The organism is Prauserella sp. PE36 (genome assembly GCF_003311655.1).
GTDB lineage: Bacteria > Actinomycetota > Actinomycetes > Mycobacteriales > Pseudonocardiaceae > Prauserella_A > Prauserella_A endophytica.
This window is the reverse complement of the sequence record NZ_QEQT01000032.1, coordinates 1-115,343: the sequence shown is the minus strand read 5'-3', so window position 1 is coordinate 115,343 and position 115,343 is coordinate 1. Positions and strand designations below refer to the sequence as shown.

At 70.2% G+C, this 115,343-nt stretch carries 104 protein-coding genes, 2 tRNA genes and 2 pseudogenes (1 of these 108 running past the window's edge); 53 read left to right on the top strand and 55 right to left on the bottom strand.

All coding sequences use genetic code 11. From position 1 onward, the window contains the following. On the top strand, nt 1-277 hold the 3' end of the coding sequence (locus DI005_RS02945) for an MBL fold metallo-hydrolase (protein WP_113641183.1). The gene continues 404 nt to the left of window position 1, outside the view; only the last 277 of its 681 coding nucleotides appear in the window; its start codon lies off the left edge, out of view; it ends in the stop codon at nt 275-277. Here the strand turns inward: DI005_RS02945 and meaB are convergent. Together meaB and DI005_RS02935 are read right to left on the bottom strand one after the other, a co-directional pair. Beyond that, nucleotides 271-1,248, bottom strand: a complete 978-nt coding sequence (gene meaB / locus DI005_RS02940; protein WP_113641182.1) for a methylmalonyl Co-A mutase-associated GTPase MeaB — start codon at nt 1,246-1,248, stop codon at nt 271-273. The two genes, DI005_RS02945 and meaB, sit on opposite strands and share 7 nt — an antisense overlap. Continuing rightward, nucleotides 1,238-2,419 (bottom strand): acetyl-CoA C-acetyltransferase, encoded by a 1,182-nt coding sequence (locus DI005_RS02935; RefSeq protein ID WP_112272851.1) that lies wholly within the window; start codon nt 2,417-2,419, stop codon nt 1,238-1,240. Before DI005_RS02935 ends, meaB begins: the two co-directional genes overlap by 11 nt. A 158-nt stretch (nt 2,420-2,577) precedes the next feature. On the opposite strand from DI005_RS02935, the gene mce reads away from it, so the two are divergent. Next, entirely contained in the window at nt 2,578-3,021 is a 444-nt protein-coding gene (gene mce / locus DI005_RS02930; protein ID WP_113641181.1) for a methylmalonyl-CoA epimerase, read from the top strand. On the opposite strand, the gene DI005_RS02925 is transcribed toward mce, so the two are convergent. After that, nucleotides 2,995-3,606, bottom strand: coding sequence for a TetR/AcrR family transcriptional regulator (locus tag DI005_RS02925; protein ID WP_112272855.1), 612 nt, complete (start codon nt 3,604-3,606; stop codon nt 2,995-2,997). The two genes, mce and DI005_RS02925, sit on opposite strands and share 27 nt — an antisense overlap. 177 nt (nt 3,607-3,783) lie before the next feature. After that, a complete protein-coding gene (locus DI005_RS02920; RefSeq protein WP_112273224.1) occupies nt 3,784-4,152 on the bottom strand; it encodes an SPW repeat protein in 369 nt (122 codons plus the stop codon). 252 nt (nt 4,153-4,404) lie between these two features. Between DI005_RS02920 and ccrA the strand changes: the two genes are divergently transcribed. From ccrA to DI005_RS02900, 4 genes are all read left to right on the top strand, one after another. After that, nucleotides 4,405-5,748: a crotonyl-CoA carboxylase/reductase gene (ccrA, locus tag DI005_RS02915; protein WP_113641180.1), complete on the top strand. Its 1,344-nt coding sequence runs from the start codon at nt 4,405-4,407 to the stop codon at nt 5,746-5,748. 27 nt (nt 5,749-5,775) lie between these two features. After that, nucleotides 5,776-6,897: a DivIVA domain-containing protein gene (locus DI005_RS02910; protein ID WP_112272858.1), complete on the top strand. Its 1,122-nt coding sequence runs from the start codon at nt 5,776-5,778 to the stop codon at nt 6,895-6,897. A gap of 301 nt (nt 6,898-7,198) precedes the next feature. Beyond that, complete coding sequence (locus tag DI005_RS02905) at nt 7,199-7,648, top strand: universal stress protein (RefSeq protein WP_113641179.1); 450 nt, start codon at nt 7,199-7,201, stop codon at nt 7,646-7,648. 5 nt (nt 7,649-7,653) lie between these two features. Beyond that, the gene (locus DI005_RS02900; protein WP_113641178.1) at nt 7,654-8,703 is read left to right on the top strand and encodes an adenylate/guanylate cyclase domain-containing protein; all 1,050 of its coding nucleotides are present in this window, start codon (nt 7,654-7,656) and stop codon (nt 8,701-8,703) included. Between the two features lie 6 nt (nt 8,704-8,709). Here the strand turns inward: DI005_RS02900 and DI005_RS02895 are convergent, their stop codons facing one another. The 4 genes from DI005_RS02895 to DI005_RS02880 form a co-directional block, all read right to left on the bottom strand. Next, nucleotides 8,710-10,398: a DEAD/DEAH box helicase gene (locus DI005_RS02895; RefSeq protein WP_112272864.1), complete on the bottom strand. Its 1,689-nt coding sequence runs from the start codon at nt 10,396-10,398 to the stop codon at nt 8,710-8,712. Nucleotides 10,399-10,507: 109 nt separating this feature from the next. Beyond that, nucleotides 10,508-11,749, bottom strand: a complete 1,242-nt coding sequence (locus DI005_RS02890; protein WP_113641177.1) for an aldehyde dehydrogenase family protein — start codon at nt 11,747-11,749, stop codon at nt 10,508-10,510. A gap of 139 nt (nt 11,750-11,888) precedes the next feature. Beyond that, a complete protein-coding gene (locus DI005_RS02885) occupies nt 11,889-12,620 on the bottom strand; it encodes a M50 family metallopeptidase (protein ID WP_112272949.1) in 732 nt (243 codons plus the stop codon). Between the two features lie 71 nt (nt 12,621-12,691). After that, nucleotides 12,692-13,627 (bottom strand): DNA-3-methyladenine glycosylase, encoded by a 936-nt coding sequence (locus DI005_RS02880; RefSeq protein ID WP_147263818.1) that lies wholly within the window; start codon nt 13,625-13,627, stop codon nt 12,692-12,694. 419 nt (nt 13,628-14,046) lie between these two features. Between DI005_RS02880 and DI005_RS02875 the strand changes: the two genes are divergently transcribed. From DI005_RS02875 to DI005_RS02860, 4 genes are all read left to right on the top strand, one after another. After that, a complete protein-coding gene (locus DI005_RS02875) occupies nt 14,047-14,853 on the top strand; it encodes an rRNA adenine dimethyltransferase family protein (protein ID WP_113641175.1) in 807 nt (268 codons plus the stop codon). Nucleotides 14,854-14,893: 40 nt separating this feature from the next. Beyond that, a complete protein-coding gene (locus DI005_RS02870) occupies nt 14,894-15,838 on the top strand; it encodes a S1C family serine protease (RefSeq protein WP_113641174.1) in 945 nt (314 codons plus the stop codon). Between the two features lie 36 nt (nt 15,839-15,874). Next, nucleotides 15,875-16,480, top strand: a complete 606-nt coding sequence (gene orn / locus DI005_RS02865) for an oligoribonuclease (protein WP_112272957.1) — start codon at nt 15,875-15,877, stop codon at nt 16,478-16,480. A 74-nt stretch (nt 16,481-16,554) separates the two neighbouring features. Continuing rightward, nucleotides 16,555-16,630 (top strand) — tRNA-His (locus tag DI005_RS02860). 56 nt (nt 16,631-16,686) lie between these two features. On the opposite strand, the gene DI005_RS02855 is transcribed toward DI005_RS02860, so the two are convergent. After that, nucleotides 16,687-17,898, bottom strand: coding sequence for an Ig-like domain-containing protein (locus tag DI005_RS02855; protein ID WP_113641173.1), 1,212 nt, complete (start codon nt 17,896-17,898; stop codon nt 16,687-16,689). Between the two features lie 202 nt (nt 17,899-18,100). On the opposite strand from DI005_RS02855, the gene DI005_RS02850 reads away from it, so the two are divergent. Continuing rightward, nucleotides 18,101-18,173 (top strand) — tRNA-Lys (locus DI005_RS02850). A 79-nt stretch (nt 18,174-18,252) separates the two neighbouring features. Here DI005_RS02850 and DI005_RS38855 read toward each other — a convergent pair. The 16 genes from DI005_RS38855 to DI005_RS02775 all read right to left on the bottom strand — a co-directional run bounded on the left by DI005_RS38855 (nt 18,253) and on the right by DI005_RS02775 (nt 35,378). Further along, nucleotides 18,253-18,591 (bottom strand): tyrosine-type recombinase/integrase, encoded by a 339-nt coding sequence (locus DI005_RS38855; protein ID WP_233519971.1) that lies wholly within the window; start codon nt 18,589-18,591, stop codon nt 18,253-18,255. A 319-nt stretch (nt 18,592-18,910) separates the two neighbouring features. Beyond that, the gene (locus DI005_RS02840) at nt 18,911-19,360 is read right to left on the bottom strand and encodes a Zn-ribbon domain-containing OB-fold protein (RefSeq protein WP_112272961.1); all 450 of its coding nucleotides are present in this window, start codon (nt 19,358-19,360) and stop codon (nt 18,911-18,913) included. Between the two features lie 11 nt (nt 19,361-19,371). Continuing rightward, the gene (locus tag DI005_RS02835; protein WP_199542467.1) at nt 19,372-20,547 is read right to left on the bottom strand and encodes a hypothetical protein; all 1,176 of its coding nucleotides are present in this window, start codon (nt 20,545-20,547) and stop codon (nt 19,372-19,374) included. A gap of 56 nt (nt 20,548-20,603) precedes the next feature. After that, nucleotides 20,604-21,422 carry an SDR family oxidoreductase gene (locus DI005_RS02830; RefSeq protein ID WP_199542464.1) on the bottom strand — a complete coding sequence of 273 codons (819 nt, stop codon included), beginning with the start codon at nt 21,420-21,422 and terminating at the stop codon, nt 20,604-20,606. A gap of 11 nt (nt 21,423-21,433) precedes the next feature. Further along, entirely contained in the window at nt 21,434-22,222 is a 789-nt protein-coding gene (locus DI005_RS02825) for an enoyl-CoA hydratase/isomerase family protein (protein WP_112272965.1), read from the bottom strand. Between the two features lie 39 nt (nt 22,223-22,261). After that, nucleotides 22,262-22,393, bottom strand: a complete 132-nt coding sequence (locus DI005_RS39420; protein ID WP_255565654.1) for a hypothetical protein — start codon at nt 22,391-22,393, stop codon at nt 22,262-22,264. 4 nt (nt 22,394-22,397) lie between these two features. Beyond that, on the bottom strand, nt 22,398-23,369 hold the full coding sequence (locus tag DI005_RS38460) for a MaoC family dehydratase N-terminal domain-containing protein (protein WP_255565657.1): 972 nt from the start codon (nt 23,367-23,369) through the stop codon (nt 22,398-22,400). A gap of 59 nt (nt 23,370-23,428) precedes the next feature. Next, nucleotides 23,429-24,961, bottom strand: coding sequence for a class I adenylate-forming enzyme family protein (locus DI005_RS02815; protein ID WP_113641171.1), 1,533 nt, complete (start codon nt 24,959-24,961; stop codon nt 23,429-23,431). A gap of 42 nt (nt 24,962-25,003) precedes the next feature. Next, nucleotides 25,004-26,170 (bottom strand): acyl-CoA dehydrogenase family protein, encoded by a 1,167-nt coding sequence (locus tag DI005_RS02810; protein WP_113641170.1) that lies wholly within the window; start codon nt 26,168-26,170, stop codon nt 25,004-25,006. Further along, nucleotides 26,167-27,867 carry a class I adenylate-forming enzyme family protein gene (locus DI005_RS02805; RefSeq protein WP_113641224.1) on the bottom strand — a complete coding sequence of 567 codons (1,701 nt, stop codon included), beginning with the start codon at nt 27,865-27,867 and terminating at the stop codon, nt 26,167-26,169. The genes DI005_RS02810 and DI005_RS02805 overlap by 4 nt, the downstream gene beginning before the upstream one ends. Nucleotides 27,868-28,233: 366 nt before the next feature. After that, nucleotides 28,234-28,677, bottom strand: a complete 444-nt coding sequence (locus DI005_RS02800; protein ID WP_113641169.1) for a hypothetical protein — start codon at nt 28,675-28,677, stop codon at nt 28,234-28,236. Next, nucleotides 28,674-30,188 (bottom strand): sodium:solute symporter, encoded by a 1,515-nt coding sequence (locus DI005_RS02795; RefSeq protein WP_113641168.1) that lies wholly within the window; start codon nt 30,186-30,188, stop codon nt 28,674-28,676. Before DI005_RS02795 ends, DI005_RS02800 begins: the two co-directional genes overlap by 4 nt. A gap of 139 nt (nt 30,189-30,327) precedes the next feature. Then, nucleotides 30,328-31,698 (bottom strand): NAD-dependent succinate-semialdehyde dehydrogenase, encoded by a 1,371-nt coding sequence (locus tag DI005_RS02790; RefSeq protein ID WP_113641167.1) that lies wholly within the window; start codon nt 31,696-31,698, stop codon nt 30,328-30,330. 1 nt (nt 31,699) lies between these two features. Further along, on the bottom strand, nt 31,700-32,758 hold the full coding sequence (locus tag DI005_RS02785; protein WP_113641166.1) for an alcohol dehydrogenase: 1,059 nt from the start codon (nt 32,756-32,758) through the stop codon (nt 31,700-31,702). Between the two features lie 52 nt (nt 32,759-32,810). After that, entirely contained in the window at nt 32,811-34,436 is a 1,626-nt protein-coding gene (locus tag DI005_RS02780; protein ID WP_112272984.1) for an NAD(P)/FAD-dependent oxidoreductase, read from the bottom strand. A gap of 36 nt (nt 34,437-34,472) precedes the next feature. After that, complete coding sequence (locus DI005_RS02775; protein ID WP_113641223.1) at nt 34,473-35,378, bottom strand: alpha/beta hydrolase fold domain-containing protein; 906 nt, start codon at nt 35,376-35,378, stop codon at nt 34,473-34,475. Between the two features lie 284 nt (nt 35,379-35,662). On the opposite strand from DI005_RS02775, the gene DI005_RS02770 reads away from it, so the two are divergent. Beyond that, nucleotides 35,663-37,486, top strand: a complete 1,824-nt coding sequence (locus DI005_RS02770) for a sigma-54-dependent Fis family transcriptional regulator (protein WP_113641165.1) — start codon at nt 35,663-35,665, stop codon at nt 37,484-37,486. Between the two features lie 275 nt (nt 37,487-37,761). On the opposite strand, the gene soxR is transcribed toward DI005_RS02770, so the two are convergent. From soxR to DI005_RS02745, 5 genes are all read right to left on the bottom strand, one after another. After that, nucleotides 37,762-38,307 (bottom strand): redox-sensitive transcriptional activator SoxR, encoded by a 546-nt coding sequence (gene soxR / locus DI005_RS02765; protein WP_113641164.1) that lies wholly within the window; start codon nt 38,305-38,307, stop codon nt 37,762-37,764. Then, nucleotides 38,288-39,820: an MFS transporter gene (locus tag DI005_RS02760; RefSeq protein ID WP_233519965.1), complete on the bottom strand. Its 1,533-nt coding sequence runs from the start codon at nt 39,818-39,820 to the stop codon at nt 38,288-38,290. Before DI005_RS02760 ends, soxR begins: the two co-directional genes overlap by 20 nt. A gap of 279 nt (nt 39,821-40,099) precedes the next feature. Next, nucleotides 40,100-40,633 (bottom strand): hypothetical protein, encoded by a 534-nt coding sequence (locus tag DI005_RS02755; protein WP_112272990.1) that lies wholly within the window; start codon nt 40,631-40,633, stop codon nt 40,100-40,102. Next, entirely contained in the window at nt 40,633-42,309 is a 1,677-nt protein-coding gene (locus DI005_RS02750) for a thiamine pyrophosphate-binding protein (protein WP_113641163.1), read from the bottom strand. The genes DI005_RS02755 and DI005_RS02750 overlap by 1 nt, the downstream gene beginning before the upstream one ends. After that, nucleotides 42,299-43,780, bottom strand: a complete 1,482-nt coding sequence (locus DI005_RS02745; protein WP_113641162.1) for an aldehyde dehydrogenase family protein — start codon at nt 43,778-43,780, stop codon at nt 42,299-42,301. Before DI005_RS02745 ends, DI005_RS02750 begins: the two co-directional genes overlap by 11 nt. A 145-nt stretch (nt 43,781-43,925) precedes the next feature. On the opposite strand from DI005_RS02745, the gene DI005_RS02740 reads away from it, so the two are divergent. The 11 genes from DI005_RS02740 (at nt 43,926) to DI005_RS02690 (ending at nt 53,288) form a co-directional block, all read left to right on the top strand. Continuing rightward, the gene (locus DI005_RS02740; protein ID WP_112272996.1) at nt 43,926-45,308 is read left to right on the top strand and encodes a Rieske 2Fe-2S domain-containing protein; all 1,383 of its coding nucleotides are present in this window, start codon (nt 43,926-43,928) and stop codon (nt 45,306-45,308) included. Continuing rightward, entirely contained in the window at nt 45,305-45,925 is a 621-nt protein-coding gene (locus tag DI005_RS02735; protein WP_112272998.1) for a 3-phenylpropionate/cinnamic acid dioxygenase subunit beta, read from the top strand. Before DI005_RS02740 ends, DI005_RS02735 begins: the two co-directional genes overlap by 4 nt. Then, complete coding sequence (locus DI005_RS02730; RefSeq protein ID WP_113641161.1) at nt 45,922-46,236, top strand: hypothetical protein; 315 nt, start codon at nt 45,922-45,924, stop codon at nt 46,234-46,236. Before DI005_RS02735 ends, DI005_RS02730 begins: the two co-directional genes overlap by 4 nt. Next, on the top strand, nt 46,233-47,018 hold the full coding sequence (gene hcaB, locus DI005_RS02725; RefSeq protein ID WP_113641160.1) for a 3-(cis-5,6-dihydroxycyclohexa-1,3-dien-1-yl)propanoate dehydrogenase: 786 nt from the start codon (nt 46,233-46,235) through the stop codon (nt 47,016-47,018). Before DI005_RS02730 ends, hcaB begins: the two co-directional genes overlap by 4 nt. A 15-nt stretch (nt 47,019-47,033) precedes the next feature. After that, nucleotides 47,034-47,231: a ferredoxin gene (locus tag DI005_RS02720; protein WP_112273004.1), complete on the top strand. Its 198-nt coding sequence runs from the start codon at nt 47,034-47,036 to the stop codon at nt 47,229-47,231. Continuing rightward, complete coding sequence (locus DI005_RS02715; RefSeq protein WP_113641159.1) at nt 47,228-48,457, top strand: NAD(P)/FAD-dependent oxidoreductase; 1,230 nt, start codon at nt 47,228-47,230, stop codon at nt 48,455-48,457. Before DI005_RS02720 ends, DI005_RS02715 begins: the two co-directional genes overlap by 4 nt. Beyond that, nucleotides 48,454-49,197: a class II aldolase/adducin family protein gene (locus DI005_RS02710; RefSeq protein WP_113641158.1), complete on the top strand. Its 744-nt coding sequence runs from the start codon at nt 48,454-48,456 to the stop codon at nt 49,195-49,197. Before DI005_RS02715 ends, DI005_RS02710 begins: the two co-directional genes overlap by 4 nt. A gap of 143 nt (nt 49,198-49,340) precedes the next feature. Next, complete coding sequence (locus DI005_RS02705; RefSeq protein ID WP_113641157.1) at nt 49,341-50,714, top strand: SLC13 family permease; 1,374 nt, start codon at nt 49,341-49,343, stop codon at nt 50,712-50,714. A gap of 37 nt (nt 50,715-50,751) precedes the next feature. Then, complete coding sequence (locus DI005_RS02700; RefSeq protein WP_113641156.1) at nt 50,752-51,447, top strand: class II aldolase/adducin family protein; 696 nt, start codon at nt 50,752-50,754, stop codon at nt 51,445-51,447. A gap of 14 nt (nt 51,448-51,461) precedes the next feature. Beyond that, nucleotides 51,462-52,451 (top strand): ABC transporter substrate-binding protein, encoded by a 990-nt coding sequence (locus DI005_RS02695; protein ID WP_113641155.1) that lies wholly within the window; start codon nt 51,462-51,464, stop codon nt 52,449-52,451. 42 nt (nt 52,452-52,493) lie between these two features. Beyond that, on the top strand, nt 52,494-53,288 hold the full coding sequence (locus tag DI005_RS02690) for an IclR family transcriptional regulator (protein WP_112273014.1): 795 nt from the start codon (nt 52,494-52,496) through the stop codon (nt 53,286-53,288). 269 nt (nt 53,289-53,557) lie between these two features. Here the strand turns inward: DI005_RS02690 and DI005_RS02685 are convergent, their stop codons facing one another. Beyond that, nucleotides 53,558-54,205, bottom strand: a complete 648-nt coding sequence (locus DI005_RS02685) for a GntR family transcriptional regulator (RefSeq protein WP_113641154.1) — start codon at nt 54,203-54,205, stop codon at nt 53,558-53,560. Between the two features lie 199 nt (nt 54,206-54,404). On the opposite strand from DI005_RS02685, the gene lhgO reads away from it, so the two are divergent. From lhgO to DI005_RS02665, 3 genes are all read left to right on the top strand, one after another. After that, on the top strand, nt 54,405-55,652 hold the full coding sequence (lhgO, locus tag DI005_RS02680; protein ID WP_113641153.1) for an L-2-hydroxyglutarate oxidase: 1,248 nt from the start codon (nt 54,405-54,407) through the stop codon (nt 55,650-55,652). A 17-nt stretch (nt 55,653-55,669) separates the two neighbouring features. Then, nucleotides 55,670-56,758: an Ldh family oxidoreductase gene (locus DI005_RS02675; RefSeq protein WP_113641152.1), complete on the top strand. Its 1,089-nt coding sequence runs from the start codon at nt 55,670-55,672 to the stop codon at nt 56,756-56,758. A gap of 476 nt (nt 56,759-57,234) precedes the next feature. Further along, entirely contained in the window at nt 57,235-58,236 is a 1,002-nt protein-coding gene (locus DI005_RS02665) for a TerC/Alx family metal homeostasis membrane protein (RefSeq protein WP_112273239.1), read from the top strand. Between the two features lie 297 nt (nt 58,237-58,533). On the opposite strand, the gene DI005_RS02660 is transcribed toward DI005_RS02665, so the two are convergent. Both DI005_RS02660 and DI005_RS37860 read right to left on the bottom strand, forming a co-directional pair. Continuing rightward, entirely contained in the window at nt 58,534-59,640 is a 1,107-nt protein-coding gene (locus DI005_RS02660) for an AI-2E family transporter (RefSeq protein ID WP_113641150.1), read from the bottom strand. A gap of 123 nt (nt 59,641-59,763) precedes the next feature. After that, nucleotides 59,764-59,964 carry a hypothetical protein gene (locus DI005_RS37860; protein WP_137095903.1) on the bottom strand — a complete coding sequence of 67 codons (201 nt, stop codon included), beginning with the start codon at nt 59,962-59,964 and terminating at the stop codon, nt 59,764-59,766. Between the two features lie 140 nt (nt 59,965-60,104). Here DI005_RS37860 and DI005_RS02655 point away from each other — a divergent pair, with 140 nt between their 5' ends. Continuing rightward, entirely contained in the window at nt 60,105-61,106 is a 1,002-nt protein-coding gene (locus tag DI005_RS02655) for a DUF389 domain-containing protein (protein WP_199542458.1), read from the top strand. Between the two features lie 2 nt (nt 61,107-61,108). On the opposite strand, the gene DI005_RS02650 is transcribed toward DI005_RS02655, so the two are convergent. The 6 genes and pseudogenes from DI005_RS02650 to DI005_RS02630 all read right to left on the bottom strand — a co-directional run bounded on the left by DI005_RS02650 (nt 61,109) and on the right by DI005_RS02630 (nt 65,331). Beyond that, nucleotides 61,109-61,336 (bottom strand): LapA family protein, encoded by a 228-nt coding sequence (locus DI005_RS02650; protein ID WP_113641220.1) that lies wholly within the window; start codon nt 61,334-61,336, stop codon nt 61,109-61,111. Nucleotides 61,337-61,429: 93 nt separating this feature from the next. After that, the gene (locus tag DI005_RS39415; RefSeq protein ID WP_255565656.1) at nt 61,430-61,651 is read right to left on the bottom strand and encodes a response regulator transcription factor; all 222 of its coding nucleotides are present in this window, start codon (nt 61,649-61,651) and stop codon (nt 61,430-61,432) included. Between the two features lie 96 nt (nt 61,652-61,747). Next, nucleotides 61,748-61,915 (bottom strand): annotated as a pseudogene (locus DI005_RS39410) (hypothetical protein); the annotation flags it as partial. Nucleotides 61,916-62,222: 307 nt separating this feature from the next. Then, nucleotides 62,223-64,136 (bottom strand): alkyl/aryl-sulfatase, encoded by a 1,914-nt coding sequence (locus DI005_RS02640; RefSeq protein ID WP_113641148.1) that lies wholly within the window; start codon nt 64,134-64,136, stop codon nt 62,223-62,225. A gap of 291 nt (nt 64,137-64,427) precedes the next feature. After that, nucleotides 64,428-64,874, bottom strand: coding sequence for an ATP-binding protein (locus tag DI005_RS02635; RefSeq protein ID WP_228714059.1), 447 nt, complete (start codon nt 64,872-64,874; stop codon nt 64,428-64,430). A gap of 19 nt (nt 64,875-64,893) precedes the next feature. After that, nucleotides 64,894-65,331 (bottom strand): STAS domain-containing protein, encoded by a 438-nt coding sequence (locus DI005_RS02630; protein ID WP_158303145.1) that lies wholly within the window; start codon nt 65,329-65,331, stop codon nt 64,894-64,896. A gap of 106 nt (nt 65,332-65,437) precedes the next feature. On the opposite strand from DI005_RS02630, the gene DI005_RS02625 reads away from it, so the two are divergent. Both DI005_RS02625 and DI005_RS02620 read left to right on the top strand, forming a co-directional pair. After that, nucleotides 65,438-65,965, top strand: a complete 528-nt coding sequence (locus DI005_RS02625) for a GNAT family N-acetyltransferase (RefSeq protein WP_113641147.1) — start codon at nt 65,438-65,440, stop codon at nt 65,963-65,965. 104 nt (nt 65,966-66,069) lie between these two features. Continuing rightward, nucleotides 66,070-66,624 (top strand): glycerol-3-phosphate responsive antiterminator, encoded by a 555-nt coding sequence (locus DI005_RS02620; RefSeq protein ID WP_228714060.1) that lies wholly within the window; start codon nt 66,070-66,072, stop codon nt 66,622-66,624. 4 nt (nt 66,625-66,628) lie between these two features. Here the strand turns inward: DI005_RS02620 and DI005_RS02615 are convergent, their stop codons facing one another. The 4 genes from DI005_RS02615 to DI005_RS02600 are packed head-to-tail and all read right to left on the bottom strand — an operon-like array spanning nt 66,629 to nt 71,531. Then, nucleotides 66,629-67,993 (bottom strand): FGGY-family carbohydrate kinase, encoded by a 1,365-nt coding sequence (locus DI005_RS02615; protein WP_113641146.1) that lies wholly within the window; start codon nt 67,991-67,993, stop codon nt 66,629-66,631. Then, nucleotides 67,993-69,438 (bottom strand): FAD-binding oxidoreductase, encoded by a 1,446-nt coding sequence (locus tag DI005_RS02610; protein WP_113641219.1) that lies wholly within the window; start codon nt 69,436-69,438, stop codon nt 67,993-67,995. Before DI005_RS02610 ends, DI005_RS02615 begins: the two co-directional genes overlap by 1 nt. A 29-nt stretch (nt 69,439-69,467) precedes the next feature. Beyond that, entirely contained in the window at nt 69,468-70,244 is a 777-nt protein-coding gene (locus DI005_RS02605) for an SDR family oxidoreductase (RefSeq protein ID WP_112273029.1), read from the bottom strand. Nucleotides 70,245-70,271: 27 nt separating this feature from the next. Next, nucleotides 70,272-71,531, bottom strand: a complete 1,260-nt coding sequence (locus tag DI005_RS02600; protein WP_158559772.1) for an MFS transporter — start codon at nt 71,529-71,531, stop codon at nt 70,272-70,274. Nucleotides 71,532-71,802: 271 nt separating this feature from the next. Between DI005_RS02600 and DI005_RS02595 the strand changes: the two genes are divergently transcribed. Next, nucleotides 71,803-72,408 (top strand): DUF305 domain-containing protein, encoded by a 606-nt coding sequence (locus DI005_RS02595; RefSeq protein ID WP_113641144.1) that lies wholly within the window; start codon nt 71,803-71,805, stop codon nt 72,406-72,408. 285 nt (nt 72,409-72,693) lie between these two features. On the opposite strand, the gene DI005_RS02590 is transcribed toward DI005_RS02595, so the two are convergent. From DI005_RS02590 to DI005_RS02580, 3 genes are all read right to left on the bottom strand, one after another. Beyond that, complete coding sequence (locus DI005_RS02590) at nt 72,694-73,983, bottom strand: SLC13 family permease (protein WP_113641143.1); 1,290 nt, start codon at nt 73,981-73,983, stop codon at nt 72,694-72,696. A gap of 3 nt (nt 73,984-73,986) precedes the next feature. Beyond that, nucleotides 73,987-75,294, bottom strand: a complete 1,308-nt coding sequence (gene dctA, locus DI005_RS02585) for a C4-dicarboxylate transporter DctA (RefSeq protein ID WP_113641142.1) — start codon at nt 75,292-75,294, stop codon at nt 73,987-73,989. Between the two features lie 124 nt (nt 75,295-75,418). After that, on the bottom strand, nt 75,419-76,171 hold the full coding sequence (locus tag DI005_RS02580) for a FadR/GntR family transcriptional regulator (protein ID WP_233519964.1): 753 nt from the start codon (nt 76,169-76,171) through the stop codon (nt 75,419-75,421). A gap of 142 nt (nt 76,172-76,313) precedes the next feature. Between DI005_RS02580 and DI005_RS02575 the strand changes: the two genes are divergently transcribed. The 12 genes from DI005_RS02575 to DI005_RS02520 all read left to right on the top strand — a co-directional run bounded on the left by DI005_RS02575 (nt 76,314) and on the right by DI005_RS02520 (nt 89,185). Beyond that, complete coding sequence (locus tag DI005_RS02575; RefSeq protein ID WP_112273039.1) at nt 76,314-76,622, top strand: UxaA family hydrolase; 309 nt, start codon at nt 76,314-76,316, stop codon at nt 76,620-76,622. After that, a complete protein-coding gene (locus DI005_RS02570; RefSeq protein ID WP_113641141.1) occupies nt 76,601-77,764 on the top strand; it encodes a UxaA family hydrolase in 1,164 nt (387 codons plus the stop codon). The genes DI005_RS02575 and DI005_RS02570 overlap by 22 nt, the downstream gene beginning before the upstream one ends. 74 nt (nt 77,765-77,838) lie before the next feature. Then, nucleotides 77,839-79,263 (top strand): NAD-dependent succinate-semialdehyde dehydrogenase, encoded by a 1,425-nt coding sequence (locus DI005_RS02565; protein ID WP_113641140.1) that lies wholly within the window; start codon nt 77,839-77,841, stop codon nt 79,261-79,263. 53 nt (nt 79,264-79,316) lie between these two features. After that, entirely contained in the window at nt 79,317-80,786 is a 1,470-nt protein-coding gene (locus tag DI005_RS02560) for an MFS transporter (protein WP_113641139.1), read from the top strand. Continuing rightward, nucleotides 80,786-81,682, top strand: coding sequence for an NAD(P)-dependent oxidoreductase (locus DI005_RS02555; RefSeq protein ID WP_113641138.1), 897 nt, complete (start codon nt 80,786-80,788; stop codon nt 81,680-81,682). Before DI005_RS02560 ends, DI005_RS02555 begins: the two co-directional genes overlap by 1 nt. Next, the gene (locus DI005_RS02550) at nt 81,675-82,646 is read left to right on the top strand and encodes a hydroxyacid dehydrogenase (RefSeq protein WP_112273049.1); all 972 of its coding nucleotides are present in this window, start codon (nt 81,675-81,677) and stop codon (nt 82,644-82,646) included. Before DI005_RS02555 ends, DI005_RS02550 begins: the two co-directional genes overlap by 8 nt. Next, nucleotides 82,643-83,665, top strand: coding sequence for an Ldh family oxidoreductase (locus DI005_RS02545; protein ID WP_113641137.1), 1,023 nt, complete (start codon nt 82,643-82,645; stop codon nt 83,663-83,665). Before DI005_RS02550 ends, DI005_RS02545 begins: the two co-directional genes overlap by 4 nt. A gap of 57 nt (nt 83,666-83,722) precedes the next feature. Then, on the top strand, nt 83,723-84,718 hold the full coding sequence (locus DI005_RS02540; RefSeq protein ID WP_112273051.1) for a LacI family DNA-binding transcriptional regulator: 996 nt from the start codon (nt 83,723-83,725) through the stop codon (nt 84,716-84,718). 106 nt (nt 84,719-84,824) lie between these two features. Further along, a complete protein-coding gene (gene hisD / locus DI005_RS02535; RefSeq protein ID WP_113641136.1) occupies nt 84,825-86,144 on the top strand; it encodes a histidinol dehydrogenase in 1,320 nt (439 codons plus the stop codon). Between the two features lie 48 nt (nt 86,145-86,192). Further along, on the top strand, nt 86,193-87,542 hold the full coding sequence (locus tag DI005_RS02530) for an MFS transporter (RefSeq protein ID WP_113641135.1): 1,350 nt from the start codon (nt 86,193-86,195) through the stop codon (nt 87,540-87,542). Further along, nucleotides 87,539-88,282, top strand: a complete 744-nt coding sequence (locus DI005_RS02525; RefSeq protein WP_113641134.1) for an SDR family NAD(P)-dependent oxidoreductase — start codon at nt 87,539-87,541, stop codon at nt 88,280-88,282. Before DI005_RS02530 ends, DI005_RS02525 begins: the two co-directional genes overlap by 4 nt. Nucleotides 88,283-88,360: 78 nt before the next feature. Further along, nucleotides 88,361-89,185 carry a prolyl oligopeptidase family serine peptidase gene (locus DI005_RS02520; RefSeq protein ID WP_112273059.1) on the top strand — a complete coding sequence of 275 codons (825 nt, stop codon included), beginning with the start codon at nt 88,361-88,363 and terminating at the stop codon, nt 89,183-89,185. On the opposite strand, the gene DI005_RS02515 is transcribed toward DI005_RS02520, so the two are convergent. From DI005_RS02515 to DI005_RS02505, 3 genes are read right to left on the bottom strand one after another with little or no spacing between them, the layout of a single operon-like run. Beyond that, complete coding sequence (locus tag DI005_RS02515; protein WP_199542455.1) at nt 89,151-90,479, bottom strand: MFS transporter; 1,329 nt, start codon at nt 90,477-90,479, stop codon at nt 89,151-89,153. The genes DI005_RS02520 and DI005_RS02515 overlap by 35 nt on opposite strands. Then, complete coding sequence (locus DI005_RS02510) at nt 90,476-91,498, bottom strand: phosphotriesterase (RefSeq protein WP_112273061.1); 1,023 nt, start codon at nt 91,496-91,498, stop codon at nt 90,476-90,478. The genes DI005_RS02515 and DI005_RS02510 overlap by 4 nt, the downstream gene beginning before the upstream one ends. Before the next feature lie 26 nt (nt 91,499-91,524). Further along, nucleotides 91,525-92,853 carry an aspartate aminotransferase family protein gene (locus tag DI005_RS02505; RefSeq protein ID WP_113641133.1) on the bottom strand — a complete coding sequence of 443 codons (1,329 nt, stop codon included), beginning with the start codon at nt 92,851-92,853 and terminating at the stop codon, nt 91,525-91,527. A gap of 91 nt (nt 92,854-92,944) precedes the next feature. On the opposite strand from DI005_RS02505, the gene DI005_RS02500 reads away from it, so the two are divergent. The 3 genes from DI005_RS02500 to DI005_RS02490 all read left to right on the top strand — a co-directional run bounded on the left by DI005_RS02500 (nt 92,945) and on the right by DI005_RS02490 (nt 96,877). Beyond that, complete coding sequence (locus DI005_RS02500) at nt 92,945-93,871, top strand: LysR family transcriptional regulator (protein WP_113641132.1); 927 nt, start codon at nt 92,945-92,947, stop codon at nt 93,869-93,871. 226 nt (nt 93,872-94,097) lie between these two features. After that, nucleotides 94,098-94,694: a TetR/AcrR family transcriptional regulator gene (locus tag DI005_RS02495; RefSeq protein WP_112273067.1), complete on the top strand. Its 597-nt coding sequence runs from the start codon at nt 94,098-94,100 to the stop codon at nt 94,692-94,694. A 5-nt stretch (nt 94,695-94,699) separates the two neighbouring features. Next, entirely contained in the window at nt 94,700-96,877 is a 2,178-nt protein-coding gene (locus DI005_RS02490) for an MMPL family transporter (RefSeq protein ID WP_113641131.1), read from the top strand. 50 nt (nt 96,878-96,927) lie between these two features. Here DI005_RS02490 and DI005_RS02485 read toward each other — a convergent pair whose 3' ends face one another. Continuing rightward, entirely contained in the window at nt 96,928-97,311 is a 384-nt protein-coding gene (locus DI005_RS02485) for a DoxX family protein (protein ID WP_112273071.1), read from the bottom strand. Nucleotides 97,312-97,798: 487 nt separating this feature from the next. Here DI005_RS02485 and DI005_RS02480 point away from each other — a divergent pair, with 487 nt between their 5' ends. From DI005_RS02480 to DI005_RS02455, 6 genes are all read left to right on the top strand, one after another. Beyond that, nucleotides 97,799-99,085, top strand: coding sequence for a sensor histidine kinase (locus tag DI005_RS02480; RefSeq protein WP_112273073.1), 1,287 nt, complete (start codon nt 97,799-97,801; stop codon nt 99,083-99,085). A 142-nt stretch (nt 99,086-99,227) separates the two neighbouring features. Next, nucleotides 99,228-100,895, top strand: a complete 1,668-nt coding sequence (gene hutU, locus DI005_RS02475; protein ID WP_113641130.1) for a urocanate hydratase — start codon at nt 99,228-99,230, stop codon at nt 100,893-100,895. After that, nucleotides 100,892-102,109 carry an allantoate amidohydrolase gene (locus DI005_RS02470; RefSeq protein ID WP_113641129.1) on the top strand — a complete coding sequence of 406 codons (1,218 nt, stop codon included), beginning with the start codon at nt 100,892-100,894 and terminating at the stop codon, nt 102,107-102,109. Before hutU ends, DI005_RS02470 begins: the two co-directional genes overlap by 4 nt. Then, a complete protein-coding gene (locus DI005_RS02465) occupies nt 102,106-103,455 on the top strand; it encodes a formimidoylglutamate deiminase (RefSeq protein WP_113641128.1) in 1,350 nt (449 codons plus the stop codon). Before DI005_RS02470 ends, DI005_RS02465 begins: the two co-directional genes overlap by 4 nt. After that, nucleotides 103,452-104,612, top strand: coding sequence for an imidazolonepropionase (gene hutI / locus DI005_RS02460; protein ID WP_113641127.1), 1,161 nt, complete (start codon nt 103,452-103,454; stop codon nt 104,610-104,612). The genes DI005_RS02465 and hutI overlap by 4 nt, the downstream gene beginning before the upstream one ends. Before the next feature lie 60 nt (nt 104,613-104,672). Then, nucleotides 104,673-105,572 carry a zinc-binding dehydrogenase gene (locus DI005_RS02455; protein ID WP_158559771.1) on the top strand — a complete coding sequence of 300 codons (900 nt, stop codon included), beginning with the start codon at nt 104,673-104,675 and terminating at the stop codon, nt 105,570-105,572. A 230-nt stretch (nt 105,573-105,802) separates the two neighbouring features. Here DI005_RS02455 and DI005_RS39635 read toward each other — a convergent pair. The 4 genes and pseudogenes from DI005_RS39635 to DI005_RS02435 all read right to left on the bottom strand — a co-directional run. After that, nucleotides 105,803-105,974: pseudogene (locus DI005_RS39635) on the bottom strand (molecular chaperone GroEL); the annotation flags it as partial. A 20-nt stretch (nt 105,975-105,994) separates the two neighbouring features. Then, a complete protein-coding gene (locus DI005_RS02445) occupies nt 105,995-107,020 on the bottom strand; it encodes an NAD(P)-dependent alcohol dehydrogenase (protein WP_112273085.1) in 1,026 nt (341 codons plus the stop codon). Further along, complete coding sequence (locus DI005_RS02440; protein ID WP_112273087.1) at nt 107,017-107,757, bottom strand: metal-sulfur cluster assembly factor; 741 nt, start codon at nt 107,755-107,757, stop codon at nt 107,017-107,019. The genes DI005_RS02445 and DI005_RS02440 overlap by 4 nt, the downstream gene beginning before the upstream one ends. Next, nucleotides 107,754-108,791, bottom strand: coding sequence for an amidohydrolase family protein (locus DI005_RS02435; protein ID WP_113641125.1), 1,038 nt, complete (start codon nt 108,789-108,791; stop codon nt 107,754-107,756). The genes DI005_RS02440 and DI005_RS02435 overlap by 4 nt, the downstream gene beginning before the upstream one ends. A 344-nt stretch (nt 108,792-109,135) precedes the next feature. Here DI005_RS02435 and DI005_RS02430 point away from each other — a divergent pair, with 344 nt between their 5' ends. Both DI005_RS02430 and DI005_RS02425 read left to right on the top strand, forming a co-directional pair. Beyond that, nucleotides 109,136-110,956 carry a sigma-54-dependent Fis family transcriptional regulator gene (locus DI005_RS02430; protein WP_233519963.1) on the top strand — a complete coding sequence of 607 codons (1,821 nt, stop codon included), beginning with the start codon at nt 109,136-109,138 and terminating at the stop codon, nt 110,954-110,956. Nucleotides 110,957-111,003: 47 nt separating this feature from the next. After that, nucleotides 111,004-112,209 carry a nucleotide disphospho-sugar-binding domain-containing protein gene (locus DI005_RS02425; RefSeq protein WP_113641124.1) on the top strand — a complete coding sequence of 402 codons (1,206 nt, stop codon included), beginning with the start codon at nt 111,004-111,006 and terminating at the stop codon, nt 112,207-112,209. A 66-nt stretch (nt 112,210-112,275) separates the two neighbouring features. On the opposite strand, the gene DI005_RS02420 is transcribed toward DI005_RS02425, so the two are convergent. After that, nucleotides 112,276-115,343: response regulator (locus DI005_RS02420; RefSeq protein WP_199542453.1), on the bottom strand; the 3,068-nt coding region annotated here is incomplete at its 5' end.

Genomic DNA, 115,343 nt, shown 5'->3' with positions numbered 1-115,343 from the left:
CTTCGGCGACGGCGCCGTGGCGCTCTGGGTTCCCGGCCACACCGAGGGCAGCATCGCCGTGCACCTGCCGGCGCACGGCGTGCTCTTCACCGGGGACACGGTCGCCGAGCACGGCGGCGACGTGCTGCTCGGCGTGTTCAACCAGGATCGCGAGCGCACGGTCGCGGCGCTGAAGCGGCTGGCCGTCCTCGATCCGCGCGTGGTGTGCTTCGGCCACGGCGAGCCGCTCACCAGCGACGCCGGTGCGACGCTGCGGGCGGTCGCCGGGGGCTACTGACCGCGCAGGTCGGCCACCAGGGCATCCGCTGCCGTGAACGGGTCGAGCTCGCGGGCCGCCACACGGCGCGCGAGCCCGGCGAGCCGGTCGCCGCCCCGCAGCTCGCCCAGCTCGGCGCGCAGCCGCCGCAGCGCGATGGCCTCGACCTCGGCGCTCGCCCGCACGGTCCGCCTGCGCTCCAGCTCGCCGTGCGCGGCGAGCCAGTCGTGGTGGTCCCGCAGGGCTTGCAGCACGTCGGCGGCGCCCTTGCCCTCGGCCGCGACGGTGGGCACGATCGGCTGCCGCCACGCCGGGCCGGTGACGCCCCTGCGGCTCATGGCGATCAGCTGCCGCAGGTCGTGCACGGTCGCGTCGGCGCCGTCGCGGTCGGCCTTGTTGACCACGAAGACGTCGGCGATCTCCAGCACTCCGGCCTTGGCGGCCTGGATGCCGTCGCCCATGCCGGGGGCCAGCAGCACCACGGTGGTGTCGGCGAGCCGTACGACATCCACTTCGGACTGTCCAACGCCGACGGTCTCGATGAGCACCACATCGAAGCCCGCCGCGTCGAGCACCCGCACCGCCTGCGGTGTGGCCCAGGCGAGCCCGCCCAGGTGACCGCGGGTGGCCATGGAACGGATGAACACGCCGGGGTCGGTGGCGTGCTCGGTCATCCTGATGCGGTCACCGAGCAGCGCACCGCCGGAGAACGGCGACGACGGGTCGATCGCGAGTACACCGACCCGCTTGCCCTGCTCACGCAGCGCGCTGAGCAGCATCGACGTGGAGGTCGACTTGCCGACACCCGGCGGCCCGGTGAGTCCCACGACCCGCGCGTTGCCGGTGTGGGGCGTCAGCGCGGCCGCGATCTCCGGCAGCTGCGGGTGCGCGTCCTCGACGAGGGAGAGCAGCCGGGCGACGGCACGGGGCGAGCCGCCCCGCGCCTGCTCGACGAGCCCGGTGACGTCAGTAGGGCGCGCCCTAGGGGACACTGATCAGCAGCGCGTCACCCTGACCGCCACCACCGCACAGCGCGGCCGCACCGAGCCCGCCACCGCGGCGGCGCAGCTCGTGCACGAGGTGCACGGCGAGCCGCGCGCCGGAGGCGCCGATCGGGTGGCCCAGCGCGATGGCGCCGCCGTTGACGTTCACGATGTCGGGGTCCACGCCGAGCTTCTCCGTGGAGACGAGCCCGACGGCGGCGAACGCCTCGTTGATCTCCACGAGGTCGAGCGCGCCCACGTCGAGCTTCGCCTTGGCGAGCGCGGCCTTGATCGCGTTCGACGGCTGCTCGTGCAGGCTCGCGTCCGGGCCGGAGACCACGCCGTGCGCGCCGATCTCGGCGAGCGGCGTGAGCCCCAGCTCCTCGGCCTTGGCCTTGCTCGCCACCACCACGGCGGCGGCGCCGTCGGAGATCTGCGAGGCCGAGCCGGCGGTGATCGTGCCGTCGGAGGCGAAGGCGGGCCGCAGCTTGGCGAGGCCGTCGGCGGTGGTGTCGCCGCGCACGCCCTCGTCGGCGCTGAAGACGATCGGGTCGCCCTTGCGCTGGGGGATCGAGACCTCGGCGATCTCGTCCGCGAAGGTCCCGTTCGCGATGGCCTTGGCGGCGAGCTGGTGCGAACGCGCCGCGAAGGCGTCCTGCTGCTCCCGGGTCAGGCCGTAGCGGGCGTTGTACTTCTCGGTGGAGCTGCCCATCGCGACCTGGTCGAACGCGCAGAACAGCCCGTCGTAGGCCATGTGGTCCACGAGCGTCGTGTCGCCGTACTTGAAGCCGGAGCGCGACTTGGGCAGCAGGTGCGGCGCCTGCGTCATGGACTCCTGCCCGCCGGCGACGACGAGGTCGAACTCACCGGCACGGATGAGCTGGTCGGCCAGCGCGATGGCGTCGAGCCCGGAGAGGCACACCTTGTTGATGCTCAGCGCGGGCACGTTCATGGGGATGCCCGCGGCGACGGCGGCCTGCCGCGCCGGGATCTGGCCAGCGCCCGCGGTGAGGACCTGACCCATGATCGTGTACTGCACGGCCTCGGGGGCCACACCGGCGCGCTCCAGCGCGGCCTTGATGGCGATACCGCCGAGCTGTGCTCCGGAGAAGTCCTTCAACGAGCCGAGCAGCCGGCCGATCGGCGTACGGGCGGCACCCAGGATCACGGAACCGGACACAACAGCCTCCTGAAATCTCGATCGACACGCTGCCTCGCTGCACGAGCCGCTTCGTCGACGATACCGGCACCGGCGCCTTCTGAATCGAACGCGAAGGGCCGCGCGGGGTGTGAACATCCGCACGTCCGGCGCCTGTGTCGTCCCCCTATTCTGCCTCCATGCAGGAGGCACTGAAGCCGTTCATCACGACGATCGACCACGTCGGCGTCGCCGTCCCCGACCTCGACGAGGCCATCGCGTTCTACGCGGAGAACTTCGGCCTCGAAGCCACACACACCGAGGTCAACGAGGAGCAGGGCGTGCGGGAGGCGATGCTGCACGCGCCCGGCGACGAGCACGGCCCCGCGGTACAGCTGCTCGCGCCCCTGCGGCCGGACTCCACGATCGGCAAGTTCCTCGACACCAGGGGCCCCGGCCTGCAGCAGCTGGCCTACCGGGTCACCGACATCGAGGCGGCCGCCGAGGCGCTGCGGGCGAAGGGGCTGCGCCTGCTCTACCCGGAGCCCAGGCGCGGCACGGCGGGCAGCAGGGTCAACTTCGTCCACCCGAAGGACGCCGGTGGCGTGCTGGTGGAGCTAGTCGAGCCCGCCGCCGGGCACTGAGTCGTTCGCCCGCGAGGTGAGCGCGCCCGCGATGAACATCAACTCGCGCTCCATCTCGTCGGCGGAGCCCTCACCGGTGTGCCGGGCCATCGAGTGCCGGTAGCTCACCGCGAGCGCGAGCAGCGCCGAGGCGCTGTCGACGTCGGCGAGCGCGAGCGTGCCCGCGCCCGCCGCCGCGAGGATCACCGTGCGCACCTGCTTGACCAGCACCTCGTACCGGGTCTGCAGCGCGTCGCGCACGGCCCGGTGCGTGTCGGCCTCCCGCCAGAGCAGGTGCGACAGCACCCGCGACGCGGACAGCCTGCGGTCGAGCTCGGCGACGAGCCTGCGCAGGCTCTCGGCGATGTCTCCGGGCACCACCACGTGCGCGGGCTCGATGTGCTCGTCGGGTAGCCGCTCGACCAGCGCGGTCAGCAGGTCGCGCTTGCGGCGGAAGTAGTAGTGCACGAGCCCCTTGGGCACCCCGGCCACCTCGGCGATCCGCGACGTCGGGGTCGCGTCGAAGCCGGTCTCGGCGAACAGGTGCTCCGCGGCGAGGAGGATGCGCTCCCTGGCCGATGGATCATCGGCCTGCTGGCGAGCCATCTCTCCCCCTTTCGACGCCTCACCGCCCGCGGTCACGATAGCGCGCCGCGCACGGCCGCGGGACCCGCGACGACGCCGTACCGGCGTGGTCGCGGGTCCGCGAAGGGGACTGGGCTTGTCTCTCTGCTCCCTGCCCCGCCCAGCGGGCAACGGGGGCTGGGAGGCGCGCCCTGGCTGTCAGTGTCCGCGCACCGTGCGGTGGACGGAGTTGGCGACGGGCAGCGCCGCCGCTCCCGCGAGCACCGTCAGGGCGCCGACGATCCAGGACGTCCAGGCCGCGCCGTCGAACTCCGTGTAGGTCATCACCCACGGTGAGATGAACGCCAGCGCACCGAGGACCACCTGCAGACCCTCGCCGTAGATCAGGCCGGGCATCGCGAGTGACACGAGCCCGTCCAGTGCGATGAGCGCGCCGAGCACGATCATCGTCCACATCGCGGCGTTGTCGGTGCCCATCCAGAGCGGGGACAAGGCCAGCACCGCACCCAGCACGACCTCGGCCCAGTCGTGCGGACGCGTCCAGGGACGTGCCGAGACATCTGCCATCGTGATCACCTCCAGTAGCAGCAACGACGCGGCGAACACGCCGGTGCGTCCACCGCGGGAAGACCGTGAGCACGCGGTTCCACCTCCATCGTGCGCCTTGGTTGGCCGGCCGGTCAAACACGGATCGGTCACGGTCGGAGCAACTCGGCGCCATGCCGGGTGACCTGTGCGGTCGTACAGTTGTGCCTGCGGTTACCTACGGGTAACTTCAGCCGCCCAGCCCCACTCACCCGACCTCACGGAGGCCCCCCGATGGCGAACGAGCTGAGTGAGATCCTCCAGGCCGTGCTCGCCGGCGAGTCCGAGGCCGTCGGCTCACTGCCGATGCCGGAGTCCTACCGGGGCGTCACGGTGCACGCCGAGGACGTCGAGATGTTCGCGGACCTGCCGAGCCGCGACAAGGACCCGCGCAAGTCGCTGCACCTCGACGACGTGCCGGTGCCGGAGCTGGGGCCGGGTGAGGCGCTCGTGGCCGTGATGGCCAGCGCGATCAACTACAACACCGTGTGGACCTCGATCTTCGAGCCGCTGCCGACGTTCAAGTTCCTGCAGCGCTACGGCAGGCTCTCCGAACTGGCCAAGCGCCACGACCAGCCCTACCACGTCGTCGGGTCCGACCTCTCCGGCGTCGTGCTGCGCACCGGTCCCGGCGTGCACCGGTGGAAGCCGGGCCAGGAGGTGGTGGCGCACTGCCTCGACGTGGAGCTCGAGGGGCCCGACGGGCACAACGACACGATGCTCGACACCGAGCAGCGCATCTGGGGCTTCGAGACCAACTTCGGCGGTCTCGCCGAGATCGCACTGGTCAAGGCCAACCAGCTCATGCCGAAACCGGCCCACCTCACGTGGGAGGAGGCCGCCTGCCCCGGACTGGTCAACTCCACCGCCTACCGCCAGCTCGTCTCACGCAACGGCGCGGACATGAAACAGGGCGACGTGGTGCTCATCTGGGGCGCCTCGGGCGGGCTCGGCTCGTACGCGACGCAGTACGCGCTCAACGGAGGCGCGATCCCGGTGTGCGTGGTGTCCAGCCCGGAGAAGGCCGAACTGTGCCGCAGGCTCGGAGCCGAGCACGTCATCGACCGCACCGCCGAGGGCTACCGGTTCTGGAAGGACGAGACCACCCAGGACCCGAAGGAGTGGCAGCGGTTCGGCGCCCGGATCCGTGAGCTGACGGGCGGCGAGGACCCGGACATCGTGTTCGAGCACCCCGGCAGGGAGACGTTCGGCGCCTCGGTCTACGCGGCCCGCAAGGGCGGCACGATCGTCACGTGCGCGTCGACGTCGGGATACCTGCACCAGTTCGACAACCGCTATCTCTGGATGAACCTCAAGCGGATCATCGGCTCGCATTTCGCGAACTACCGTGAGTCGTGGGAGGCCAACCGGTTGATCGCCAAGGGGCACATCCACCCGACTCTGTCCAAAACGTACTCACTGGCCGACACCGGCCAGGCCGCCTACGACGTGCACCGGAATCTCCACCAGGGCAAGGTCGGCGTGCTCTGCCTGGCGCCCGAGGAAGGCCTCGGCGTGCGCGACGAGGAAACGCGCGCGAAACACCTCCCCGCTATCGAGACGTTCCGCGGCGTGTAGTTCTCGGCGCCCGTTAGGGTGGGGTACATGAGCCTTGGCGAAGAACGGGAGCTCGTGCCGCTGGGAGCCGGCTTCGACTTCGAGAAGCGTGGATACAGCCGTGCGCAGGTCGACGAACACCTCGAGCGGCTGGACGCCGACCTGAAGATGCTCACGTCCGACCGGGACGCGGCCATCTCGCAGGCGGGCGACCTGGCGAGGCAGCTCGAGGCGGCCCGCATCGAGATCGACGACCTGCGCGGGCAGGTCGAGCGGCTCGCGCAGCCACCCACCACGATCGAGGGTCTTTCCGAGCGCCTGCAGCGCATGCTGAGGCTCGCGCAGGAGGAGGCCAACGACACCAAGGCGAGGGCGGAGGCCGAGGCCGGGCACATCCGCGCGAAGGCGGAGTCCGACGCCAGCGCGATGCGCGCCCGGTACGAGCAGCTGCTCACCGAGCTCGCCGAGCGCCGCAGGGAGATGGAGGCGGAGCACCGCAAGGTGCTCGCCGACGCCCGGGCCGAGGCTGAGTCGATCACCTCGACGGCCAAGGCGGAGCGTGACCGGCTCGACCGCGAGTCCGAGCAACGCCGCACGCAGGTCGAAGAGGACTTCGAGATCGCGATGGCGACGCGGCGCACGGAGTCGATGCGCCTGCTCGCCGAGCAGGAGGCCGCCAGCAAGGCCGAGGCCGAGCGGCGTGTCCGCGAAGCCACCGAGGAGGCGGCGGCCATCCGCAAGGAGGTCGCCGAGGAGCAGACCAAGGCGCGCACGGAGATCGACCGCAGGCAGCGCGAGTCGGTGGAGGACGCCAACCGGCGCAAGCAGAACTCGATCAACGAGGCCAACGCGCGCGTCGCCGAGGCGACCGACGAGGCCAACCGCCGCGTGCGCGAGGCCACCGAGGAGGCCAACCGCAGGCTGGCCGAGGCCACGGCCAAGGTCGAGTCGCTGCGGACGCTGCGCGGCAAGATCGCCGAACAGGTACGCGCGGCCCGCGCCATGCTCGCGGAGGCCAACGAGGCACTCGAGGACGGCGCCTCACAGACCGCCGACACCCCGGCCACGAGCGACACCGCCGCCGCCGAGGACGCCGACGGGTCCGAAGCACCCACCCGCCGCGACCTCAGGACCACCGCCACCGTCGGCTCCAAACCAACCCACGAATAGGCCGACCCCAGGGCGCCGCGCGGCCACAAACGACCCGCCGCGCACCGCCCACACCCCGCCCGCCAAAGCCCACAAGACACCCAACAACGGGCACACCACCAACCGCCGACACCCCGGCCACGACCGACACCGCCGCCGCCGAGGACGCCGACGGGTCCGAAGCACCCACCCGCCGCGACCTCAGGACCACCGCCACCGTCGGCTCAGAACCTAACTCGCGAGTAGGTTACTGCTGCGCGGTGCCGCGCGGCACGCTACTGTCCTCGTGCAGACTTGCCCGTGCACCCTGCAGGAGGACCTGATGGCCGCCTATCAGACCGTGGTCGTCGGCATCGACGGCTCGGACTCGTCGTTCGCCGCCGTCGACCGTGCGGCAGCCGTCGCCGCCGACGCCGCTGCCACGCTGGTGATCGCCTGTGCGTACTACCCGGCGAGCAAGCAGGAGGTCGAGCGAGCCCAGGACGAGCTGCGTGACGAGGCATACCAGGTCGTCGGGTCGGCCCCGGCCGAGGACACGCTGCAGTCGGCGCGCGACCGGGCCGCGCGAGCGGGCGCGGTGAAGATCGAGACGGTCGCCGTGCGCGGCGAGCCCGTCGACGCGCTGCGCTCGGTGGTCAAGGACCGCTCCGCCGACCTGCTCGTGGTCGGCAACCGAGGACTCAACACGCTCGCAGGCCGCATCCTGGGCTCCGTGCCGTCGGAGGTGGCGCGCAAGTCTGGCGTCGACGTGCTCATCGTGCACACGACGTAGGCGCGATGGCCGACGAGGCTTTGCAGCGCAGGCTGGAGCGCATCCTGCTGGGTGGCAAGCGCAAGTACACCCGGCTCCAGGTCGCCGAGCGCTCCGGGGTGCCCGAGGAGCGGACCCGGCAGCTCTGGCGAGCGCTGGGCTTCGCCGCCGTGCCCGACGACCAGGTGGTGTTCACAGACGCCGACGTCGAGGCCGTCCGCATCGCGGACCGCATGATCGACGCGGGCGTCTTCGACCAGGAGCTGGAGACCGCGGTGACGCGGGCGCTCGGCCTGCACATGTCCCGGCTCGCGGAGTGGCAGGCGGACCTGCTGTGGTCGCTCATCCGGGAACGCCCTGAGCTGGCCGCTGACGAGCGCAAGCTCATCAAGCTCGTGGAGCAGCTGGTGCCGCAGCTCGAGCAGGTGCAGAGCTTTGTGTGGCGGCGGCACCTCGGGGCGTACGCGGGCCGGGCGCTCGCGGCGCCCGACGAGGATTTGGAGTCCAGGACCGAGGTCGTGGGCTTCGTGGACATGGTCGGCTACACGCGCATGACGCGCCGGATCGACGAGTCCGCGCTGGGCGACGTGCTGGAGCGCTTCGAGGGGCTCGCCACCGAGGTGATCGCCGAGGGCAGGGGGCGCGTGGTCAAGATGATCGGCGACGAGGTGCTGTTCGTGGCCGACGCGCCGGTGGCCGCCGCCGAGATCGCGCTGACGCTCTCGGAGCGCACGAGCGCCGACGAAGAGCTGCCGCCGGTGCGGGCCGGGCTCGCGGCAGGGCGGGTGCTGAGCCGCTTCGGCGACGTGTACGGCGAGACCGTGAACCTGGCGAGCAGGCTCACCTCCCTCGCCCGGCCGGGCACGATCCTGGTGGACCGGGAACTGGCGAAGCAACTCGCGGGCGAACCGGCGTACGAGGTCCGCTCACGGCGCCCGGTGTCCGTGCGCGGCTACAGCCGCGTCCGCCCGTCGGCGCTGCGCAGGGCGAGGGACACGGGCGGCCCGTTCGAGAGCGGCCAGCAGCTGGCCGCCGACCTGCTCGGCCTGACCGGCCGCCGCGACCCCCGCCACTGATCCGCCTCAGCGCGACTGGAACCGCTCGCGGCGGATCGTGGCCTTGCGGCCCTTGATCGTGGTGCCCTTCAACGCGGCGATCACGTCGTCGGCTGCGCCCTCGGGAACGTCGACCAGCGAGAACCGGTCGGCGATGTCGATGGCCCCGATGTCGCGTCCACGCAGCCGCGACTCCCCCGCGATGGCGCCGACGAGATCCTGCGGGCGGACCCCGGCCGTGCGCCCGACGCCGACGAACAGGCGGGTCATACCCCGGCCCACGGCCCGCCCGCGGCGCGGCTCGCGCCCACCGGGCCCGTCCTTGCGGCCGCGCCTGCCGTCGGCGGGCGGCCACGAGGTGACCTCGGGGATCTCCTCCTCGTCGGTGATCGTGCCGTCCGCCTCGTGCACGAGCTTGACCGCGGCGAGCGCCACCTCCATCACGTCGAACTCATCGGCCAGTGGCTCCACCACCGCGCGGAAGCGGTCGAGGCCGTCGGAATCCTGCAGGCTCTCCCACAGTGCGGCCCTGGTCTGCTCGAGGCGCTGGGCCTTCACGTCGGCGATCGTCGGCAGCTTCCGGACGGCGATCTTCATGCCGGTGACGCGCTCGATGGTCTTGAGCATCCGGTGCTCGCGGGGTTCGGCGAGCGTGATTGCGGTGCCCTCGCGCCCGGCCCTGCCCACGCGACCGATGCGGTGCACATACGACTCGGGCGCGCTCGGCACGTTGTAGTTGACGACGTGCGTGAGCTGCTCGATGTCGAGCCCGCGCGCGGCGACGTCGGTGGCCACCACGAGATCGGCGGTGGCCGACCGCAGCCGCTCCACCACCCGGTCGCGCTGCTGCTGGTTCATGCCGCCGTGCAGCGGCTCGGCCCGGTAGCCCCTGCCGTTGAGCGTCTCGGTGAGCTGGTCGACCTCCTCGCGGGTGCGGCAGAAGACGATCGCGGCCGTGGGCGACTCGGCGTCGAGCATTCGCCCGAGCGCCGCCGGCTTGTGGCCCCTCGGCACCACGTACGCGCTCTGCCGCACCTTCGACGGCTCGTCCTTCGCCGAGGCTGCCCGGCCGAGCTCGATGCGCGCCGGGTCGGTGAGGTAGTGGTCCACCATGCCGCTGATGCGCGGCGGCATCGTCGCCGAGAAGAGCATCGTCTGCCGCTCCTCGGGGATGTTCTGGAAGATCGCCTCGATGTCCTCGGCGAAGCCCATGTCGAGCATCTCGTCGGCCTCGTCGAGCACCACCATGGTCAGCTCACCGAGCGAAAGCGTGCCGCGGGAGATGTGGTCGAGCGCGCGGCCCGGCGTGGCGATGACGACGTCGACGCCCCGCTCCAGCGCCTTCAGCTGCCGCCCGATCGGCTGGCCGCCGTAGATCGGCAGCACGCGCGTACCCAGCTCGTGTCCGTAGCGGTGCATCGCCTCGGAGACCTGGACGGCGAGCTCACGCGTGGGTGCGAGCACGAGCGCCTTGGGTTTGACGCCCGCGCCGTGCCCGGTGATCCGCTGCAGGATCGGCAGCGCGAACGCGGCGGTCTTGCCGGTGCCGGTGGCGGCCTGGCCGACGAGGTCACGGCCCTGCAGCAGCGGCGGGATGGCCGCCCGCTGGATGGGCGTCGGCTCCTCGTAGCCGAGACCGGTGAGCGCGTCGAGCAGCTCCTGGCGCAGCTGGAGGTCGGCGAAGCTCGCCACGGTGTCCGATTCGTTTTCAGTCATGGTGGTGGACCTCCTGATCCAGGGAACGGGTTTCGGCGACGCCACGCCCGTTGACTTCCCCAGGCAGGGACAACCATCGACGGTACTGGTCGAACCGGCGTCGATGCGTTCAGCGCCCTGCGGGCAGTACCGCGTACTGGCGGACGTACAGGTCGGTGTAGGTGACGGGACCACGCGGTCCCGGCACCCTGTCCAGGTTGATGCCGGTCTCGGGCACGCCGAGCAGCTTGAAGCCGTCCAGCAGCCGGGTCGGCGCGTTCCAGAACACGCCGGTGCCCTGGTAGCCGTCGAAGAACGCCTCGGCGGCCGCCGCGTCCTCGGTCGCGATGCCCGCGGCCAGACCGGAGGTCTGCTCGTTGGCGATCGCCACCGCTTCCGCCAGGTCGGCGACCCGCGCGACGGTGACCGTGGCCTCCCGGTCGGAGTCCAGCGCCCACTCGTAACCGATGGCGTGCTCGTACGGCGGCAGCGACGGGCTCACGTCCCGCCCGGCGAGCGCCTCCGACACCAGTGGCCACAGCTCGTCGTAGACCGCGTCGTTGATCAGCAGCAGGTTCAGCCGGTTGCAGACGCCGAGCCGGTCGAGGCTCGCGCCGACGAGCGAGCGCACCTTCTCCGCGTCGGCGGCCGCGTCCACGTACAGCACGCCACCGCCATCGGCGTGGGCGAGCGTCCGCACACCGTGCGTGGCCGCTTCGGTGGCCAGCGCGCGGGTGCTGTCGCCGCTGCCGCGCAGGATGACCAACGGCACCAGACCCGGCAGGCTCACCAGCGCCGCGGCGGCCTCCCGCTCGACGCGCGGCACGAGCTGGATCACGTCGGCGTCGATGCCTGCTTCGGCCAGCGCGGGCGCGATCACCACCTCGACCAGCCGCTGTGCCGAGCCCAGCGCGGCCGAGCCCGTGCGCAGCACACCGGCGTTGCGCGATTTCACCAGCTGCGACGCCACGTCGACCGTCACGTTCGGCCTGGCCTCGTAGTTGGCGCCGATGACGCCGACCGGCCGCCGCCGCTCCACCAGGCGCAGGCCACCGTCGAGTGTGGACACCTCGACGGAGCGCTCCTGGTGCGGGGCACCGGCCAGCAGGCGCAGCTGCTCGGCCATCCCGGTGAGCCGCTCGTCGGTGATCGTGAGCCGGTCGAGCAGGCCGGCGCTCATGCCGTCGGCCGTGGACCGCTCGACGTCGGCGACGTTGGCCTCGAGCACCTCGTCGCGGTGGTCGAGCAAACGCTGCGCCATGCCCCGCAGGGCCATGTCGATCGCCTCGTCCGACGCCGCGGCGAGGGACGGAGCCGCCCCCTTCGCCGCACGCGCGCACTCCTCGACAGCCTTGGCGACCTCGTCCGTCACAGCACAGCCCTCTCAACCACTCGTCGCGACGCGCGACGCACAACAGCCTCTCGACCCAACCGGTGTCAGCACCCCAGTGTGCCGCACGGCGTGGCGAGACTGCCGGGCTGGTCCTGCTTGAGCGCGCACGAGACCGGGTTCACAGCGGCGCCGGCACGGCGGGCTCCACCAGCAGCATTCCGCCGACGACGAGACAGGTGAGTGTCAGGACCCCGAGGACGAGCAGCCAGATCGCGGCGGGCAGCCCGGTGAGGCGCGCGAGCTGGTCGGCGTCCGAGTCCCGCGCGGCACCCCGGCGGCGTTTGGCCTGCAGTTCGAACACCGGCCGCACCGACCCGATCAGCAGGAACCATGTCATCACGTAGACGAACGCCGCCTGCACACCCGGCCCGGCGAACCACGCGATCGCGGCGAGCACGGCCGCGGACACGAGCACGGCGAAGACCCCGTAGGCGTTGCGCACCATCACCAGCACGCCCAGCAGCAGCACCGCCGCGATGCCGAGCACCGCGCTCAGGTTCTCGCCCGACACCAGCCCCGCGAAGGCCAGCCCCAGCAGCGCGGGCGCCGGATAGCCCGCGAGCGTGGTGAGCACCATGCCGGGCCCCTCCGGCTTGCCCCGCGACACCGTGACGCCCGAGGTGTCCGAGTGCAACCGGATGCCCTGCAGGCGTCTGCCGGCCAGCACCGCCACGGCGGCGTGTCCCGCCTCGTGCACGATCGTCATGACGTTGCGCGCGAGCCGCCACGGTGTCCGCAGCAGCACGACGAGCAGCGCCACCACACCCGTGGCGAGGGCGATGGTGCCGGTCGTGGCCGCGTCCAGGTCGAACGCACGCCAGATCTCGCTGTCTTGGACGGCCAACTGCACGCCGGCTAGCTCATCACAACGCCGGTCTGCTCTCCGTTACCCCCTTCCCCGGTGCGTTGCTCCACACCGCGCTATCGTTCCTCGCCCCCGTGCCGGCTCCCGGTGATCGCCGAGGTGCCGACCGACCTGAGCAGGAACGCACCCCAGCTCCGGAACGGCTGCCATCGCTGGGCGATGTCCTCCAGCTCCTCGACCACCCCGGTGCCGTAGACGGCGGCCATCACCGTGTGCAGCCGCAGCTCGTGCCTCGGGAAGACATCGGGATGACCGACTCCGCGCACCACGATCAGCTCCGCCGAGAACGGCCCGACCCCCGCCAGGCCGCGCACCCGCTCCAACGCGTCCTCCACCGGCATCGCCCGCAGACTCCAGGCGTCGAGCAGGCCCTCCCGCGCGGCTCCGGCGATCGCGACGAGCCGCTGCCGTTTCTGCGCCGACAACCCTGGCTGCTCGTCGAGAGCGCACAACTGCTCTGGCGAGGGGAACGACGCTACGGTCCGCCCGCCGACGGCGACGGCGCACCCGAGCCGGGCGGCCAGCCGCTGTTTCAGCAGCGCCGCCTGGGCCACCCGGAGCCGGGCACAGATCACCGCCCAGCACGCCGCCTCGTACGGCGAATGGAAGAGCACCGGCCGCAGGCCCGGATGTCGTTCCCGGAGAGTTCGCATGACCGGATCGGCCGCGACCGCATCGGCGAACCCGGTGCCGTCGACATCGAGCGACAGCATCCGGCGGACCTGCTCGGCGACGGCGGGCACGGCCTCACGGGTGGCCGTGACCTCGACGCTCACGACATCGGGCGCTCGTTGCCGCACGAGGGCGCCCACGTGTTCGCCCGTGCCGTCCAGAGGAAACGCCAGGCGAAGCGTTCCCGGATCGTCCTCTGCGGCACGCCCGGCCGGGGAGCGGTCCGCGGGAAAGGCCGCGCACCGGGTGAGGTCGAAGTCGCCGCATATCTCGAACTCGACGGTGGTCGGGCGGATGGTTCTCCTGGCGGTGGTCAGCATCGTGCACCTCTCGGCAGATCGTCCGAACGTGATGTGCCGACCGTAGAACGACATCGCGACAGCACGGGAGTACCAAGTGCGCCAACGGATCCGTTCGCACCCGGATCACGGTGAGAACGCCACGAACGGAGACCTCACCACGCCGCGGCGAATAATTCGGTTGCACTACCTTGCTACGTTTCTCGCATGGGAACTTTGTGCAACCGCTGCGTGGCGTTCGTCCGGCTTCGGCCGCGCCACGCCTGATCGCAGCGGCTGCGAGTCCACTTCAGGCACCTCCGCGTTCGCCCGGCTGAGCTGACGGGCGAACGCGTCGTGCCCATCTCCTGAGCCCTTTCCGGCCGGCTTCGGTCGCTGCGCCATGACGTCCGCGCGCGCCTCCCTCGGCGCGTTTCCCTCTGTCATGACGGAGTCGCACCATGCCGCAATCCGGCCATTCTCCTGCCCGGAAACCAGTCCCCAACCCGTCCGGTGTCCATTTCCTCGCCTCGCACAGCATCGCCGAAAGCCTGATCAGCTTCTGCTCACCGGGCCCCGCCGATCTGGTGGTGGACTTCGGCGCGGGCTTCGGCGCGATCACCGCACCGCTGGCGAGAACCGGCGCAAGGGTGATCGCCGTCGAACGCGATCCCGCCTTCGCCCGAAAGCTCAGCAAGCGGGTCTCCCAGCACCCCAACGTACGAGTGGTCACGGCCGACGCCCGCAGTTTTCCCTTGCCCCGCAAGGATTTCCTCGTCGTGGCGAACATTCCGTACTCCATCTCGACGGCACTGCTGCGCAGGCTGTTGACACCGAAGGTGACGGCCCTGCGCCGCGCGGCGTTGATCGTGGAATGGGGCTTCGCCAAACGGCTCACCACCTCCGTGCCGAGGACCAAGGAGCTGGCGTGGTGGGCGGGGCGCTTCGACCTCTCACTCGAACGCCGCGTCCCGGCCCGCTGTTTCCGCCCCGCGCCCACTGTGGACTCCGCCCAGCTGAACATCCGGCGCAGGGCAGGACTGGGCCGGAGTGCGGAGCGGGCGCTGTGGGCGCTGCTCGAGGCCGCCTACCGCGCGCCGGCGCGCAGCGTCAGGGCGACCGTCGCCGAACTGACGGGCAGGAAACCACACCGTGCGCTCAAGTCCTGCGGCATCGACCCGGCGGCACCGGCCGGATCGGTGTCACCCCGCCAATGGGCGACGCTGGCGATCGCACTGGACGGCAACTCTCAGCCAAGTGAGCGCTGACCCTCAGCCTGCTCTCACGAACCGGGACCACGCTTGAAACATGACCGAGAACCCCCAGGCTCCGCGGCAACACACCAATCCGCTGTTCACCCACCAAACGGGCCCGCCGCCACAACAGCACGCCCATCCGCCGTTCCGGGAACCGCCGAGAAAACGGACGATCTCCGGCCGCGTCGGCGTGCTCGTGACGTCCGCGGCCGTGGTCGCCGCGCTGGTCGGCGGTGCAGGAGGTGCCGCGTTCGTCACGGCGGCGCACGACGGCGCGGGCAGCTCACCGTCGACGAGCTCGGCTGGGTCGACCACCGGCCAGCAGGTCTCCACCGGCTCGGCGGACGTGAGCGGCGTCGCCGAGAGGGTGCTGCCGAGCGTCGTGCAGATCGAGGCGTCGGTCCCCGGCGGCCAGTCCCTCGGCTCCGGCGTGATCCTCAGCGAGGACGGCCGGATCCTCACCAACGCGCACGTGGTGAGCGACGCGGTCGGAGACGTCACCGTCACGCTGTCGGACGGCACCACCTACCGGGCAAGCGTGCTCGGCGCCGACGAGAAGGCGGACATCGCCGTGCTGCAGGCCAGGGACGCGAGCGGCCTCACCCCGGCCGTCCTTGGCGACTCCGACTCCCTGAAGGTCGGCCAGGAGGTCGTCGCGATCGGCTCCCCCGCCGGCCTGCAGAACACCGTCACGTCGGGCATCGTGAGCGCCGTCGACCGCAAGCTCTCCGACCTCTCCGGACAGGAGCCGCAGTCGCCCTTCGGACGGCAGGCGTTCGACCAGACGTCCGACTCGCCGAGCTACACCGCGATCCAGACCGACGCCTCGATCAACCAAGGCAACTCGGGTGGCCCGCTGGTCGACTCGGCGGGAGAGGTCATCGGCATCAACTCCGCGATGTACTCGCCGTCCGGCTCGGGCAGCGTCGGCATCGGCTTCGCCATCCCCATCAACGACGCGAGAACGATCATCGACAACATCGAGAACGGAGCGTGACAAGCGGTCGGAAGCACGTCACGTTAGTGTGGCCGGGTGACCGACCGTCTTGTCTGGATCGATTGTGAAATGACGGGGCTCGACCTGGCGAAGGACGCCCTCATCGAGATCGCCGTACTCGTGACCGACGCCGAGCTTCGAGTACTCGGCGAGGGCCTCGACCTGGTCATCCACGCCGATGACGAGGCGCTGGCGAACATGCCGGACGTGGTGCGCGACATGCACGCCCGCTCCGGGCTCACCGAGGAGGTGCGCCGCTCGACGGTCACGCTCGAGGAAGCCGAGCGCAAGGTGCTCGACTACGTCCGCGCCCACGTGCCCGACGCCCAGACGGCGCCGCTGGCGGGCAACTCGATCGGCACCGACCGCGGTTTCATCGCCAGGGACATGCCCGAGCTCGACGCCTACCTCCACTACCGCATGGTGGACGTGTCGTCCGTCAAGGAGCTCGTGCGCCGCTGGTACCCGCGGATCTACTACGCCAAGCCGGAGAAGGGCCTCGCCCACCGCGCGCTCGCCGACATCAAGGAGTCCATCGGCGAGCTGGAGTACTACCGCAGGACCGCCTTCGTCGCCCAGCCGGGCCCGAGCACCGAACAGGCCAGGGCCGCCGCCGACGAGGTGCTGCGCGCACGGTCTTGAGCAACCCGGTTCATGGTCGCTGAGGCGACACGCTACGATATTCTAGCCGAGGTGCTCAGCAGGCTCCTCGCATGGTGGGTATAGCTCAGTCGGTAGAGCACCTGGTTGTGGTCCAGGGGGTCGCGGGTTCAAGTCCCGTTACTCACCCCAGAACGAACTGTGGCGGCCGCCCTTCGTGGGGCGGCCGCCACAGTCGTATCCAGGCCCTATTCCTCCGAGCCGGCGATCCACTGCTCCCACGACAGCTGCCAGACGCTCCAGCCGTCGGTCGGCTCGAGGACCTGCTCGCCCGCGTTCTGCACGGTCACGACGTCGCCGGGCTTCGAGGTCTCCATCAGCCACGCGGCGTTCTCCGTGGAGAGGTTGATGCAGCCGTGGCTGGTGTTGGTGTTGCCCTGGTAGCCCACCGACCAGGGCGCCGAGTGGTAGAAGATCCCGCTGTAGGACAGGCGCACCGCGTACTCGACCCACAGCCGGTAGCCCTGGCTGCTGTCGACCGCGACACCGTAGGTGCTGGAGTCCATGGTGTAGCCGTTGTGCTCGCTCATGACGGTGTAGGTGCCGTTCGGTGTCGGGCTCGACGGCTTGCCCATGGAGATCGGCATCGTCCTGACCTCCTGGTCGTTGACGTACACCTTCATGCGGTGGGTCGCACCGTCGGCGATCGCGACCAGTTTGTCCCCGATCGTGAGGTTCGCGGCCTTGTCCTCGGCACCGTAGGTGCCATCACCCAGGTTCCTGCCGTAGATGCCGGCGTCGACAGACACCGTGGTGCCCGGCTGCCAGTACTCCTTCGGCCGCCAGGTGGCCTGGTCGTCGCTGAACCAGTGGAAGGCCCCCTCCGTCTGCGGCTGCGTGGTGATCCGCAACGCCTTCTCGGCCGCCGCCTTGTCGGTGATGTCGTCAGAGAACGTGAAGATCAGCGGCATGCCCACCCCGACCGTCTGGCCGTCCTGGACGTTCATCGAGACGCTGACCGTCTGCGCGGGAGTGACCGTCGTGAACGTCGAGGTGGCGGTGGCGGGCTTGCCGTCCTGGCCCGTCGCCTTGGCCGTGAGCGTGTAGGTCTTGCCGTAACCGAGCGGCTCCGCCGACTGCCACGACGTGCCGTCCGGCGTGAGGCCTCCTTTCACGACCGTGCCGTGGGCGCCGACCAGCGACGCCTCCGTGATCTTGCCGTTGGTGGCGTTCGCGGTGATCGGTTGTCCCGGCTCCACGTTCTGCGCACCCTCGGCGATCGACAGGCTGAGCGAGACGGGCTCGGGAGGTGCGGTGGTCTGCGAGGTGTCCGAGCCCTGATCTGTGGAGCGCTCGTCGCTCGCGGCAGACGTGCAGCCCGCGAGCAGCGCACCCGCCAGCGCCACGATCGATACCAGCCGAACCCCCGGAAACGGGCCGCGCACACCCCGACGTTTCATCGGCGACCATCACTTTCGTGTCCTTATTACCCCAGTTGTGGGCCCCAGTCTGCCCCATTCGTCGCACAGCGTGTGCGGCTGTTGCCAAGTCGTGCTCAGTCGTGTTGGCAGGGGTGCTCGACAGGGGCAAGGAGGCGCCGTGCTACTGTTTCTCTCGTCGCTGAGGGGGAACCACGAACGCGGGTTCCAGACCGCACGACGCGCGCCATTAGCTCAATTGGCAGAGCAGCTGACTCTTAATCAGCGGGTTCGGGGTTCGAGTCCCTGATGGCGCACTTCCACCCCAGGTCAGAGCACCTGGGGTTTCTGCTTTCAAGATCGCGGTCAACCAGAACCCAACCTTTTCGTTGCTGACTACGTATCTAGTCCCTCTTGCAGCGCGTCGGCTGTCGCTGGGTTCGCGACTTTGCGCCCGACGTACACGTCTTGGGTCAGCGACGGCCGGGCGTGCCCGAGCTGATCGGCAATTTGTCGAGGTGTGAAGCGGGCCTCATCCAGGATGGTCGCGCACGTCTTGCGGAAGACATGTGAGGTCACCCAGGCGAAGCCGTCCGTGCCTCGAGCTGTGCGCAGGTCCCGCCGGGTGTTGCTCGGATCACGCCACCACCGAGCGCGTCTGGAAACACTGGGGACGACGCTACCCGGACGCAGGTCCCGATCCAGCAAGGCAAGACGCCGACGACGACGCAGCATGTCGACCGCGAACGGCGGCAGCGGCAACGTCCCTCTCACCGCTGTCGGACTTCGGGGGCATACGCCGCAGGCCCTCGCCTCGCACCCGGATGAGGGTCCACTCGATGTCGACCGTCGCGGCATCCAGGTCGACCTCAGGAACTGCGCTGGATGCATGGCAATGCTCAGGTAAGCGCAGTCGGAGACCCGACGGTAAGAAGCTCACGATCGACGGTATCGGTCACTATCCGATGTTCGAGGACCCCGAACGGATCTGCGTGATCATCGTCGACTTCCTGAGGCACGTCGGAGAGCGTTCCGGATAGCCCGTGCGGTGGTCCTACTGGCCCTCCACTCTCGACCAAGCCGCGGAGACGCCATGCTCAGCCCAGTCGTCGACGACAAGCCGGGCGTTGGCGCCGATCTCCAGCTCGTCGAGTTCTCCGACCCAGCGGCCCGCGATCCGGATGCCCGGCTCGACATCGACCAGCGCTGTCGCGGCCGGCAGGTGGTCGACGTAGCTCGGGTGGAAGGCGCGGTAGGCGATCGAGAAGCTCGCGATCGTCCCCGCTCCCGGTGCCTGGATCCAGCTGAAGTCCTCCGACTGGCAGTGGCGGCAGAACGGCCGGGGAGGCCACTGCTTGGTCCTGCAGCTCATGCACTGCCGGACGAGGAGCTCGCCGTGCGCCAGGGCCCGCAGATGGGGCGCGAAGAGCGGATCCTCGCCGTTCAGCGGCAACGGGAGGCCAGCGGCCTCCTGTTCGATCGTGGAGGCCGGAATCCGGTTCATACTTCTACCTCTCAGTTGTGCAGCACGAGTGCCGAACCGTCACCGAAATCGCCGTAGCCGGTGACGAGGCCGAGTTCCGCACCGGCGACCTGCCGTTCACCGGCCTCCCCACGCAGCTGCCACACCGCCTCGACAACGTGGTTGATCCCCAGGACGTGCGCCTCCGACATCAGCCCACCGTGGGTGTTCACCGGGAGTTCGCCTCCGAGGGCGATGCGACCGTCCTTCACGAAGTCGGGGGACTCGCCTCGATCACAAAAACCCATCTCCTCGAGCTGGCGGAGCACGATGAAGCTGAAGCAGTCATAGAGTTCGGCGAAGTCGAAGTCCTCAGGCCGGACGCCGGCCATCTCGAACGCACGGGGGGCCGCGCGACCGATTCCCATGTCAAGCAGGTCGGGTCGGTTGAGCAGGTCGTCGGGTGAGTCCGCGTGTCCCTCGGCACCACCGGCGATGTAGATCGGGCTGCGGCTGGACTCCGCCGAAACCGCCGACGAGACGAGCACGGCAGCGGCGCCATCGGTCTCCAGCGATACGTCGAGCTTCCGGAACGGCTCGACGAGCATCTGACTGGCGTAGTAGTCGTCTCGCGTCATCGGGCGGTCCCGCATGTACGCCTTCGGGTTGAGGTGCGCGTGGGCCCGCGCGGTGAGGGCCACGGTCGCCATCGCATCCCGGTCGATGTGGTAGTCGTGGATCCATCGGTTGGCGTGGAAGCTGTACCACTGCATGGGCGCCAGCAGACCGAGCGGTGCTTCCAGGTTCTCTCGTAACGCCTTGCCCGGGACGTTCACGACCGTCGGCCGGTCGGAGAGCTGGCTGAGTCGGCTCGGACCGCTGAACGCGTTCCATCCCGCCACGACGATGACCCGGCTCGCGACGCCGGTCGCCACTGCCATCGCGGCGTTGAAGACAGCGGCAGTTGGCGAGGCGCCACCGATGTGGACGTGCGCGTGGTACTTCAGGTCTCTGATGCCGAGAGCGTTGATGAAGTCCTCGTTGCTGGGTTGGTCTCGCCAGCCCATGACGACACCGTCGACGCCGGCGGGGTCGATCTCGGCGTCCCGGCACGCGGCGATCGCCGCGCCGAGGCACTGCTCGGTCTCGGTGCGGTCTGTGCCGCGCGTGTACGCGGTGTTGCCCACGCCGATGATCGCGGCTTTGCCACTGATGTTGATCGTGTCCATCCCTGCTCTTCTCCGAACGTGCGCATGCTCCCGGGGCCGGTGTGTGGGGGCAGCGCTCACTCGAGGAGGATGTCCGCGCTGAGGCGGGCTGCCGGCGTGATGGCATACCGGTCGAAGTCGGTGATGCCTTCTTGGCGCAGGAAGTCCTCGTCGATGAGCGTGTGCCCGCTGAACTCGCCGCTCGGCTTGGCGAGTATGCGCGCCGCAGCCTCGGCCATGATGTCCGGGTGCCGGCCCGTAGCGAAGTCCTCGGGGTAGTGGACCCGGACCGCATCGGTCGAGATCATCGTGCGCGGCCACAACGTGTTCGAGGCCAAGCCTTGGTCTTTGAACTCGGCCGCCACGCCCAGCGCGCACTGGGTCATGCCGTACTTCGACAGCGCGTAGGCGAGATAGCGGCCCAGCCACACGCCGGTCGTCGGCAGCGGGGGCGACAATGTCAGGACGTGCGGGTTGTCCCCCTGCAGCAGATGCGGCAGTGCGTGGAACAGCACGCTGTAGGTCCCCCGGGTGTTGACGTCCATCAGGAGGTCGTAGCGCCGCAGCGGCGTGTCGAGCAGTCCCGTGGGGCTGATCGCACTGGCGTTGTTGATGACGATGTCCAGGCGTCCGAACTCGGCGACCGCGGCGGCGACAGCTTTTCTCACCCCCTCGTCGTCGCGGATGTCCAGCCGCAGCGGCAAGGCTTCGCCGCCTGCCGCGCGAATCTCCCGGGCAACCGTGTAGATCGTCCCCGGCAAGGCGTCCGAGTCCTCGACCGTCTTGGCGGCCACCACGATGTTGGCGCCCTCCGAGGCCAGGCGAACGGCCATGGCGCGGCCGATTCCCCGACTGCCGCCGGTCAGGAAGACCGTCTTGTTCGCAAAAGCTCCCACTTCTCCGCCTTTCATCGCCCCACGAACACCGGTGTGCGCTTGTCCATGAAGGCGGCAACACCTTCACGGAAGTCCATCGTCTCGGCGCTCCTCACGAAGCTCGACGTCTCGGCCCGCAACTGGGCTGCGAAGGTGCTGGACACCGCGCCGTGGACGAGATTCCTCACCTCTCGCACCACGAGCGGCGACGTCACCACCAAGGACGAGACGAGGGAGGACAGCTCCGCGTCGAAGTCCGCGGCCGGGACGTGCCGGTTGATCAGTCCTATCGCGACCGCTTCCTCCGCGCCGATCCCGTCGCTGCGAAGCATCAGGTCCAGCGCTCGACGAGGTCCGACCAGGTGGGTGAGGGAGTGGGTGATTCCACCATCGGCGGTGGCGCCGAGCTTGCGGTAGGCGGTGGCGAAGCGGGCGCCCGACTCGGCCACGACGAAGTCGCACGCCAACGCGAGAGAAAGGCCTCCACCGGCGGCGACCCCGTGGACTGCGGCCACCGTGGACGCGGACAGGCCGCGCAGCGTGAGGAGGAACTCGTGGAAGTCGGGGATCACGTCCAGCATATAGGTGGCGATGTCATCCATATGGTCGCTGAACATCGTGACATCTCCGCCCGCGCTGAAGCAGGAGCCGCGGCCCCTGATCACGACGGCCCGGAGGTCCCGCTTGGCGGCCAGCCGGTAGCCGGTGGCGCGGAGGTCCTTGGCCACGGCCTTGTTGATCGTGTTCAAGGCATCCGGGCGGGCCAGCCAGACGGTGGCCACGCCTTCGTGCTCCTCGACTTCGATCGTGCTCTCGGACATCGGACAACACTCCTTGTCGGTCATCACTGTTCCGCATCTTCACCGGGCGAACCGCGGTGGACGCTTCTCGGCCGTGATGGCACGGAACGAGTTGCGCCGTTCCGGGCGATCAACGGTGATGATCGCGGTCGCATCCGCCACCTCGTACCCGATGTCCTCGAAGACAAGCATGTACTTACCTTTCGTTGCTGTCGGGGTACCGCGCTGCCGCACCGATCTGAAGATCGCACCGCGCTGATGCGGCGAGGCGATCGCCGCTCCTCACGACGATCTCCAGACCGACGACTACATCTGAGGACCCTCCGGCCTCGACCTCGACGACACGGCCCGACGCATGCAGCTCCGCGCCCGCGAACGCGGGACTGTGGAACCGCACCTCCCGGCGGACGACCCGGCTCAGTGGACCCGCCCAATCGGTGCCCGCCCGATCGATGAAGCCGTGGATGAACATGGTGTTGATGAACGGCTGTGGCGCACCGCTGGCTCGCGCGTAGTCGGCGTCGTAGTGAGCCGGCAGGAAGTCGCGCGTCGCGGCGACGCACTGCACACAGGTCTCCAAAGTCACGTCCAGCTTGATGCCCGGGATCAGCCCACCGACGCGCGGGCGCCGGGGGTCGGCGACCACCGCGGGCGTGTCCTCCGGCGCCGGAGCGGGCGTCCGGTGGGCAGACCCCTCTCCTGTCGAGTCCACGGTGTAGCGGAGCATCGTGTTGACGTGGGTGGCCACGGGGGTGCCGTCGGGGAGGCGATACGTCGCCTCGGTGGTGATGAAATGCCCCGGACCGAGGGCCGTGCGGCGCTCGGGACTCACCGCCTTCACGGTCTCCTCGACCGTCAACCGGTCGCCCACCCGGATCAGCGGCCCGAAGCACGTTCGCGACGATGCGTTGACGACGCGATCGCCGGGTAGGGGAACCAGAGGCGCCAGCATCGGCGGGTAGGTGGCGACGTGATCGGGTACCCAAGCGAGGGGCCAGGACCAGACCATCAACATCCCCGGTGGGCTCAGGACGTCCCCCCAGGTGTCCGACGCCCATTGTTCGTCCCAGTACGAGGGGTTTCCGTCGCGCACCAGGGCGGCGTAGGCCTTCACCTGCGCGTGATTGACCGGATCTGAGCACGGGCGGACAGGCGTGGAGCGCCCCACCCACCGGAGGCCCTCCGCGTACGTCCCGAACGCCAGGTGAGAGCGCGAGTCCCCGTGGTTCACCGCGCGGCACCCTTCGCCAGCGCCATCTCGCGGAGACGGAACTTCTGTACCTTCCCCGAAGCCGTCCGCGGCAGCTCCTCGACCACCCTGAGGTGCTTCGGGGTCTTGTACGACGCGAGCCGGTCCCTGCTGAACGCCTGCAGCTCGCCGAGAGAGAGGTCACGGCCCGGCTCAAGGACGACGACGGCACACACCGCTTCGGTGTACTGGGCATCAGGGACGCCGATCACCGCGATCTCGCGGACCGCCTCGTGGCCGGCGAGGACATCCTCGAGTTCGGCCGGATAGATGTTCTCGCCCCCGCTGCGGATCATGTCCTTCACCCGCCCGACGACCTCCAGCAGTCCGTGCTCGTCGAACGCCCCGAGATCGCCCGTCCTGCACCAGCCGTCCACGAAGGTGTCCGCGCTCTCCTTCGGCTTCCGCCAGTAGCCCGAGGCGCGTGCCGGGCTGCGGGTCCAGATCTCGCCCGGTCCGGTGGTCTGAGGGACCCCATCGGCGTCCCGGAGGGAGACCTCGGCCATGGGGAGGGGGCGCCCCACCGCCCGCGGGTTGAGCGCCAGTTCGTCCGGCGCCGCGGCCGTCACGATCGGCGTCCCCTCGGTCAGGCCGTAGATCTGCCAGAGCTCGAGCTGAGGCACCCGACGTCGCAGTTCCTCAACGGCCCAGCCCTGAAGCGGCTCCCCTCCGGTGAACAGGCGCCCCACACCCTCCAACCCCGTCAAGGCGTCCGGGCGGGCGAGCAGCTCGTAGATCATGAAGGGGAACATGAGCACGTCGGTGGCGCCAACGGAAACCACCCTCTCGACCGCACGGTCGACGGTGAAGCCACCGCTCTCCAGTGCGACCGCGTGTCCACCCATGAGGACGGCCGGAAGGCAGAGGTCCTCGAGCGCGCCGACGTGGTACATGGGTCCGGTCACCAGCGACACGGTCTCCGCACCGAAGCCCCAGCGGGCCGCCTGCATGAGCGCGAAGGCCATCGTGCCCCCATGTGTCCACACGGCGCCCTTCGGACGGCCCGTCGTCCCGGAGGTGTACATGATCATCGCCGCTTCGTCGGCAGCACGCTGCACCGGCGGCTCGGCCGGGTCGGCATCGCTCAGCAGGGACCAGGGCACGGTGGGACCGCTGACCGTCGCTGATGTCCCCCGGACCACGAGCTTGACGTCGCCGGCCGCTGCTCGCGCCCGGGGAGCGAGCTCTGCGTCGGCGAGCACGATCGCACAACCGGAGTCGATCAGCGCGTACCGGATCTCGTCGACCGTGAGCCGAAAGTTGAGTCTGACGGCGATCGCTCCCATCGAGGTGATCGCAAGGTAGCTGGTCCAGTAGTCCACGCTGTTCTTCATCAGGATTCCGACGCGGTCCCCGGAGCGCGCCCCCAGTTCACGCAGCCCCGTGGACACCCGTCGCGCTGCCATGGCGAGCGCGTGGTGGGTCGCGGTGTCGGGCCCCACCGACACCGCCGGCCGATCGCGCCGAGCAGGATCGAGCTCTCCCACCCGGACGAGATGTCCGAGGTCCATATGGTCTCCTTGTCAACTAGCGCTAGATGTGCCGCGCGGCGCTCACGCCGAGCGGAGCGACTCGCGGGCGATGATGATCTTCATGATTTCGGTGGTGCCGCCGCCGATCTCGTGAAGCTTGGCGTCGTGCAGGAACCGGGTCGCCGGATGGTCGTCGACGTACGCCGCGCCGCCCAGGATCTGGATGGTGTCGAGAGCCGACTGCACGGCGAGCTCCGTGGCGTGCAGCTTGGCGACCGCCGCCTGGTGCGTGACCTTCTCGCCGCGGTCGATGCGATCCAGCAGGGAGTACACCAGCGTGCGGCCGAGCTCGATTCCCGCCGACATGGTGGCGATCTTGTCCTGGATGAGCTGGTAGCCCGCGATCGCCTGACCGAACACCACTCGCTCTCGCGCGTACCGGACCGAGAGTTCGAGGCAGGCCTGGGCGAGCCCGAGCGCCGAAGCCCCGATGAGAACGCGCTCGTTGTCGAGCGAGTCGACGAGATACCGGAACCCCTCTTCCGGCTCACCGAGGACGTGCGTGTCGTCGAGGGTGACCGAGCTGGCCGTGACCTCCCCCGTCGGCGAACTTTTCCACCCCGCCTTTCGGAACGCGGGACCCTGCACCAGACCGGGCATGCCCCGTTCGAGGATGAACCACGTGCCTCCGTGCAGCTGCCGGTTCTCGCCGCTGGTGCGGGCTATGAGGACGATGAAGTCCGCGATCGGCGCATTGGTGATGAATGTCTTCGCCGCGTCCAGGACCCACCCGCTGCCGGTCCGCCGGGCCCGGCTCCTTGGCGACAAGGCGTCCGATCCGCCAGTCGGCTCCGTGATCGCCATCGCGCCGATCTTGTCGCCCCGAAGCACGGGTTCCAGGTACGTGCGCTTTTGCTCATCAGTGCCGAGACGGTCGATGCACCGTGCGAAGAGGGCCACGTCGGCGAACATCGAGATGTCCAGCCCGGCATTGACCCTGGCCGCCTCCTCGCTCACGATGGCGCGGGTCCTCAGCCGGCCGCCGCCTCCACCGTGCGCCTCGGGGAAGTTGGGCCCCAGCAGGTCGAGCTGGCCCATCTCCGCGAACAACGGCCGGATCAGTTCCGAAGGGTCCCGCTCGAGCTGGGGTACCAGGGGCGCCACCTTGTCGGCGAAGAAGTCCCTGGCGAGGTCGCGCAGGGCGCTCTCCTCCACCGTCAGGCCGCGGCTGTCGATCTTCCGGGTCACGTCGCGCTCGATTCACGTGAGGTCTTGATCTGCTCGACGATGAGGTGCCGCTGCACCTTCCCCGTGGTCGTCTGGGGCAGCTGCTCGACTGTGACGATCTCCACCTGTTTGGGAACCTTGAAACGCGCCAGCTTCTCGCGGCACGCCTCGATGACCGCCGGGACGTCCACGGTCGCTCCGGGCTCCGGGACGATCCAGGCCCAGCCGATCTCGCCCCACCGTTCGTCCGGGACCCCGACGACGAACGCCTGGCTGACGCCGGGTTGCTGGGTGAGCAGCTGCTCGACCTCGCTCGGCATGACCAGCTCACCTCCGGACTTGTAGACCTCCTTCGAACGTCCCACCAGCTCGACGTATCCGTCGTCCCGGATCCTGCCGAGGTCACCCGATGCCAGCCACTCCTCCGTGGGTGCCGCGTCATCGCCGCGGCTCCAGCGTCCGGGCGTGACCGTGGGGCCCCTCCAGCGAAGCTCGCCCACCGCCCCTTCCGGGAGGTCCTCGCCGGTGAGCGGGTCGGTGACCTTGAGGCGCGCCAGCGGCCCGCCGTCGAGGCCGGCGACGCCGCCGTGCTTGATCCGGCCGACGGTGTGGACCACGCGCTCGATCGGGTCCTCCGGCTGGGTCAGCGTCACCGAGCCGGCCAGCTCGGTGGAGCCGTAGGCGGTGACCAGCTCGGTCAACGAGAAGGTCGCGCGTGCCTTGTCCCACAACCATCGGGGAGCAGGCGCAGCGGCGCACATCATGCTCCTCAGGGACGACGAGTCCGTTTCGGCGGCCGCCGGATCGTCGAGGACGGCGACGGCCATGGTGGGCACGCAGATCCAGTCGGACGCACGATGCGTGGAGATCGCCGCCAGCGTGGATTCGACGGTGAACGTCCGTTGCGTGATGAGGGTTCCGCCGACGAACATCGACGCGACCAACCCCTCCGTCCACGCGAAGATGTGGTACAGCGGCAAGGCCGAGGTCATTCGCCGGCCGTCCTCGAACGCCCGGCAATAGGCGGACGCGTAGGCGGCCCGGAGGATGTTGTCGTGCGTGAGCTTGATGCCCTTGGGCTTTCCCGTGGTGCCGGAGGTGTAAAGGATGTCGCTGACGGAGTCCGCTGGCACCTTCCGGGCGGCCACCGCGGGATCAGGCGGGGTCTCGCGACCGAGGGCGGCCACGTCGTCGAGGTTCGGCACTCCCGTCCGTTCCGGATGGTCGACGCCGTGCTGCACCACCTTACGCAGATCCGGCAACGATCTGGGGTTGCCCCCGGTCCAACCGGGAGCGACCTCGTCGAGCATCGCCAGGTGATCGAGGTCCCGAAAACCCGAAGCCGTCACCAGCAGCCGGCAGCCGGAGTCGCGGAGCACGAACGCCAGCTCCTGGGCGCGGTACAGGTAGTTCAGGCTGACGGTCGTCGCACCAACCCTCGAGAGCGCGACCCGCACCGCGACGTGCTGCCGGTCGTTCGGCAGCAGAACGCCTACGTGGTCCCCGGCTCGCACACCGAGAGCCAGGAAACCGGCGGCAAGCTCGCGCGACCGGGCCCGCATCTGGGAGTACGTCAGCGCATCGTCGTCGTCGATGACCACCGCGCGATCGGGATGAGCCTCGGCAGCGTGGTCCACCAGGTCGTGAAGGGACCACGCCGGCCAGGTTCCGAACCGCGACTCCAGCGCCTCGCGGCGCTGTCGGATGAGTGAAGCCATGATGTCCTCCATCGGATGTAGCACGAGATGACGGCTGCCCTCAGTGGCTCGGAGATGTGCTGTCAGCCATCGGTCGCCGGCCCGGTCGCGAGCACCTGGGCCTGTTCGAGCGGAGCAGCCGGTGATCCATCGTGTGAAGGAACCCGCGTGCTTTCCGCCGGGGACCGTGCTGCACACCGTCCTCATCGGACCGGACGGGATCGACTGTGCAGCCTGCATCGGAAGGCTCGTCCACGGCGTGGTGCGCGGCCGTTCCCGTGGGGACGGCGAGGGGCGGCCGTAGGTAGCGGGTCATCGCCGGTACGGTGACGCTCCAGGTGAAGTCGAGGATCCGGGCTCCCGCGAGGAGCTGCCGCGCGTTCACGGTCATGCTCCTTCCGGCGCGGCGCCGGCGGCCGGTTCACCGGTTTCGCTCTGCTCGAGGCGGTCGATCAGGCCTGTCCTCTTCGACACGTACGCGTAGAGAAGGCTTGCCGCGACCGCGCTGAACGGCCAGAACACGTAGACCAGGAGGCCGCTGGCGGGCGGCAGCCCCCAGAAGGTCGCCTCGTGGACCTGCAGTGTCACGAGGATCCCGATCCACACGGCGGCGTGAGCGAGGTTGAACACGTGGATGGCCGCGGCGGCAGCGGTTCTGTCCGGACCGGCCGGCACCTCAGCGACGGACAGGTACAGGAGTACCGCGACGATCACCGGAGCGGCCAGGAACATGATGGCTGAACTGTCGAGGAACATGCCGATCAGGCTGATGATGACCAGCACGGTCAGAATGGCGACGAGGACTTCGATCCTCCGCTGGATGTCGTTCACGCCCGGGCCTCCGTGTCTGGGGTGATCTGGACGGGCTGTTGCCGCGCCTCCGGTTCCGCGATCGCATCGAAGCGCGTTTGATCCGCGCGGTTCTGAGTGAGGTAGGAGACGGCGACGTAGACGACCATTCCGACCGCGATCACCGCGTGGCCGCTGAAGAAACCGGTCGGCGGGGTCCACCATCCCTCCTTGGTCACAATGGTGAGGCCGACGTTCAGCAACAGGCTGGTGATGATCGCGGTGAGCGCGCCGGTCCCGGTGCCGCGCCGCCAGTACAGACCGACGACGATCGGACCGAGGATGGCTGCGGCGAACGCGGACCAGCCGATCGCCCCGAGCAGGTAGATGATCTGGTCGAGGAACAGCGCGACGAAAACGCTGAGGCCGACGATGACCACGCTGGCGATGCGGTTCCACCTCAGTTCTCGGTTGAGCGTGATACCGAACGATCCGAGCAGATCGCGGGTCATGGCCGAAGCGCCGATGGTGATGAAGCTGCTCGCGCTGGACATGATGGCGGCAAGCAGCGCCGTGAGGGCGAGCGCGGTGACCACCGGGTGCATGTACTGGCTGAGGAAACTGTTCACGATGTCGTCCGGATTCGATGGCTCGGTCATGCTGCCCTGGACGATCTCCGCCCGGGCCGCGAGGCCGAGGCCGAGCGAGAACAACGTCGTCGCGCCGTAACCGACCGACGCGATCAGTGCTCCCCAGCGCAGTTCCCTGGTGGAGCGCAGCATCAAGAACTTGTGGATGAGCTGCGGCTGTCCGATCATGCCGAGGATGATCATCATCGTGTTGGCGACGATCCAGGCGCCAGATCGGACACCGTCGAGCTGAAGCACCTCGGGCGCCGCCGAGTTGAGTGTTTCGAGGGTCGCCGTCCAGCCGCCGCCGATGCCGAGGGTGAGGAAGAATACGCCTACCGACATAGCGATCATGAGCAGGCCCTGCACGAGGTCGGTCCATACCGCCGCGAGCATGCCGCCGGCAACCGTGTACAAGCCAACGATGACTGCGCCGATGACGAGCGCGGTCGCGAAGTCGATGCCGAGCAGGAGCGCGGTGATGAAGCCCGCGGCGACGACCTGCGCGGTCATGTAACCGACCGTGCCGACCACCAGTGCGATCGACATCCACAGGGTCACCGATCTGTTCTGGTACCGCACCCGGATCAGGTCCGGAATGCTGAACGCCTGATGCCTACGGGCTATCGCGCGAAGCTTCCCGCCGAGCATGAACCACGTGAGGGCGAAGGCCAGCGGGCCGGCTATCGCGAACATCAGGGCGCCGAGGCCCCAGCTAGCGGTTGTGCCGGTCACGCCAACCATGCCCCAGCCGCTCTGGATGGACGAGAACGACGCGATGGCCATCACGAAGAAGCCGAGCGATTGTCCCGCTACCAAGAATTCCTTCGATGATTTCATGCGGGTGTTCGCCCACAGGCCGATGCCGAGCATCAGACCGAGATAGACAAGAGTGATGAGCAGGATGAGGGTATGTGAATTCATCAGAGGTTCACCTTCGACTGGATTTCGCTGTTCCCCCGGCAGCTTTCGACATGGGCACTTGGTGTCGGAAGTCGTACCCCGACCTTCCCCTGGCCCACTGATGGAAGATCCGAGCGAGCGGAGCGAAGCCAGCTGATGGCTAGAGTCTCCGCTCCAGCTTCTTGTTCGCGAACTCGTCGAGGCCGAACCTGCCGAGCTCGCGGCCGATGCCTGAGTTCTTCACTCCACCGAACGGGAGGTCAGGAGCACTCTTGACCGTGGTGTTGATGCTGACCATGCCGACGTCGAGCTGGTCGGCGAGGTCGGCGGCTCGGCTCTCGTCCGCGCCGTACACGGCCGCGCCGAGCCCGTAGGGCGAATCGTTCGCGATCCGGACCGCTTCCTCGGCTGAGCCCGCCCGGTGAAGAACCGCGACAGGGCCGAAGACCTCCTCGTGGTAAGCCCGCATAGAGGGGTCGACGCCGGAGAGGACAGTGGCCGGGAAGTAGGCGCCGGGACCGTCGGGCAGCTCACCCCCGAGGTGCACGGTGGCGCCCTTGGACACCGCGTCCTCGACCTGGGCGACGAGATCGGCCCGTGCCGATGCCGACGACATCGGCCCCAGTCTGGTTGTCTCCTCACGAGGGTCGCCCATCGTCCATTCACGGGCTCGGGCAAGGAACGCCGCGAGGAACCTGTCCCAGATCGGGCCCTCGACGATGATGCGCTTGGACGATGTGCAGGCCTGTCCCGCGTTGGCGAAGCGGCCGGTCGCGGCGTCCTGAGCAGCCCGCTCGATGTCCGCGTCAGCCAGCACGATGAAGGCGTCGGAACCACCGAGCTCGAGCACGCTCTTCTTGAGGTTGCGCCCGGCGGCTCCGCCCACGGCTTCACCGGCACGCTCCGAGCCGGTCAGCGACACACCCCGCAGGTGCGGGTGCGCGATCATGCCGGCAACCTGGTCGCTGGACGCGAAGACGTTCTGGTAGATGCCGTCGGGACCGCCTGCCCCGGTGACGATGCCGGCGATCCGCAGCGCCTGCTGGGGGCAGTTGCCTGCGTGCTTGAGCAGAATGGTGTTGCCGAGGAGGAGGTTCGGGGCCACGAACCGGGCGACCTGGTAACAGGGATAGTTCCACGGCATGATCCCGAGGAGGGCACCGATGGGCCGGGTGTGCACGACCGCCGTTCCGCTGCCTGCGATGTCGAGCTGCTCGTCGGCCAGGAGTCCAGGCCCCTTGGTGGCGTAGTACTCGTAGATCGAGGCCGACAGCTCGACCTCTCCCCTGGCCTGGGCCACCGGTTTGCCCATCTCGAGCGTCATCAATGCGGCGAGCTCCTCGGCCTGGTCGCGGTGAGCATCGGCGATGGCCTGGACGACCGCAGCCCGAGTGTGAACGTCCACCCGCCGCCAGTTCGAGAAGGCCGCGTGCGCGGCCTCCACGGCTCGCTCCGCCTCGGTGTCCGTCATGGTGTCGAACTCCTTGACCACCTCACCGGTGGCCGGATCGACGGTTGCGTACCTGCTCATCTCACGACCCTTTCAACACGATGCGGCCAGGGACCCCGCCGGCGGCGAGCCGGTCGAGCGCGCCCCGGACGCCATCGAGGTCCAACCTGCCGTCGATGACCGGGATCTGTGGGACCCGGCCTTGTTTGGCCAGCTCGACCACCTCGGTGAGCTCGGCCAGGGTGCCGACGAAGCTCCCCTGGATGGTGATCATCTTCAGTGCCAGCAACGCGGTCGGGACCGTGAGCTCGCCGCCGAAGAGGCCGACCTGCACCATGTGGCCCCCCTTCACGAGCAGGTCGAAGGCCGCGGTGGCGGTCTCGTTGTCGTTGACGAAGTCGATCACCGCCGCTGCCGGTCCTCCGGTTGCGGCGAGGACGTCCCGATTCGTGTTCCCGGTCGTCGAAACCACGGAGCTGGAGGCACCCAGCTCCCGGGCGAGGGACAGGTTGGCCTCCGCCCTGTCCACCGCGCAGATCTCGCGATGTCCCAGTGCCTTGAGTGTGGCGACCGCGGTGAGCCCCACGCCGCCCACGCCGATCACCACCACCGGCGCGTCGGGCGGGAGGGGCAGCACCTTGGTGGTGGCGGCGTAGGCGGTGAGCCCCGAGCAGGCCAGGGTCGCCGCCCAGCTCGGGTTCAGGCCGCCGATGTCGAGCAGGTAGCGGGGATGAGGCACGAGGATCTTCTGCGCATAGCCTCCGGGACGAGCGACGCCCAGGTTGCGTCCCTGCGGGCAGGCGTTCTCTCTCCCGTCGAAGCAGGCAGGACACTTTCCGCAACCGATCCAGGGATAGACGAGCCGGGTGCTGCCCACTTCGGCGTCGGCGTCCGGCCCCACAGCCTCGACGACGCCGACGACCTCGTGCCCCATGACCAACGGGTAGGGAATGCCGCGGTCGACCATGCTGAGCTTGCCGCGACTGCCCAGGTCGTAGTAGCCCTGGCGGAGGTGGGTGTCGGTGTGACACACCCCTGAGTGTGTGACCCGGAGCAGAACCTCGGTGTCCTGGGGAGCCGGTGTGGGAAGCTCCAAATCGGACAATCTCGTGCTGCCCTCGGAGACGGCGAATGCGCGCATCGAGAACCTTTCGCGTGGCGGGGACGGGCGGGGCATGGCACGACGTGGACGCTCAGGCCAGGGCGCCTTCGCGCTCCTCGTTCGGGATCAAGCCCCGGAACCCGGCGTCGCGTACGTCGGCGAGCTGTGTGCGGTAGTTGGCGAGCCCGCCCATGTAGAACATCACCGCATGCTTCTTGCCGGGGATGTTGGCGCCGAAGATCCACGACTCGACCTTGGGGAAGAGCGTCATGTCGGCGATCTCCTTGCAGGTGGCCGTCCACTGGTCCTCGGCCTCCTGGGTCGGTTCCACCGTCCGGACACCGTTGCGCTCGGCATGGCCGACGAGCTCGCTGATCCAGTCCACCTGTACCTCGATGCTCGGCACGAGGTTGGTGAACGGGCCGTTCGGCCCGAGGATCATGAACATGTTGGGGAATCCGGCTTTCGAGACGCCCAGGTAGCTGGTGGGGCCGTCGGTCCAGTGCTCGTTGATGTGCCGTCCGCCGCGGCCTCGGAGGTCCATGTTGCGGTAGTTGCCGTCGACGGCGTCGAAGCCGGTGGCGAGTACGAGGACGTCGAGTTCGTGCACGACGCCGTCCGCGGTGCGCACGCCGGTGGGGGTGATCTCCTCGATGGGGTTCTCCTTGATGGAGACCAGCTCGACGTTGTCACGGTTGAACGTCTCGTAGTAGCCCTCGTTGCACAGTGGGCGCTTGGCGTAGAGCCCGGTGGGCGTGAGCTTGCGGGCGGTGTCGGGGTCCTGGACGATCTCCGCGATCTTGGACCGGATGAAGGCAGCCGCCGCGGCATTGGCCTCGGGGCTGGTGACGATGTCGCTGAAAGTGCCGAACATGAAGCGGAAGCCGTTGCCCTTGTCCCAGTTCTCCTGGAACACCCGTTGCCGTTCCTCCTCCGACACGGACGTGGCCTCCACGGTGCTCTCCTCGAACCCGAAGGCGGTCACCGAGTTGCGCACCTGTTCCCACACCGCATCGAAGTTCTGTTTCGTCGCGGCAACCTCGGCCGGGTCGACCGGCCCGTTCCCGGACGGGACGCAGTACTGCGGCGAACGCTGGAAGACCGTCAGGTGGCCGACCATCTTGGCGGCCGCGACGATGAACTGGGTTCCGGTGGATCCGGTGCCGATGACGCCGACCCGCTTGCCGGTGATGTCGAGGTCATCGGGCCAGGCGTTGGTGTGCACGGTACGGCCGGCGAAGCTCTCCATCCCGGGGATGGCGGGGATGTTGGTCTTGGCGAGCAGGCCGAGCGCGTTGACGAGGTACCGGCTGGTGAACTCACTGCCGTCCGCGGTGCTCACCCGCCACAGCAGGGCCTCCTCGTCGAACACCGCCCCGGTCACCTCGGTGTTCAGCTGGATGTCACGGGCGAGGTCGTAGCGCTCGACGACGTGCTGCAGGTAGGCGAGGATGTCCGGCTGGTCGAGGTAGCGGGTGTTCCAGTCCCACTCCTGGAGCAGGTCCCGGTCGAAGGAGTACCGGTAGACGAACCCCTCGGTGTCGGACTTGGCACCCGGGTACCGGTTGAAGTACCAGGTGCCACCGACCCCGCCGCCCTTCTCGAAGGCCCGGACCGAAAGGCCGAGTTCGTTGCGCAGCTTGTGCAGCATGTAGATCCCGCCGAAACCGGCGCCGATGACGATCGCGTCGTGGTCCGCGGTGTGCTGAGTGCTCATGGTGTTCCTCCGGTCTTGATCAGCTGCTCGGTCGGTTCAGGCGCGGTACCACTTGGCGAGGCGGGCGATCTCGTCGTCCGCGGCCGCGGTGCGCCCGGCGTTGAAGGGGAAGACGTGCTGCTGCCCGGCGACCACGGAGAGGGTGACGTCGACGCCCGCTTCATCGGCGATCCGGGCGAGCCGGGTTGCGTTGTCGAGCAGCGCCTCGTCGCCACCGGCGTTGATGTAGAGCCGGGGGAAACCCGAGAAGTCGCCGTACAGCGGGTTCGCCAGCGGAGCCGTGGGGCTGGTCTGGTCGCCCAGGACGCCGGCGATCATTCCCTCGAGGAGCGGAACGCTGATCAGAGCATCGGTGGCGTCGTTGCTGGCCAGGGTTTCTCCGGCGTTTTCCATGTCCAGCCACGGCGAGAAGGCGACGACACTGCCGGGCAGAGGCTGGTTGCGCTCCTTCAGCGCCAGGGCGGCGGCGACGGCGAGATTGCCACCGGCGGAGTCTCCGATGGTGGTGATGTCGCCGGGACGGATGCCCTGCTCGACCAAGGCCAGGAAGGCCGAGACGGTGTCGTCGAGGCCGGCCGGGTGCGGGTGTTCGGGCGCCCTCCGGTAGTCGAGCACGAAGGCGGTGGCGCCCACAGCCTTGGCGACGTGGGCGGCGAGCTTGCGGTGACTCTGCGCGGAGCCGACGGCGAATCCTCCGCCGTGGGTGTAGAGGAGGACCTTGGCGGCTTCGGCTCCGGCGGGGTGGCACCAGATTCCGAGAACACCGCCGACGGTGCCCTCGGCGTAGGTCACGTCCTCCGGTTCCTTGGTCGGCTGATGCCACTCGTCGAAGATGCTGCGGAACAACCGCGTGGTGAGGTTGGGCGTGGCGGCGAGAATCTCGCTCCAGTCGGTGTACAGATCCTTGAGCGGGTCCGGCGAGTTGGCCGAGGGGATCGTCATCTCGATCACTCCTAGTCGGAGTCCGGGCGCTCACGGTCGCGCCCCTGCTGGCTGTGACCAGGGACGTTAGATTCGCCGTCACGGCTGCAGGTGTTCCGTTTTGGAACACTCGCGGCAGAGGGCGCAGGAGAGGCCGCGGTCGACCGGCTGACCGTGACGACCCATTCACTGATACGCGGAACGTATCAATAGGGAGGCAATTGGTCTCGCTGTCGTCGGGACGAGAGCCCGGCCCTGTGGTATGGGTTACAGGACGGAGTCGTCCGAGGAGCCCGAGGAGCCCGATGAGTGCTACGCATCGCGAGGCACGCCGGACAGACGCCATTCGGTCTGCCAAGGAGTCCCTGCTCTCACGCGGCCTGCTGCATACCGACACCCGGCCGGAATGGTTGCCCGCCGAGATCGACCGGAGCTGGCGCCGCTCCTTGGGCGCGGGCGCGGTGTGGGAGTCCAGCGCGTTCCGATACGTCAACGAGTTCGACCTCGACAGCGAGCTGAACCGGGCCGCGCGTCCGGTCCTTGACCGCCTCATGGCCATGTTGCAGGACATGGGAACCGCGATCTTCCTGGCCGACAAAACCGGCCAGATCGTGGCCCGGCGTGTGGCCGACCACAGTGAACGGACGAGGTTCGACAACGCGTGTGCGGCCGAGGGATTCGACTTCTCCGAGGAGAAGATCGGGACCAACGGACTCGGCACACCCATGCAGGAGGGCGACGCGGTCTTCGTGCGCGGACCCGAGCACTTCAACGCGGCCCTCGAGGACCTGGCGTGCGCGGGCACGGCGATCAGGCACCCGGCCACCGGTCGCCTGATGGGGTCGCTGTCGTTGGCCGCCCCCGCGGACACGGCCGAGACGATGATGCTGGCGATGGCCCGCGAAGGCGCCCGGCAGATCACCGACAACCTGACCGCCACAGTGGGGCGGCGAGAGATGGCCCTCGGTCGCAGCTACCAGAAGTACCGTTCGAGGGGGCCGGTCATCGTGCTGAACCGCGACACGGTGATGACCAACGTTTCGGGGCTGTCGTTCCTCAACGTCGAGAACCACGCTCTGCTGTGGGAGGCGCTGATCGGTCAGGACTGGTCGCGGGGCTCGTGCGAACTGGAACTGGACCTGCAGGTTCTGCAGGCGCAGGTGGTCGGGCACCGACTCGACGAGCTCGACGGCGAGCCGGCCTTCGCCGTGGAGATCGTGGATCGCAGGCACCAGACGGTCTCCCGCGCGCGTTCTCAGGCACGGTCGGTCGAAGACAGGTACGTTGCCGGGCTGCACCGTGCGGCCGCCCGGAGCAACGCACCTCTGTCGGTCACCGGGCCGAGCGGAGCCGGCAAGCTCCACGTCGCCCTGACCTGGCTGCGCTCAACCGGACATCCGGATCCCCTGGTGTTGGACGCCGGGGACCTGGGGCACGACCCTTCCTGGCGGCGCCGCGCCAAGGACGCCCTCGCCTCAGGTGGCGCGGTCGTGCTCCGCAGGCTGGAGGACCTCGCGGAGAGCCAGGTCAATGCGGTGAAGGCACTCGCCGAGGTCAGCACCCGGGCGGTAGAGCCGCGTGACCACACGGAAACCGCCCAGGACGGTGCCGAGCCGCGGCTGATCGTCACCGCCGACCCCACCAGGTGCTCGGGGCCGGTCCTCGGCGTCCTGGCGTGCGCGACACCCGGAGCCGAACTGCCCGCACTGGCGCACCGAGAGGCAGAGTTACCGGTGATCATCGATGCGCTTGTGGGCGAGCTTCCCCCGCATCGGCGTCCTCTCCTTTCCGCGCCCTCCATGCAGGTGTTGCGCAGATGGCACTGGCCCGGCAACGTCGCGGAGCTGCGGTCGGTGGTCGAGACGCTCGCTCGTGAAAGACCCGGTCGGTACGTGAGTCCCGCTGACCTGCCGCCCCGCATGCAGGCGGCGGTCAACCGCCGCAACCTGTCGCGCATGGAGGCCGCCGAACGAGCCGAGATCATCGCGGCACTGCGTCAGGCCGAGGGCAACAAATCCAGGGCGGCCGAGGCGCTCGGAATCGGCCGGAACACCCTGTACCGCAAGCTCCACACACTCGGCATCGACGACGCATTGCTGTCCGAACCCGACGTCCCCGCACTCCGGTAACCGGGCCTGATCACAGCAGGCGTGCATTCTCCTGTCGTACGGCATGCAGCGCCGAGTCAGTTGGTCACCACCCGGCGAAGGCGATCCGCGGACCCGGCTCTCACCCGGAATTGGTCGCCACCGGCATGCGCGAGATCTACACCGCACCCACCCCGGAAACCGCCGAAATCGCGTCGGGTACACCACCGACCTCATCGAGAACATCGACTTCCAACTCCGCGAACTCCATGCGGCCTGCCCAGTATGGGAGTTCGACGCGTGTTGCCAACGGTCCGTCACCCTTCGACTTGCGATGGTCGGTGTCGCTGCGCCCGCCGACGTCGCATCCCGGGCTGCTGGCTTTGAATGCGCACCGGCCCGGGCCCCTGTGGTTGGAGGGTGTCGTCAGGGTTGAGGAGAAGGCAGGCTTTCATGGAGAGGCATCCGCAGCCGATGCATCCAGTGAGTTCCCGCTCGAGCGATTCGAGTTGTCGGCGTCGTTCCTCCAGTTGACGCTTCCAAGCGCGGGAGACGCGCTGCCAATCCTCGTGCGTGGGCGCATGATCGGTGGGTAGACGACGGAAAACGCTGGCGACGTCGGCGAGCGGTATGCCGAGTCGTTTGGCGACCAGGACCAGCGAGATGCGGCGTAGCATGTGCCGTTCGTAGAGGCGTTGGTTCGACGAGGTTCGCAGGCTGGTGATCAAGCCCTTGCGTTCGTAGAAGTGCAACGCGGAAGCGGATACCCCCGTTCGTCGCATCACCTCGCCGATGGTCAGCGGTTCGGATGGGTCGATGTGACGGGCCGGCAGCGCGGCCAGCTCATCGGGGTGCTCGGGCATGACGGCCACCTTCCGCGGTGATGGGGCCGCGAGAGGGCACAAGAAGGAGGGCAGCGACCGCCACTGACAGCAGGAGGCACGCGGTGCCGACGCCGATCTGCGTGAAGTGCCAGGAGACCGTGAACGCGTCGATCTCGGTGCTGTAGTCCCGGCCGGTGGGAGAGCTGAGATGGCCGGCAGCGACATCGGATGCATGGCCGGAGTCACCGAGCCGGACGGTGAGGAACCCGAGGAGCATCGCGCTGAACGCGGCAATCACGAGAGCTTCTGCCGCTCCGCGGAGTGTGTTGAGGAAACCGGCGGCTGTACCGACGAGGCGTGCCGGGACCAGGGACATCGCCTGACCATCAGTGATACCGAACGAGATCCCCATGCCGATCCCGATGAGCAGCAGCGGGACGGCGACCAGTGCCGTCGTGTTCTCGGGCCCCAGGAGTAGCAAACCGAAGTTGCCGGTGATGACGAACACCAGCGCGGTCAGGATCAGTAGCCGCGCAGAGACGCCGCGATTGACCAAGGTGACGGCGAAGAGCGGGGTGACCAGCACCGGCGCTGTCAGCAACAGCATCGTCAGCCCCGCGGTCGCGGGCGTGTTCCCGGCAGCAGCCTGCAGGTAGGTGGGCAAGAACACCAGCGCGCCGAGGAAGCCGATCGAGGTGGTCAACGTCGCCAGACACCACCCCATGAACCCGCGTTCAGAGACGAGTTCGGGCGCCAGCACAGGAGCATCGCTGCGACGCTGCGTGACCACGAACACGATGAACGCTGCCCCGCCGAGGGCAGCCGCACTCAAGATCGTCGGGTGCGCCCAGCCGACTTCCGGCCCTTCGAGAAGCGCGAACATGAACGCGCTGAGAGCGGCGACGAACAACACGCTCCCGATCCAATCGGTGCGGCCGTGGTCTGCGCGTGATTCCTGGAGGCGCCCTGCACCGCATGCGATGAGCGTGCCGACGATCGCGAACGCCACGAAGCTGCCGCGCCACCCGGTCAGGGCGATCAGTCCGCCAACCATTGTCGGGCCTACGGCGATGCCGACTCCGGCCATCGTTCCCATGAGCGCGAAGGCCCGATTTCGTGCGGCCCCTTCGTAGCTCGACGCCAACAGCGCTCCGCCCGCGGCCATCACTCCGGCACCGCCGATACCGGAGACGATTCGAGCGATATCCAGAACCAGGATCGTCGGTGCCAAAGCCGTGACCAGGAATCCGGCTGAGAACACGGCGGCTGCGACGATGAAGACACGACGCCGACCCGCGCGATCTGCCGCTGCGCCCGCAACGAGCGTCATCGCGGCGAAGGCGAGGTTGTATCCGGCGACCACCCAGTTCAATGCCGAACCCGAGGCAGTGAGATCTCGGCCGATGTTCGGCAATGCGATCGCCGTTCCGGAGATCGACATCGCCACCAGTGCGACGCCGACCAAGACGACTGGCAGCGTCAATCGCGACGGCAGACGCGATACGGCACCGAGTGAGGCACCTGCGGAACCGCTGGTGGCCGGAGAGTCCATCGGAGAGTCCTTTCGGTCGAGGCCACACGCACTCGACACGGCCACTCCAGCACCTCAACCGTGGTTGAGGTCAAGCTCGAACGGGCCGGAGGCCGAGACCATGGCGCGCCACATGCGAAAAGGCCTGCCAGGGGGCGGCTCTGCTCGGGACAGTCCGAGTGGCAGATCAATGTGCCAGGCTCGACCCGGGTGGCCGTGCCGGTCACGGTCCCGCATCGTGATCCGGACGGGTGGGCATCGACGAGCACCTCGTCGGCACCGGTGCACGTCCGGCGCCGGTCAGCGCCCTCTGCGGGCGAGGGCGCGCTGCAGTAGCGGCAGCGTGCCGAAGACGACGGTCGGCACCAGCAGGAGCGTGAGCAGCAGCGTGCGCACGAAGCCGGGCCAGGCGTCGAGGTGCGGCATCAGCACGGCGTTGACGAGCGCCGCGGGAGGGAACAGCGCCGCCCAGATCAGCACCGCCGAGCGCAGGCGCGACGGCGCCGGCCGGCCGCTCGCGGCGGCCACGAGGCCGAACTCCGCGAGGGGCAGGGCGACGGGCTCGCCACGGGTGAGTTCGTCGCCCTCCGCGAGCCGCCGGGCTCGCGTGCCGCTGCGCTCCCAGCGCAGCAGCGCCTCCGCGCCCGCGAACGATACTCCGATGTGGACGGTGACGGTGCCGTCCACGACCCGCGTGCCGACGTGCGCGCCGAGGTGGCCGGGGAAACCGGCCGCGTCGCGGCACAGGTCGTGTGCCCACCGCGTCAGCGCGGCGCCGCCGGGACCGCGCGCCGTGCGCGAAACGAACACGGTGACCGGCAGCGCCGTGCTCATCAGCGCGCCCGTGGCGGGGTGAGCCCGTAGGGCAGCCCCTCCATCCGGTCCTGGATGATGTCGACGATGCAGGGGCCCGGCGTGGCGAGCGCCTCCTCGACGGCGGGCCGCAGCGCCGCGTCGGACGTGACGCGGATGCCGTGCCCGCCGAGGAGCCGCGCGTACTCGGCGAAGTCGGGATTGCCTAGGAACACTCCCTGGTAGCGCTCATCGTGGGCGAACCGCTGCCGGTCGCGGGTGTTGCCGTACGAGAAGTTGTTGACCACGACCGTGAGGACGTCGATGCCCTCGCGCACGCACGTCTCGAAGTCCTGCGCCACCATCCAGAAGCTGCCGTCGCCGCTGAGCGTGACGATCCGCTCGCCCGGCCTGGCCAGCGCCATCCCCATCGCGGCGGGGAAGCCCCACGCCATCGCGCCACCCGCCGAGCCGTAGTAGCTGCGGGGCCGGTCGACGTGCACGTGCCGCGCCACCCAGGGCCCGAACGTGTGCACGTCCTGCACCAGCACGATTCCCTCGCGCTCGGCGAGGCCCTGCACGGCCCGGACCAGCGCGGCGGAGCTGACCGTGCCCTTGTCCGGTGTCGCCTCCGGCGGAGGCGCCGACACCTCGTCGAACTCCTTGCGCAGCTCGACCCTGCGTGCGGTACGCCGCTCCGCCCGTCCGGGATCGTCCGCGACGAGCGGGCCCAGCGCCTCGGCTAGCGAGCGGGCGGCGGCTCCGGCGTCGGAGACCAGCCCGACCGAGGGCGGGTACACCCGGCCCAGCTCCCCAGTATCGACGTCGGCGTGCACGAGCCGCGCCGACGGCGGCACCAGCGACCAGCGCTTGGTGGTGAACTCGGAGAACCGGCAGCCGAGCGCGACGACGACGTCGGCCTCCCGCACGATCCGGTCGGTCACGTCGTGCGCGCCGTAGCCGAGCGCGCCAAGGAACGCGGGATGGCTGTTGGGCACCGCGTTCTTGCGCAGCCACGTGCTGACCACGGGTGCCCCCGCCGTCTCGGCCAGCGCCAGCACGGCGTCCGGGGCTCCCGTGCCTCCGCCGCCCACGATGATCACCGGCCGCTCCGCGGCGGCGAGCAGCCCGGCGGCCTCGGCGATGCCCCGCGGGTCCGGGGCGGGTGGGTACACGCGGACGCGGGGGCCGGGGCCTGCCTGCGCCGGTGCCTGCAACACGTCCAGCGGAAGCGACACGACGACCGGCCCCGGCCTGCCGCTGACGGCGGCACGGACGGCCCGCTGCAGCAACTCCGGGATCCGGTCCGGCTCGGTGATCTCCACGGCCCACTTGCACATCGGGGCGAACGCCGAGACCACGTTCATGTCCTCGAACGAGCCGCGGTGGCTGATCGACTGCGGCACCTGCCCGACCAAGGCGAGCAGCGGGACGGACTCGTCGTGGGCGTTCTGCACCGCGATCGCCAGGTTCGCCGCGCCGGGGCCGCGCGAGGCCAGGCAGACGCCGAGCGCCCCGCCCGCGCGGGAGAACCCGTCGGCCATGAACCCGGCGACCTGCTCGTGGCGGGTGGAAAGGTAGCGCACGACGGGGTGCCTGCCGAGCGCGTCGATGAGCTCCATGATCGTGGTGCCGGGCAGGCCGAAGACGTGGGTGACGCCTTCGGCGGCCAGTGTCTCGACGACGAGGTCGGCGCCGTGAAAGGACTCAGACGACAACGTTCACCGCCTTCAGTTCGGTGTAGCTCAGCAGCTCCTCGACGCTCTCCTCGCGCCCGATCCCGGAGGACTTGGTGCCGCCGAAGGGAACTCCCCAGAAGTGCCGCGACGAGCCGTTGATCCAGACGTAACCCGCCTCGACGCGGTCGGCGAGGGCGAGCGCGGTGGAGACGTCGCGGGTCCAGATGCTCGCGGTGAGCCCGTAGTCCACGCCGTTGGCGATTCGGATCGCGTCGTCGAGGTCGGTGAAGGTGAGCACGGACATGACGGGCCCGAAGACCTCCTCCCGCGCGATCCGCATGCGGGGGTCGACGCCGGTGAAGATCGTCGGCTCCAGGTAGTAGCCGCGGTCGAGACCGTCCGGCCTGCCGCCGCCGTGGAACAGCGTCGCGCCCTCGGTCGTGGCGATGTCGATGTAGCGGCAGGACTTGTCGTACTGCGCGCGTGAGGCGAGCGGGCCCATCTGCGTGGCGGGGTCGACGGGGGAGCCGATCGTGATCCGCCCGATCCGCTCGCGCACGAGCGCCAGTACCTCGTCCGCGACGTCGGTGTGCAGCAGCACCCGCGAGGTGGAGCCGCACGACTGGCCCGCGGACCAGGCGAAGTTCATGCCGCCGACGATGCCGTCCGCCGCGGCCCGGAGGTCGGCGTCGGGGCACACGATGAGCGCGTTCTTGCCGCCCAGTTCGAGGCTGACCTCCTTGACCCCGGACTCGGCGGCGTCGCGCTGGATGATCCGGCCGACGCGCTCGCTGCCGATGAAGCCGATCCTGCGGACGAGCGGGTGTCGCACGAGTGCCTGGCTCGCGGCGGGCCCGTCGCCGGTGATCACCGAGAGGGTGCCCTCGGGCAGGATCCCGGTGGCGATCTCGGCGAGGCGCAGCGCCGACAGCGGGGTGATCTCCGAGGGCTTGAGCACCACCGTGTTGCCAGCCAGCAGCGGAGCCGCGATCTTGGCGGCGGCGAACATGACGGGGTGGTTGAACGGGACGATCCGCGCGACCACCCCGAACGGCGCCCTGCGGGTGAAATGCAGGTTCTCTGCGCTGGCGGGGATCGTATCCCCGCCGAGGTGCGTGGCGTAGTCGGCGAACAGCTCCAGGACGTCGGCGCCCCACCCCACGTCGGTGCGCATGGCCGTGACCGGGTTGCCGGAGTCGAGCGCGTCGAGCAGCGCCAGCTCGTCCGCGTGGGCCCTGATCGCGGCGGCCAGCTCACGCAGCCTGCCGGCGCGCTCGCGGGGCTGCACGTTTCGCCAGCCGGTGGCGGCGTCGGCGGCGGAGCGCACGGCCTCGTCGGCGTCCTCCGGTGTCGCGTTCGGCGCCTCGGCCAGCGGCTCCTCCGTCGCGGGGCACTCCACTGTGTACGTCGCGCCAGTGCCGGCCGCGCGCGCGTGCCCGCCCACGGTGAGCCGCCACTCTCGATCGGCGACGCCCGCGGCGGTCGCGATCAGGTCGTCCACCACTGACATACGGGCAACCTCCATTCTGAGGAAAACGCCTCTGCAAGGAAGAAGGTAGCCCGCGATCGCGGCGGTTGACAACAGCCGGGACCACCCGGCATCCTCTTCTCTGCTGAAAAGATCAACTCTCTGTAGAGCAGAAACGAGGCCCGTGATGGACGATCAGTCGCATCTCCTCGAGGAAGTGCGGCGGGGCATGATTCCGGCCCACATCTACAACGACGAGGAGGTGTTCCGGCTCGAGAGGGAGCGTCTGTTCAGCCGCGCGTGGGTGTTCGTGGGACATGAGTCGGAGATCCCGCAGCCCGGCGACTACGTGGTGCGCAGGGTGCTGGAGGACTCGTTCATCGTGGCCAGGGGCGAGGACCACCAGGTGCGAGCGCTGTTCAACATGTGCCTGCACCGTGGCATGCAGGTCTGCCGCGCGGAGATGGGCAACGCCTCCCACTTTCGCTGCCCGTACCACGGGTGGTCGTACCGCAACGACGGCAGGCTGGTCGGGCTCCCGTTCCACAAGGAGGCATACGGCGGGGAGGCCGGTTTCCGGCGGAAATCCCAGACCCTGCTGCCCGCCCCGGCGCTGGACACCTACAACGGGCTGATCTTCGTCAGCATGGACCCGGACGCGCCGCCCCTGCGCGACTACCTCGGCGACTTCACGTTCTACCTCGACTACTACACGAGGCAGTCGCCGTCCGGCATCGAACTGCGCGGGCCGCAGCGCTGGCGGGTCAAGGCGAACTGGAAGATCGGCGCCGAGAACTTCGCCGGCGACATGTACCACACGCCGCAGACCCACACGAGCGTCGTGGAGATCGGCCTGTTCCGCGAACCCAAGGCGGAGAAGCGCAAGGACGGCTGCACCTACTGGGCCGGCAACGGCGGCGGCACGACGTACAAGCTCCCGCCCGGCACGCTGGAGGAACGGCTGCGCTACGTCGGCTACCCGGACGTGATGATCGAGCGGATGAAACAGGTCTGGTCGCCGGAACAGCTCGACCTCGTCGGCCACGACGGTTTCATGGTCTCGGCGGCCTCGGTCTTCCCGAACCTGAGCTTCGTCCACAACTGGCCGAGGGTCGAGGACTCCGACGACGTGCTGCCGTTCATCTCGATCCGCACCTGGCAGCCCGTGGGGCCCGACGAGACCGAGGTGCTGTCGTGGTTCGCCGTCGACGCCGAGGCGCCCGAGGAGTACAAGGCGCTGTCCTACAAGGCGTACCTGATGTGCTTCGGCAGCACCGGGATGTTCGAGCAGGACGACGTGGAGAACTGGGTGTCGCTGACGAGCACGGCCGGAGGCTCGATGGCGAGGCGGCTGCTGCTCAACAGCAGGATGGGCCTGCTGGAGGACGACGCCACCGTCGTGCCGCCCCTGCCGCCCGAGCGGTTCTCCGGCCCAGGGGAGGCCTACGTCGGCTACGGCGAGTACAACCAGCGGCACCTGCTGCGGCGCTGGGCCGACTACCTGGAACGGCCCGCGGAGTCCGCGGAGCGAATCCACGTGGGCCGAGGCGGGAAGGCGGTGACGGCATGACCTCCGCCCGCGCCCGGCAGCGTCCGACCGGCAACGGCGGACCGTACTCGGCGGAGTCGGCGCTCGGCGGGCACGCGCCGGCGCTCCAGCGCACCGGCCGCTCGCTGCCGTTCTCCGACGAGCGGCACCTGCAGGCCCACCACTGGCTCGTCGAGGAGGCCTACCTGCTCGACGCCCAGCACTACGACGAGTGGCTCGACCTGCTCACCGACGACATCCACTACCTGATGCCGGTGCGGGTCAGCACCGCGCTCGGGGCCGGCTACGACTCCGCGCCCGGCATGGCGCACTTCGACGAGAACAAGTACTCGCTGTCGCGGCGGGTCGCGCGCTTCGCCACCGAGCACGCGTGGACAGAGGACCCGCCATCGCGGTTGCGGCACTACGTCACCAACGTGCGCACGTTCGCCACCGAGGACCCCGGGCACGTCGTCGTGGACTCGGCGGTGCTGCTGTACCGCAGCCGGGGCGACGTGCGGGAGGCCGCCATCGTCTCGGCAGGGAGGGAGGACCTGCTGCGGCGGGCTCCCGACGGGGAGGGCTGGCTGCTCGCGCGCCGCACGATCCTCGTCGACGACGCGGTGCTGCGCACCCAGAACCTGGCGATCTTCCTATGACTGCGCGCTGGCCGGGAGAGCAGGACGACGCCGAGGCTGCCGCGCTCGCCGCCGCCGAGCTGCGGAAGCTGCGGGAGAACCGGCAAGGAGAGGAGATCGTGCTGGGCAACGAGTTCGCCGAGATCCGGGTGTGCCGCGTGGAGACGCGCAACGGCTCCCGGCTGCTGGTCGAGGCGCCCAAGTCGGGGCAATGGGTGGCGCTGTGCCCGCTGGAGCTGGAGGCTCTGACGTGGCAGAACGCCGCGACGTTCTCGGCGATGATCGGCACGCCCTTCGGTCCGCTGTTCGGCCACGCCGAGGAGGACGCGTGACGGGCTGGCTGGAGGATCGCAGGGCGCTCGTCGTCGGGGCGGGGTCGGGCATCGGCAGGGCCGTGGTCGACGCGTTCCGGCACGAGGGCGCGCGGGTCGCCGTGCTGGAACGCGACGAGGCCAAGTGCGAGGCGCTTGCCACCGAGATCCCGGACCTGCCGGTCGTCGCGGGTGACGCGACGACGAGGGCGGCCAACGAGGAGGCGGTGGCGAGGACGGTCGCGGAGTTCGGCGGGCTCGACGTGCTGGTCAACTGCGTCGGCGTGTTCGACTTCTACCGGGGCCTCGGCGAGCTCGACGCCCCCGCGATCGACGACGCCTTCGCCGAGATGTTCTCCGTGAACGTCAAGAGCCAGCTGCACTCGGTCAAGGCGGCGCTGCCCGCGTTGCGCGCCGGCGGGGGCAGCGTTGTGCTCACCGAGTCGACCTCGGCGTACTACCCGGGACGCGGCGGCGTGCTGTACGTGTCCTCGAAGTTCGCCGTGCGCGGACTCGTGACCGCGCTCGCGCACGAGCTCGCTCCCGAGATCAGGGTGAACGGCGTGGCACCGGGCGGCACGCTCGGCACCGACCTGCGCGGACTCGACAGCCTCGGGCTCGGCGAGCGCAGCCTCGGCGCCACCGCGGGCAGGGAGGCCGAGCTGGTCGGCCGCGTGCCGCTGCGCGTCGCGCTCTCCGGCGCCGACCACGCGTGGAGCTACGTCTTCCTGGCCTCGGAGCGCTCCCGCGGCATCACTGGAGACGTGATCCATCCCGACGGCGGCATCGCCGTGAAGGCGTGACTAGGAGGAACCGACATGGCACTCGTGAAGGCCGATCTGGACCTGTGCCAGGGCTACGCGAACTGTGTCGTCGCGGCGGACGATGTGTTCGACCTCGACGACGACGGCCTGGTGGTGGTGCTGAGGAAAGAGGTCTCGGGGTCCGAAATGGACCGGATCAGCGACGCCGCCCGCAGCTGCCCCGTCGCCGCGCTGAGGGTCGAGACGCCGTGAGCCCGGTGACGGTCATCGTCGGCTCCTCGGTCGGCGGGGTGCGCACGGCACAGGCGCTGCGGAGCGCGGGCTACGCCGGCGACGTGGTGCTCGTCGGCGAGGAAACCGTGGCGCCGTACGACAAGCCGCCGCTGTCCAAGGGCGTGCTCGCGGGCACGTCGACCGGCGACGACATCACGCTGCTGACGGAGAGCGCGGCCCGTGACGCTGGGATCCGGCTGCTGCTCGGCCGCGCCGCGACACGGCTCGACGTCGCGGGCCACCGGGTCGAGCTGGCGGACGGCGAGCAGCTGCGCTACGACGACGTGGTCCTCGCGACGGGCGCGCGGGCCAGGCCGTCGCCGTGGGGCGCTCCGCCCGGCCTGCACGTCCTGCGCACGCTCGCCGACGCCACGACGCTGGCGCGCGACCTGCGTCGCGGTGGGCCGCTGGTGGTGATCGGCGCGGGCTTCGTCGGCGCCGAGGTCGCCGCGACGGCCCGCGGTCTCGGGGTGCGCGACGTGACGCTCGTTGACCCGGCTCCGGCGCCGATGAGCAGGGTGCTCGATCCCGCGGTGGCCGGCTGGTTCGCACGGCTACACGCCGAGCACGGCGTGACCAGGCGGTTCGGGGTGGGCGTCGACGGCGTCGAGCAGGTCGAGGACGGGCTCGTGGTGCGTCTCGGCGACGGGACCCCGTTGCCCGCCGCGACCGTGGTCGTCGGCATCGGCGCCGTGCCCAACGACGATTGGCTGCGTACCTCCGGCCTGCGCCTCGACGACGGCGTGGTGTGCGACCGGTTCAGCCGCGCGGCGGACCACGTGCACGCCGTCGGCGACGTGGCCCGCGTGCCGCATCCCCGGCGGGGCGGGCTCGGCCGCGCCGAGCACTGGACCAACGCCGTGGAGCAGGCGGCTTGCGTGGCCCACAACATCGTCCGGCCGGACGCGCCGCGCGTCCACGAGCCGGTCGAGTACGTGTGGAGCGACCAGTACGACCGCACGCTCCAGCTCACCGGCCGCACCGGAGGGGCGCTGGGCCACGTTCTCGTGCCGGGCCCCGACCCGGAGCGCTCGTTCGCCGCGCTCTACGCCGAGCCGGACGGCACGTTCGCGGGTGCCGTGACCGTCAGCTGGCCGCGTGCACTCGTCGTCTGCCGCAAGGCGGCGGGCACGATGTCCCTGGAGGAGGTCCGGCAACTGGTGTCCGCACGACGGCCCAGCGCGAGGACGGGGGCGGTGACATGAGCGAGGAACTGGCGCCCCTGCGCACCCACATCGCGCAGGCCTGCCGGGTGCTCGCCGCGCGCGGCCTCGCCGACGGGATCCTGGGGCACATCAGCCTGCGGGTTGACGCGCGGCGACTGCTCGTGCGCTGCCGTGGCCCCGAGGAACGCGGACTCGCGTTCACCACCAGCGCCGACATCCGGCTCGTGGACCTCGACGGGGAGCCGGGGACGGCGGGCGAGCTAGACGGCGGCTACGCTCCGCCGAACGAGCTTCCCTTGCACACCGAGGTCCTGCGCGGCAGACCCGACGTGGAGGCGGTCGTGCACGCGCACCCGCCGTCGGTCGTCGCGGCCGACCTCGCGGGACTGGCGATCCGGCCGATCGTCGGAGCCTTCGACATCCCCGGCACGCGGCTGGCCGCCGGGGGCGTGCCGGTCTACCCGCGGGGCTTGCTGGTGCGCAACCGGCGGCTGGCGGCGGAGATGGTGGCGGCGATGGGAAAGCGGCCGGTCGTGCTCCTGCGCGGTCACGGGCTCACCAGTGCCGGGGGCAGCGTCGAGCAGGCCGTGCTGCAGTCCATCAGCGTGGACCGGCTCGCGGCGCTCTCCCTACGCGTGGTGAGCGCGGGCGGGACGCTCGCCGATCTGCCCGAGGAGGACCTGGCCGAGCTGCCCGATCTCGGAGCGACGTTCAACACGGCGACGGCGTGGCGGCATGAGCTTGCGCGGCTGCGGCGGGACGTGTCCGTTCCGGTGTGATCGTCCTTTGTGTTCGCTCGGCACTGTTGACACGAACGAGTGAATGAAAGAAAGTGATTCTGCATCGCAGAGACCGGTCCTCGTGTTGTCCCGATGCCCCACTCGGTGGTCGCGCCCAATGAAGCGCGCGGAGAGGAATTGCTGTGTCCATCCACGTCATCGGAGTCGTGGCGCTCGTGCTGGTGTTCATCGTCGGCACGCTCAGGCCTGTCAGCATCGGCGCGCTCTCGCTCGTCGCGACGTTCCTCATCGGAACGCTCGTCGCGAGCGAAAGCGTCGACGACCTGCTGGCCGGCTTCCCCGCGGATCTCTTCGTCCTGCTCGTCGGCGTGACCTACCTGTTCGGCCTCGCCTCGGTGAACGGCACGATCGAATGGATCATCGACAGGGCCGTGTGGCTGTTTGGCGACCGGCCCGCGCTCGTGCCGTGGCTCGTCTTCGTGTTCTCCGCGGTGCCCACCACGGCGGGCGCGCTGGGGCCCGCCGGCGTTGCCATGCTCGCTCCGCTGTGCCTGCGGCTCGGCGATCGCTACGCGATCGACCGGCGCATGTCGGCGCTGATGGTCATGCACGGGTCGTGCCTGGGAAACTTCTCTCCGTTGAACGGGCTCGCGATCATCGTGCAGAAGGCGGCGGGAGCGGGCGGCGTTCAGGTCTCCTCGGCCGCGCTGTTCTTCGGCAACGCCGCCTACAACATCGTGCTGGCCGTGGTCATCTACCTCTGCTTCGGCGGCCGGACGCTGCTACGCGAACGGCACATGCGCGTCGCGACGGCCAGTGCCACGATCGCCGCGGGCGTCGGCGCCCGTGCCGAGGGCGGCGCGGCCGCCACGGCCACGGGCGGCTCCGGGGACGTGCCTGGGTCCACGGCAGGCGCGCAGACCAGCAACGAGCGCAGCGGTTCGGCACGCCCCGCCGCGCTGCGGACCGACCAGGCGATCACGTTGCTGGTGATGCTCGGGGTCGGCGTCGGCGCGCTCGTCTTCGACATCGAGATCGGTTTCCTCGCGCTCGTCGCGGCCGTGGCGCTGCACGCGGTGTTCCCGAAGCGCTTCGACAGGGCCGACAAGAAGATCGTGTGGTCGGTGGTACTGCTCATCTGCGGTGTCACCACGCTCGTCGCCGCCATGGAGCGCTACGGCACGATCGCCGCCGTCGGCGACGGAATCGCGGGCATCGGCGTGCCCCTGCTCACCGCGTTCCTGCTGTGTCTCGTCGGTGCGGTCACCTCCGCCTTCGGCTCCAGCGCGGGCCTGCTCGGCGTGCTCATCCCGCTCGCGGTGCCGTTCCTCGTGCAGGGGCAGGTCGGCGCGACCGCGATGATCGTCGCGCTGGCGATCTCGGCCACGGTGGTGGACTCGACGCCGTTCTCGTCCGTCGGGGCCCTCACGCTGGCCAACGCGCCGGAGCCGGAACGGCCGTCCCTGTTCCGCACGATGCTCGGCTGGGGCATCGCGATGGCGGTGACCGCCCCCGTACTGACCTGGCTCGTCTTCGTCCTGCCGAGCGTGCCCTGACCCATGACTGTCCACTGAGGATCGGAGAACGAACCACATGTGCGCTGATGTCCGTGAGATCGTGGCCACTTCGTCGCGTGTCCTTGCCGCCGCGGGTCACGGGGACCTCATCTGGGGTCACGTGTCCGCCCGTGACCCCGGCGGCGAGGGCGTGTGGCTGAAGTCGGCGGAGTGGGGCCTCGACGAGGTGACGCCGGAGCGGGTGCACCTCGTCGACGAGGACGGCGCCGTGCGAGGCGGCGAGGGCACGCGGCACAGCGAGTACCCCATCCACACCGAGATCATGGCCGCCAGGCCCGACGTCGGTGCCGTCGTCCACACGCACCCGCCGCACGCGGTCGCGCTGGCCGCCACCGGCCAGCCGCTGCGCCCGGTCAGCCACGCCGCGAACTACTTCGTGCCGCCCCAGGTTCCCCGCTTCACCGACACCGCCGACCTCGTGCTCACGCGTGAACTGGGAAAGGCGCTCGCGGCCACGCTCGGCGACGCCCGCGCCGTGTTCCTCGTCAACCACGGGATCGTCGCGGTCGGCGAGGACGTCGAGGAGGCGACCGTTGCCGCGATCCTGCTGGAGCGCGCGTGCGCCCAGCAACTGCTCACGCACTCCGGCGGCGGCTGGCCCACCTGGTCGCCGCCAGCGGAGTCACTGGCCAAGCGCGAGCACATCTACCACGAGCGCGCCGTTTCCTCGGTGTGGGACCACCTCGTGCGGCGACTGCCCACAGTGGGCTGAAGGAGGCGGCGTTCGTGTCCCCGGTGTTCACCATGGCCTGCCAGGGCTACGACCGGATGTGGCCCCTGCGCACGGGTGAGGTCCGCGTCGCGGGCGCCGAACTGAACTTCCTCGACCTCCCGGTGGAGGAGACGTTCTTCCGGATGCTCAGGTTCGGCGAGTTCGACATCGCCGAGCTGTCGCTGTCGACCTACGTGCTGACCCTCTCGCAAGGAGCGCCGTTCGTTGCCGTGCCCGTGTTCCCCTCGCGCGCGTTCCGGCACAGCGCCGTGTACGTACGGCAGGACTCGCCGTTCACCGACCCGGCCGCACTCGCCGGCGGCACGGTGGGCGTGCCGGAGTACCAGATCACCGCCGCGGTGTGGGTGCGCGGAATCCTCGCGGAGCACCACGGCCTGCCCGTGGAGTCGGTCCGCTACCGCACCGGTGGGCTCGACGCGCCGGGCAGGGAGGAGAAGCTGGCGCTGGACCTGCCACCCGGCGTCGAGGTGCGACCCATCCGCGAGGGCGAGACGCTGTCGCGGATGCTGCTCGACGGCGAGCTGGACGCCGTCTACAGCGCCCGCAACCCCGGGCCGTTCAACGATGAGGGGCACGGCGGCCTGCGACGGTTGTTCCCCGACCCGGAACAGATGGAACGCGACTACCACCACCGCACCGGCATCTTCCCGGTCATGCACACGCTCGTGCTGCGGCGCGAGATCTACGAGCGGAACCGGTGGCTGGCCCGGGAGCTCGTCAAGGCCTGCGTGCGTGCCAAGGCCATCGCGCTGTCCGGGCTCGGCGAGACGGCGGCCCTGCCCTACGCACTGCCGTGGCTGTGGGCGGAGGTGGAGCGCACGCGCGCCGCGATGGGTGAGGATTGGTGGCCATACGGAGTCGAGCCGAACCGCGCGGCGCTGGAGACATTCCTGCGCTACTCCCACGAGCAGGGCCTGGCGCCGCGGCGGTACGAGCCCGACGAACTGTTCACCCCCGAGACGCTCGCCGAGGTGGTGGTGTGAGCGGAGAAACGACGCGGGGCGTGGTCGGCTAGGATTTCTGCTGTGAAGAACGTTTCTGCGCTCGATGCGGGCGGGGTGGGCCCTCGCCCGCAGTACCCGATCGAATCCGTCGACAACGCGCTGCGGATTCTGCTGCTGCTGGGCGAGCGCAGCGAGCTGCGGCTCACCGAGGTCGCTGACTATCTGGGCGTGGCGTCGTCGACGGCCCACCGGCTGCTGGCGATGCTGCACTACCGCGGCTTCATCCGGCAGGACCGGCGGTCGAAGGCGTACGTGCCGGGCACGGCGCTGACCGGCGTCGCCTTCTCGATCCTGCAACAGTTCGACGTGCGGCAGACACTGCGGCCGTTTCTCGAGGAGCTCAACGGCGAGACCGGCGAGACCGTCCACATCGCCACCCTCGACGGCACCACGGTGCGGTTCATCGACGCCATCGAGAGCCCGCGCGCGGTGCGCGTCGCGTCCCGGCTGGGCCGCTCGCTGCCCGCCAACTGCACGTCGACGGGCAAGGCCATGCTCGCGTCCCTGTCCACCGAGCGGCTGCACCAGCTCTATCCCGACGAGGAGCTGCCGGGGCTGACCGAGCACTCGATCCGCAGCAGGTCCGCGCTGGAGCGGGAGCTCGCCGGCATCCGGCGGCGCGGCTACGCGACCTCGTCCGAGGAGAGCGAGGAGGGCGTTTCCTCCGTCTCGGTCGCCTTCCCCGCCGAGCACTCGGCACTGCGCCTGTCGTTCAACACGGCGATGCCGGTGGGCCGTGTCAAGCGCCCCGAGATCAAGCGGATCGCCGAGCTGATGCGTGCCACGGTCGACAGGGCGGCGGCGCTGCTGCACTGATTCCGACGTCCCACGGAAGACCCGTCGTCCACGCCTCGCCCTGTCGAGGTCTCGGCCCACTCGCCGCCAGCCCGCCGGTCATGGACCCTCGGCACGAACACGTGGCCGCGGCACCGGCTCCACCGCGTCGCACCGCACCGGGCACCCGAGCACCTGGTCGGCCGCGACCCCTCTCGAGTAGCCCGCGATGGTCACGGTGACCGGCGCGGCGATGGCATCCTCGATCCAGTCACCGCGCCGGCCCGCGTCGCCGCGTCCCGCGCTGAGCCCTACGCCGGGTGGTGTGCGAGGACGTGGTCGCGCGCGCCTTCGACGTGGGCGGTGACGACGCGCCGCAGCAGCGAGGCGTCGCGGGTGCGCAGCGCCTCGACCATGGCGGTGTGCTCGGCGTCGATGCGGTCCAGTTCGTGGCCTGAGTGGACCCAGCGGCGGCTGTAGGGTTCCACGAGGTGTAGCAGCTGGTCGATGAAGCGCAGGGAGAGTTTGCGCTCGGCGAGTTCGTAGATGCGCCGGTGGAAGCGATAGTTGAGCACGGCGCGCCCCGCCGCGTCGGCGCCGAGTGCGCGCATCTCGTCGGCGAGTGCCTGCAGCTCGTCGAGGTCGCGGTCGCGGCAGCCGCGCACGATCTCGTCGGCGAGGGGTGGTTCCAGCTGCAGGCGCAGCTCGAAGAGGTCGACGATGTCGGCGCGGCTCAGCTCGGCGACGTGCATGCCGCGCTGGGGCAGCACCTCGATGAGGCCCTCGGCGGCCAGCGTGTGCAGCGCCTCACGCAGGGGGATGCGGCTGACGTCCAGCTCGGCGGCCAGTTTCTCCTGGACGAGGCGGGTGCCGGGGAGCAGCTCGCCGTGCCGGATCGACGCGCGCAGGCGCTCGGCGATCACGTTCGCGCTGTTGTTCGTCCTGGCCACTGGGTTCACCGGCGGAGTCTAACCCCTTGTGTACGGACGCTGCGACTGTATACAGTCGCAGCGGTTCGCCACGCAGTGAAGGCCACCTTCACTGCGTGGGATCAACACAGCGGCGCGCGGCGTCTCCGTTCGGGTGGAGTGGGAGACGGGTGGGCGCAGGCATGGTGGCCTTCACTGCGGTGGGCTGCGAGCGAGGAGGGTCCGCGAGATGTCCCGTGCTGTCGATGTCGTCGTAGTCGGAGGAGGGGTGCTGGGCCTCGCCACGGCGCGGGCGATCCTGCTCGCCGACCCGCGCCGCTCCGTGACCGTCCTGGAGAAGGAGTCCCGCTGGGGAGCGCACCAGTCCGGGCACAACAGCAATGTCATCCACAGCGGCCTGTACTACCGGCCGGGCAGCCTCAAAGCACGGCTGGCGCGGGCGGGTGGCGAGGCGATGATCCGCTATTGCGAGCGGCAGGACGTTCCCGTGCGGCGCACCGGCAAGATCGTGGTGGCCACCGCCGAGAAGCAGCTGCCCCGCCTGGAACTGCTCGCCGAGCGCGGGCAGGCCAACGGGGTCACCGTGCGGCGGCTGGACCGGCGCGAGATCGCCGAGCGGGAGCCGAACGTCGCCGGGATCGCGGCGCTCGCGATCGCCGAGACCGCCATGACCGACTTCGGTGCCGTTTGCCGCGCCCTGGCCGGCGAGCTGACCGGGCTCGGCGCGACCCTGCGCACGAACGCGCCCGCGTTGTCGTTCGCCGGCGAGGGCGACCGGACCGTGGTCCGCACCGAGGACGAGGAGGTCCGCGCGCGCGTGCTCGTGAACTGCGCGGGCCTGCACAGCGACGTGGTGGCCCGCGCGGCCGGCGACCACCCCACCGTGCGGATCATGCCGTTCCGTGGCGAGTACACGGAGGTCCGGCCCGGCCGCAGGGACGTCGTGAGCAACCCCGTGTACCCGGTGCCCGATCCGGACCTTCCTTTCCTCGGCGTGCACGTGACCCCGATGCTCGACGGATCCGTCCACGTGGGACCCAACGCGGTGCCCGCGTTCGCGCGCGAGGGCTACCGCTGGCGCGACGTCGACCGGCGCCTGCTGGCACAGCTGGCCCGCGACCCCGCGCTGCGTGGCCTCGCCCGGCGGTACTGGCGTTACGGACTCACCGAGATGGCCCGCTCGCTCGTGTGGCGGCTCTACGTGCGCGAGGTCCGCAAGCTCGTGCCCACGCTGAACGGCGAGGACCTGCGCCGTCACGGCAGCGGGGTGCGCGCGCAGGCGGTGCGCGACGACGGCGAACTGGTGGACGACTTCGTCATAGACCGCACCGCGCGGGCGATCCACGTGCTCAACGCCCCGTCGCCAGCGGCGACGTCGAGCCTCCACATCGGAGCCCACATCGCTGCCGACGTTTTCGAGCACCTCGGCGAGAACGATCTCGCCCGTGCCATCCGCGCGGACACCGCCGCGGCCTGACAAGTCAAGGAGTACCCATGCGAGTTCCCGCCGAGCGGGTGCGCAGACTGATCATGGACGTCCTCACGGCGTGGGGCATGGACACCGATCTGGCCGAGACCACCGCCGGCGTCATGGTCGGCACCGACCTCGCCGGCACCGACTCCCACGGCGTGTCCATGCTGATGACGTACGAGAAGCTCCGGAACGAGGGCCGGATCGACCTGCGCGCGCGACCGGTGGTCGTGCGGGAGAACGCCGCGTCGGCGCTCGTTGACGCCTGCGGCGGCATCGGCCACCCCGCGAGCGAGTTCGCGATGCGCAAGGCGATAGAGAAGGCCCGCCAGAGCGCGGTCGGCGTGGTGTCGGTGGTCAACTCCCACCACTTCGGCGCCGCCGGGCACTACGCCGAGATGGCGGCGGCCGAAGGACTGGTCGGACTGGTCACCAGCTCGGCGAACCTCGCGTGCGCCGCACCCACCGGATCAGCCGTGCCCCGGCTCGCGACCAACCCGCTCGCCTTCGCCGCCCCGGCCCGTCGCAACCCGAACTTCCTGCTCGACATCGCCACCACAACCGCCGCGGTCAACAAGGTGAAGGTCTACGACTACCACCGCAAACCGCTGCCCCCGGGCTGGGTGCTGGACAAGCAGGGACAACCGGTCGAGGACGCGGCGGTCGCGCTCCGGATCATCAGGGAGGACGACATCGGAGGGCTGACCCCGCTCGGCGGCACGCCGGAGATGTCGAGCCACAAGGGCTACGGCCTCAGCATGATGGCCCACATCCTCGGCGCCACCCTCTGCGGCGGCACGTTCCCCGCAATCCGCGAGCGCGACGACCCGGACGCGCCACACAACATCGGGCACTTCTTCCTCGCGCTGGACCCCACGTTCTTCCGCGCGGCAGGCGTGTTCGAGGACGACCTCGACGACGCCATCGATCTCCTGCACGAGACCCCGCCGCTCGACCCGGACTGCCCGGTGCTCGTACCAGGGGACCCAGAGGCCACCGCCCGCGAGGAGCGCGCCCATTCCGGCATCCCGATGCCAGGACCACTGGCCGCCCAGCTGCGCGGCGTCGCCGAACGCGCCGGTGTCGAGTTCGCCATCGCGAGTCGTGACTGAGTAACGGACTCTCCACAAGCGACGGCCGGGCGGCCGGTCGTGGTCAGCGCCCTGAGCGGAATCCATCGAAGCACGCGTGAGTTCCCGCCTCGAAGACCGGCCCACGGAACGCTGGACCGGCTCGGAAGCCCTGCCGGCGCAACCGAAACCGAAGTTGCGGGCGTTGAGGCGCGAGGTGCCCGCGATCGAGGTGACCCTGCGACGGCCGACCGCGCGACGAGCGAACTCCCGAACCGGCGACACCACCGTGTCGTGGCTGCGGTGAGCGACGGCCCACGCCGGTCCGCGATGACACGCCATCGGGGGACGCCGGACGTCCTTTACATTTGCCCGATTTGTCCCATAATCGGTGGGGAGGGGAGTACTTCCCGAAAGGCCCGGCCGGTCAGTACGGACATCCAGGGATGTCCCCGGCGGGTCGCCCGTTGCCGGGTGAAGGAGACCTCGAACCGTGACCCGTGTTCGAGGAGGACCTGATGCACCTGGTTTCCGCCCCCGCCCCGGCGCTCGAGTCGATTGGATCACCGCTGCTGTGGGCGATCAGCATCGCGGTGCTGCTGGCGCTGCTGGTGGCCGACTTCCTGGTCACCCGCCGCCCGCACGAGGTGTCCATGCGCGAGGCCGCGGGCTGGTCGGTGTTCTACCTGGCGTTGCCGCTGCTGTTCGCAGGCGGGCTGTGGCTGGCCTTCGGCGGCGGACAGGCCCTGGAGTTCACCACCGGATTCGTGGTGGAGAAGTCACTGTCGGTGGACAACCTGTTCGTGTTCATGCTCCTGCTGGCCGCGTTCGCGGTGCCCGCCGAGATCCAGCAAAGGGTGCTGCTCTACGGCATTGTCGGCGCCCTCGTCCTGCGCGGCATCTTCATCGCCGCCGGCGCCGCCCTTCTGCAAGCGGGCACCTGGGCCTTCCTGGTCTTCGGCGCGATCCTGTTCGCCTCCGCGATCAAGATCCTGCACGAGGCGCTCACCGGCGACGGCCTCGAACGCGACGTCTCGCGGATGCGCTCCGTGCGCCTGCTGCGCAAGCTGATGCCCGTCACCGACGACTACCAGGGCACCCGGATGATCGTCACCGAGCGCGGCCGGCGCGCCCTGACCCCGCTCACCGTCGTGGTCGTCGCGGTCTTCGCCACCGATGTGGTGTTCGCCGTCGACTCCGTCCCGGCCGTGTACGGCATCACCGAAGACCCCTACCTCGTCTTCACCACCAACGCCTTCGCGCTGCTGGGCCTGCGCGCGCTGTACTTCGTGCTCCAAGCGGTGCTGGCCAAGCTGACGCACCTCAACCACGGCCTGGCACTCATCCTCGCGTTCATCGGCGTCAAGCTCGTCCTGCACTGGGCACACGGCATCTGGCCCGCCGTGCCCGAGATCCCCACCCTCCTGTCGCTGGCGGTGATCGTCCTCATCCTCACCACGGTCACCCTGACCAGCCTGCGCTCCCGCGCCCGTGCCACACAGCGAGAGATCCGGAGTTGACCATGTTCACCGATTTCCTCATCGAACTCGGCCTGACCGTCCTGCTGCTGTCCGCGATGACCATCACCGGCGCGGTGCTGCTCACCGTCCGCCCACCCCGCCGACCGCACCGCTAGCAGCCGTCAACCGTCGACGTGACCGACGGGGCGACGTTCACCGTCGCCCCGTCGAGGCCAGCCGAGCGTCCGGTCTGTCCAACCCGGACATCACACGCAACGCCGATGTCAGCGCTGCTACTTGCCCGGGCGGTGGTTCGCCTCGCACAGCGCCGGACGAGCAACGGAAGGCCAAGGCGCCTCACGTGGACTCCCGCGCCACCTCCTGTTCGGTGGGCACCTGGCGGTCGAGCACCACGGCGCGGCTGGCCAGTAGATCGTCGACCCACCGCGCCCGAGGATCGACGTCCACGAGCAACGCCTTCGCCAGCAACGTGAGCGGCACGGCCAAGATCGCACCGACCGGTCCGATGATCCATCCCCAGAACACAAGGGAGACGAAAGTCGCGATCGTCGACAATCCGACCGCGTTGCCCACGAACCTCGGCTGGATCAACGATTGCACCACGAAGTTCAACGCGCTGTACACCACGATGACGGCCAGCATCAACTGCCAGTCCCCCTCGAGCAGCGCCAGCACCGCGGGTGGCGCGAGGCCCAGCAGGAAGCCGACGTTCGGGATGTAGTTCGTGATGAACGCGAGTACACCCCACAGCACCGGCAACGGTATGCCCATGATCGCCAGAGCGACGACATCCAGCACAGCGACGATCAGGCCGAACACCGTGGTGACGAGCATGTAGCGGCGGGTGCCGCGGACGAACTCCGTGATCGCCACGCCGATGCCGGGTCGCTCGGCGGTGACGGCGAGCCTGCGGGCGTTCGCCACCGCCACCTCGATGCTCAGGAACAGCAGTAGCGCCAGCAGGAACAGGATTCCGGCGCCGATGCTGGTCACCGAGCCCAGCACGGCCCCCACGTACCCGATGAGCCGGTCGAAGTCCAGGCCGGTCGTGGCAGGGCGGAGGTCGTCGGGCGTCACGCCCCACCGGTCGAGCAGGGACGTGAGTCGTGTGACGAGGTCGTGCGCGCGTGCCGCGTAGGTGGGCAGCAGGGCGGCGAGCTGCGCGACGGACACGATGACCACCAGCACGAGAGCGGCGATCACCGCGTACACGAGCAGAACGAGCAGGGCCGTCGAGATCCAGCCCGGGACACCGTGCCTGCGCAGCCATCCCGTCGCCGGGCTCAGCGTGATCACGATGACCCCGGCCAGGAAGACGGGTCCGAGAAGCCACGCGCCGATCTTGAGACCGGCGATGATCACGACCAGCGATGCGCCCCCGACGAGCAGCATCAGCGCTCGCGGCATACCGCGCGCGATCAGCTCCCGTCCCGGCGACTTCATGCGGGCGACGCTAGGCGGCGCTCCACGTCGCCCACCTCGTCACCGCCGGGTGAGACGCGGTGTGGCCGGCAGTGGGTGTGTCCATTGAGGGGCGGCGGCCGGGTCCGGGTGGCGGGAGTCGAATCACCACCGGAAGGTGAGGCGACGTCCGGTCCCGGTGCAGAGGGTTCTCCCACAGACGTAGTAGTCCGCGCGCAGTAGTGCGACCAGACCGACGATGACGTGGAACACCCCCGTGAGGGTCGGCAGGATGCTCGCGAACGTCAGCCACGCCGACGCGCGGGCCCACGCGGCCGGGTTACCCCAATGTGGATTCCTGAGCAACGCGCCGACCTCCGTCGCTCCCGGTGCATCGACAGGACGGCCAGGACGGTGGCGCGGATCCTCGCCCGCACGAGGTGAGGGTGACCGCCTCACCCGCCGCGGACGATGAAGCACGCCGCCGTGCCCGCGACGATGCGCGGGTGGGTATCGAGACGGGTGTGCAGCTCGGGCTGTCCGACGCCGACATCGACCGGATGGCGGAGAAGCTGTTCCTGGGCGTGCGGGCACAGCGGTCGGCGTTCTGGGTGTTGCTGGCGCTGTCCGCGGTCATCGCGGGCGCGGGCGTGGTCGCCGACTCCGTCGCCACGGTGATCGGCGCGATGATCGTCGCTCCGCTCATGACGCCGATCCTCGGCACCGCGTTCGCCGCGGTACTCGCCGTCCGGAAGCAGGTCGTGGCGAGCGTGGTCCTCGTCGTCGGCGGCGCTCTCGTGGTGATCGCGATCGGCTACGGCCTCGGCCTGCTGGCGCCGGGCCCGATCACTGCGGACTCCAACTCGCAGGTCGCGGGACGGGTGAGCCCCGGCCTCATCGATCTGGTCGCCGCGCTCGCGACGGGCGTCGTCGGCGCGTTCGCCCTCGTGCGTTCCGACGTGTCGGACACGCTGCCCGGTGTCGCGATCGCGATCTCGCTGGTCCCGCCGCTGTCGGTCGTGGGCCTGACCCTCGAGTCGGGCGCGTACGGCCAGGCCGGCGGAGCGTTGCTGCTGTTCGCCACGAACGTCGCCGCGATCATCGCGACCGGCACGGCGGTGCTGCTCGGATACCGTGTGCGCGCGGTCGCCCAAGCCTCGGGCAGGCCGGTGGGGCGACTCGGTGTCCGCACGCTCGCCGTGATCGCCGGCTTCGTCCTGCTGGTCAGCGTGCCGCTGGGCATCGGCACCTACCACGTCGTCCAGCAGGAGCGCACCGTCGCGGTGGCTCGGCCCGTCGTGGAGCGCTGGGCCGCCGAGAGGTCGTGGCAGGTCGTCGATCTCACCTTCGAACGAGGTGTTCTCACGGTGATCACGGCTGGCCTGCCGCCCGTCGAGCATGCCGCTTCGCTGAGGCGAGCGCTCGACGAGGCGGGCCTTGTTGACGTTCCAGCCAGGCTGTCGCTCCTGTTCAAGGGCTCGCGGGAGCTGCCAGCTGACGGCTCGTGACCTCAGCGGCGCCGCGTCAGGAGATATCCGGTCAGCACGCCGAGCGCCGCGACGATGAGCAGCGCCGTCCACAGCGGGCCCGTGATGACGACGGTGAACAGGTGCATGTCGACGGTGTCGCGGTTCTGCACGACGAACACGACCACCACCACGGCGACGACGAGAGCGATGACGCGGCCCGGACTCAGCTGGAAGCGACGCTTTCCGGGCACGTCGGGTTTCGCGGTCACGGTCACCTCCTTCACACATCGCCAGCAGGCTGCGCCACCGACGGCGGCGGCGCCTCATCCGCCGGGGATGACTTGCGCCCCGGACGGATCGGGTCAGGCCAGGCCGCGGGCCCTGGCCGCGCTGACCGCCGCTCTCCTGCTGGTGACCCCGAGCTTGGCGTAGATGGCACGGACATGGGTCTTAACGGTGTTCACCGACACCGACAGGGTCGCGGCGACCTCGTCGAAGGACACCGGCGAGGCGAGGTGACTGAGCACGTCGTACTCGCGGGTCGTGAGCAGCCGGCCGCCGTTGCCCGGCGCTTCCGCGAACATCGCATGGCGCACTTCGGCGCTGAACGCCTCCAACCTGCCGAACCCGCCGGCATGGTCGTTGATCAGCCGGCCGACACACGGGTCGGCCAGCACGAACGGCCGGATCAGCCGGACAGGCTCGGCGAGGTGCAGCGCGTCGTGGAGAGACTTGATCGCCACCGTCCTCCGGCCCGTGCGGGACGCGACGACCGAGTTGAGGAGCCTGGCTTCGACGCCGGTGACGGGCGGTAACCGAGAATGCCCGTTGTGGACCTGGGCCAGTGTCCGCTCGGCCTCGCCGAACTACCCGTCTGCGACGGCGATCCACGCCCGGACCAGTGCGACTTCGGCGCTCGGCCCGACGCGCCGGTACAGCCAGGCGGCGATCTCCCGCGCCACGCCGCGCTACCCCTTCGCCAAGGCAGATCGCGCTGCTGGAGAGCCTCGGGCTGGAGATCGTCTCGGTTCATCGGCTCCCGCCTCCGGAGGAGGCCGAAACCAAGGAGCAGGGCCCGAGGCGCAAGTAGTCGCAAGTAGTGCAGACCAGGGTGTTTCGCCGGGCATTCACGCAGACCGGTGGCCCGCCCCGCCGTCAGCGTTCCCGCGGCCGGGGCGTGACGATGGCGAACCCGGGATCGGCGGAGTCGAGCACACCGAGCATCCGGCCGAGGGCGTCCGCGGCTCCCTCGATGGTCAGCGAACCGGACTCCCGCAACTCGTCTGGCCCGGCCTGGCCGGAGAACAACGCGAGCAGCCCCTGCCGGTCGGCGCGGACGACGGCGTCGGCCTTCTCGCGGCCCGCACCGTCGCCGTGGGAAAGCACGCCGTTGGACAACCGGGACCAGTACTGGTGCTCGCCGTCCGGGCCGGTCACCGTCCAGTCGACACCGATCCGCAGGTCACCGGCGCGCGGCCCGTCCACCCGAATCGCCACACTGTCGAACAGCCGCCCGAGACTGAGCTGCGCGAGGACGTCCGGCGAAGCCGCCACCGTGGGTGTTCCGACCTTGTCGCCACGCAGTTCGGCCGCCCCGACGAGATAGAAGTTGCGCCAGGTCGCGTTCTCGGCGCCGAAACCTAGCTGTTCGAACGCGGCCGCCTGGAGCTCACGGGCGGCAGTGTTCCCGGGATCCGCGTAGACGAGGTGCCCGACGAGCTCGCCGACCCACCGATAGTCACCGTTGGTGAACGCTCGCCGCGCGACCTCGAGCAGGGCTTCGGGCCCACCGATCGCCTCGACGTAGCGGCGGCCCGCCTGCTCGGGCGGGTGCGGCCAGAGATGGCCCGGGTTGCCGTCGAACCAGCCCATGTACCGCTGGTAGACGGCCTTGGCGTTGTGGCTGGCCGACCCGTAGTAACCGTGGGTGTGCCAGGCTCTTTCCAAACCGGGTGGCAGCTCGAACATCTCGGCGATCTCCGCACCCACGTAGCCCTTGTTCAGCAGCCGAAGGGTCTGGTCGTGCAGGTAGGCATAGAGATCGCGCTGCTCGGTGAGCAGAGCGACGACCCGCTCGCGCCCCCACGTCGGCCAATGATGCGAGGCGAACTCGACGCTCGTGGCGTCGGCGAAGAGGTCGACGGCCTCGGTGAGGTAATGCGCCCACGCGTGCGGGTCACGAACCAGCGCTCCGCGCAGGGTCAGCAGGTTGTGCAAGGTGTGGGTGGCGTTCTCCGCCATGCACAGTGCGCCCAGATCGGGGAACAGGAAGTTCATCTCCGAGGGCGCTTCCGTGCCGGGCGTGACCTGGAAGACGACCCGTACCCCGTCCAGCACCTCCTCCTGCCCGGTCCTCGTCACGTCCAGTGTCGGCGGAATCAGCGTGACCGTGCCGGTGGACACCGTCATGCCAAGGCCAGCGCCCAGCTGCCCCGCAGGGCCCACCGGCAGAGCCGCCCCGTACATGTAGGCCGCCCGGCGGGCCATCGCGGGCCCCGCGTAGACGTTCTCGGCCACGGCATGCTCGACGAACCCCTCGGGAGCGAGCACCGGGATCCGGCCTGCCGCCACGTCCTCTCCGGAGACGACTCCTCGCACGCCGCCGAAGTGGTCGACGTGGCTGTGCGTGTAGATCACCGCGGTCACCGGGCGGTTCCCCCGGTGCTCGCGATAGAGGGCGAGCGCGGCCGCCGCGGTCTCGGTGGAGACCAAGGGGTCGATCACGATGACACCCGTATCTCCCTCGATCAGCGTCATGTTCGACAGGTCCATGCCGCGCACCTGGTAGACACCGTCAGTGACCTCGTAGAGCCCATGCAGAGCGACGAGCCGGGCCTGCCGCCACAGGCTCGGGTTCACCGTTTCCGGGCGCTCCAGCTCCAGAACGGACGCCCACGCGTCGGCGTCCCACACGACCCTGCCGTCGGCCGCAAACACCTGGCCAGGCCGCAGCGCGCCGATGAACCCGCGTTCGGCGTCCTCCAGGTCCGTGGTGTCGGCGAACGGGAGCCGCTCCTCCAAGGCGGAGGTGGCCGCGATGATCGCCGGTGTCGCACCCGTCTCGGTCATGAGTTCCTCGTTTCTCGCCCACAGCGGTCTCTCGGCGTGGGAGAAGCGTCCCGCCACCGGCATGGTCGTAGGGCCGGGGCGGTACGGGCGTCATCCGCTCAGGGTGAAACGAATGCTGGACCGTTTCACGCCACCATCTGTCAGCGACTGCCGCAGAGCCATCCACAGAGGACTCGATGGCCTCGGTGCGGCGCTCACCCCCGGAAGGCGCGGCACCCGCTCGTCGCCATCGTCCACTCCAAGCGCTCCTTCAGCGGGAGCCGGACGCGGACCAAATGCGGCCGGGCGAGCTCACGCGCACCGGGCCCAGGGATAGGCGGTGCAGTCGATGACGGCCCACACCGTCTTGCCGTAGGGCCGGGACGTGCAACCCCAGTCGCGCGCGACCTGGTCGACGAGGACAAGGCCCCGGCCACGGAGGGATTGTGGCGTCGGCGCGCGAAGTACCGGGGGCCGGTGTGAGGCGTCATCGACCTCCACCCGGACCCGGCACGGGTTCCGCTGGTGCCACAGCCGGACTCCCCGGGCCCCGCCTGCGTGATCGTGCCCGTTGGCGAGGAGTTCCGACACCACGAGCTGGACCGCGTGGAGGTGGTCCTCGGCGAGTGCGGTGAGGATGGAGGCCGCCCGGTGCCGGACGGCGGCGGTGGGAGGTGCCCGGCCCGGTGTGAGGTCCCAGGCCAGCACCGGTCCGTGGCCGTTTCCCGACTCGAACGCGTCGCCCCTCACGTTGCGCACATGCCCACCAGGCGGAGCCCTATTCGACCGATCCGAGTGGATCGACCGGCCAGTCGGGGGCGTCACGCAGCCGCTTGGCCCCGCGCCCCCTGGACACTGCGCCGGTCAAGGCGGGGAACACCGTTAGCACACCGTCAACATGGCACAGCTGCAGCGTTCGCGCGACCGGAAGACCTGCCACCACATGTAGCGGAGTGTCTCGCCTCGTGCACTGATAGTGGTAGTCGAGCAGGATGGAGGCCCCGCAGGCGGCGAAGAAGCCGACGGCGGCCAGATCGGCGACCAGGTGGTCAGGCGGCGTCGCCGCGTCGCGGGCCGCGCCGAGGCCGGACTCCAACTCGGCGACGGTGCTGAGGTCGACCTCGCCCTCGGCATGGACGACGACCGCGCGTTCGGCTCGTTGCCAGCTGATGCGCAGCAACGACTCTCGCGGCGCGTTCTGGAAGTCCTCCAACACTGCAATCGCCGCCTTCCGGCGCTGACTGACGGGGCGGGCCCGGGCTTACCCGGAAATGCCGGTAGACAAACGCGGATCAGGGCGCTCCCATGGAAGCATCGTCGACATGGTGGAGCTACGAGACGCGACGCAGGCCGACGCGCACGCCATCGCCCGCGTGCTGGTGCGGTCCTGGCGCGCCGCCTACCGTGGTCTGCTCGCCGACGATGTCCTGGCGGGCCTGTCCGTTCCCGACCGCGAAGAGTTCTGGTCCGACGTCCTCACCTCTCGCCCGCCGCACACCCGCGTGGTGGTCGCGACGACCGCAGGCGCCGTCGTCGGCTTCGCCGCGACCGGTCCTCCGCTCGTACCGGCCGACCGCGCCGACCCCACGCTCGGCGACCTCTACGCGCTCTACCTCTCCCCCGATGTCTGGCGCCGCGGCATCGGCACCCGGCTCCACGCCGCAGCACTCGACCGGCTCCGATCCTGCGGCTTCGCCCACGCCGGCCTGTGGGTTCTCAGCGGCAACGAACGCGCCCTGCGCTTCTACCACCGCCACGGCTGGATCGACACCGGACGCACCCAACTCGACCGCGGCCCCGGCGGCGCCGAACTGCACGAACGACGACTCCACCACGACCTCGGCGACTGAACCGGCCGGCCCGGCGCCCAACGAGACTCGGCATCCGAAGTGGACACTGCGACGTGGCGGCCGCGGCGAGCCGGGCGCCCGGAAACCTGTGTCATAGTGGAACTGTGCATGAACTCCTGCTGGACCAGCCGGTGGTCGCGAGTGTGAAGGACGAGGCCGGGCTCCGTGCCGTCACGGAGCTGGAGCCCCCGGTGGTCTTCCTGCTCTTCGGTTCGATCCTGACCCTGCCAGCGCTCGTCGATCGACTGCGCGCCGCAGGGAAAACCGTGCTGGTGAACGTCGATCTGGTCGAGGGCCTGGAGGGCCGGGACATCGCCGTCGACTTCGTGGCCGAACGCACGAAGGCGGACGGCGTGCTCAGCAGCAAGGCGGGCATCGTGAAGGCCGCCAAAGCCCGCGGCCTGCTCGCCGTGCACCGCTTCTTCCTGGTCGACTCGTTCTCGTACCACAACCTCGGCAGGCAGCTGGCGATCTCCCGGCCCGACTACATCGAGATCCTGCCCGGATGCGTGCCTCGGGTGATCAAGTGGTTACGCGCCGACACCGACGTGCCGATCATCGCGGGCGGGCTGGTGTGCGACAAGGACGACGTGCTGGCCGCGTTGGGCGCGGGCGCCACCGCCATCGCTTCATCCAATGTAGACGTCTGGTCGATGTGACGGCTCACTCCCCAGCCGAGGCCAGCCACGTGAACAGCGGATCGGTGTAGCCGGGCAGCTCCCGGTAGACCTCGGACAGCCGCCGGTAGCGTTCGTGGGTGGCCTGGTCGGGCCGGAACTCCGTGCCCGGCTTGACCATCGCCGCCACGGCCTCGTCGAAGTCGCCGAACAGGCCGAGCCCGACCCCGGCACAGATCGCCGAACCGAGCTCCGCCCCGCCCTGGGCGCGCCGCGCGGGCCGGTCGAAGGCGTCCGCCACGATCTGCATGAGCACGTCCGAACCGGCTCCGCCGCCGGACACCAGCACCTGCTCGAACTCCGTACCCAGCTCCCTGGCCATGGCGTTGCCGTTGCCGTGCAGGGTCAGCGCGATGGCCTCGAGCACGGCGCGGTACATGTGGAAAGGGCCCTGCCTGCCGTCGAACCCGAGGAAGGCGCCCCTGCGGAACGGCGCTTCGACCGGGGCCAGCCAGTCGAGCACCGCGACCAGCCCTTCGGACCCGGCCGGCACGCTCGCCGCGCCCGCGTTGAGCCATTCCTCGTCGCCGAGCAGGTCCCGCAGCCAGCTGACCGTCCACATGCCACGGCGGATTCCGTGGCTCTCGTACAGGTATTCACGCGGCCAGCACGCGAAGTTGGTCCAGAACGCCTTGGCGTCGTGGACGTTGTGTGAGCCGGTGGTCATGCCCGCGATGTAGGTGCCGAGTGACAGCAGCAACGTACGGTCGTCGCCGAGCCCCGCGCCGAGAGCTTCGACCGCCTTGTCGTTGGCGGTGGCGAACACCGGAAGCCCTTCCGGCAGTCCGGTGTGCGCGGCCGCCTCCGCCGTCACCGCGCCGAGCTTCTCGCCCGGGTACACCAGCTCGAACAGCATGTCTCGGGGTACGTCGGGATCGGCGACCCACGCCCAGGTGTCGGTGTCGATCGGCCACACACCCTGGTAGTTGGCCGCGGTGTCACGAAAACGGCCGGTCATCCGCGCGGTGATGTAACCCGACGAGGTGGTGACGTAGCGGACGTCGGGGTTCGTGTGCTCGTACGGCCGCGAGACGCGCTCGTCCATCCAGCTGAGCACCGGCTGGGCGAGTGTACCGTCGGCCCGCAGCATGGCCCGGCAGAAGCGAATCGTGCACAGCCCGACGCCGAGGAGCTCGCTCGGCTCGCCGTCGAACGCGTCCAGTGCCGCGCGCGTGGCCGCGCAGATCGAGTCCCAGAGGTCGTCGTCAGGGTGCTCGACAACGCCCGGCCGGGGCATGTCGTTGGGACGCAACGGAACACGAGCGCGGGCGTGCACGGTGCCGTGCTCGTCGAACACGGTGACCTTGGTGCTCTGCGAGCCGTTGTCGATGCCGAGCAGGTACCCCGCCATCACCGGTCTCCGACGGGGAAGATGGTGCCCGGGTTCATGATCCCGTTGGGATCGTAGACGTCCTTCAGCTTGCGCAGGATCGGGTATGCGCTACCGTGCTCCTGCTCGGTCCACGGCGCCCGGTACTTGCCGATGCCGTGGTGGTGCACCATCGAGCCACCGCGAGCCAGCGTCTCCTCGACGATGATCGCGTTGATCGGGATGTGGTACTTCGTGATCTCCTCTCGTGGTTCGCAGTTGATGCGGTAGTCGTACACGAAGTACATGTTCGTGCCCGTCTGGTAGCTGTGCGAGGAGTGCCCTCCGAGCATGGTGATGTCGTCGGCGTGCGGGTACTCCTTGGTGATCCGGGAGATCACGGCGTCGTAGATGTCGCCGATCACCGACCAGTTCGCGGAGACCTCCGTGGTGTAGCCGAGCCGCTGCTCGGCGAGCATGGCCTCCTGCTCGGCGCGGATCTTGTCCGGTCCCCAGTTCAGGTTGTCGAACCACTCGCGGATCAGCTCGGGATCGACCTTCTCGTGTTGGTACTTCCCGACGATCCGGTCGATCTCCGTGCTCGTCGCGTCGGCGAGTGGCGCCGGGCCCTCCGCCAGGAACACCGCGACGCACCTGCCGCCCGCGAAGTGCGAGAAGTGCTGTGCGGCGTCCTGCTCGGAGTAGACCCGCGCGACCGAGGGGCGGTAGCCGTTGGTCACCACCTCGCGCAGGATCTCGATGCCGGTGCGCACGTCGTCGAGCAGGTAGCCGTGGAAGCGGTTGTTCTCCGGCTGGTACCTGAACAGCTTCACCGTGACCTCGGTGACGAAGCACAGCGCGCCCTCGTTGCCGATCACGACGTGGCGGATGTCCGGGCCAGCGGCGCGGCGAGGCACGTTCTTGATCCGGCTGACGGTGCCGTCGGGGAACACCGCCTCAAGGCCCACCACCATGTCCTCGATCCCCCCGTAGAGCGTCGAGAACTGGCCGATGGACCGGGTCGCGACCAGCCCGCCCATTTGCGCGAGCGGCTTGGACTGCGGCGAGTGACCTGTGGTGAGCCCGAGTTCGCGCACGCGCTCCTCCAGCACCCGCAGCGGGACACCACACTGCGCGGTGGCCTGCATGTCGACCGGGTCGACGTCCACGATCTGGTCCATTTCGGACCCGTCCAGCACCACGGTGCGTTCGAAGCTGGTCTCCAGCCCTCCCTCGGTGCCCGTACGGCCGGTCCTGGGGACGATGTTCACGCCGTGGGCGTTCGCGAACGCCAGCACGGCCGCCACCTGCTCGGTACTGCCCGCTCGCACGATCGCGATCGGAAACGGGCCGTCGTAGATGCCGTGGACGGCGGTGTACTTCTTGAACCGGTCGACGCTGGCCTCGCGCAGCAGCCGCTCGTCGGTGTCGACCCGCTCGGGGCCCGCGATCTCGCGCAGCCGGTCGATGATGGCGGTCGTGTCCATGGTGTCGTGCGCTCCGTTCGAGTTCGGGTTCATCGGGTGAGGTAGCCGCCGTCGACGGTGAGGACGTGCCCGTTCACGTAGTCCGAGGCCCTGCTGGCCAGGAAGACCACCGCGCCCATCAGGTCGCCCAGCTCGCCCCACCGGCCCGCCGGGATGTGGTCGAGGACGCGCTGGTTGGTCACGGGGTTCGAGCGGGTCCGCTCGGTGATCGGCGTGGCGAAGTAGCCGGGGGCGATGGCGTTGCACTGGACGTTGTGGGCACCGAGCTCGTCGCAGTACGCCTTGGTGAATCCCACGATGCCGTGCTTGGTCGCCGCGTAGGCGGGCGAATGCTGCCCGCCGAGGAACGAGAACAGCGAGGCGATGTTGATGATCTTGCCGCGCTGCTGCTCCACCATGCGCCTGCCCGCGCGCCAGCCGAGCTCGAACGGCGCGGTCAGGTTCAGCGCCACCATCGGGTCCCACTGCTCGCGGCCGAACTCCGCCGCGGGAGCCAGGTTCGAGATGCCCGCGGAGTTGACGAGGATGTCGACCGAGCCCAGCGTGTCCACACAGGATGCCACGACGTGTTCGGGTGCGCCCGGCTCGGTGAGGTCGATCTTCACCGTCTCGAGCCGGGACCCAGCCTCCTCTACCATGCGCCGGGTCTCACCGCCGTCGTCGATGACGCTCGGCGCGAAGACGTTCGCACCCGCCTTGGCCAGCGCCACGGTGAACGCGCGACCGAGACCGGTGTTGCCGCCCGTGACGATGGCGTTGCGGCCGTGCAGTGAGAACAGCTCGAGGGAGAAGTCCTGGATGTCCAACGAGGAACCTTTCTTGGGCTACGGGGGTCAGGTCAGTGCGGTGGCGCTCGGCTGCGGTCCGGTGGCCCGTTCGCGGCGCTGCACCCACAGGGTCAGCGAGGTCAGCACGATGCCCAGCACGCCAGCGGCGGTGAGGAAGCCGAACAACATGCCGTAGCCGCCGTGCGGGGCGGTGCCCGCGGCCGGGTCCCCGATCCACCAGGCGACGAGTCCGGGAAGGAACGCGTCCGGCAGGTAGGCGAGTCCCGAGGCGAGACCGATCACGCCGCCACGCTGCTCGGCGGGGATGCGTGCTTCGGTGACGCTCGCCCAGTAAACCCCACGGCTGGCGAACACCGCGAACGACAGCACGAACATCAGCGTGATCGCGACCCACTGCAGCGCGGGTGTCGCCGGCAGTACGAGCAGCAGTGCGACGCACACCGTCGCGCCGGCGAACGCCAGGCGGAGGAACCGCGGCGTCGACCGGGTGAGCTTGTCGACGGCAACCCCGCCGATCGGGCCTGCCACGAACTGGAAGACGTAGGTCCGCACCACGCCGAGGACCCCGACCAGCGCGGCCGTGACGCCGAAGTCGTGCTGCAGCAACGGGGAGAAGTAGCCGAGCGTGGTGTAGAAGCAGTACATCAGCATGATCGAGCCGCCGAGCAGCCACGTGTACTTGTTCCGTGCGGCCGCTGCCAGCTGCCGCAGCGAGAGGGCCGAACGCTCGCCATCGGGGGCGCGGTCGGCCTGGCCCCGCAGCGCGAACCAGATCAGCGCCGCCAGCACCAGACACAGGACACCGTAGATCGCGATGAGGGCGAGCACGCCGACCGTGGGAGCGAGCAGGGTGCCGACCAGCAGGACGCCGACCGCGCTGATCACCGTCGAGGTGACCCCGCGGATCGCCTCCAGGAAACCGAAAAGCCTGCCCTGTTGCTCGGTGGAGCCGAACGAACCCACCGCCTTCACCAGCGCGGGCCAGTAGAGCGCCATTCCCGCGAACGCCATCGCGATGTGCGCGAGCAGTGTCGTGAGGTAGCCGGGCGAGACGGTCAGCGCCAGGTCGGCGATACCGGTGATCACCAGCGCCGCCACGATCAGCGCGCGTGGGGAGAACCGGTCGGCGAACCAGCCGCCGACGAAATACATCACTGCGGCGACCGCGCCGAACACGGACATGATCCCGCCGTATTCCTGCGCGGTGAGTCCGAGCGCCTGATAGGTCGGCTCCAGGAAGACGAACCTGATGTAGGCGACCTGGAAGATGATCCCACCGGACACACACAGCAAGAGGTAGCTCATCCACCTCCGCACACCGCTCAACGCAACCACCTCGCCGTGGAATTCCGGGCACAAAAAAAGAGAACAGTATTCCCCGCGGGTGAAAGGGGTTACTGTTCTCTGAGTCTCTAGTAACGCGATATTCGGTTGTGATCGACCGCAACGTAACCAAGCCCGTCCCGCCGTGTCAAGTCCGCTGTGTGCCCGCCGAGGCGTGGTGTACGGTTCCGTGCGCCCGAGCCGGTGCCGCCCAGGCTCCGCCATCGAGACGCGACCAGGAGGAACGGAACTGATGCGCGAGCGACTCCTTGGCATCTGCTCCGCTGGCGTGCTGTTGCTCACCACCGCCTGCGACGGCAGCGAGGAGGGCGCGGCGCCCGCCGAGCGCCCGAGCCGGCCCTCGGCGACGCAGACCAGCGCCGGTGCGACCGGGGCCACGCAGGACCACAACCTGAGCGATCTGGAGTTCGCCAGGGAGATGGCGGCGCATCACGCGCAGGCCGAGGTGGTCGCCGAACTCGCGCTCGAGCGTGCCTCCGATCCGGAGGTGAAGGATCTCGCGGAGCGGATCAAAGCGGCCCAGAGCCCCGAGAAGAAGCAGATCATGGATCTGCTTCTGATGTGGGGCGAGGACGTGGAAGTGACCGGCAGCGGTGGCGGGCACGACCATTCGCACCTGATGAGCGAGGAAGCGTTCCAGCGACTGCACCAGGCGAGGAGCGCGGAGTTCGACGAGCTGTGGCTGCGGTCGATGATCGAGCACCACGAGAACGCCGTCGAGCTGGCCGAGGCACAGCTCAGGGATGGCAGCGACTCGCTGGCGAAGCTCTTCGCCCAGACCATCGTCGACCGGCAACGCGCCGAGGTCACGGAGATGACGGCCCTGCTGCAGCGGTGACGCCTCAGCCGCGGCGGCCAGCAACCTCGCCGATCTCGCGACCGGCCTGGCTCAGCGCGCCCAGGGCCTCCACCGAGCCGTTGCGCGCCAGCGTCGCGCGACGTCCACTCCCGACTCGACGGCGAAGCCGCGAGACCTGGGGCCGCCTCACTGGGGGAGCCGCGAGCACGTCGTCACCGCCGAAACGCGCCTCGGTGGTCCCTTTCGACAGCGAGGGCGACCATTTCGGGCCGTCGCGACGAACCCGCGTGAATGGGAACGAGTCGCCACCGCGCCTCACCTGCCTCACGACGTCGGCAGCACGAACGCCAGGCAGGTCACGACCGGGGCGATCACGATGAGCGAGAAGCCCCAGCGCAGCAGCTGCCGGAAGACGCGGTCGCGTTGGGGCGCGGGCGTGTTGGCCACGACGAGCGCCCCGGTGGACGACAGCGGGCTCGCGTCCACCACCAGCGACGAGATCGCGAGCGCGGTGATCAACGCCGTGGCGCTGAGCGTGCTGTCGGCCAGCAACGGCACCGCCAGCGGGATGAGGGCGCCCAGCATGCCGATCGTCGAGGCGAAGGCCGAGCCGAGCGCGCCGATGCCGCAGATGATCAGCGCACCCAGTATCGGCGCACCCACGGCGGCGACCCCACGGCCGAGGTAGTCGAGCGTGCCGAGTGACTGCAGCAGGTTGACGTAGGTCAGCGTGCCGCACACGAGCAACACGGTCGGCCACGCGACCTGGTGCACGGCCTGCCTGCCCACCGACGGCCGCGCGACCGACAGTGCCACGGCGACCGTCATCGCCAGCACGCCGATGTTCACCTCGAACGCTAGCGCGCCGACGGCGAGCACGACCAGGCCGACGAGGGTGGCCACGCGGTGCCGGTCCAGATCGGCTTCGGCTTCGGCTTCGGGTTCGTCCGGGGACTCGGCCACCGCCACGCCACCACCGACGCGTTCCGGCACCGCGGTCCTCACCCCGACGAGCCGCAGCCCGCCGAAGAGGACGAACCCGGCCACCCCGAGCGCCAGATTGAAGGCCAGCGATCCCGCGAAAAGCAGAACCGGATCGATCGCGAGGCCGTTGCGCTCGACGACGGCGTTGCTGAGGCTGCCGAGCACACTGCTCGGTGCGAGGCCACCGGCCGCGCCTCCGTTGACGACCATCAGCCCCATCAGCAACGGCTTGATGTCGTAGCGGCGCGCGAACTCCAGCGCCACGGGCGCGAGCACGGCGATCACGGCGACCAGCGGCGCCCCCGCCATGGCCAGCAGCCCGGTCACCACGAACATCACCCACGGCACGAGCACGAGCCGTCCCCGGACCATCCGCACTCCCGCGGAGGTGAGCCACGTGATCGTGCCGTTGTCGCGGGCGATGGCGAACAGGTACGTGACACCGACCAGGGTGAGGAACAGCTCGCTGGGAAATCCCTCGGTGATCACCTCGTCCACCGGGACACCGGCGACGAGGGTGCCGACCGCGAACGCGGCGACGAACGCCACCGCCCCCATGTTGACGTCGAGCGCGGTGGTGATCGCGAAGACCACCAGCAGACCGATCAGCGCGACGAGTTCGATGGGCATCGCTCAAACCTCCCTTGGCTGGGCGCCCGACAGCACGGACCGGGCCTGCTGGACGTCGAAGTCGCGCTCCCACCGGGAGACCACGATGGTCGCCCCGAGGTTGCCGACCAGGTTGGTCAGGGCACGCGCCTCGTTCATGAAGCGGTCGATGCCGATGATCAGTGCGATGCCGGCCACCGGGATGGTGTGCACCGCGGAGAGCGTCGCCGCGAGCACCGCGAGCGCGGCGCCCGTCACGCCCGCGCCGCCCTTCGCCGAGATCACCAGCACGCCGAGCAGCAGGATCTGGTCGCCCAGCGAGAGGTCGATGTCCAGGGCCTGCGCGATGAACAGCGAGGTCATGGTCAGGTAGATCGCGGCGCCGTCGAGGTTGAACGAGTACCCGGACGGGATGGTCAGGTTGACCACCGACCGCCCGCAACCCATGCGCCGCAGCTTCTCCATCGACTGCGGCAGCACGGTTTCCGTGGACGTCGTCGCGAGCACCACGAGCAGCTCCTGCCGGAAGTAGCGCAGCAGCCGCCACAACGACACCCCGCAGAGCCGCAACACCAGGGCGAGCACGCCGAACACGAACAGCACGCAGGTCACGTAGAAGCAGGCCATGAGCGCGCCGAGCCTGCCCAGCGTCTCGGCCCCGTACTTGCCGGTGGTGAACGCGACCGCGCCGAACGCGCCGACGGGCGCGAAGTACATCACCACGCGCAGGATCGTGAAGAAGACGTGCTGCAGGGACTCCAGCCCGGTGCGCAGCGTCGCGCCGCGCTCGCCGAGCAGGGTGAGCGCGACGCCGAACAGGATCGCGAACACCAGCACCTGCAGAATGTTGCCGTCGGCGAAGGCGCCGACGACGCTGTCCGGCACAACGCTCTCCAGCAGGCCGCCCATCCCACTCGGCGTCTCGTCGGTCGCGGGGACCTCCTGCCCGCTCAGCGTCGCCGGGTCGATGTCCAGGCCGGCGCCCGGCTGGAAGACGTCGGCCACCACCAGCCCGAGCGTCAGCGCGAGCAGTGTCATGCACTGGAAGTAGACGAGCGCCTTGACCCCGACCCTGCCCACCTTGCGCAGGCTGGTCGCCGAGGAGATGCCCAGCACCACCGTGACGAACACGATGGGCGTGATGATCATCTTGATCAGGCTGATGAAGATGTCGCCAGCCGGTTTGAACGCCTCGCCGACGCCCGGCGCCACCAGCCCGAGCAGCGCGCCGGCGAGCACCGCGACGAGAACCCAGAAGTACAGCTGGCGGGACACGGTTCGCCAGCGCGAGCGAAGCCCCGAGCTTGCGGAACCCCGTTGTACCGCGGTCATCCGATCCTCCCTCGTGGTAAGAGGTCGTACCACTGAGGGTTGTACCCTGCCGAGCTCGGCGGTGACAAGCCTCACTCAGCCGGGTCGGTCGCCCGCGCGCTGCCTGAAGTGCGAAAACGAAGAACTAATTCTCGCGAACAGTCCTTTGTGGATCCATCTTCTCGTCGTGCAGCCTGGACATGGCCGCCTTGCGCGCGCCGTTGATGTGCGCCTTCACCGCACGCCGTGCCGCGGCCTGATCACCAGCCAGCAGCGCGTCGAGGATGCGGCGGTGGTCGACCCTGGACTTCTCCAGCCGGCCAGGTACTCGCAGCGTCGTCTCCATACCGCGGGCCAGGATCTCCTGCAGCACCGTGAGCGTCCGCATCATGAACCGGTTGCCCGCCGCCTCGACGATGCGCATGTGGAACGCGGCGTCGAGCTCCTGCAGCTTGCTCCAGTCGACCGGGTCCTCGCGGGTCGCGGCGTCGAGTCGCTCGTAGGTCTCCCTGACCGCGGCGAGCTTCTCGGCGTCGCCGTTGCTCGCCGCCCACGCGGCCGCGGGAAGTTCCAGCACCTCCCGCATGTCGAACAGCTCGGCGAGGCTCATCTCCTCAGTGAGCATCGCCTGGCGCAGCGTCCGCGTGGTCGCGGGGTCGGCCACGAAGACGCCTGCCCCGTGCCGGACCTCCACGTGCCCCTGCGCCTTGAGCGAGCGCAGGGCCTCGCGCAGCGACGGCCTGCTGACGCCGAGCAACGCGGCCAGCTCCCGCTCCGGCGGCAGCCGGTCACCCGGACGCAGCCGCTCATCGGCGATGACCTCGAGAATCTGCCCGGAGATCCGGTCCGACACCATGCCCCGGTCCAACGGCGTCCACATCTTCGCGTCAGTGCCCACGACCAGCTCCCCACAAGTGACCTCTTTGGTAAGACCACTTTACCTCTGTTGCGATCCAGGCGCGAAGACCCCCTTGTCCGGCACGCTTCGCCGGGTTACCGTCGTCCGGGAAAATGGTAAGACCTCTAGCCAAGGGAGAGACATGGCGCAGGCAACCGGCTTGCCGGGCTATCTCGCCCACCACGACGGAGACCTGGTGGCGGTCGCGGTACGCGACCTGGAGCCGGGTCCGGTCGAGGGCGGATACCTTCGCGGTCCGGAGAACGTGACGATCGAACTGCTCGAACCGGTGCCGCTGGGGCACAAACTGGCGCTCACGGACATCGCCGAGGGCCAGGACGTGATCGAGTACGGACAGCGGGTCGGCATCGCGACCGCCGACATCCCCAAGGGCGGATACGTCCATGTGCACAACGTGAGGAGCGCGCGGTGGCAGAACAGCGTGGCCTGACCGGGTTCCGCCGGGAGAACGGCGCGGTCGGCATCCGTAACCACACCATCATCCTGCCCGTCGACGACCTGTCGAACGCCGCCGCCGAGGCGGTCGCCGCCGTCGTGCCCGGCACGCTCGCGCTGCCGCACGCCTACGGCAGGCTGCAGTTCGGCCCCGACCTCGACCTGACCTTCCGCACGCTCATCGGCACCGGGTGCAACCCCAACGTCGCCTCTGTCGTGGTGATCGGGATCGAGCCGAACTGGACGGACAAGGTCGCCGACGGCATCGCCAAGACCGGCAAGAAGGTGCGGGCGTTCTCCATCGAACGCCACGGGGACCTCCGCACGATCGAGAGCGCCGCGCGCGCGGCGGCGGAGTTCCTGCGCGACGACTCCGAGAAGCGGCGGGAAGCCGTGCAGCGGCCCGAGGTGATGCTGTCGATCAAGTGCGGCGAGTCCGACACCACCAGCGGCCTCGGCTCGTGCCCGACGACGTCCGAGGCCGTGGACCGCTGGGTGGATGCGGGCGGCACCGTGCTGTTCGGCGAGACCAGCGAGCTCACCGGGGGCGAGCACCTGATCGCGCAGCGCTGCGTCAACGACTCGGTGCGTGCCCGCTTCCAGGAGATCTACGACAACTACATCGAGATGATCGAGCGCACCGGGGCGAACCTGCTCGGCTCGCAGCCGACACAGGGCAACATCCGCGGTGGCCTGTCGACCATCGAGGAGAAGGCGATGGGCAACATCGCCAAGACCGGCAGCAAGCCGGTGGTCGGCGCGCTCGACTCGGCCGAGGCTCCGGCCTCCGGGCCCGGTCTGTACTTCATGGACACCTCGTCGGCCGCCGCCGAGTGCGTGACGCTCATGGCCGCCGCGGGCGCGGTGATCCACCTGTTCCCGACCGGACAGGGCAACGTGATCGGCAACCCGATCGAGCCGGTGGTCAAGCTCAGCGCCAACCCGCTCACCACCGAGACGATGTCGGAGCACATCGATCTGGACTGCTCGGGACTGCTGCGCCAGGAGTACGACCTCACCTCGGCGGGTGACCAGCTGATGGAGGTCATCGACCGCACGATCAACGGCAGGCTCACGTGCGCAGAGTCGCTCGGCCACCGCGAGTTCGTGCTCACCAGGCTCTACCCCAGCGCCTGAGCGAAACCACCGCGGTCGCCGGGCCCGCCCGGCCCGGCGACCCGGTTTCCCCAACCGTCTCGAGAGGACAGACGATGCCACAGGTGGCCTCGACACTCATCGCCGGCGAATGGCACACGGCGGGAACGCCACGGGAGATCCGCAATCCCGTGGACGGCTCCGTGGTCGGCACGGTCGACTACGCCGGACCCGAGCAGGCACGCGCCGCGGCGGACGCGGCGGCCACGGCGTTCGGCGCGTGGTCGCACACCCCCGCCCGCGCCCGCGCCGACCTGCTGCTGCGCGCCGCCGAGCTGATCACCCGCCGCGCCGAGGAGATCGGCACCCTGCTCGCCGCGGAGGCGGGCAAGAGAGCCCCGGAGGCGATCGGCGAACTGCGCTTCTCCGCCGAGTACTTCCGCTGGTTCGCCGAGCAGTGCCGCCGCCCCAGCGGCGAGGTGCGCCCGCACGAGGCCCCCGACCGCAGGCACCTGACCATCCGCAGGCCCGCGGGCGTGGTCGCGAGCCTGACGCCGTGGAACTTCCCGTGCTCGATCCAGGCGCGCAAGCTGGCGCCCGCGCTGGCCGCCGGCTGCACCGTGGTGGCCAGGGTCTCGGAGAAGGCGCCCCTCGCCGCCACGGAGCTGGTGCGCTGCCTGACCGAGGCGGGCCTTCCCGACGGCGTGGTCAACCTCGTGCACGGCCCTTCGGCCGCGATCACCGATGCCTACCTCGGCCACCCCGAGGTGCGGGTCGTGTCGTTCACCGGTTCCACCGGCGTGGGCCGGTCGATCATGGCGAAGGCATCCGAGCGCGTCGTCCGTCCCCTGCTGGAACTCGGCGGCAACGCACCGTTCATCGTGTTCCCCGACGCCGACCTCGACGCCGCCGTGGAGGGCGCGCTGCTCGCCAAGTTCCGCAACACCGGCCAGTCGTGCATCGGGGCCAACCGCTTCTACGTGCACACGGACGTGCACCAGGAGTTCACCACCCGCTTCGCCGAGGCAGCCGACGCGATGTCGATCGGCGACGGCCTCGCCAACCCCGTCCCGGACCTGGGCCCGTGCATCGACGACGCCCGCGTGGCCGCCGTGACCGGCATGGTCGACGAGGCACTCGCCGCGGGCGCCAAGCTGGTCACCAGGGAACGGCGGCCGCCGTCGGGCTCGTTCGCCGCGCCCGCCCTGCTCGTGGACGTGCCGAGGGACACCGCGCTCGCGCGCGAGGAGGTCTTCGGCCCCGCCGCGGGGATCTTCTCCTTCCGCGACGAGGACGAGGTGGTGGCCGAGGCCAACGGCACCGAGATGGGCCTGGCCGCCTACGTCTACACCCGCGACTCCTCCCGCACGTGGAGGATGGCCGAGCAGCTCGACGCCGGGATCCTCGGCATCAACAACGCACTGCCCAGTGTCGCCTTCGCCCCGATGGGCGGCAGCAAGCAGTCCGGGCTCGGCCGCGAGGGAGCCGAGCTTGGACTGGAGGAGTTCGAGGAGACCAGGTACCTGTCTCTGGGCATCTGACCCACCGTCCACCACCTCCGGTGCCGACGCCGCCACACGAGAGGACCGCCGTCATGGCAGAGCTGCCGGGCACCCGGCCCGTCATCCGCTCACAACAAGACGTCAACGATCTGATCAACTCAGGCCGCGCGAAGGGAGGGAAGTCCGGCGCGATCACGTTCATCGCGCTCGGCGGCATCTTCATCGACGCCTACGACTTCTCCTCCATCGCGTTCGGACTCAAGGACATCACCGAAAGCTTCCAGCTCACCGCCTTCGAGGAGGGCGCAGTCGCCGCCTCCATCATGATCGGCGCGCTGCTGGGAGCGCTGGTCGGCGGCTACCTCGTCGACCGGCTCGGCCGCTACAAGCTGTTCATGGCCGACATGCTCTTCTTCGTGGTCGCCGCGATCGCGTGCGCGATCGCACCGAACTTCGAGACGCTCACCGGCGCCAGACTGCTGATGGGCATCGGCATCGGCATCGACTTCCCGGTGGCGCTCGCGTTCATCGCGGAGTTCAACGCCTTGCGCGGCAAGGGAAGCAAGGTATCGCTGTGGCAGCCGATGTGGTACCTCGCCACCGGATCGGCCTTCCTGGTGCTGTTGCCGCTGTACTTCCTCATCCCCGAGGACGCCCACGACAACCTGTGGCGCTGGGCCGTCGGGTTCGGCGCGGTGCCGGCGCTGGCCGTGATGCTGGTGCGGCACAAGTACATGGACGAGTCCCCGAGCTGGGCCGCCAGCCAGGGGGACCTGCACCGCGCCGCCGGAATCCTGCGCCGGTCCTATGGGATCGAGGTCGACGTCGAGCAACCACCGGAGCAGGCCGCGAAGGAACGCCGGGGGCTTGGCGACGTCCTTGGCGAGTTCGGCAGGTTGTTCACTCCCCGCTACCGGGCCCGCACGATACTGGCCGCCACGGTCAGCTTCTGCCAGTCGATCCAGTACTACGCGGTCGGCTTCGCGCTGCCCGTGATCATCTCCGGATTCCTGCAGCAGGACCGGCTCACCTCGATCATCGGTCCGCTGGTGTTCAACCTCGTGTTCGGCGTGCTCGGCGGCCTGCTGGGCGTGCGGCTGGCGAACCGGCTCGGCTCGTGGAAGCTCTCGGCCAGCGGTTTCGCGATCTGCCTGGTGGCACTCGTCTGCCTCGGCCTGCTCGGCACACCCGAGGGCACCTGGCCGCTCGCGCTGTCCGGCCTGTTGCTCGGCGTGTTCGTGTTCTTCCACTCCTACGGGCCGGGCGCACAGGGCATGACGATGGCCACCCTGAGCTATCCGACGTCGTTGCGCGGGGTGGGCGGCGGTTTCGGCCAGGCCGTGCTGCGGGTCGGCTCGATGCTGTCGCTGCTGTGGTTTCCCACGCTCAGCGCCTCGCTTGGCACCGGGGTGTACTTCGCCGTCGCGGCGGCCCCCGTACTCGGCCTCATCGTGCTGGCCCTCATCCGGTGGGAGCCCGTCGGCGTCGACGTCGACGCCGAGGACGCCGCTGAATCCGGCCACCCTCCCGCACCCAACCATCTGATCGGCAAGGAGAAGTGATGTTCGGAAAGCTCGGTTTCATCGGCGCGGGCAAGATGGGAGGGGCCGTCGCCCGCAGGCTCGCCACGGGCGGATACGAGGTGCATGTCCACGACCTCGACCCCGCCGCCGTGCGGCGCTGCGTGGATGCCGGGGCGGTGGCCGCCGGGTCGGCCTCGGCGGCCGTGAAGGACGCCGAGGTGGTGTTCACCAGCCTGCCGATGCCCGAGCACGTGCTCACCACGTGGTCCCGGATTGCCCCCGAGCTCGCCGAAGGCGCGATCGCCGTGGACGTCTCCACCATCGACCCGGGAACCGTCGATCGGGCGGCCGCGGCGGTGGGCGAGTACGGCCACCCGTTCGTCACCTGCGCGCTCGGCAAGACGCCCGCCGCGGCGGAGAACGGCGCGATCCCGCTGTTCGTCGGCGGGCCGGGCGAGGCCGTGTCCGCGCTGCGCCCGCTGTTCGGGCGCATCGGCGAAACGACCCACGAGTTCGAGAGCGCGGGCGCCGCCGCGATGTTCAAGCTCATCTCGAACCTCATCGGGATGACCAACGTCGCCGTGCTCGCCGAGGGCTACGTGCTCGCCAGGGCAGCCGGGATCACGCCGGAGCAGTTCAGCGCCGCGCTCGCCGACACGGGCGCCAGCTCGTTCCAGTCGCAGGTGCGGCTGCCGTGGCTGGTCGCGGGTGACTACGAGGCACGGTTCGGCGTGGAGCTGGCCGCGAAGGACGTGCGGCTCGCCCTCGATGCCGGCGCGCGGCAGGGCATCGCCTCCCCGGTGGCCGCACAGGGCCTCGCGCAGCTCCTCTCCGCGATCGCGCACGGGCACGGCGGGGAGGACGCGGTGGCGGTGGCGAAGGTGCTCGACCCTCGCGGCAGGCTGCTGGGCTCGGGGGAGACGGCCGATGAGTGAGCCGATCGACGTACTGGTGAGCGAGGACGTCTGGGGAGCCGCCTTCGAGGAGCTGGCCACGCGCTACCGGGTGGTGCGGGAGGCGGGGTACTGGAACGACCCCGCGCTGCTGACGGACGCGGTGCGGCGCAGCAGGGCGCTCGTGGTCCGCAACCGGACCCGGGTGGACCGGGCGCTGCTCACCGCGGGCGAGCGGCTGACCGTCGTCGCGCGCGCCGGGGTGGGCCTCGACAACATCGACCTGCCCGCCGCCGACGCGGCGGGCGTGGTGGTGACGGCACCGCTCGGCGCGAACGCGGTCAGCGTCGCCGAGCACACGATCGGCCTGGCGTTGAGCCTCGCTCGGGGCACCGTGCGGCTCGACGCCGAGTGCCGGGCGGGCGGGTGGAACCGTGCGCCCGGACGCGAGCTGCGCGGCGGCACGTGGGGCCTGCTCGGCTGCGGTGCCACGGCGAGGGCCTGCGGTGAGCTGGCCGGTGCGCTGGGCATGCGCGTGCTCGCCCACGACCCGTTCATCGACCCCGCTCATCCGGAACTGGCCCGCGCCGGGATCGAGCTTGCCCCGCTGGAGGAGGTCGTGGCCGGGGCCGACGTGCTCTCCTGCCACCTGCCCGCCACCCCGGACACCACCGGGCTGGTGAACGCCGGGCTGCTGGCCCTGATGCGGCCGTCGGCCCTGTTCGTCAACGTCGGGCGCGGTGAGGTGGTGGACGAGGACGCGCTCGCCGACGCGCTGGAGTCCGGCGCGCTCGGCGGGGCGGCGCTCGACGTGCGCGCGGGCGAACCGCCGGAGCCGGGGAGGCTGGAGAAGCTGGACAACGTGGTGCTCACGCCGCACATCGCGGGCATCACCGCCGAGAGCCAGGCGCGCATCGCGCGCAACCTCGCACAGGACATCGACGCGGTGCTCAGCGGCGGGCGGGCGAGATCCGCGGTGGGGGCGGCGAAGGAGGCACGGTCGTGACCGGGACGGTGGAGTCGGCCGAGGCACTGGCGAGCGCCTTGCTCACGGCGGCGGGCATGGATCCCGGGAAGGCGCGGACGTCCGCGCGCTGCATCGTGATGGCCGACGTGTGGGGCATCGGCTCGCACGGCCTCATGCGGCTGCCGTACTACCTGCAGCGCATGGCGGCGGGCGGGTATCCCCCTGACGCCGGGCTGCGGGTCGTGGACGACACCGGGCCGGTCGTGTCGGCCACCGGTGGCGGCGGGCTCGGGCACTGGCAGCTCTGGGAGGCGGCCGAGCTCGCCGTGTCCCGGTGCGGGCGGTACGGCATCGGCGCGGTCGCCGTCGCCGACTCCGGGCACTGCGGCGCACTGGGGCTATACACGGTTCCCGGGCTCCGCGAGGGCATGCTGACCCTCGCGTTCTCCAACGGGCCCGCCGTGATGCCGCCGTGGGGCGGGGCCAAGCCGTTGCTGTCCACGTCGCCGCTGGCCGCGGGGATCCCTGCCCGGCCCCGGCCCGCGATCATCGACATGGCCACGAGCGCGGTTGCCCGCGGCAAGATCGCGGCACACGCGCGCAGCGGCACGCAGCTGCCCGACGGGTGGGCGCTCGCGGCGGACGGCACGCCGACGACCGACCCGAGGGAGGCGTTGCACGGCATGCTCTCCCCGCTGGGCGGGGCGAAGGGCTTCGCGCTGGCGCTGCTGGTGGAGTCGCTGGCGGGCGGGCTGGCAGGCCCCAACCTGTCCGCGGACGTGCCCGACATGTTCACCGAGTCCGACGCCCCGAACCCACAGCGCATCGGACACGTCCTGCTCACGCTCGACCCGGCCCGCTTCGCCGGCGACGCCACCGCGGCGGCGAAGCGGCTCGACCGGCTGGCGGCGTCGGTCGAGGACGCGGGCGGCAGGCTTCCCGGCCGCGACCGGGTACTGCCCGAGGACGTCGACCCGCGCACCCCGCTGAAGCTCGACGAGGGGACCGTGCGGGAACTGCGGGGATGGGCGGAGCGGCTCGGCGTGCCGCCGGAGTGATCGGGGGCCGCCGGGCGGCCATATCCTGGCCTCCGGCACAAACCGGAGGTGAGAGACATGGCGCGGCGCCCGACGGTCACGAGCGTCCAGATCGCTCGTGAGGCGGGTGTCGCCCAGTCGACGGTGTCCCGCGTGCTCAACGGCGGGAGCGTCGCCCCCGGCACCCGGCGCCGCGTGCTGGAGGTGCTGGCGAAGTACGACTTCCAGCCGAGCCAGGCGGCACGCAGCCTCGTGGGCGCTCGCTCCGGTCTCATCGGCGTGGTGATCCGCGACCTTACGAACCCCTTCTACCCCGTGATGATCAAGGCGATGGAGCGCGTGCTGCACGGGCAGGGCCTGCGGCTCACGCTCGTCACCGACGTACTGACCGCGGAGGAGGGACTGGCCTTGCTGCGGCGCGAGGGCGTGGACGGTGTCGTCTTCACCTCGGCCGTGGCCGACGACCCGCTGGCCCACCGCATCGTCGACCACGGCATCCCCCTGGTGCTGTGCCATCGCACGCTGGAGGGGTTCCCCGCCGACCAGGTGGAGGCCGACAACGTCACCGCGGGGCGGCTGGCCGCCGACCACGTGCTGGCTCTCGGTCACCGCCGCATCGCGATGGTGCGCGGCCCGGCCGGAGCGAGCACGGCCGAGCAACGGGGCCACGGCTTCCGCCAGCGTGCCGAGGACACCAGGGGCACGGTGCTCACCGAGGTCGACGGCTCCTACGACTACGCGGTCGCGTACGCCGCGGTTCGCGCGCTGCTGTCCGAGCCCTCACCGCCCACGGCGCTGTTCTGCCAGAACGACGTCATGGCCTACGCCGCGCTCAACGCGGCGGCGGCGTGCGGCGTGGCGGTGCCCCGCGAGCTGAGCGTGGTGGGCTGCGACGACGTTCCGCTGTCGGCGTGGGAGCGGATAGACCTGACCACGGTGCGCCAGCCGCTCGAACGCATCGCCGAGGTGGGCGTGGAGCTGCTGCTCGGCAGGCTCGCCGAACCGGACGCGCCGTACCGGCACGAGCTGCTCCCGGTCGAGTTCGTCGAGCGCTCGACCACCGCGCCCGCCTGAGGCACCGGTCACACTCCTTGACCGGGGCCGCACCTGTGGCCCATCGTTGGATACGTATCCATTGGATACGTATCCAAAGCAGCAGTGACGAGCAAAGGAGCCGAGCGTGCCCCGCACCATCAAAGCCGCCACCACCGCGTCCTCCGCACCGTCCGGGAACGACGCCGTGGCGCAGACAGTCCGGGACCTCATCTCGGACATCCGCACGCGTGGCGACGAGGCGGTGCGCGAGCTCTCGGCACGCTTCGACCGCTGGGAACCCGAGTCGTTCCGCCTGAGCGAGCAGCAGCTCGACGAGATCGTCGGCACGCTCGACCCGCAGGTGATCGCCGACATCGAGACCGTGCAGGCCAACGTCCGCCGCTTCGCCGAGGCGCAGCTGGCATCGATGTCCGAGATCGAGGTGGAGACCGCGCCCGGCGTGTTCCTCGGCCACCGGCACGTGCCCATCCAGTCTGTCGGCGCCTACATCCCCGGCGGCCGCTACCCCCTCACCGCATCGGCACACATGACGATCGTGACCGCCAAGGCCGCGGGCGTGCCGCGCGTGGTCGCGTGCACGCCGCCGATCCGCGGCGAGATCCCGGCCGCGACCGTCGCCGCGATGCGGCTCGCCGGCGCCGACGAGATCTACCTCCTCGGCGGCGTGCAGGCCATCGCCGCGATGAGCGTCGGCACCGAGACCATCGGTAAGGTCGACATGCTGGCAGGCCCCGGCAACGCCTACGTGGCCGAGGCCAAGCGCCAGCTCTTCGGCGAGGTCGGCATCGACCTCTTCGCCGGGCCCACCGAGATCCTGATCGTCGCCGACGAGCACGCCGACCCGTTCGTCGTCGCCGTCGACCTGCTCTCGCAGGCCGAGCACGGACCCGACTCCCCCGCCGTGCTCGTCACCACCAGCGACGCGCTCGCCACCGAGGTGCAGCGGCACATCGAGGAGATCCTTCCCGGAATGTCCACTGCGGACATCGCGGGCCCGGCCTGGCGCGACCACGGCCAGATCATCCTGGTCGACGACCTCGACGAGGCCTACCGCGTGGCCGACGAGTTCGCCTACGAGCACGTGCAGATCCTCACCGAGAACCCGAGGGAGGCGCTGGACAAGATGCGTGCCTACGGCGCGCTGTTCCTCGGCGAGGGCACCTGCGTGTCCTATGGCGACAAGGTGATCGGCACCAACCACGTGCTGCCGACCCGCGGCGCCGCCCGCTACACGGGCGGGCTGTGGGTGGGCATGTACCTGCGCACGGTCACCTACCAGGAGGTGCGCGACCGGCAGGCCTCGGCCGACCTCGGCGTGCTGTGCGGCCGCGCTGCCAGGGTCGAGCTGTTCGAGGGACATGCCCGCTCCGGCGACGTCAGGGCCGCCAAGTACGCGGGCGCCGAGCTGCCCTGGACCGACCACTACCGGTCCGTCACGGTCTGACGCCCCCGCCGTCCCGTCCCCACGAGTCCGATCAACGGAGATCCCGCCATGTCCACCGCCGCTACCCTGACCTCGGAGCAGGTTCGCCGTCGTTCGCTGCAGTCCGGCACCATCGGCGCGATCGTCGAGTGGTACGAGTACACGATCTACGGGGTCGCCGCCGCCCTCGTTTTCGGGCACCTGTTCTTCCCGAACCTCTCCCCCGGCATCGGGCAGATCGTCTCGCTCGCGTCGTTCGGCGTGGGCTTCCTCGCCCGGCCACTCGGCGCCTTCGTCGCCGGGCACCTCGGCGACCGGATCGGCCGCAAGTCCACTTTGATCCTCACGTTCTCGATCATGACGGTCGCGACGGCGGCGATCGGGCTGATGCCGACCTACCACCAGATCGGGGTCGCCGCGCCGCTGCTGCTGTGCGTGCTGCGGCTGGCGCAGGGCTTCGCGGTCGGTGGCGAGTGGGGCGGGGCGGCGATCGTGGCCGTGGAGAACGCTCCCCGGGCGCGGCGCGGCTACTTCGGTTCCTGGCCCCAGATCGGGGTCTCCGCCGGGCTGCTGCTGGGGACGGCGGCGGTGTCCTTCTCGTCGTGGATCTCCGGTGACGCGTTCGACCAGTGGGGCTGGCGGGTGCCGTTCCTGCTCAGCATCCTGCTCGCGTCCGTCGGGTTCTTCATCCGTCTGCGGGCCACCGAGAGCCCGGCCTTCCTCGCCGAGAAGGAGAAGATGGACGCCGAGCTCGAACGCCGCAAGGCACCGGCCGCCATCCTGTTCCGCCACCACCGCAAGCCGTTGCTGATCGCGATCTTCGGCAGGTTCGCCGAGGCCGGGAACTACTACCTGTTCACCACGTTCGTGCTGTCCTACGTCACGGGCACGCTCGGCGCGCCCGAGTCCCACGGCCTGACCGCGTCGATGGTCGGCGCCGCGGTGAACATCGCCATGATCCCGGTGTTCGGCGCGCTGTCGGACCGCATCGGTCGCGTTCGGACGTTCCTGCTCGGCGGTGCGCTCATCGTCGTCACCACGTGGCCCGTGTTCGCGTTGATCGAGACCGGTGAGCTGTGGGGCATCGTGCTCGGTGTGGTGCTGTTCCTGGCGCTGGGGCACGCCCTCGTCTACGCGCCCCTTCCGGCACTGTACTGCGAGATGTTCCCGACCTCGGTGCGGTACTCGGGCATCTCGATCGGCTACCAGATGGCGTCGATCATCCTCGCGAGCTTCACCCCCGCGCTGGCGAGCGCGATGGTGCTGTGGGCGGGCGGTAGCCTCTGGATGGTGATCGCGTTCGCCATCGCGACCACGCTGATCGCGATGGTCGCGATCGCCTTCGCCCCCGACCGTCGCCACCTCGAACTCGACGAGATCGGCGACGCCGCGCCCGAAACCGTTGCGGAGAGCCGATGAGCTTCGACCTGACCGGAAAGAACGCCCTCGTCACCGGAGCCACTCGCGGGCTCGGCAGGGCCATCGCCGACCGCCTCGCGGAACTGGGCGCCACGGTGTACGGCACCAGCCGCGAAGCCGGGGGCGCCCAGGAGATCGGCAGCCGCTACGGCACCGAGCCGCTGCGGCTGGAGCTGACCGACGTGGAGAGCTTCGAGGGCTTCGCCGCGGAGGTCACGGCGGCCAGCGGTGGCATCCACCTGCTGATCAACAACGCCGGCGTGAACATCCCCAAGCCCGCCGTCGAGGTCACGCCCGAGGACTGGAACACGGTGCTCGGGGCCAATCTCACCGGCGCGTTCTTCCTCTCGACGGCGTTCGCGAAACACTGGCTGCGCACCGGAACGCCCGCCGCGATCGTGAACGTCGCCTCCCAGGCGGGCCTGGTCGCCATCGAGGAGCGGGCCGCCTACGGCGCGAGCAAGGCGGGCCTGGTCCACGTCACGAAGCTCCTCGCGCTCGAATGGGCGAAGGCGGGCATCCGCGTCAACGCCGTGGCGCCCACGTTCGTGCGCACGGAGCTGACCGAGTCCACGCTCAGCCGCCCGGAGTGGGCGGCCGAGCTGCTCTCGCGCATCCCCGTCGGCCGCTTCGGCGAGCCGAGGGAGATCGCGGACGCGGTGGCCTACCTGCTGAGCGACGCGGCCTCGCTCGTCACCGGGCACACCCTCGCGGTCGACGGCGGCTACACCATTCGCTGAGGTTTCGCCGGTGGCGAAAGCGCTGTCGCGACAACCGTTGTGCCGCATACGGTTCCGGTGCGGAACCGAGGAGGCGACATGGAGACGATCAACGGAACGGCGGCGGGAGTACCGTTCACGGCGCTCCCACCGGAGGGAGCCACCGACGGGCCCGCGCCGTTGCTCGTGACGTGGCACATGCTGGACGCGCCGCGCACGGACGCGGCGTTCGCGGCCGCGCTGCCGATGTCCGGGGTGCCCGCCTGGCGGGTCCACCTTGGCATGCCGATGTGCGGTGCGCGGATGGTCGACGGTCGCGTCGACGCCGTGCTCGAGCTGGCCCGCGAGGACGCGTTGCTGTCCTTCCTGGCGCCGTTCACCCGGCAGGCCGCCGACGAGTTCCCGGCCGCGCTGGCCGCGCTGCGCGAGCAGCTTCCGGTGGACGACGGGCCGGTGGGCGTGCTCGGCGCCTCGCTCGGCGGTGCCGTAGCCCTGCGGGTGCTGACCACCCAGCGGATCCCGGTCCGGGCGGCCGCGCTGGTCAACCCCGCTGTGCGGGTGCGGTCCGCCGTCGGGCTCGTCGACGGCATCGCCGGGCACGCGTACCGGTGGACCGAGGAAGCCCACCGAACCGCCGACGAGCTCGACTTCGTGGCCCGCGCCGGAGATCTCGAGGGACAACCGCCGCTGCTGCTCGTCTCCGGGGAGCTGGACCACCCCGACCTGCGCGCGGACGCCTCCGACCTGGTCGGCGCCCTGCGCGAGCGGTACGCGCGGCCGGAGGAGGTCGAGCTGGTCTCGGTGCCGGACCTGGCGCACCCGCTGGCCGAGGAGCCGGGCCTGGAACCGGCTCCCCAGCTGCCCACCGCCAAAGCGGTGGACGACATCCTCACGCGGTGGTTCGCCCGGCAGCTGGTGTGCTGACGACGTGCCGCTCGGCACGGGCCAGCGTCTCGGGAATCCGCCACACGCCGACGATCCCCAGCAGGGCGACGGCGGCGAGATAGAAACCGGGCGCCGTGACCATTCCGGTGGCGCTGACGAGCGCCGCGGCCAGCAGTGGCGCGGTGCCGCCGAGCACGGCGTAGCCGAGGTTGTAGCCGAGCGAGGCACCGGAGAGCCGGGTGCGGGTCGGGAACACCTCGAGCAGTGCCGTGTAGCTGCCCCCGCCGAACACGCCGAGCGACAGCGCGACGAGGACCTGCCCGGCGATGGCGCCGCCGATCGACCCGGACGAGGCGAGCAGGAAGGCGGGCACGGCCGCCAGAGCCAGGAGTGCGGCACCGATTCTGATCATCGTTCGCCGTCCGATCCGGTCGCCCACGGTTCCCGCGGCGCAGATCGCGACGATGAACACGACGAGCGCGAGACCGTTGGCGGTGAGCGCGTCGACCCGGCTGAGCCCCGCGGTGAGCTGAAGGAACGTCGGGAAGTAGCCCACCAGGTAGTAGAAGGCGAGCGCGCTGGTGGCCGAAAGGACGAACGAGTACCAGACCGCGGCGCGATGGTCGCGAACCGCGTCGCGCAGCGGGGTGTCACTCAGCTCGCGGTCGCGCGCCACCCGCTCGAACTCGGGGCTCTCCTCGGTCCGCATCCGGATGTACAGCCCGACCAGGCTAAGGGGCAGGGCGATGAGGAACGGGATCCGCCAGCCCCACGATTCGAACTGGGCATCGGTCGTCATCGCGTTGATCCCGAGGACCACCAGCAGACCGATCACCGAGGAGACCGCGGACATGGCGATGACGACGGTGATCCAGAAGGCACGTCTGCCGGGCGGGGCGTGTTCGAGCGCGAAGGACGTGGCGCCGGTGACCTCTCCTCCCGCGGACAGCCCCTGCAGCAGCCGGAGCAGGACGAGCAGCAGCGGAGCGAGCAGGCCGACCTGGTCGAAGGTCGGTAGCACGCCGATCGCGGCGGTGCTGAGGCCGATGAGGGTGAGCACGATGGCCAGCACCCGCCGTCGGCCGACCCGGTCACCGAGGCGGCCGAAGACGATGCCGCCGAGCGGGCGGACGACGAAGGCGACGCCGTAGGTCGCCAGGCTGGCCAGCAGAGCGGCACTCGCGTCGCCAGGAGGAAAGAACGCGGTCGCGATCACGGGCACCACCAGCGCGTAGATCGCGAAGTCGTAGAACTCGACCAGCGTGCCGACCGCGGCGCCCGCGAGGGGCCGTCGGGTGCCGCGCGCCGCGGCCGGCGGACGGTTGCGGATCACGGCGTGACCTCCAGCATCCGGCGTGGGTTGTCGACGGTCAGTGCCGTGACGTCGTCCTTGTCGAACCCCCGGCGCAGCATCAGCGGGACGACGTTGCGCAGCAGGTGTGCGTAGCCCTCCCCGCCGTAGCGCTGGAGGTGGGAACGGAAGCAGATGTCCTGGGAGAGCAGGATGCGGTCGCGGTGGCCGCGGTCGCACAGCGCGCGGATGTGGTGCAGCCGCATGGCGTCGTTCGGCATGTCGATGTCGGCGTAGGGGTAGTAGCTCGACTCCTGGCCGAACAGGTCGAACTCGAGGTAGCAGCCGGTGTCGGCGAGCGTGAGCATGTCGTCGAGGGAGAACAGGGTCCGGTCGATGTGGCTCATGACGACCCGGTCCGTCGACGACGTCTCCTCGCGCACCCGTGCCATGGCGTCGGCTGGCGCCTCTGGAGCCCGTCCAGGGTGGATCATCAGCGCGGCCCCGGTGTCCAGGTGCGCGTCGACGGCGGCGCGCAGCACCCGGTCCTCCACGGGGTCGACCGGCCAGGACAGACCGATCTCGCCGATCAGCCCGGCGCGGACGCCCGTGTCGCCGACGCCTGTGGTGACCTCGTCGCGGATCTGGGTGGCGAGCTGGTCGCGGGATCGGTGGCGAAGGTCTTCGGGGTGGTAGTCGCGGTGGTACCACCCGCTTCCCATTATCACGTGCAGACCGGTGCGCTCGGCGACCTCGACCAGGCCGCGGGGGTCGCGGCCGAGTCCGATGCTGGTGGCGTCGACGATCACCGAGCCGCCCGCCTCGCGGTAGCGCTCCAGCTCCTGGACGGCGTCCTCGATGTCGTCGACGCGCATGTCGAAGGCGCTGTGGTGGCGGCGCACCTCGTAGTAGTTGTCGAGACGAATCGGCTCTTCCGAGGCCAGCGCGGTCCCCTGCTGCCTGGTCGTTCCCCCGATGTGGGACAGCACGTGCTCGTGTGGCTGGATGTGTCCGAGGCCGTCGCTGTCGACGTCGCCCCGAACCGTTCGCAGTATGGCCATGCGGTACTCCTCGGTGGTTGGTCCCGTCACGACGGGTCGCGCAGCGCCGCGCCGTAACGGTCGGCGAATTCCTCGAAGGCCGCGACGACGCCGTCGCAGTCGGTGTCGCTGATCGCGAGGCTCAGCGCCACCATGGCCCGCCGGGCCATCCAGTAGCCCTGCTCCAGCAGGTGGAAGAAGAGCAGTTCCCTGGCGGCGTGGTCGGCTCCGGTCAGGTCGGCTGGGGAACCGACCGGCCCAGGGACCGGGTGGAACGTCATGAGCGATCCGCGGCCGGTGACCGTGAACGGGATGTCCGCGTCGGTGAACACGGACCGCAGGCGCCCCCGGAGCCGTTCGCCGCGGGCGTTGAGCTCGTCCAGCGCGGTGTCGGTGAGCACGTGTTCGAGTCCCGCCAGCCCGGCGGCCATCGTCAGGGTGTTGTTGTTGAACGTGCCGGCGTGCGCCCACACCGGTCCCGGCGCCGACGGGTCGAACCCGCGCATGATCCCGGCCCGCCCGCCGAAGGCACCGAACGACATCCCGCCGCCGAGGTACTTGCCCAGCGTGGTGAGGTCCGGGGTGATCCCCAGTACCTGCTGGAGCCCGCCCGGCGCGAGCCGGGAGGTCATGATCTCGTCGAAGATCAGCAGCGCACCGGCCCGTGCGGTCTCCTCCCGCAGCGTCCGCAGGAACTCCGGGGTGCCCGGGATGGTGCCTCCGCTGCCCAGCATCGGCTCCACGAGCACGGCCGCGAGATCGTCGCCGGCCTCGGCGATGATCTCGCGTGCCCCGTCGACGTCGTTGTAGTCGCCGACCAGGAACCGGTGCGGCACGTTGAGCGGCGCCCCGCCCTGCCCAAAGGCGAGGACACCGCCGTGGTAGCCACCGCGGAACACGAGGACGGTGGAGCGGCCGGTGTGGGCGCGTGCCGCGGCCAGTGCGAACAGGTTCGCCTCGGTTCCGGAGTTGGTGAACCGGACCAGTTCCAGTGCGGGGAACCGGCGCCGGAGTTCGGCGGCGAACCGCGCCTCACGCTCGGTGTGCCCGCCGAAGGAGACCCCCTCGTCGAGTGCGGCGTGCAGGGCCTTCACCAGTACGGGGTGCGAGTGCCCGTAGAGCCCGGCGGTGTAGTCGCCGAGGAGGTCGAGGTACCGGCGCCCATCCAGGGAGTACAGGTGCGCTCCCTCGGCGCGCTCGAAGACGAGGGGGAACGGCTCGTAGTACAGGGTGGTCCGGGTGTTGCCTCCCGGCATGGAGCGCCGCGCGAGCTCGTGCCGCTCGGCGCTGCGGGGGTTGGCGTCCACATAGGAGGAACGCAATGCCTGTACGGCGTCGCGCAGCGTGTGTGCGCGTGGTGGTCCGGTCCGCTGCATCGCTCGATTGTTGCCGCGCCCATTCGTAACGACAAGCAAAGAGTGTTGGCCTAAACTGTTCAGTATTTCTGAAGAGTAGGCGGGAGGCCGGGTGGCACTGGACGTACGGCGGCTCCGGATGCTGAGCCAGCTCAAGGCGAGCGGCACCATGGCGGCCGCGGCACGGGCGATGAACTACTCGCCGGCGTCGATCTCCCAGCAGCTCGCGCAGCTGGAACGGGACGTCGGCAGCACGCTGTTCGTGACGGCGGGCCGTAGCGTGCGGCTGACTCCGGCGGGCACGGCGCTGGCCACGCGGGCGGACGAGATCATCGAGGCTCTGGACGCGGCCGAACGCGAGGTGCGGCGGCTGGGCTCGGCGCCGGTGGGCCGGCTCAGGCTGGCGATCTTCCAGTCGGCCGCACTGGCCGTGCTGCGGCAGGTGTACGGGAGGCTACGACGGGACTTCGGCGGCATCCGGCTCGACGTGGCACACCTGGAGCCCCGCGTCGCGCTCGAGGAACTGTCCCGCCACGCGGTCGACATCGCGGTGCTGGAGGAGTATCCGGGTTCACCGTTGCCGAAGCCCCGTTCGGTGACCACCCGGCTGCTCACGCTGGACCCCCTCTACCTGGCGTCACCGGCCGCGGAGCACCGGTCGGCGCAGCCCGATCCTCGCGCGCGGTGGGCACTCGAACCTGAAGGGACCGCGGCGCGGCGGTGGGCCGAGGCGACGTGCCGGACCGCGGGATTCGAGCCGGACGTGCAGTTCGAGTCCCACGATCTGATGCTGCACCGGGCGGCCGTGCGGGCCGGTCTCGCACACAGCTTCCTGCCGGGGCTGGCCGTTGGCGGCAGCGGGGACGACGCCGGAATCCGGTTGGACCGCCTGCCCGGCGACCCGGCCCGGTCGATCATCGTCGCGTACTCGAACTCGGCCGTCGACGACCCCGTGGTGTCCACCGTGGCCGAGGTGTTGCAGGACTCCTTCGCCGACAACAGCCGGTCGCCCGGCGCGCTCGGCTCAGTGGGACCGTGACTTCGAGTCTACTGTGGACTTTCCTGAGCGGCGGGGGCTCGTGATCGCCCTGTCCCGATCATGGCCCGGCGTGCCCAGTGCGAGCAGTCACGGATCGCCATGACCCCTGCCCCCTGAAAGGGGAGTGAGGGCAGCGATTGGTCAGCACTGAACGTGACGAAAGCCACCGACCATTTCGGTCGGTATACCTACCAAACTGGTCGGTCGCGTCGGTACTGTCGAGAACATGGCACGCACGTTCCGGGAGGACGTGGACGAACGGATCCTCGACCGCGCGGCAGCGTTGTTCGCGCAGCGGGGCTACGCGCACACGTCCCTGCAGTCCCTCGCGGACGCCGTCGGGCTGTCCAAAGCCGGGCTGCTGCACCACTTCCCGAGCAAGGACGCGCTGTACCAGGCCGCGATGAACATGTGGCAGGTGCAGGGCCGGACGCTCTTCGACCCCGTGATCGAGCTGCCTGTGGGCCCCGAGCGCGACCGGCGGGCGGTGGAGCTCCTGATCGACTTCGCGCTGGAGCGCCCCGGCCTGGTGGCCTTGGCATCGCGGTCGATCACCACGCTCGGCAGCGAGGAGCCCGATCCAGGCGAGGAGGCGGGCGAGTTCGCCTTCGCCGTCTTCGGCATCGACCCGGAAACGGACGAGCCCGAACGAGTGACCAGGGTGCTCGGCATGCTCGGCGCCCTGGTCGTGCTCATCCTCGCCGCCAACCACCTGGGGGACAAGACCACGTGGCGGCGGCACATCCTCGCGACCTGTCTCGACACGCTCGGCCACCGCAGTCCGGGCCTCTCGTCAACCGACCACGTTCAAGTGGAGGCCTGATTCGCATGGCAAGACTGTTGTACCGACTCGGCACGGGCGCCCACCGCCGCAGGCTGGTCGTGGTCCTGGTGTGGCTCGCGGTGCTGGCCGGTTCGGCACTGGGCGCCACGACGCTCGCCGGGGACACGTCCGACCAGTTCTCCATCCCGGGCCAGGAGTCCACCACGGCCCTGGAGAAGATCGGGCAGGAGTTCGGCTCCGGCGGTGGCGCCACGGCCCGCGTCGTGGTGCAGGCGCCCGAGGGGCAGACGCTCACCGCTCCGCCCAACGCGGCCCAGATCGGTGACCTGGTGGCCGAGCTCAACTCGTTGCCGGGGGTGGCCTCGGCGACCAACCCGCTCGACCCGAACGCCCCGGCCGTCAACGCAGGCCAGGACACCGCCTACAGCACCGTCACCTACGACGTGAGCCCCGGCGAGCTCACCGAGGAGCAGCGCGACGCGCTGACGACCACGGTGGCCGACGCCAGGACCGGCGGCCTGACGGTGGAGGTCGGCGGAGACATCTCCCAGCAGGCCCCGGAGATCGGTGGCACCTCGGAGATCATCGGCGTGGTCGTCGCGCTGCTGGTGCTGGCTCTGACCTACGGCACGCTCATCACGGCCGGGATGAACCTGCTGACCGCGTCCGTCGGCGTCGGCATCGGCGTACTGGGCATCACGATCGTGACCGGCTTCGTGGAGCTGAACTCGACGACCCCGATCCTCGCGACCATGCTGGGGCTCGCCGTCGGAATCGACTACGCCCTGTTCATCATCAACCGCTACCGCCAGGAACTGCGCCGGGGCGCGGACGTCGGCACCGCCATCGGCGTCGCGGTGGGCACCGCGGGCTCGGCCGTCGTCACAGCGGGCATCACGGTGGTCATCGCGCTGGCAGGCCTCGCCGTCGCGGGCATCCCGTTCCTGACGCAGATGGGCATCGCCGCCGCCGCGACCATCGTCGTCGCCGTGCTCGTCGCGATCACCCTCGTCCCCGCGGTGCTCAGCTACCTCGGCCACCGTGCACTGCCCCGCAAGCAGCGCTCGGCCGCGGCCGAGCGGGCGGAGGCGCCGGAGCGCGGCTTCTACCGCGGCTGGGTCGGCGGGATCACCCGGGGCCGCGTGGTGTCGCTGCTGGTGTCGGTGCTCGCGCTGGGCGCCGTCGCGATCCCGGTGGCCTCGATGCAGACCACCCTGGTGCCGACCCCCGCCGACGGCACCACCCAGGCCCGTGCGGAGCAGCTGCTCGCCGACGGCTTCGGCGAAGGCTTCAACGGGCCGCTCATCGTGCTGTTCGAGGGTGACAACGCCTCGCAGGCCGCCACCCGGCTCTCCGGCGAGATCGCCGACCTTGACGACGTCGCGCTCGTCGCTCCGGCGACACCCAACGCCGACAACACCGCGGCCCTGCTCAACGTGATACCGAAATCAGGGCCGACGAGCCCGGAGACCCAGCAGCTCGTCACCGACCTGCGGGCACAGCTGTCCGATGTGGACGGCGTGACGACCTACGTCACCGGCTCCACCGCGGTGAGCGTGGACGTGTCGCGCACCGTCGACGAGGCACTGCCGGTGTACCTGGTGGTGGTCGTGGGCCTGGCCCTCGTGCTGCTGGTGCTGGTGTTCCGGTCGCTGCTCGTGCCGCTGATCGGTGTGCTGGGCTTCCTGCTGACGATCGGCGCCTCGCTCGGCGCCACCGTCGCGGTGTTCCAGTGGGGCTGGCTGGCCGACGCGGTGAACCTCGACTCGGCCGGGCCGCTGATCAGCCTGACGCCGATCGTCGTGATCGGCATCCTGTTCGGCCTGGCGATGGACTACCAGGTGTTCCTGGTCTCCCGCATGCACGAGGCGTACCACCACGGCAGGTCGCCCATGGAGGCCATCACCAGCGGCTTCCGCCAGGCCGCCCCGGTGGTCGTCGCCGCGGCGCTGATCATGTTCTCGGTGTTCGCGGGCTTCGTCCCCGCCGGCGACGCGACGATCAAATCCATCGCCTTCGCGCTGGCCATGGGGATCCTGGTGGACGCGTTCGTGGTCAGGATGGTGATCGTGCCCGCGGCGCTCGCCCTGCTGGGCGACCGCGCGTGGTGGCTGCCGAGCTGGCTGCGCTGGCTTCCGGTCCTCGACGTGGAGGGCTCGGCCCTCACCGCCGAGAAGGCCGGGGACGAGCGCGACGAGAAGGCCCTCGCCGGGAGCCGATAGCCGGAGCGACCGGAAACGGAGCCGTCGTCGGTGGTCGCCATCCCGCCGACTCAGCCGGTGAAGGACTCCGGACCGAAGCGGCCCCACGCGATGAACGCCGCGAGCGCGAGATAGGCCAGGTTCAGCAGCACGAGCTCGGACTCGCCGAGGCGGCGGTGGGTGATCATCGCGCCCACCATCAGCGCGATCCAGCAGACGGCGGTCACCGGCACCAGAATCGGCGCGATGCCGACCACCGCTGGCAGGATCAGGCCCACCGCGGCCAGAAGTTCGAGCACGCCGAGGGTCTTGATGAACCCGGCGCTGGCGGCCTTGGTCCATGCCGCGCCGCGGAGGGTGGACAGTTTTTCCTTGGGCACGAAGGTCTTGCTGATGCCACCGGCCAGGGCTACGGCGCCCAGCAGTCCAGCGGCGATCCACAGCGCGAGGTCCATCGGCTACTCCTTGATCGAGAATCACCTGCACCTCGTATGACGAGACAGTGGCCCGATCCTGTGACATCGCGGGCCGCCCGGGCACGCTCGCGCACCGGTACGCGCCAGCCCGGACACCGCGTGACCGTGAACAGGTGTAACGCCGGGGTGCCGGCTGCGACTTTCCTGGCACGAGGTCTGACACCGGGCCTCGGCGGGCCGAGGGGTGGGGTCTCCAGCGAACGGTCCGGAAGTCGCGGCGCGCTCCCGCTCCCTGCGTCGCGGCCTGCCGGTGCGTCACCGGCCGCACGGTTCCCCCGCAACCGGAGGCGCCGGTGACGCACCCACACCGCCGACACCGTCCACACCGGACGCGGTCAGCGGGTACCTCAGTCCCGAGCGCCGCCGGGCATCCACCGATCGGTTGAGCGGCGGGCCCACCGCACTCCGTGCCGGACCGGCCGCGCGGTCGATCCCACGCGGCCGGCCCGGATGGCATCCTGCTCATATGGCGAACAGCATCGAGGCCGAGCTGCGGGAGGAGTTCGACCGCTGGGAGCGCGGGGAGGCCGCGGTCTTCCAGGTGCTGCCGTACTTCCTCCTCGCGGTCAGCACCCTCGTCACGTTGTTGCAGCCGACGTGGGGCGTGCCGGTGCACGTCCCGACGATCGTCGGCCTCACGGTCGCGACCACACTCTGGCTGCTCTGGTTCCACACGCTCCACCCGGAATGGCACGACAACGGCCCGCTGATGGGCGTGTACTACGCGGGGCTGACGGCGCTGGCCGCCGTGCTCGTGTGGAACACGCCGTGGTTCGCGTTCTTCGCGTTCGCCGGCTACCCCCAGGCGTTCGTCTACCTGAAGGGGCGCTGGCGTTACGTCGGCGTCGCCGCGACGGCCATGGTCTCGGCGGTGGCGTACATGGGCGGAGTGGACACCGTCACCGTCGACGCGACCCTGGAGTGGCTGGCGATCAGCCTGGTCAGCGTCCTGATCGCCGGGACGTTGTTCTACTTCGCCGAGCTGACCGACCAGCGCAACCACCGGCAGAAGCGGGCACTCGTCGAGCTGCACGAGGCCAACGTCAAGCTCGAGGCCGCACTGGAGGAGAACGCCGGCCTGCACGCCCAGCTGCTGGCCCAGGCCCGCGAGGCCGGGATGCTGGACGAGCGGCAGCGGATGGCCCGCGAGATCCACGACACGCTCGCCCAGGGGCTGGCCGGCATCCTGGCGCAGCTCCAAGCCGCCGAGCAGGGCCTGAACGAGGCGCCGACGCCGCGCAGGCACGTCACGAACGCGATGGACCTGGCCCGCGAGAGCCTCACCGAGGCCAGGCGAACGGTGCACGCGGTGGAGCCCGCGATGCTCGCCGAGGCGAGACTCCCGGACGCGATCGGCGACGTGGCGAAGCGCTGGGCGGAGGTGAACCACATCGACGCGGTGCTGACCACCACGGGCGACGCCCGGCCGCTGCACGCCGATGTCGAGGTGACGCTGCTGCGGACCGCGCAGGAGGCGCTCACCAACGTGGCCAAGCACGCGAGGGCGAACCGCGTGGGCCTGACGCTGTCGTACATGGCGGACGTGGTGACCCTCGACGTGCGGGACGACGGGGTGGGCTTCGAGCCGAACACCAAGCGCGTCAACGGTGCCACGAACGGGGGCTTCGGGCTCGCCGGAATGCGGCAACGGGTGCGCCGCCTCGCGGGCAGGCTGGTGATCGAGTCGGAACCGGGTGCCGGCACCGCCATCTCGGCGACCGTGCCGGCCATCCCCGCAGGCGACGTGGACTGACCCACCTGCCCCCAAGGCCACCTTTGTTGCGTTCAACGCAACAAAGGTGGCCTTGGGGGACGGTCGCACCGTCTCGGATCCGAGACTCAATCTGGGTGCGCGTGCTGGAGGCGGTCCGGGGCCGTGCGGCCTACTGGGTCACATGGCTTCCAACCCTGGCCCACGCCCCGTGCGCGCATCTCGCGGCAGCACCCTCTCCTGCAAGGGCTGGCCGCAGGAGGCGGCGCTGCGGATGCTGATGAACAACCTCGATCCCGAGGTCGCCGAGCATCCCGACGACCTCGTCGTCTACGGCGGCACCGGCCGCGCCGCCCGCAGCTGGGCCGCCTTCGACGCGATCGTGCGCACCCTGCGCACGCTCGAGGCCGACGAGACGCTGCTGGTGCAGAGCGGCAAACCCGTCGGCGTGCTGCGCACCCACGAGTGGGCACCTCGCGTGCTGCTCGCGAACTCGAACCTCGTCGGCGACTGGGCGACGTGGGAGGAGTTCCGCCGCCTCGACGCGGCCGGGTTGATGATGTACGGCCAGATGACGGCGGGCTCGTGGATCTACATCGGAACGCAGGGCATCCTCCAGGGCACGTTCGAGACATTCGGCGCCGTGGCCCGCAAGCGGTTCGGCGGCACACTGGCCGGCACGATCACGCTCACCGCCGGGCTGGGCGGTATGGGAGGCGCCCAGCCGCTGGCGATCACGATGAACGAGGGTGTCGCGATCTGCGTCGAATGCGACCCGAGCCGCATCGAACGGCGCATCGCCCACCGCTACCTGGACACCCGCGCGGCCGACCTCGACGACGCGCTACGGCTGGCGATCGAGGCCCGCGACGCGCGGCGACCGCTGTCGATCGGCGTGCTCGGCAACGCCGCCGACGTGTTCCCCGAGCTGCTCGCCCGCGACGCGCCGATCGACGTGGTGACCGACCAGACCTCCGCGCACGACCCGCTCGCGTACCTGCCGCGCGGCATGGCGTTCGAGGACCTGCACCGCGCCTCGGAGAAGGATCCCGCGCACTTCACCGAGGAGGCGCGGGCGTCGATGGCCGCGCACGTCGAGGCGATGGTGGGCTTCCTCGACCGCGGCGCCGAGGTTTTCGACTACGGCAACTCGATCCGCGACGAGGCGCGCAAGGGCGGCTGCGCGCGGGCGTTCGACTTCCCCGGCTTCGTGCCCGCCTACATCCGGCCGCAGTTCGAGGAGGGCCTCGGCCCGTTCCGCTGGGTGGCGCTCTCCGGCGATCCCGCCGACATCGCCGCCACCGACCGCGCGGTGCTGGAGCTGTTCCCTGACAACACACACCTGCGACGCTGGCTCACGATGGCCGGGGAGAAGGTCGCCTTCCAGGGACTGCCCGCCCGCATCTGCTGGCTCGGCTACGGCGAACGGCACCTCGCCGGGCTCCGGTTCAACGAGATGGTCGCCTCCGGCAAGCTCTCGGCGCCGATCGTGATCGGCCGCGACCACCTCGACTCCGGCTCCGTCGCCTCGCCGTACCGCGAGACCGAGGCGATGCTCGACGGCTCCGACGCGGTCGCCGACTGGCCGCTGCTCAACGCACTGGTCAACACCGCGTCCGGGGCGTCGTGGGTGTCGATCCACCACGGCGGCGGCGTAGGCATGGGGCGTTCGATCCACGCCGGCCAGGTGTGCGTCGCCGACGGGACTCCCGAGGCCGCCCGCAAGCTCGAACGCGTGCTGACCAACGACCCCGGCCTCGGGGTGCTGCGGCACGCCGACGCCGGGTACGAGCACGCCGCCGCCGTCGCCGCCGAGCGCGGCGTGCGCATCCCCATGCGGGAGGAAGGGTGAGCCCCTTCGCCGCGCTGTGGCCGACGCTGCTCGACGTCGGCAGGCATCCGAGGACCGGAGGCTACCGCCGCTACGCGTGGACCGACGTGGACCTGACGCTGCGCGAGTGGTTCACCGACTGCGCGCGGCGGCGCGGGATGGACACCGAGGAGGACCGCAACGGCAACCTGTGGGCGTGGTGGCTGCCGCCGGGCTGGTCAGGCGATCCGCGCGGCGCGTTCGTCACCGGGTCGCATCTGGACTCGGTGCCCGACGGGGGCGCGTTCGACGGCCCGCTCGGCGTGGTGTCGGGCTTCGCGGCCGTCGACCTCGCGAGAGAGCGCGGCGTGGTGCCGTCCGTGCCCGTCGCCGTCGTCGCGTTCTCCGACGAGGAGGGCGCCCGCTTCGGGGTGGCGTGCGCGGGCTCGCGGCTCTCCGCCGGAACGCTCGCGCCGGAGCGGGCCCTCGCGCTGCGCGACAACGACGGCCACACCCTCGCCGAGGCGCTGACCCGCGCCGGAAGGGACCCCGCCGCGCTCGGTCCCGACCCGCGGCTACGCGAGCGTGTCGGCGTGTTCGTGGAACTGCACGTCGAGCAGGGCCGCGCGCTCGGGCCACTGGGGCAGCCGCTCGCGATCGGCTCGGCGATCTGGCCGCACGGGCGCTGGCGGTTCTCCTTCACCGGCGAGGCCAACCACGCGGGCACCACCCGCATGGCCGACCGGAGGGATCCGATGCTCGCGTTCGCGTCGTCGGTGCTCGTCGCACGAGCCGGTGCCGAACGGCACGGCGCGGTCGCGACGTTCGGCAGGGTGCGCGTGGAACCCAATGGCACCAACGCGATCGCCTCCGACGTGTACGCCTGGCTCGACGCGCGGGCTCCGAGCGAGGAGGTGCTGGCCTCGCTCCTCGAGGACATCACGACCGAGGCCAAGGTACACGCCGGGTACGACGGCACCTTTGTGGACATCGCCGCCGAGTCACGCAGCCCCCTCGTCGAGTTCCCGCCCGGACCGCGACAGCGGCTGCGCCGGGTGCTCGGCGACGTGCCGGAGCTGCCGACCGCCGCCGGGCACGACGCGGGCGTGCTCTCGGCGCTCGTGCCCACGGCGATGCTGTTCGTGCGCAACCGCACCGGGGTGTCGCACTCCCCCGCCGAACACGCCGAGGAGGCCGACTGCGAACGCGGCGCGCGGGCCCTCGCCGACGTGCTCGCCGACTGGGTCACGGCATGAGCGCCGCGGACTGGTGGTGCGAGCACGCCTGGCTCGGCGGGGACCGCGTCGAGGCCGGGGTGCACTTCTCCGTGGCAAACGGGCGGATCGGGAGCGTCCGCGTCGGAGTGACCTCACCGCCATCGGCACGGCGCCTGCCCGGACTCGTTCTGCCGGGCCTGGCCAACGCGCACTCGCACGCCTTCCACCGCGCGCTGCGCTCGCGCACGCAGCGCGAACGCGGCTCGTTCTGGACGTGGCGGGAGCTCATGTACCGGGCGGCCGACCGGCTCGATCCCGAGCTGTACCACCGGCTCGCGAGGGCCGTATACGCCGAGATGGCGCTCGCCGGGATCACGGCGGTCGGCGAGTTCCACTACCTGCATCACGACCGCGGCGGGCGGCCCTACGCGGAGCCGAACGCGATGGGCCTCGCACTCGCCGAGGCCGCCGCCGAGGCGGGTGTACGGCTGACCCTGCTCGACACGTGCTACCTCAGCGCGTCGGTGGACGGGACGCCGCTGGCAACGGGGACGCAGCAGAGATTCGGCGACGGCGACGGGCAACGGTGGGCCGAGCGGGCCGAGGACCTGCACCGGAAGGCCAAGGAGCGCGCCGGGGTGCTGATCGGGGCGGCCGTGCACTCGGTGCGCGCCGTGCCGTTCGAGCACCTTGGCACGGTCGCGGAGTGGGCGGAGTTGCGTCGCGCGCCGCTGCACGTCCACTGTTCCGAGCAGATCACCGAGGTGCAGCAGTGCCTCGCGGTGCACGACCGGACGCCCACCGCGCTGCTGCGCGACGCCGGCGTGCTGGGACCGAGGACCACCGCGGTGCACGCCACCCATCTGACCGGCGCCGACGTACTCGACCTGACCCGCACGGCGACCGGGGTGTGCTTCTGCCCCACCACTGAACGCGATCTCGGTGACGGCATCGGCCCGGCGCCCGCACTGCTGGACGGGAACGGGCCGTTCGCCCTCGGCTCCGACAGCCACGCCGTGATCGACCTGTTCGAGGAGGCCAGGGCCGTCGAGCTGAACGAGCGGCTCGCCGGTCATCGGCGCGGCACCATCACCGCCGCACGGCTGCTCCGCTCGGCCACAGTGGACGGTCACCGCTGCCTGGGCTGGACCGACGCCGGGCAGCTGCGGGCCGGGCAGCGGGCCGACTTCGTCGCCGTGGACCTGGGCTCGGTGCGCACGGCGGGCGGCGGAGCCACCGTCGAGAACGCCGTCTTCGCCGCGTCGGCGTGCGACGTCACCCACGTGGTGGTGGACGGGCGGGTCGTGGTGGCCGGACGCCGGCACGTGACGATCGAGGACACCGCCGCCGAGCTGGACGCGGTGATCCGGGAGGTGCTGCGATGACGACCGTGCTCTACGACGGCATCGGCGAGCTGGTGACGAACGACCCCGCACAGGGCGACGGCAGCGCGCTCGGCGTCGTCAGCGACGCGGCGCTCGTGGTGGACGACGGCATGGTCGCGTGGGTTGGTGAGCGGCGCGGCGCGCCCGCCGCCGACGAGCACCGGAACCTCGACGGCTCCGCCGTGATCCCCGGTTTCGTCGACAGCCACGCGCATCTCGTGTTCGCCGGCGACCGCGCGGAGGAGTTCGCCGCGCGCATGAGCGGGAAGCCCTACGCGGCCGGCGGGATCGCCACCACGGTGGTGGCGACCCGGGAAGCCGACGACGCGACGCTGGCCCACGGGCTCGCGCGGCTCGCCGGGGAGATGCGGCGGGGTGGCATCACCACATTCGAGTGCAAGAGCGGCTACGGGCTCTCTGTGGAGCACGAGGCGCGCTCGCTCGCCGTGGCCGCGAAGCTGACGCCCGAGACGACGTTCCTCGGCGCACACGTGGTGCCGCCGGAGTACCGGGACCGCCGCGAGGAGTACGTCGAGCTTGTCGCGGGCCCGATGCTGCGGGCGTGCGCACCGCTCGCGCGGTGGGTGGACGTGTTCTGCGACCGGGGCGCGTTCGACGTCGACGAGGCGCGGACCGTGCTCGAGGCGGGCATCGCCGCCGGGCTGGTCCCCCGCCTGCACGCGGGGCAGCTCGGGCCGGGGCCCGGCATCCGGCTCGCGGTGGAGCTGGGCGCGGCGTCGGTGGACCACTGCACGTACACCACCGACGCCGACGTCGACGCGCTCGCGGCGGGCACCACGGTGGCCACGCTGCTGCCTGGTGTGGAGTTCTCCACGCGCTCACCGTGGCCGGACGCGCGGCGCCTGCTCGACGCCGGGGTCACCGTCGCGCTCGCCACGGACTGCAACCCTGGCACCTCGTACACCTCCAGCATGCCGTTCTGCATCGCGCTCGCCGTGCGGGACATGGGGTTCACGCCCGCGGAGGCACTGTGGTCGGCGACGGCGGGCGGGGCCGCCGCGCTGCGGCGCACCGACGTCGGGGTGCTCGCGCCGGGGCACAGGGCCGACCTCGCGGTACTCGACGCGCCCTCCTACCTGCACCTCGCGTACCGCCCCGGCGTACCGCTGGTCCGTGACGTCGTGTCGGCGGTGTGATCGACTGAGCACATGCGTGCGGTACGGACGGTTACAGGACCACGGTGGACGGTCGTGCGGATGCCAAGGCCCGTCCCAGCTCCGGAAGAGGTTCTCGTGCGGGTCCGCGCCGCCGGGCTGAACCGAGCCGATGTGCTGATGCGCGACGACACCTACGTTCCCGACGATGCCGGGTGGTCGGTGGCGACCGACCGCGTGGGTTTCGAGTTCTCCGGTGAGGTCGTGGAATCCACCGGGGAATGGTCGGCAGGTGACGCTGTACTGGGGCAGGCCGGGGGCACCTGCGCGGAGTTCGTCACCGTAGATCACCGCCTGCTGCTGCGACGCCCCGCAGGTTGGTCCTGGACCGAGGCCGCTGCCGCGCCGAGTGCTCTGCTCACCGAGTACGACGCACTCATGCACGTAGGCGGGTTCCGCCCGGGTGAGACCGTGCTCGTCACGGGCGCGACCAGCGCCGTCGGGCTCGTCGCGGTGGGGTTGGCCTCGTACCTTGGCGCGGGCAGAGTGGTCGGCACGACCAGGCGCAGGGAACGTGCCGCGTCGGTTCTGGCGGCTGGCGCGGACGACGTCCTCGTAGGGCCGCCGCTTCGTGCGGAGTACACCGGCACCGGGTTCGACGTGGTGCTCGACCACGTGGGCGGTGCCACGCTGACCGCGGTGATTCCGCTCGTGCGACCCGGTGGGGGCGTTGTGCAGATCGGCAGGCTCGGCGGCGGCACCGCCCTGCTCGATCTGGAAATCCTCGCACGCCATCGGCTCAGCCTGATCGGAACGACCTTCCGCGGCAGACGGCTCCCGGAGCTTGCGAACCTGATCGACGCGCTCCGCCCGCACCTCTCGGAGTTCCCACGGCGCCCCCTGATCGACTCCGTGTTCTCCCTCGAGGAGATCGAGGACGCGTACGAGCGGCTGGCCTCACCGGAGCTGTTCGGCAAGGTGGTCATCACCGTCGACCACTAGCGCACCCGGCAGAGGTCGGACCGGGTCCCGGCCGGGAACGGCTGGCGGCCGGGGCGCGCACGCCGCCACGGTGCCCACGAGCACTGCGGCGACAACGCGGCGGACGCACCTGCTCACACGCTCACGCCAACGCCCCCTGCCGACCGGCCCCCAAGGCCACCGGCTGGCTCGCCGTCTCCAGGTGCTCCACCAGCCTGCCCACCGCGCGACAGATGCCGCGCTTGACCAGTATCCCTGGCGATCGTGACACCGTCGTTGGTGACCACGGGCGAGCCGGTGATCTTCTCGATGATCATGTTGCGCCCCTGGACCCGGCGGCGACCTCACCGTGTCGGCCAGCTTGTCCACACCGGACAGCCGTACCTCACGAACTTCCGGACCGTGGCGCAGGTCCTTGACCATCGGGTCTCTCGCGGAGATCGTCAGGGGGTGAGGATCGCGCGGCCCCGGACGCGGCCCGCGTCGAGATCGGCCAGCGCGTCGAGTGCGTCGTCGAGCGGATACTTCTTGGTGTGCAGGGTGACCTTGCCCGCCTGGGCGAGCACCATCAGCTCCACGAGGTCGTTGTAGGTCCCCACGAGGTTGCCCACCACGTTGCGCTCGGTGGAGATGATGTCGATGGTGGGGATGTCGATGTTGCTGCCGTAGCCGATCACGAAGTGCGAGCCAGCCCTGCGGGTCATGGCGAACGCGTCCTGCTGCGCGCCCTGCTCGGCGACGAAGTCGAGCACCACCTCGGCGCCGTTGCCCCCGGTGAGGTCGAGCACCGCCGCCACCTGCTTGCCGTCGGCCAGCACGGTGTGGTCCGCGCCGAGCGTGGTCGCCAGGTCCAGTGCCTCGGCGTTGCGATCGACCACCACCACGGTCGCCGCGGTCATCGCCTTCAGCGACTGGATGCCGATGTGGCCGAGCCCGCCCGCTCCGTTGACCACGCAGACCGTCCCCGGGTAGAGCAGCGGCACGGCCTTGCGCACCGCGTGGTAGGCGGTGATGCCCGCGTCGGCGAGCGCGGCGACGTCCTCCGGTTTCGTCGCCGGGTCGAGCTTGATGCACGCACGGGCGGAGGTGAGCAGGTACTCGGCCATGCCGCCGTCGGTGTCGATGCCGGGGAACGTGCTGTCGACGCAGTGCATGTCGTCGCCGGCCCGGCAGGCGTGGCACAGTCCGCACGTCGGTGTCGGATGCAGGATCACAGTGTCACCGACGGCCACATTGGACACCGCAGAGCCCACCTCGTGCACCCAGCCCGCGTTCTCGTGCCCGATCGTGTAGGGCAGGGTCACGCCGGACTTGTCGGCCCACTGCTCCTCGATGATGTGCAGATCGGTGCGGCACACCCCGGCCCCGCCGATCCTCACCACGACGTCGAACGGCCCCGAGACGCCTGGCTCCGGCACCTCCTCGACGACGGGCTGCTCGTGGTACGCGTGCAACCGGACGGCCTTCATCCCGTGCCCTCCTGTTTGTCGATATGGGGATAGCGCGAGTGCAACATGCCCCGGCAGACGCCGGAGTTGGCCTCCTGGCTGGTGCGGGTGAGCCGGGCCAGTCCCAGGTGGCGCGACAGCTGCTCCGGCCGCACCGCCGCGCCGGTGACCGGGTCGACGAGCAACGGGTCGCCGTCACCAGACGGCAGGCCCAGCTCCCGCCTCCGCGCCCGCAGCCGCTCGCGGTCGGTGCCCTCGGGGGCGTCGCCGAGGCTGAGCTCGGTCAGCCGCTCTCGTTCGACGCCGTTCGCGAGCAGCGCCCGGCAGACCCGGTCGGTGCCAGCGAGCACGGCTTTGCGTACGAAGTCGGTGCGCAGGCCGTCGAGCTCGTCCACCGCCTCGCCCTCGAAGGAGGCGACGAACCCCGCTCGCGCAGCGACGCCGCGGTTGATGGCGGCCGCGGCGAAGTGGTCGTCGAGCGCGACGTCGGTCTCGGTCACCCCGGCGACGGCCGACACCGCGTCGTAGGCGTCGGCCACCATGAGGAAGGCGAAGTTCGGCGCGCAGAAGTACGTGGGCAGCCGTAGCCGCACCACGGCTCTGCCCGCCGGGCTCACGTCGGCGCGGGAGACGAAGCCGAGGTCGGTGAGCGGCTCGTCCAGTTCGGGATCGCGCACGGTACCGAGCGCCGACCAGACCGCCGAGGTGACGGCGGCGGTCCGGCCGGCACTGGCCCCCGCGCATTCGACAGCGGTCATGGTCCCGGCACGCCGACCGGCTCCACCGCCGGCGCCTCATCGACCCGCAGGTCGGCGGGCACCTCGATGTCGTAGAGCCGTGCCGCGTTCAGGCCGAGGATCTTCTTCTTCTGCGTCACGGTGAGTGGCGCGAAGTCCGACAGCTCCTCGTCCTTCGGCAGCTGCCAGTCGACGAAGCCCTCGACCTGCCACCTGGGCTCCCAGATGGCGTAGTCGGCGCCGAAGATCAGTTTGTCCTCGCCGAGCCAGAACATCAGCTCGCCCATGACCTTCGCGAAGAACTTCGGGCGCGCGTGCATGAGCCCTCCGACGACGACCGCGAGGCCGGCGTAGACGTTGCGCTCCTGGGTGGCCATGAAGCAGAAGTCCTCGATCCTCGGCAGGCCGACGTGCTCGACGATGAAGTTGAGCCCCTGGAAGTTGGTCACCACGTAGTCGATGTCGGAGACGTCGAAGGCGTCCTTGTCCAGCGGCCAGATGGTCGGCCCCTTGTGGACGTGGATGTTCTTCACGCCCAGCTCTTCGCACTTCTCGAGGTACTTCGCGGCCTCCGGGTCCTTGAGGCTCCAGCCCCGCGAGTCACCGCGCCACTCGGCGGTGTAGAGCTTGACGCCCTTGCAGTCGTAGCGCTTGACGCGTTCTTCGAAGGCCTTCATCCCCGCGTCGCCCTCGCGCGGGTCGAAGTAGGTGTTGACGAGGAACTTGCCGGGATGCTTCTCGGCGATGGCGCCGTCGGCCTCGGTGGTGTTGAAGCCGTTGATGTACCACTGCCGCAGGTTCGTCGGCTGGAAGATCGCGACGTCCACGTACCCGACCTCGAAGAGGTCGTGCATCATCAGTTCCTCCGAGTACTTCCGGAACCGGTCGATCGGCCAGTGCGTGTCGGCCGGCCCGAGCCCCTGGTAGGCGTGGAAGCACTCGATCCAGCCCTTCGCGTACTCCTCCTGGCCGGGCACCCAGTTCTCCGGGCTCGCGTCCCAGAAGTGCGTGTGCCCGTCGACGACGAAGTACTTCTCACCGTCCTTTGTGTACATTTCACACTCCTAGCTGAGCGGTTTGAGGTCGAGTCGAGGTACTCGGCGGTGTCCCTCGCGATTGGCGAACATGATCGTGCGGGCCGTGGTGGGTGGACCTGCCCCTGCCGGACTCGGCCGGGTTCGGCGGCCGGCTGGAACACGACGTTCATCAGCGTCCACGGGTTGTACGGCTCGCTCGACGGCGCGGGCTCCGTCATGGCGCAACACCTCCGTGCGGGTGCCTGACCTCTCATGGAAACCCCATTCCGGGGCGGTGGCGTGTCTCAATTTGAGACACCGGTTCAAGGGCCGCTCCCCTACGCTGGAACGCGCGGCACAACGGTGTGGCGGAGGAGGTCACCGTGGTGAACATCGCGCCCTCGCCCCGTGTCCCGGTCCGGCCCGACGACGAGCGGCTGGCCCGCACGCGGGTCAAGTTCCTCACCTCGGAGGCCTTCGAGGCCGATCAGGTGCGGGAGGCGATCCTCGCGTCGTGGTGGCGCTCGAAGGAGTTCCGGGTGCCCGCCGACCACATCGATGTGCCCTACGTCGCCGCCCAGGACCTCGACACGCCGCTGATCCGGGCGGCCGCCCCGGTGCTGGAGCGGCTCGGCGACCAGCTGGAGGGGCAGCCGATCAGCCTGATCCTCACCGACCAGACCGGCGTCGTGCTGACGCAGCGCACCGGCGACAGCGACCTGCGCCGGCACCTGGAGAGCGTTGAGCTCGTCCCCGGGTTCAGCTACGGCGAGCGGTTCGTCGGGACCAACGGGATCGGCACGGCACTGGAGGACGGCAGGCCCACGCACGTGTTCGGCCATGAGCACTACGCCGAGAACCTGGAGAACCTGGCGTGCGCGGGCGTGCCGATCCAGCACCCGATCTCCGGCAGGACGATCGGCGCCGTGGACCTCACGTGCTGGCGCAAGGACGCCGGCGGGCTGCTGGTGGCGCTCGCGCGCACGACGGCCGAGCAGATCCGGCAGGCGCTGCTGACCCACAGCAACCTGCGGGAGCTGGTGCTGTTCCAGGCGTACCTGCAGACGTGCAGGCGGACCACGGGCGTCGTGCTGGCGTTCAACGACGACGTGGTGATGATGAACGACAGCGCCCGGCAGCTGCTCGGCCCGGCCGACCAGTCGGTACTGCTGGGGCGCGCGGCGCAGGAACTCGCGCAGGCGCGCAGGGCCACGGCGACGGTGTCGCTGTCCAGTGGTGGCAAGGTGAAGCTGTACTGCCGGCGGGTGCAGGGGCATCGCGAGGACGACACCGCGGGCGGCGTGCTGTCGGCGAAGCTGCTCGACGCCGACGACGAGCGCGCGGGCGTGCAGTTGCCGATGCCGCCGATGTTCCTGCCCGGCGTGGTCGGCTCGGCGCCGCTGTGGCTGCGCTGCGCCAACGACATCGACGCCGGATGCGGGCGGGGCGACTGGCTCGCGCTCGCCGGCGAGCCGGGCACCGGCAGGACGACGCTCGCGCGGGGAGTACACCTGCGGCGCAACCCCACCGGCAGGCTGCACACGCTCGACGCGGCCCACGCCGGGCCGGGGTGGGAGGAGGACGTGCGCAGGGAGCTGCTGGACGACCCCGTGGACACGCTGGTGATCCGCCACGCCGACCGGCTCGCCGCGGCCGACCTGGACACGCTCGCGACCGTGCTCGGCGAGGTCCGCACACGCGACGGCGCAGGAGCCCCGTGGGTGACGATCACCCTGGATCCCGAGTCGGAGTCGAGGCCGGAGCTGGCCGGGCTGCTGCGGCTGTTCCCGAGGACCGTCACCGTCCCGCCGCTGCGCCGCCACGCCGAGGACCTCAGCGAGCTGGTGCCGCTGCTGCTGAGCAGGCTCGCCCACGGCGGGCACCTGACGTGCTCGCCCGCCGCGCTGCACCTGCTGATGCGCGCGGACTGGCCGGGCAACACCGCGCAGCTGTACCGCGTGCTCAAGCAGGTGGCGAAGCGCCGCCGCACGGGGTCCATCCAGCCGAGCGACCTGCCCGCCGAGTACCACACGATCACGCGACGGCCGCTGAACCGGTTCGAGACGGTGGAACGTGACGCGATCGTGCGCGGCCTGGAGGACGCCGACGGCAACAAGGCGCGTGCCGCGAAGCTGCTCGGCATCTCGCGCGCCACGATCTACCGCAAGATCCACGAGTACGGCATCGTCATTCCCGACCGCTGATACTACAGCCGTAGTCTTCTCACTACATCCGTAGTACCCTTGCGGGCATGCGAGTGCTGCTGGTGTCCGCGCCCCTGCTCGGTCACGCCTTCCCCCTGGTACCGCTGGCGCGTGCGCTGCGCGCGGCCGGGCACGACGTGCTGGTGGCAACCGGCGGTCCGGCACTGGCGGTGCGTGACGCCGGCATCGACGTCGCCGAGGTGGGCTCGTCCGTCCGGTTCGGGCGCTCGGCGCTGCGGATTGCCCTCACGCGCCCCCGGCTGGCCATGGCCGAGACGGCGGGCGAGGGCGGGCTAGAGTTCGTCTCGCGCCTCTTCGCCGCCGTCGGCGAGCACATGGCGGGCGAGGTCCTGTCGCTGGCGGGGAACTGGAAACCGGACCTCGTGGTGCACGAGCCGCTCGCCGCCGCCGGCGCGCTCGCGGCCGCCCGGCAGGGGGTGCCCTCGGTCGTGCACGACACGTCCCTCTATGACGGCGCCGACCTGACGGCGGCGACGGTGTCGCGAATGGGCCACTCGCCGCCCCCGCCCATGGCCGTCCTGCGCACCGCCCCACCAAGCCTCGCCGTCTTCGGGGAGCAAGGGAGCTTTGCTCCCGTTTTCGCCGAGCCGGAACAGGGGCCCGCCGACCGCCCCCAAGGCCACCTTCGTTGCGCTGAACGCACCGAAGGTGGCCTTGGGGGAACGTCGGCCGCGGAGCTGCCGCTGCGCCCGGTGCCCTTCAGCGGGGAGGGTCCGGTGCCAGAGGAGCTTCGGCGCCGCCCGGACGCGCCGAGGATCCTGGTCAGCCGCAGCACGGTCGCCGGTCCGGGAGGGGCGAGGACGATGGCGGCCGTCGCCAGGGTGGCCGCACACGTCGACGCCGAGTTCGTCCTGGTGCGCCCGCCGGAGCGGCTCGCCCGCAGACCGTTGCCGCCCAACGTGCGCGTCACCGGCTGGGTGCCGATCCCCGAGATCCTGCCGACGTGCTCCGCGATCGTGCACCACGGCGGCGCGGGCACCCTGCTCGCGGCACTCGCCGCAGGCGTGCCGCAGCTCATCGAGCCCGGTGCCGGCGACCGGGCGCGGCACGCACGGCTCGTCGCCGAGCGGGGAGCGGGCCTCGCCTCGTCGGCGAAGGACGTCACCTCGGCGCTGCTCACGACGCTCGTCACCGATCCCGCCCTCGCGGAAGCCGCTGCCGAGGTTCAGCGGGAGATCGCGGCGATGCCGTCGCCACAGACGGTGGCGCAACAGCTCACGGACATGCAGTGAAGGCCACCATCACTGCGTTCAACGCAGGCAGGGTGGCCTTCACTGCAGCCGTGGCAACCGGCGCGATCAGTCCGCTAGCCAGCGGCTGATGCACGCCAGCAGTTCGTCGGGGTCGACGGGCTTGGTCACGTAGTCGCTCGCGCCCGACGCGAGGCTCTTCTCCCGGTCGCCCGCCATCGCCTTGGCCGTGACCATGATGATCGGCAGGGTCGCGAAGCTCGACATCTTGCGGATCGCCGCCGTGGTGGCGTAGCCGTCCATCTCCGGCATCATCACATCCATCAGGATGAGGTCGACGTCGGGGCTCTGCCGCAGCGCCTCGATCCCCTTGCGCCCGTTCGGCGCGTGACTCACCGAAATCCCGTACAGCTTCAGCATCTCCGCGATCGCGAGCACGTTGCGGGCGTCGTCGTCGATGAGCAGCACCTTGCGTCCGCGCAGGCCCGGGAGGCCGCCGTTGGCGACGGGCTCCGCCTCCGCCCCTGCCACCTCTGCCACCGTCGCCGTCGCGGCCGCCTCCGGGGTGGCGCCCGGTGAGAGCAGCATGGTGAACCGCTCGCGCAGATCGTCCATCGAGGACAGCAGCTCCACTTGCTGGTGGCTTGCCCTGGCCTCGAGCAGCCGGGTCTGCGCTGGGCTGAGCTTGCGCGTCGGATGCGCCAGCACGGGCACGGTCGCCGGCTCGGCGCCCTCGCCGAGCCGCTGCAGGAACGTCAGCGCCGCCGCGCCGGGCAGGCTCGCGTCGAGCACCACGAACTGGTACGACCGGTTTGCCAGCGCCTCGACGGCCTCGTCGGGCGTCGTCACCGAGTCGATGCGCAGGGCGTCGCCGTAGCCGGGCAGGTCGGCCGCGAACCCACGCACGAGCAGCGTCAGCAGCCGGTCCTCGTCGGCCTCCAGCACGAGCACACCGGAGGCCGGCTCGACATCCAGTCGCGTCCTCGGCTCGGCCGCGAGCTCGAACCTCGGTGTGACGGGCAGGTGCAACGTGAACGTGCTGCCCTTGCCCAGCTGGCTTTCCGCTCTCAGCTCTCCGCCGAGCAGATTCGCGACCTGACGGCTGATGGAAAGGCCGAGCCCCGTGCCGCCGTAGCGCCTGCTGGTGGTGCCGTCGGCCTGCTGGAACGCGCTGAAGATCGTGCTCAGGTTCTCCTGTGCGATGCCGATGCCGGTGTCGATCACCGAGAAGGCGACGGTCGGCTCGTGCCCGTTCGACTCGGCGTTCTCCAGCCGCACTCGCAGCTCGACGCGACCCCGCTCGGTGAACTTGACCGCGTTGGACAGCAGGTTGCGCAGAACCTGGCGCAGGCGCTGCTCGTCCGTGTAGAGCTGCTCCGGTACGCCGGGGTCGACGATGACGTCGAACGCCAGCCCCTTGTCGGCGGTGAGCGGACGGAAGGTCGTCTGCACGTAGGTCAGCAGCTGCGGCAGCGGCACGAGCTCGGGATGGATGTCCATCTTCCCGGCCTCGACCTTCGAGAGGTCGAGGATGTCGTTGATCAGCTGCAGCAGGTCGGTGCCCGCGGACTCGATCACCTTCGCGAACTCGACCTGCTTCGGCGTGAGGTTCTGCGTCGAGTTCTGCGCGAGCACCCCGGCGAGGATGAGCAGGCTGGTGAGCGGCGTGCGCAGCTCGTGCGACATGTTGGCGAGGAACTCGGACTTGTACTTCGAGGCGAGCGCGAGCTGTTGCGCGCGTTCCTCGATCTCCTGCCGCGCCTGCTCGATCTCGAAGTTCTTGACCTCGATGTCGCGGTTCTGCTGGGCGAGCAGCTCGGCCTTCTCCTCCAGCTCGGCGTTGGACTGGCGCAGCTTCACCTGCTGTGCCTGCAGTTCCTCCGAGCGGGCCCGCAGCTCGCCGGCCAGCCGCTGCGACTCTTCCAGCAGGGCGTCCGTGCGGCCGTTGGCGATGATCGTGTTGACGTTGACGCCGATGGACTCCATCAGCTGTTCGAGGAAGTCGCGCTGTACCGGGGTGAAGCGGTTGAAGGACGCGAGCTCGATGACGCCGAGCACCTGGTCCTCGAAGACGATCGGCAGCACGATGAGGTTCACCGGAGGCGCTTCGCCGAGGCTGGAGGAGATGCGCACGTAGCCGGGCGGGGTCTGGTCGACCAGGAGCGGTCTTCGCGTGTTCGCCACCTGGCCGATGAGCGACTGACCGAGGTCGAACTCCAGGGGCGTCGAACCGTCGCCGGCGCGGCCGTAGCTCGCGATGAGCCGCAGCTTCGAGCCGCTGTCGCCTGGGTCCATCAGGAAGAACGTGCCGTACTGCGCGCCGACGAGCGGCGTCAGCTCGTTCATGATCAGCTGCGTGACGGTCCGCATGTCGCGGTGTCCCTGGAGCAACCCGGAGATCCGCGCGAGGTTGGTGTTGAGCCAGTCCTGCTCCTGGTTGGCTCGCGTGGTCTCACGCAGCGACTGCACCATCGCGTTGATGTTGTCCTTGAGCTCCGACACCTCGCCCTTGGCCTCGACGGAGATCGAGCGCGTGAGGTCTCCGGTCGCGACGGCGCTGGTGACCTCGGCGATGGCCCGCACCTGGCGAGTCAGGTTCCCGGCGAGCTCATTGACGTTCTCGGTCAGCCGCTTCCACGTGCCCGAGACGCCCTCCACCTCGGCCTGGCCGCCCAGCTGCCCCTCCTTGCCGACCTCACGGGCCACGCGGGTGACCTCGGCGGCGAAGGACGACAGCGTGTCGACCATGGTGTTGATGGTCGTCTTCAGCTCAAGGATCTCACCACGGGCGTCGACGTCGATCTTCTGCGAGAGGTCGCCTCGCGCCACCGCGGTGGTCACCTGGGCGATCGAGCGGACCTGGCCGGTCAGGTTGTTCGCCATCGAGTTGACGTTGTCGGTGAGGTCCTTCCACGTGCCGGCCACGTTCGCCACCCGGGCCTGGCCGCCGAGGATGCCCTCGGTGCCGACCTCGCGCGCCACGCGCGTCACCTCGTCGGCGAACGCGGAGAGCGTGTCGACCATCGTGTTGATGGTCTGTGCCAGCGCCGCGACCTCACCCTTGGCCTCGACCATGATCCTCTGGGAGAGGTCACCGCGCGCGACGGCGGTGGCGACCTGGGCGATGGAGCGGACCTGGTCGGTCAGGTTGTCGGCCATCACGTTCACCGACTCCG

Bases quoted from the DNA above. Each gene is read 5' to 3' on its own strand.
- DI005_RS02665 (WP_112273239.1), top strand. From the start codon at position 57,235: ATGCACCTGGTTTCCGCCCCCGCCCCGGCGCTCGAGTCGATTGGATCA.
- DI005_RS02595 (WP_113641144.1), top strand. From the start codon at position 71,803: ATGCGCGAGCGACTCCTTGGCATCTGCTCCGCTGGCGTGCTGTTGCTC.
- DI005_RS02880 (WP_147263818.1), bottom strand. From the start codon at position 13,627: ATGCTGACCACCGCCAGGAGAACCATCCGCCCGACCACCGTCGAGTTC.
- DI005_RS02465 (WP_113641128.1), top strand. From the start codon at position 102,106: ATGAGCGCCGCGGACTGGTGGTGCGAGCACGCCTGGCTCGGCGGGGAC.
- DI005_RS02870 (WP_113641174.1), top strand. From the start codon at position 14,894: ATGACCGAGAACCCCCAGGCTCCGCGGCAACACACCAATCCGCTGTTC.
- DI005_RS39420 (WP_255565654.1), bottom strand. From the start codon at position 22,393: ATGCTTGTCTTCGAGGACATCGGGTACGAGGTGGCGGATGCGACCGCG.
- DI005_RS02900 (WP_113641178.1), top strand. From the start codon at position 7,654: ATGGCCGACGAGGCTTTGCAGCGCAGGCTGGAGCGCATCCTGCTGGGT.
- DI005_RS02920 (WP_112273224.1), bottom strand. From the start codon at position 4,152: ATGGCAGATGTCTCGGCACGTCCCTGGACGCGTCCGCACGACTGGGCC.
- DI005_RS02510 (WP_112273061.1), bottom strand. From the start codon at position 91,498: ATGGCCATACTGCGAACGGTTCGGGGCGACGTCGACAGCGACGGCCTC.
- DI005_RS02730 (WP_113641161.1), top strand. From the start codon at position 45,922: ATGACTGCGCGCTGGCCGGGAGAGCAGGACGACGCCGAGGCTGCCGCG.
- DI005_RS02675 (WP_113641152.1), top strand. From the start codon at position 55,670: ATGCGAGTTCCCGCCGAGCGGGTGCGCAGACTGATCATGGACGTCCTC.
- DI005_RS02555 (WP_113641138.1), top strand. From the start codon at position 80,786: ATGTTCGGAAAGCTCGGTTTCATCGGCGCGGGCAAGATGGGAGGGGCC.
- DI005_RS02600 (WP_158559772.1), bottom strand. From the start codon at position 71,531: ATGAGCTACCTCTTGCTGTGTGTGTCCGGTGGGATCATCTTCCAGGTC.
- DI005_RS02740 (WP_112272996.1), top strand. From the start codon at position 43,926: ATGGACGATCAGTCGCATCTCCTCGAGGAAGTGCGGCGGGGCATGATT.
- DI005_RS38855 (WP_233519971.1), bottom strand. From the start codon at position 18,591: ATGCTGCGTCGTCGTCGGCGTCTTGCCTTGCTGGATCGGGACCTGCGT.
- lhgO (WP_113641153.1), top strand. From the start codon at position 54,405: ATGTCCCGTGCTGTCGATGTCGTCGTAGTCGGAGGAGGGGTGCTGGGC.
- DI005_RS02795 (WP_113641168.1), bottom strand. From the start codon at position 30,188: ATGAATTCACATACCCTCATCCTGCTCATCACTCTTGTCTATCTCGGT.
- DI005_RS02760 (WP_233519965.1), bottom strand. From the start codon at position 39,820: ATGGACTCTCCGGCCACCAGCGGTTCCGCAGGTGCCTCACTCGGTGCC.
- DI005_RS02505 (WP_113641133.1), bottom strand. From the start codon at position 92,853: ATGCAGCGGACCGGACCACCACGCGCACACACGCTGCGCGACGCCGTA.
- DI005_RS02425 (WP_113641124.1), top strand. From the start codon at position 111,004: ATGCGAGTGCTGCTGGTGTCCGCGCCCCTGCTCGGTCACGCCTTCCCC.
- DI005_RS02520 (WP_112273059.1), top strand. From the start codon at position 88,361: ATGGAGACGATCAACGGAACGGCGGCGGGAGTACCGTTCACGGCGCTC.
- DI005_RS02895 (WP_112272864.1), bottom strand. From the start codon at position 10,398: ATGACTGAAAACGAATCGGACACCGTGGCGAGCTTCGCCGACCTCCAG.
- DI005_RS02575 (WP_112273039.1), top strand. From the start codon at position 76,314: ATGGCGCAGGCAACCGGCTTGCCGGGCTATCTCGCCCACCACGACGGA.
- soxR (WP_113641164.1), bottom strand. From the start codon at position 38,307: ATGCCCGAGCACCCCGATGAGCTGGCCGCGCTGCCGGCCCGTCACATC.
- DI005_RS02540 (WP_112273051.1), top strand. From the start codon at position 83,723: ATGGCGCGGCGCCCGACGGTCACGAGCGTCCAGATCGCTCGTGAGGCG.
- DI005_RS02720 (WP_112273004.1), top strand. From the start codon at position 47,034: ATGGCACTCGTGAAGGCCGATCTGGACCTGTGCCAGGGCTACGCGAAC.
- DI005_RS02875 (WP_113641175.1), top strand. From the start codon at position 14,047: ATGCCGCAATCCGGCCATTCTCCTGCCCGGAAACCAGTCCCCAACCCG.
- hutU (WP_113641130.1), top strand. From the start codon at position 99,228: ATGGCTTCCAACCCTGGCCCACGCCCCGTGCGCGCATCTCGCGGCAGC.
- DI005_RS02855 (WP_113641173.1), bottom strand. From the start codon at position 17,898: ATGAAACGTCGGGGTGTGCGCGGCCCGTTTCCGGGGGTTCGGCTGGTA.
- DI005_RS02560 (WP_113641139.1), top strand. From the start codon at position 79,317: ATGGCAGAGCTGCCGGGCACCCGGCCCGTCATCCGCTCACAACAAGAC.
- DI005_RS02660 (WP_113641150.1), bottom strand. From the start codon at position 59,640: ATGAAGTCGCCGGGACGGGAGCTGATCGCGCGCGGTATGCCGCGAGCG.
- DI005_RS02840 (WP_112272961.1), bottom strand. From the start codon at position 19,360: ATGAACCGGATTCCGGCCTCCACGATCGAACAGGAGGCCGCTGGCCTC.
- DI005_RS02835 (WP_199542467.1), bottom strand. From the start codon at position 20,547: ATGGACACGATCAACATCAGTGGCAAAGCCGCGATCATCGGCGTGGGC.
- DI005_RS02910 (WP_112272858.1), top strand. From the start codon at position 5,776: ATGAGCCTTGGCGAAGAACGGGAGCTCGTGCCGCTGGGAGCCGGCTTC.
- DI005_RS02825 (WP_112272965.1), bottom strand. From the start codon at position 22,222: ATGTCCGAGAGCACGATCGAAGTCGAGGAGCACGAAGGCGTGGCCACC.
- DI005_RS02590 (WP_113641143.1), bottom strand. From the start codon at position 73,983: ATGCCCATCGAACTCGTCGCGCTGATCGGTCTGCTGGTGGTCTTCGCG.
- DI005_RS02615 (WP_113641146.1), bottom strand. From the start codon at position 67,993: ATGGCGGGGTACCTGCTCGGCATCGACAACGGCTCGCAGAGCACCAAG.
- DI005_RS02710 (WP_113641158.1), top strand. From the start codon at position 48,454: ATGAGCGAGGAACTGGCGCCCCTGCGCACCCACATCGCGCAGGCCTGC.
- DI005_RS02905 (WP_113641179.1), top strand. From the start codon at position 7,199: ATGGCCGCCTATCAGACCGTGGTCGTCGGCATCGACGGCTCGGACTCG.
- DI005_RS02610 (WP_113641219.1), bottom strand. From the start codon at position 69,438: ATGGACACGACCGCCATCATCGACCGGCTGCGCGAGATCGCGGGCCCC.
- DI005_RS02445 (WP_112273085.1), bottom strand. From the start codon at position 107,020: ATGAAGGCCGTCCGGTTGCACGCGTACCACGAGCAGCCCGTCGTCGAG.
- DI005_RS02530 (WP_113641135.1), top strand. From the start codon at position 86,193: ATGTCCACCGCCGCTACCCTGACCTCGGAGCAGGTTCGCCGTCGTTCG.
- DI005_RS39415 (WP_255565656.1), bottom strand. From the start codon at position 61,651: ATGTTCGCGGAAGCGCCGGGCAACGGCGGCCGGCTGCTCACGACCCGC.
- DI005_RS02480 (WP_112273073.1), top strand. From the start codon at position 97,799: ATGGCGAACAGCATCGAGGCCGAGCTGCGGGAGGAGTTCGACCGCTGG.
- DI005_RS02815 (WP_113641171.1), bottom strand. From the start codon at position 24,961: ATGGACCTCGGACATCTCGTCCGGGTGGGAGAGCTCGATCCTGCTCGG.
- DI005_RS02775 (WP_113641223.1), bottom strand. From the start codon at position 35,378: ATGACGATCCCCTCGGCCAACTCGCCGGACCCGCTCAAGGATCTGTAC.
- DI005_RS02490 (WP_113641131.1), top strand. From the start codon at position 94,700: ATGGCAAGACTGTTGTACCGACTCGGCACGGGCGCCCACCGCCGCAGG.
- DI005_RS02640 (WP_113641148.1), bottom strand. From the start codon at position 64,136: ATGACCGAGACGGGTGCGACACCGGCGATCATCGCGGCCACCTCCGCC.
- DI005_RS02435 (WP_113641125.1), bottom strand. From the start codon at position 108,791: ATGTACACAAAGGACGGTGAGAAGTACTTCGTCGTCGACGGGCACACG.
- DI005_RS02780 (WP_112272984.1), bottom strand. From the start codon at position 34,436: ATGAGCACTCAGCACACCGCGGACCACGACGCGATCGTCATCGGCGCC.
- DI005_RS02700 (WP_113641156.1), top strand. From the start codon at position 50,752: ATGTGCGCTGATGTCCGTGAGATCGTGGCCACTTCGTCGCGTGTCCTT.
- ccrA (WP_113641180.1), top strand. From the start codon at position 4,405: ATGGCGAACGAGCTGAGTGAGATCCTCCAGGCCGTGCTCGCCGGCGAG.
- DI005_RS02625 (WP_113641147.1), top strand. From the start codon at position 65,438: ATGGTGGAGCTACGAGACGCGACGCAGGCCGACGCGCACGCCATCGCC.
- DI005_RS02805 (WP_113641224.1), bottom strand. From the start codon at position 27,867: ATGGCTTCACTCATCCGACAGCGCCGCGAGGCGCTGGAGTCGCGGTTC.
- DI005_RS02735 (WP_112272998.1), top strand. From the start codon at position 45,305: ATGACCTCCGCCCGCGCCCGGCAGCGTCCGACCGGCAACGGCGGACCG.
- DI005_RS02440 (WP_112273087.1), bottom strand. From the start codon at position 107,757: ATGACCGCTGTCGAATGCGCGGGGGCCAGTGCCGGCCGGACCGCCGCC.
- DI005_RS02525 (WP_113641134.1), top strand. From the start codon at position 87,539: ATGAGCTTCGACCTGACCGGAAAGAACGCCCTCGTCACCGGAGCCACT.
- DI005_RS02790 (WP_113641167.1), bottom strand. From the start codon at position 31,698: ATGAGCAGGTACGCAACCGTCGATCCGGCCACCGGTGAGGTGGTCAAG.
- DI005_RS02785 (WP_113641166.1), bottom strand. From the start codon at position 32,758: ATGCGCGCATTCGCCGTCTCCGAGGGCAGCACGAGATTGTCCGATTTG.
- DI005_RS02755 (WP_112272990.1), bottom strand. From the start codon at position 40,633: ATGAGCACGGCGCTGCCGGTCACCGTGTTCGTTTCGCGCACGGCGCGC.
- DI005_RS02485 (WP_112273071.1), bottom strand. From the start codon at position 97,311: ATGGACCTCGCGCTGTGGATCGCCGCTGGACTGCTGGGCGCCGTAGCC.
- dctA (WP_113641142.1), bottom strand. From the start codon at position 75,294: ATGACCGCGGTACAACGGGGTTCCGCAAGCTCGGGGCTTCGCTCGCGC.
- DI005_RS02925 (WP_112272855.1), bottom strand. From the start codon at position 3,606: ATGGCTCGCCAGCAGGCCGATGATCCATCGGCCAGGGAGCGCATCCTC.
- DI005_RS02550 (WP_112273049.1), top strand. From the start codon at position 81,675: ATGAGTGAGCCGATCGACGTACTGGTGAGCGAGGACGTCTGGGGAGCC.
- hutI (WP_113641127.1), top strand. From the start codon at position 103,452: ATGACGACCGTGCTCTACGACGGCATCGGCGAGCTGGTGACGAACGAC.
- DI005_RS02745 (WP_113641162.1), bottom strand. From the start codon at position 43,780: ATGTCAGTGGTGGACGACCTGATCGCGACCGCCGCGGGCGTCGCCGAT.
- mce (WP_113641181.1), top strand. From the start codon at position 2,578: ATGCAGGAGGCACTGAAGCCGTTCATCACGACGATCGACCACGTCGGC.
- DI005_RS02770 (WP_113641165.1), top strand. From the start codon at position 35,663: ATGAGTGCTACGCATCGCGAGGCACGCCGGACAGACGCCATTCGGTCT.
- DI005_RS02565 (WP_113641140.1), top strand. From the start codon at position 77,839: ATGCCACAGGTGGCCTCGACACTCATCGCCGGCGAATGGCACACGGCG.
- DI005_RS02495 (WP_112273067.1), top strand. From the start codon at position 94,098: ATGGCACGCACGTTCCGGGAGGACGTGGACGAACGGATCCTCGACCGC.
- DI005_RS02455 (WP_158559771.1), top strand. From the start codon at position 104,673: ATGCCAAGGCCCGTCCCAGCTCCGGAAGAGGTTCTCGTGCGGGTCCGC.